Annotated in this window: 105 protein-coding genes, 6 tRNA genes and 4 pseudogenes (2 of these 115 running past the window's edge); 69 read left to right on the top strand and 46 right to left on the bottom strand. The window is 62.8% G+C overall.

Going from position 1 to position 112,217, the window contains the following annotated elements; all coding sequences use genetic code 11:
- Both BN9444_RS01975 and BN9444_RS01970 read left to right on the top strand, forming a co-directional pair.
- On the top strand, positions 1 to 1,244 hold part of the coding region annotated (locus BN9444_RS01975; protein WP_233423532.1) for an ATP-dependent Clp protease ATP-binding subunit (this coding region is incomplete at its 5' end). 978 nt of the annotated region lie to the left of the window's left edge; 1,244 of 2,222 annotated nt are visible.
- A gap of 165 nt (positions 1,245 to 1,409) precedes the next feature.
- A complete protein-coding gene (locus BN9444_RS01970; RefSeq protein WP_068801341.1) occupies positions 1,410 to 2,027 on the top strand; it encodes a hypothetical protein in 618 nt (205 codons plus the stop codon).
- 54 nt (positions 2,028 to 2,081) lie between these two features.
- Here BN9444_RS01970 and BN9444_RS14455 read toward each other — a convergent pair whose 3' ends face one another.
- Genes BN9444_RS14455 through BN9444_RS01960 form a run of 3 tightly spaced genes read right to left on the bottom strand, consistent with a single transcriptional unit; the run spans position 2,082 to position 4,882 of the window.
- Complete coding sequence (locus tag BN9444_RS14455) at positions 2,082 to 2,240, bottom strand: hypothetical protein (protein WP_154666885.1); 159 nt, start codon at positions 2,238 to 2,240, stop codon at positions 2,082 to 2,084.
- A 59-nt stretch (positions 2,241 to 2,299) separates the two neighbouring features.
- Complete coding sequence (locus BN9444_RS01965; protein WP_066490043.1) at positions 2,300 to 3,613, bottom strand: lipase family protein; 1,314 nt, start codon at positions 3,611 to 3,613, stop codon at positions 2,300 to 2,302.
- Positions 3,614 to 3,661: 48 nt separating this feature from the next.
- Complete coding sequence (locus tag BN9444_RS01960; protein ID WP_068801340.1) at positions 3,662 to 4,882, bottom strand: lipase family protein; 1,221 nt, start codon at positions 4,880 to 4,882, stop codon at positions 3,662 to 3,664.
- A 39-nt stretch (positions 4,883 to 4,921) separates the two neighbouring features.
- Between BN9444_RS01960 and BN9444_RS14040 the strand changes: the two genes are divergently transcribed.
- Together BN9444_RS14040 and BN9444_RS01955 are read left to right on the top strand one after the other, a co-directional pair.
- Positions 4,922 to 5,092, top strand: a complete 171-nt coding sequence (locus BN9444_RS14040) for a DUF4236 domain-containing protein (protein WP_077210016.1) — start codon at positions 4,922 to 4,924, stop codon at positions 5,090 to 5,092.
- 78 nt (positions 5,093 to 5,170) lie between these two features.
- Entirely contained in the window at positions 5,171 to 6,448 is a 1,278-nt protein-coding gene (locus BN9444_RS01955; protein ID WP_141681478.1) for a threonine/serine exporter family protein, read from the top strand.
- On the opposite strand, the gene BN9444_RS01950 is transcribed toward BN9444_RS01955, so the two are convergent.
- On the bottom strand, positions 6,445 to 7,314 hold the full coding sequence (locus tag BN9444_RS01950; RefSeq protein WP_068801339.1) for an HhH-GPD family protein: 870 nt from the start codon (positions 7,312 to 7,314) through the stop codon (positions 6,445 to 6,447). The two genes, BN9444_RS01955 and BN9444_RS01950, sit on opposite strands and share 4 nt — an antisense overlap.
- A 25-nt stretch (positions 7,315 to 7,339) precedes the next feature.
- On the opposite strand from BN9444_RS01950, the gene BN9444_RS01945 reads away from it, so the two are divergent.
- Positions 7,340 to 7,966 (top strand): carbonic anhydrase, encoded by a 627-nt coding sequence (locus BN9444_RS01945; protein ID WP_066490053.1) that lies wholly within the window; start codon positions 7,340 to 7,342, stop codon positions 7,964 to 7,966.
- Positions 7,967 to 8,020: 54 nt separating this feature from the next.
- Complete coding sequence (locus tag BN9444_RS01940) at positions 8,021 to 8,725, top strand: hypothetical protein (RefSeq protein WP_068801338.1); 705 nt, start codon at positions 8,021 to 8,023, stop codon at positions 8,723 to 8,725.
- 83 nt (positions 8,726 to 8,808) lie between these two features.
- Here the strand turns inward: BN9444_RS01940 and BN9444_RS13785 are convergent.
- Together BN9444_RS13785 and BN9444_RS01935 are read right to left on the bottom strand one after the other, a co-directional pair.
- Positions 8,809 to 9,063 (bottom strand): annotated as a pseudogene (locus tag BN9444_RS13785) (DNA repair protein RadA); the annotation flags it as partial.
- Between the two features lie 112 nt (positions 9,064 to 9,175).
- Positions 9,176 to 9,769, bottom strand: coding sequence for a hypothetical protein (locus BN9444_RS01935; RefSeq protein WP_066490073.1), 594 nt, complete (start codon positions 9,767 to 9,769; stop codon positions 9,176 to 9,178).
- Positions 9,770 to 10,016: 247 nt separating this feature from the next.
- On the opposite strand from BN9444_RS01935, the gene BN9444_RS01930 reads away from it, so the two are divergent.
- The 7 genes and pseudogenes from BN9444_RS01930 to BN9444_RS01900 all read left to right on the top strand — a co-directional run bounded on the left by BN9444_RS01930 (position 10,017) and on the right by BN9444_RS01900 (position 15,743).
- Positions 10,017 to 10,607: a CarD family transcriptional regulator gene (locus tag BN9444_RS01930; RefSeq protein ID WP_066490076.1), complete on the top strand. Its 591-nt coding sequence runs from the start codon at positions 10,017 to 10,019 to the stop codon at positions 10,605 to 10,607.
- Between the two features lie 3 nt (positions 10,608 to 10,610).
- Positions 10,611 to 11,299: pseudogene (gene ispD, locus BN9444_RS01925) on the top strand (2-C-methyl-D-erythritol 4-phosphate cytidylyltransferase).
- Positions 11,300 to 11,313: 14 nt separating this feature from the next.
- Positions 11,314 to 11,802, top strand: coding sequence for a 2-C-methyl-D-erythritol 2,4-cyclodiphosphate synthase (gene ispF, locus BN9444_RS01920; protein ID WP_068801337.1), 489 nt, complete (start codon positions 11,314 to 11,316; stop codon positions 11,800 to 11,802).
- Positions 11,803 to 11,900: 98 nt separating this feature from the next.
- On the top strand, positions 11,901 to 13,361 hold the full coding sequence (cysS, locus tag BN9444_RS01915; protein WP_066490085.1) for a cysteine--tRNA ligase: 1,461 nt from the start codon (positions 11,901 to 11,903) through the stop codon (positions 13,359 to 13,361).
- Between the two features lie 37 nt (positions 13,362 to 13,398).
- A complete protein-coding gene (rlmB, locus tag BN9444_RS01910; protein ID WP_066490093.1) occupies positions 13,399 to 14,349 on the top strand; it encodes a 23S rRNA (guanosine(2251)-2'-O)-methyltransferase RlmB in 951 nt (316 codons plus the stop codon).
- Between the two features lie 18 nt (positions 14,350 to 14,367).
- Complete coding sequence (locus BN9444_RS01905) at positions 14,368 to 15,102, top strand: AAA family ATPase (RefSeq protein ID WP_066490103.1); 735 nt, start codon at positions 14,368 to 14,370, stop codon at positions 15,100 to 15,102.
- Positions 15,099 to 15,743 (top strand): AAA family ATPase, encoded by a 645-nt coding sequence (locus BN9444_RS01900; protein ID WP_066490112.1) that lies wholly within the window; start codon positions 15,099 to 15,101, stop codon positions 15,741 to 15,743. The genes BN9444_RS01905 and BN9444_RS01900 overlap by 4 nt, the downstream gene beginning before the upstream one ends.
- Here BN9444_RS01900 and BN9444_RS01895 read toward each other — a convergent pair.
- Genes BN9444_RS01895 through BN9444_RS01880 form a run of 4 tightly spaced genes read right to left on the bottom strand, consistent with a single transcriptional unit; the run spans position 15,740 to position 19,171 of the window.
- Positions 15,740 to 16,576, bottom strand: coding sequence for a CE1 family esterase (locus BN9444_RS01895; protein WP_068801336.1), 837 nt, complete (start codon positions 16,574 to 16,576; stop codon positions 15,740 to 15,742). The genes BN9444_RS01900 and BN9444_RS01895 overlap by 4 nt on opposite strands.
- Positions 16,577 to 16,585: 9 nt before the next feature.
- Positions 16,586 to 17,533 (bottom strand): metal ABC transporter permease, encoded by a 948-nt coding sequence (locus BN9444_RS01890; protein ID WP_066509697.1) that lies wholly within the window; start codon positions 17,531 to 17,533, stop codon positions 16,586 to 16,588.
- 14 nt (positions 17,534 to 17,547) lie between these two features.
- A complete protein-coding gene (locus tag BN9444_RS01885; RefSeq protein ID WP_068801335.1) occupies positions 17,548 to 18,261 on the bottom strand; it encodes a metal ABC transporter ATP-binding protein in 714 nt (237 codons plus the stop codon).
- The gene (locus BN9444_RS01880) at positions 18,251 to 19,171 is read right to left on the bottom strand and encodes a metal ABC transporter solute-binding protein, Zn/Mn family (protein WP_066490134.1); all 921 of its coding nucleotides are present in this window, start codon (positions 19,169 to 19,171) and stop codon (positions 18,251 to 18,253) included. Before BN9444_RS01880 ends, BN9444_RS01885 begins: the two co-directional genes overlap by 11 nt.
- A 96-nt stretch (positions 19,172 to 19,267) precedes the next feature.
- On the opposite strand from BN9444_RS01880, the pseudogene BN9444_RS01875 reads away from it, so the two are divergent.
- The 3 genes and pseudogenes from BN9444_RS01875 to BN9444_RS01865 all read left to right on the top strand — a co-directional run.
- Positions 19,268 to 20,326: pseudogene (locus BN9444_RS01875) on the top strand (LacI family DNA-binding transcriptional regulator); the annotation flags it as partial.
- Between the two features lie 163 nt (positions 20,327 to 20,489).
- Positions 20,490 to 22,472 (top strand): Dam family site-specific DNA-(adenine-N6)-methyltransferase, encoded by a 1,983-nt coding sequence (locus BN9444_RS01870; protein ID WP_068801334.1) that lies wholly within the window; start codon positions 20,490 to 20,492, stop codon positions 22,470 to 22,472.
- Between the two features lie 101 nt (positions 22,473 to 22,573).
- A complete protein-coding gene (locus BN9444_RS01865) occupies positions 22,574 to 24,499 on the top strand; it encodes an AlwI family type II restriction endonuclease (protein WP_084759219.1) in 1,926 nt (641 codons plus the stop codon).
- Between the two features lie 27 nt (positions 24,500 to 24,526).
- Here the strand turns inward: BN9444_RS01865 and otsB are convergent, their stop codons facing one another.
- From otsB to thrE, 5 genes are all read right to left on the bottom strand, one after another.
- Entirely contained in the window at positions 24,527 to 25,297 is a 771-nt protein-coding gene (gene otsB / locus BN9444_RS01860) for a trehalose-phosphatase (protein ID WP_068801332.1), read from the bottom strand.
- A 21-nt stretch (positions 25,298 to 25,318) separates the two neighbouring features.
- Positions 25,319 to 25,810 (bottom strand): META domain-containing protein, encoded by a 492-nt coding sequence (locus tag BN9444_RS01855; RefSeq protein ID WP_066490145.1) that lies wholly within the window; start codon positions 25,808 to 25,810, stop codon positions 25,319 to 25,321.
- On the bottom strand, positions 25,807 to 27,222 hold the full coding sequence (locus tag BN9444_RS01850) for an alpha,alpha-trehalose-phosphate synthase (UDP-forming) (protein ID WP_068801331.1): 1,416 nt from the start codon (positions 27,220 to 27,222) through the stop codon (positions 25,807 to 25,809). The genes BN9444_RS01855 and BN9444_RS01850 overlap by 4 nt, the downstream gene beginning before the upstream one ends.
- Before the next feature lie 9 nt (positions 27,223 to 27,231).
- The gene (locus tag BN9444_RS01845; protein ID WP_066490152.1) at positions 27,232 to 27,567 is read right to left on the bottom strand and encodes a hypothetical protein; all 336 of its coding nucleotides are present in this window, start codon (positions 27,565 to 27,567) and stop codon (positions 27,232 to 27,234) included.
- A 68-nt stretch (positions 27,568 to 27,635) separates the two neighbouring features.
- On the bottom strand, positions 27,636 to 29,378 hold the full coding sequence (gene thrE / locus BN9444_RS01840; protein ID WP_233423541.1) for a threonine/serine exporter ThrE: 1,743 nt from the start codon (positions 29,376 to 29,378) through the stop codon (positions 27,636 to 27,638).
- 278 nt (positions 29,379 to 29,656) lie between these two features.
- On the opposite strand from thrE, the gene BN9444_RS01835 reads away from it, so the two are divergent.
- A tRNA-Thr gene (locus BN9444_RS01835) sits at positions 29,657 to 29,732 on the top strand.
- Between the two features lie 156 nt (positions 29,733 to 29,888).
- On the opposite strand, the gene BN9444_RS01830 is transcribed toward BN9444_RS01835, so the two are convergent.
- Both BN9444_RS01830 and BN9444_RS01825 read right to left on the bottom strand, forming a co-directional pair.
- Positions 29,889 to 30,434, bottom strand: a complete 546-nt coding sequence (locus BN9444_RS01830; protein WP_068801329.1) for a TetR/AcrR family transcriptional regulator — start codon at positions 30,432 to 30,434, stop codon at positions 29,889 to 29,891.
- On the bottom strand, positions 30,418 to 31,986 hold the full coding sequence (locus BN9444_RS01825; RefSeq protein WP_267886664.1) for an MFS transporter: 1,569 nt from the start codon (positions 31,984 to 31,986) through the stop codon (positions 30,418 to 30,420). Before BN9444_RS01825 ends, BN9444_RS01830 begins: the two co-directional genes overlap by 17 nt.
- 183 nt (positions 31,987 to 32,169) lie before the next feature.
- Here BN9444_RS01825 and BN9444_RS01820 point away from each other — a divergent pair, with 183 nt between their 5' ends.
- The gene (locus tag BN9444_RS01820; RefSeq protein ID WP_066490158.1) at positions 32,170 to 33,906 is read left to right on the top strand and encodes a pyruvate dehydrogenase; all 1,737 of its coding nucleotides are present in this window, start codon (positions 32,170 to 32,172) and stop codon (positions 33,904 to 33,906) included.
- 38 nt (positions 33,907 to 33,944) lie between these two features.
- Here the strand turns inward: BN9444_RS01820 and BN9444_RS01815 are convergent, their stop codons facing one another.
- Positions 33,945 to 35,294, bottom strand: coding sequence for an MFS transporter (locus BN9444_RS01815; protein WP_068801328.1), 1,350 nt, complete (start codon positions 35,292 to 35,294; stop codon positions 33,945 to 33,947).
- Between the two features lie 183 nt (positions 35,295 to 35,477).
- On the opposite strand from BN9444_RS01815, the gene BN9444_RS01810 reads away from it, so the two are divergent.
- Positions 35,478 to 36,188, top strand: coding sequence for a response regulator transcription factor (locus BN9444_RS01810; protein WP_066490173.1), 711 nt, complete (start codon positions 35,478 to 35,480; stop codon positions 36,186 to 36,188).
- Positions 36,189 to 36,209: 21 nt separating this feature from the next.
- The gene (locus BN9444_RS01805; RefSeq protein ID WP_068801327.1) at positions 36,210 to 37,826 is read left to right on the top strand and encodes a sensor histidine kinase; all 1,617 of its coding nucleotides are present in this window, start codon (positions 36,210 to 36,212) and stop codon (positions 37,824 to 37,826) included.
- A gap of 707 nt (positions 37,827 to 38,533) precedes the next feature.
- On the opposite strand, the gene BN9444_RS01800 is transcribed toward BN9444_RS01805, so the two are convergent.
- Entirely contained in the window at positions 38,534 to 38,959 is a 426-nt protein-coding gene (locus tag BN9444_RS01800; protein WP_066490177.1) for an HIT family protein, read from the bottom strand.
- A 35-nt stretch (positions 38,960 to 38,994) separates the two neighbouring features.
- Between BN9444_RS01800 and purD the strand changes: the two genes are divergently transcribed.
- Both purD and purB read left to right on the top strand, forming a co-directional pair.
- The gene (gene purD, locus BN9444_RS01795) at positions 38,995 to 40,272 is read left to right on the top strand and encodes a phosphoribosylamine--glycine ligase (RefSeq protein ID WP_068801326.1); all 1,278 of its coding nucleotides are present in this window, start codon (positions 38,995 to 38,997) and stop codon (positions 40,270 to 40,272) included.
- A 128-nt stretch (positions 40,273 to 40,400) separates the two neighbouring features.
- Positions 40,401 to 41,840 carry an adenylosuccinate lyase gene (purB, locus tag BN9444_RS01790; protein WP_066490189.1) on the top strand — a complete coding sequence of 480 codons (1,440 nt, stop codon included), beginning with the start codon at positions 40,401 to 40,403 and terminating at the stop codon, positions 41,838 to 41,840.
- A gap of 95 nt (positions 41,841 to 41,935) precedes the next feature.
- Here the strand turns inward: purB and BN9444_RS01785 are convergent, their stop codons facing one another.
- A complete protein-coding gene (locus BN9444_RS01785) occupies positions 41,936 to 42,805 on the bottom strand; it encodes a hypothetical protein (RefSeq protein WP_066490191.1) in 870 nt (289 codons plus the stop codon).
- Between the two features lie 83 nt (positions 42,806 to 42,888).
- Here BN9444_RS01785 and BN9444_RS01780 point away from each other — a divergent pair, with 83 nt between their 5' ends.
- From BN9444_RS01780 to BN9444_RS01755, 6 genes are all read left to right on the top strand, one after another.
- On the top strand, positions 42,889 to 43,773 hold the full coding sequence (locus tag BN9444_RS01780; protein ID WP_181734565.1) for a phosphoribosylaminoimidazolesuccinocarboxamide synthase: 885 nt from the start codon (positions 42,889 to 42,891) through the stop codon (positions 43,771 to 43,773).
- Positions 43,774 to 43,971: 198 nt separating this feature from the next.
- Positions 43,972 to 44,607 (top strand): hypothetical protein, encoded by a 636-nt coding sequence (locus BN9444_RS01775; RefSeq protein WP_141681456.1) that lies wholly within the window; start codon positions 43,972 to 43,974, stop codon positions 44,605 to 44,607.
- A gap of 45 nt (positions 44,608 to 44,652) precedes the next feature.
- Positions 44,653 to 45,507 carry a hypothetical protein gene (locus BN9444_RS01770; RefSeq protein WP_068801324.1) on the top strand — a complete coding sequence of 285 codons (855 nt, stop codon included), beginning with the start codon at positions 44,653 to 44,655 and terminating at the stop codon, positions 45,505 to 45,507.
- A 297-nt stretch (positions 45,508 to 45,804) separates the two neighbouring features.
- A complete protein-coding gene (locus BN9444_RS01765; protein ID WP_066509496.1) occupies positions 45,805 to 47,937 on the top strand; it encodes a S9 family peptidase in 2,133 nt (710 codons plus the stop codon).
- 45 nt (positions 47,938 to 47,982) lie between these two features.
- Complete coding sequence (locus BN9444_RS01760) at positions 47,983 to 48,660, top strand: DUF2334 domain-containing protein (protein WP_066490213.1); 678 nt, start codon at positions 47,983 to 47,985, stop codon at positions 48,658 to 48,660.
- A gap of 178 nt (positions 48,661 to 48,838) precedes the next feature.
- Entirely contained in the window at positions 48,839 to 49,024 is a 186-nt protein-coding gene (locus tag BN9444_RS01755; protein ID WP_066509498.1) for a hypothetical protein, read from the top strand.
- Between the two features lie 228 nt (positions 49,025 to 49,252).
- Here the strand turns inward: BN9444_RS01755 and BN9444_RS01750 are convergent, their stop codons facing one another.
- From BN9444_RS01750 to BN9444_RS01730, 5 genes are all read right to left on the bottom strand, one after another.
- The gene (locus BN9444_RS01750; protein WP_068801323.1) at positions 49,253 to 52,516 is read right to left on the bottom strand and encodes an ExeM/NucH family extracellular endonuclease; all 3,264 of its coding nucleotides are present in this window, start codon (positions 52,514 to 52,516) and stop codon (positions 49,253 to 49,255) included.
- A 283-nt stretch (positions 52,517 to 52,799) separates the two neighbouring features.
- On the bottom strand, positions 52,800 to 54,128 hold the full coding sequence (locus BN9444_RS01745; RefSeq protein WP_084759218.1) for an alpha/beta hydrolase: 1,329 nt from the start codon (positions 54,126 to 54,128) through the stop codon (positions 52,800 to 52,802).
- An 81-nt stretch (positions 54,129 to 54,209) separates the two neighbouring features.
- Entirely contained in the window at positions 54,210 to 55,265 is a 1,056-nt protein-coding gene (locus tag BN9444_RS01740; protein ID WP_068801322.1) for an alpha/beta hydrolase, read from the bottom strand.
- 198 nt (positions 55,266 to 55,463) lie between these two features.
- Positions 55,464 to 56,000 (bottom strand): alpha/beta hydrolase-fold protein, encoded by a 537-nt coding sequence (locus BN9444_RS13375; RefSeq protein ID WP_084759217.1) that lies wholly within the window; start codon positions 55,998 to 56,000, stop codon positions 55,464 to 55,466.
- On the bottom strand, positions 55,928 to 56,407 hold the full coding sequence (locus BN9444_RS01730; protein WP_141681455.1) for a hypothetical protein: 480 nt from the start codon (positions 56,405 to 56,407) through the stop codon (positions 55,928 to 55,930). The genes BN9444_RS13375 and BN9444_RS01730 overlap by 73 nt, the downstream gene beginning before the upstream one ends.
- Positions 56,408 to 56,566: 159 nt before the next feature.
- Here BN9444_RS01730 and trhA point away from each other — a divergent pair, with 159 nt between their 5' ends.
- Positions 56,567 to 57,268 carry a PAQR family membrane homeostasis protein TrhA gene (trhA, locus tag BN9444_RS01725; RefSeq protein ID WP_066490243.1) on the top strand — a complete coding sequence of 234 codons (702 nt, stop codon included), beginning with the start codon at positions 56,567 to 56,569 and terminating at the stop codon, positions 57,266 to 57,268.
- 319 nt (positions 57,269 to 57,587) lie between these two features.
- On the opposite strand, the gene BN9444_RS01720 is transcribed toward trhA, so the two are convergent.
- Entirely contained in the window at positions 57,588 to 58,583 is a 996-nt protein-coding gene (locus BN9444_RS01720) for an acyl-CoA thioesterase (protein ID WP_066490245.1), read from the bottom strand.
- Positions 58,584 to 58,661: 78 nt separating this feature from the next.
- Between BN9444_RS01720 and BN9444_RS01715 the strand changes: the two genes are divergently transcribed.
- A complete protein-coding gene (locus BN9444_RS01715) occupies positions 58,662 to 59,039 on the top strand; it encodes a sterol carrier family protein (protein WP_066490248.1) in 378 nt (125 codons plus the stop codon).
- A 24-nt stretch (positions 59,040 to 59,063) separates the two neighbouring features.
- A pseudogene (locus BN9444_RS01710) lies at positions 59,064 to 59,922 on the top strand (amidophosphoribosyltransferase); the annotation flags it as partial.
- A gap of 116 nt (positions 59,923 to 60,038) precedes the next feature.
- On the opposite strand, the gene BN9444_RS01705 reads toward BN9444_RS01710, so the two are convergent.
- A complete protein-coding gene (locus BN9444_RS01705) occupies positions 60,039 to 60,272 on the bottom strand; it encodes a DUF3073 domain-containing protein (protein ID WP_181734566.1) in 234 nt (77 codons plus the stop codon).
- Positions 60,273 to 60,418: 146 nt separating this feature from the next.
- On the bottom strand, positions 60,419 to 61,516 hold the full coding sequence (gene ygfZ, locus BN9444_RS01700; RefSeq protein ID WP_066490266.1) for a CAF17-like 4Fe-4S cluster assembly/insertion protein YgfZ: 1,098 nt from the start codon (positions 61,514 to 61,516) through the stop codon (positions 60,419 to 60,421).
- Positions 61,517 to 61,546: 30 nt separating this feature from the next.
- On the opposite strand from ygfZ, the gene BN9444_RS01695 reads away from it, so the two are divergent.
- Positions 61,547 to 62,380 (top strand): aminodeoxychorismate lyase, encoded by an 834-nt coding sequence (locus BN9444_RS01695; protein WP_066509511.1) that lies wholly within the window; start codon positions 61,547 to 61,549, stop codon positions 62,378 to 62,380.
- 4 nt (positions 62,381 to 62,384) lie between these two features.
- Here BN9444_RS01695 and BN9444_RS01690 read toward each other — a convergent pair whose 3' ends face one another.
- On the bottom strand, positions 62,385 to 63,044 hold the full coding sequence (locus tag BN9444_RS01690) for a heme-binding beta-barrel domain-containing protein (protein ID WP_066490277.1): 660 nt from the start codon (positions 63,042 to 63,044) through the stop codon (positions 62,385 to 62,387).
- A gap of 38 nt (positions 63,045 to 63,082) precedes the next feature.
- Here BN9444_RS01690 and BN9444_RS01685 point away from each other — a divergent pair, with 38 nt between their 5' ends.
- Positions 63,083 to 63,736, top strand: a complete 654-nt coding sequence (locus BN9444_RS01685; RefSeq protein WP_068801320.1) for a diacylglycerol kinase family protein — start codon at positions 63,083 to 63,085, stop codon at positions 63,734 to 63,736.
- Positions 63,720 to 63,989: a diacylglycerol kinase family protein gene (locus BN9444_RS15425; protein WP_068801319.1), complete on the top strand. Its 270-nt coding sequence runs from the start codon at positions 63,720 to 63,722 to the stop codon at positions 63,987 to 63,989. The genes BN9444_RS01685 and BN9444_RS15425 overlap by 17 nt, the downstream gene beginning before the upstream one ends.
- On the opposite strand, the gene BN9444_RS01675 is transcribed toward BN9444_RS15425, so the two are convergent.
- Positions 63,986 to 64,738 (bottom strand): LmeA family phospholipid-binding protein, encoded by a 753-nt coding sequence (locus tag BN9444_RS01675; protein WP_066490278.1) that lies wholly within the window; start codon positions 64,736 to 64,738, stop codon positions 63,986 to 63,988. The two genes, BN9444_RS15425 and BN9444_RS01675, sit on opposite strands and share 4 nt — an antisense overlap.
- A 46-nt stretch (positions 64,739 to 64,784) precedes the next feature.
- Here BN9444_RS01675 and mshD point away from each other — a divergent pair, with 46 nt between their 5' ends.
- The 6 genes from mshD to BN9444_RS01645 all read left to right on the top strand — a co-directional run bounded on the left by mshD (position 64,785) and on the right by BN9444_RS01645 (position 71,157).
- Positions 64,785 to 65,726, top strand: a complete 942-nt coding sequence (mshD, locus tag BN9444_RS01670; RefSeq protein ID WP_066509513.1) for a mycothiol synthase — start codon at positions 64,785 to 64,787, stop codon at positions 65,724 to 65,726.
- Positions 65,727 to 65,913: 187 nt separating this feature from the next.
- Entirely contained in the window at positions 65,914 to 67,023 is a 1,110-nt protein-coding gene (gene pstS / locus BN9444_RS01665; protein ID WP_066490280.1) for a phosphate ABC transporter substrate-binding protein PstS, read from the top strand.
- Between the two features lie 196 nt (positions 67,024 to 67,219).
- On the top strand, positions 67,220 to 68,266 hold the full coding sequence (pstC, locus tag BN9444_RS01660; RefSeq protein ID WP_066490287.1) for a phosphate ABC transporter permease subunit PstC: 1,047 nt from the start codon (positions 67,220 to 67,222) through the stop codon (positions 68,264 to 68,266).
- Between the two features lie 13 nt (positions 68,267 to 68,279).
- Positions 68,280 to 69,188 carry a phosphate ABC transporter permease PstA gene (pstA, locus tag BN9444_RS01655; RefSeq protein WP_066490290.1) on the top strand — a complete coding sequence of 303 codons (909 nt, stop codon included), beginning with the start codon at positions 68,280 to 68,282 and terminating at the stop codon, positions 69,186 to 69,188.
- Between the two features lie 42 nt (positions 69,189 to 69,230).
- A complete protein-coding gene (gene pstB, locus BN9444_RS01650; RefSeq protein WP_066490292.1) occupies positions 69,231 to 70,004 on the top strand; it encodes a phosphate ABC transporter ATP-binding protein PstB in 774 nt (257 codons plus the stop codon).
- 103 nt (positions 70,005 to 70,107) lie between these two features.
- Positions 70,108 to 71,157 (top strand): cytochrome P450, encoded by a 1,050-nt coding sequence (locus BN9444_RS01645; RefSeq protein WP_068801318.1) that lies wholly within the window; start codon positions 70,108 to 70,110, stop codon positions 71,155 to 71,157.
- A gap of 32 nt (positions 71,158 to 71,189) precedes the next feature.
- Here BN9444_RS01645 and phoU read toward each other — a convergent pair whose 3' ends face one another.
- Positions 71,190 to 71,918: a phosphate signaling complex protein PhoU gene (gene phoU / locus BN9444_RS01640; RefSeq protein WP_066490302.1), complete on the bottom strand. Its 729-nt coding sequence runs from the start codon at positions 71,916 to 71,918 to the stop codon at positions 71,190 to 71,192.
- A gap of 265 nt (positions 71,919 to 72,183) precedes the next feature.
- Positions 72,184 to 73,326, bottom strand: a complete 1,143-nt coding sequence (gene dusB / locus BN9444_RS01635) for a tRNA dihydrouridine synthase DusB (protein ID WP_066509521.1) — start codon at positions 73,324 to 73,326, stop codon at positions 72,184 to 72,186.
- A gap of 125 nt (positions 73,327 to 73,451) precedes the next feature.
- On the opposite strand from dusB, the gene BN9444_RS01630 reads away from it, so the two are divergent.
- The 7 genes from BN9444_RS01630 (at position 73,452) to BN9444_RS01600 (ending at position 79,299) form a co-directional block, all read left to right on the top strand.
- Positions 73,452 to 74,948 (top strand): succinate CoA transferase, encoded by a 1,497-nt coding sequence (locus BN9444_RS01630; RefSeq protein ID WP_068801317.1) that lies wholly within the window; start codon positions 73,452 to 73,454, stop codon positions 74,946 to 74,948.
- 92 nt (positions 74,949 to 75,040) lie between these two features.
- Positions 75,041 to 75,113: transfer RNA gene (locus BN9444_RS01625), tRNA-Lys, on the top strand.
- 189 nt (positions 75,114 to 75,302) lie between these two features.
- Positions 75,303 to 76,562 (top strand): tyrosine-type recombinase/integrase, encoded by a 1,260-nt coding sequence (locus tag BN9444_RS01620; RefSeq protein ID WP_068801316.1) that lies wholly within the window; start codon positions 75,303 to 75,305, stop codon positions 76,560 to 76,562.
- 253 nt (positions 76,563 to 76,815) lie between these two features.
- Complete coding sequence (locus tag BN9444_RS01615; protein ID WP_066513093.1) at positions 76,816 to 77,007, top strand: helix-turn-helix domain-containing protein; 192 nt, start codon at positions 76,816 to 76,818, stop codon at positions 77,005 to 77,007.
- Positions 77,004 to 77,354 carry a hypothetical protein gene (locus tag BN9444_RS01610; RefSeq protein ID WP_066513091.1) on the top strand — a complete coding sequence of 117 codons (351 nt, stop codon included), beginning with the start codon at positions 77,004 to 77,006 and terminating at the stop codon, positions 77,352 to 77,354. Before BN9444_RS01615 ends, BN9444_RS01610 begins: the two co-directional genes overlap by 4 nt.
- The gene (locus BN9444_RS01605) at positions 77,344 to 77,907 is read left to right on the top strand and encodes a DnaB-like helicase N-terminal domain-containing protein (RefSeq protein ID WP_197429531.1); all 564 of its coding nucleotides are present in this window, start codon (positions 77,344 to 77,346) and stop codon (positions 77,905 to 77,907) included. The genes BN9444_RS01610 and BN9444_RS01605 overlap by 11 nt, the downstream gene beginning before the upstream one ends.
- Before the next feature lie 159 nt (positions 77,908 to 78,066).
- Positions 78,067 to 79,299, top strand: coding sequence for a hypothetical protein (locus tag BN9444_RS01600; RefSeq protein ID WP_068801315.1), 1,233 nt, complete (start codon positions 78,067 to 78,069; stop codon positions 79,297 to 79,299).
- A 577-nt stretch (positions 79,300 to 79,876) separates the two neighbouring features.
- On the opposite strand, the gene BN9444_RS01595 is transcribed toward BN9444_RS01600, so the two are convergent.
- Positions 79,877 to 80,362 (bottom strand): hypothetical protein, encoded by a 486-nt coding sequence (locus BN9444_RS01595; RefSeq protein WP_066511961.1) that lies wholly within the window; start codon positions 80,360 to 80,362, stop codon positions 79,877 to 79,879.
- A gap of 488 nt (positions 80,363 to 80,850) precedes the next feature.
- On the opposite strand from BN9444_RS01595, the gene BN9444_RS14450 reads away from it, so the two are divergent.
- Together BN9444_RS14450 and BN9444_RS01590 are read left to right on the top strand one after the other, a co-directional pair.
- Complete coding sequence (locus BN9444_RS14450) at positions 80,851 to 81,027, top strand: hypothetical protein (protein ID WP_154666882.1); 177 nt, start codon at positions 80,851 to 80,853, stop codon at positions 81,025 to 81,027.
- 416 nt (positions 81,028 to 81,443) lie between these two features.
- Positions 81,444 to 85,136 (top strand): phosphoribosylformylglycinamidine synthase, encoded by a 3,693-nt coding sequence (locus BN9444_RS01590; protein ID WP_068801314.1) that lies wholly within the window; start codon positions 81,444 to 81,446, stop codon positions 85,134 to 85,136.
- 66 nt (positions 85,137 to 85,202) lie between these two features.
- On the opposite strand, the gene BN9444_RS01585 is transcribed toward BN9444_RS01590, so the two are convergent.
- Positions 85,203 to 85,535, bottom strand: a complete 333-nt coding sequence (locus tag BN9444_RS01585) for a metal-sensitive transcriptional regulator (RefSeq protein ID WP_068801313.1) — start codon at positions 85,533 to 85,535, stop codon at positions 85,203 to 85,205.
- A 104-nt stretch (positions 85,536 to 85,639) separates the two neighbouring features.
- Between BN9444_RS01585 and BN9444_RS01580 the strand changes: the two genes are divergently transcribed.
- The 6 genes from BN9444_RS01580 to BN9444_RS01550 all read left to right on the top strand — a co-directional run bounded on the left by BN9444_RS01580 (position 85,640) and on the right by BN9444_RS01550 (position 88,810).
- Positions 85,640 to 85,712: transfer RNA gene (locus BN9444_RS01580), tRNA-Glu, on the top strand.
- Between the two features lie 35 nt (positions 85,713 to 85,747).
- Positions 85,748 to 85,821 (top strand) — tRNA-Asp (locus BN9444_RS01575).
- A 321-nt stretch (positions 85,822 to 86,142) separates the two neighbouring features.
- Positions 86,143 to 88,041 (top strand): VWA domain-containing protein, encoded by a 1,899-nt coding sequence (locus tag BN9444_RS01565; protein ID WP_068801311.1) that lies wholly within the window; start codon positions 86,143 to 86,145, stop codon positions 88,039 to 88,041.
- A 128-nt stretch (positions 88,042 to 88,169) separates the two neighbouring features.
- A tRNA-Asp gene (locus BN9444_RS01560) sits at positions 88,170 to 88,243 on the top strand.
- Positions 88,244 to 88,262: 19 nt separating this feature from the next.
- Positions 88,263 to 88,335, top strand: a tRNA-Phe gene (locus BN9444_RS01555).
- 193 nt (positions 88,336 to 88,528) lie between these two features.
- Positions 88,529 to 88,810 carry a GNAT family N-acetyltransferase gene (locus tag BN9444_RS01550; RefSeq protein WP_068801310.1) on the top strand — a complete coding sequence of 94 codons (282 nt, stop codon included), beginning with the start codon at positions 88,529 to 88,531 and terminating at the stop codon, positions 88,808 to 88,810.
- Between the two features lie 77 nt (positions 88,811 to 88,887).
- Here BN9444_RS01550 and epsC read toward each other — a convergent pair whose 3' ends face one another.
- Both epsC and cysK read right to left on the bottom strand, forming a co-directional pair.
- A complete protein-coding gene (epsC, locus tag BN9444_RS01545; RefSeq protein WP_066490337.1) occupies positions 88,888 to 89,451 on the bottom strand; it encodes a serine O-acetyltransferase EpsC in 564 nt (187 codons plus the stop codon).
- Between the two features lie 70 nt (positions 89,452 to 89,521).
- Positions 89,522 to 90,460, bottom strand: a complete 939-nt coding sequence (cysK, locus tag BN9444_RS01540) for a cysteine synthase A (RefSeq protein ID WP_066490339.1) — start codon at positions 90,458 to 90,460, stop codon at positions 89,522 to 89,524.
- A gap of 257 nt (positions 90,461 to 90,717) precedes the next feature.
- Between cysK and ramA the strand changes: the two genes are divergently transcribed.
- Positions 90,718 to 91,557, top strand: a complete 840-nt coding sequence (gene ramA / locus BN9444_RS01535) for an acetate metabolism transcriptional regulator RamA (protein WP_066490341.1) — start codon at positions 90,718 to 90,720, stop codon at positions 91,555 to 91,557.
- Between the two features lie 10 nt (positions 91,558 to 91,567).
- Entirely contained in the window at positions 91,568 to 92,836 is a 1,269-nt protein-coding gene (gene murA, locus BN9444_RS01530; RefSeq protein ID WP_066490348.1) for a UDP-N-acetylglucosamine 1-carboxyvinyltransferase, read from the top strand.
- 1,120 nt (positions 92,837 to 93,956) lie between these two features.
- Here the strand turns inward: murA and BN9444_RS01525 are convergent.
- Positions 93,957 to 94,151 (bottom strand): hypothetical protein, encoded by a 195-nt coding sequence (locus BN9444_RS01525; RefSeq protein ID WP_068801309.1) that lies wholly within the window; start codon positions 94,149 to 94,151, stop codon positions 93,957 to 93,959.
- Positions 94,152 to 94,533: 382 nt separating this feature from the next.
- A complete protein-coding gene (locus tag BN9444_RS01520; protein WP_084759215.1) occupies positions 94,534 to 95,577 on the bottom strand; it encodes a pseudouridine synthase in 1,044 nt (347 codons plus the stop codon).
- On the opposite strand from BN9444_RS01520, the gene BN9444_RS14630 reads away from it, so the two are divergent.
- The 4 genes from BN9444_RS14630 to BN9444_RS01505 all read left to right on the top strand — a co-directional run bounded on the left by BN9444_RS14630 (position 95,513) and on the right by BN9444_RS01505 (position 97,769).
- Complete coding sequence (locus tag BN9444_RS14630; RefSeq protein ID WP_168162240.1) at positions 95,513 to 95,656, top strand: hypothetical protein; 144 nt, start codon at positions 95,513 to 95,515, stop codon at positions 95,654 to 95,656. The two genes, BN9444_RS01520 and BN9444_RS14630, sit on opposite strands and share 65 nt — an antisense overlap.
- Before the next feature lie 69 nt (positions 95,657 to 95,725).
- Positions 95,726 to 96,622 (top strand): universal stress protein, encoded by an 897-nt coding sequence (locus BN9444_RS01515; protein WP_066493443.1) that lies wholly within the window; start codon positions 95,726 to 95,728, stop codon positions 96,620 to 96,622.
- Between the two features lie 172 nt (positions 96,623 to 96,794).
- A complete protein-coding gene (locus BN9444_RS01510) occupies positions 96,795 to 97,049 on the top strand; it encodes a GlsB/YeaQ/YmgE family stress response membrane protein (RefSeq protein ID WP_066493446.1) in 255 nt (84 codons plus the stop codon).
- Between the two features lie 111 nt (positions 97,050 to 97,160).
- Positions 97,161 to 97,769 carry a TetR/AcrR family transcriptional regulator gene (locus tag BN9444_RS01505; protein WP_066493449.1) on the top strand — a complete coding sequence of 203 codons (609 nt, stop codon included), beginning with the start codon at positions 97,161 to 97,163 and terminating at the stop codon, positions 97,767 to 97,769.
- Here the strand turns inward: BN9444_RS01505 and yidC are convergent.
- A complete protein-coding gene (gene yidC / locus BN9444_RS01500) occupies positions 97,766 to 98,764 on the bottom strand; it encodes a membrane protein insertase YidC (protein WP_068801307.1) in 999 nt (332 codons plus the stop codon). The genes BN9444_RS01505 and yidC overlap by 4 nt on opposite strands.
- A gap of 42 nt (positions 98,765 to 98,806) precedes the next feature.
- Between yidC and BN9444_RS01495 the strand changes: the two genes are divergently transcribed.
- Entirely contained in the window at positions 98,807 to 99,544 is a 738-nt protein-coding gene (locus BN9444_RS01495) for a class E sortase (RefSeq protein WP_066493453.1), read from the top strand.
- Entirely contained in the window at positions 99,545 to 99,697 is a 153-nt protein-coding gene (locus BN9444_RS14625) for a hypothetical protein (RefSeq protein ID WP_168162241.1), read from the top strand.
- Here the strand turns inward: BN9444_RS14625 and BN9444_RS01490 are convergent.
- Positions 99,694 to 100,245 (bottom strand): DUF2020 domain-containing protein, encoded by a 552-nt coding sequence (locus BN9444_RS01490; protein ID WP_066513002.1) that lies wholly within the window; start codon positions 100,243 to 100,245, stop codon positions 99,694 to 99,696. The genes BN9444_RS14625 and BN9444_RS01490 overlap by 4 nt on opposite strands.
- Between BN9444_RS01490 and BN9444_RS01485 the strand changes: the two genes are divergently transcribed.
- Together BN9444_RS01485 and BN9444_RS01480 are read left to right on the top strand one after the other, a co-directional pair.
- Complete coding sequence (locus BN9444_RS01485; RefSeq protein WP_068801306.1) at positions 100,244 to 101,395, top strand: sensor histidine kinase; 1,152 nt, start codon at positions 100,244 to 100,246, stop codon at positions 101,393 to 101,395. The genes BN9444_RS01490 and BN9444_RS01485 overlap by 2 nt on opposite strands.
- A 40-nt stretch (positions 101,396 to 101,435) precedes the next feature.
- A complete protein-coding gene (locus BN9444_RS01480; RefSeq protein ID WP_066493463.1) occupies positions 101,436 to 102,071 on the top strand; it encodes a response regulator in 636 nt (211 codons plus the stop codon).
- Here BN9444_RS01480 and BN9444_RS01475 read toward each other — a convergent pair.
- A complete protein-coding gene (locus BN9444_RS01475) occupies positions 102,068 to 102,382 on the bottom strand; it encodes a histone-like nucleoid-structuring protein Lsr2 (RefSeq protein WP_068801305.1) in 315 nt (104 codons plus the stop codon). The genes BN9444_RS01480 and BN9444_RS01475 overlap by 4 nt on opposite strands.
- A gap of 236 nt (positions 102,383 to 102,618) precedes the next feature.
- Complete coding sequence (locus BN9444_RS01470; RefSeq protein WP_066493467.1) at positions 102,619 to 103,248, bottom strand: DUF6474 family protein; 630 nt, start codon at positions 103,246 to 103,248, stop codon at positions 102,619 to 102,621.
- Positions 103,249 to 103,324: 76 nt separating this feature from the next.
- Here BN9444_RS01470 and BN9444_RS01465 point away from each other — a divergent pair, with 76 nt between their 5' ends.
- Complete coding sequence (locus tag BN9444_RS01465) at positions 103,325 to 104,779, top strand: TM0106 family RecB-like putative nuclease (RefSeq protein ID WP_233423530.1); 1,455 nt, start codon at positions 103,325 to 103,327, stop codon at positions 104,777 to 104,779.
- On the opposite strand, the gene BN9444_RS01460 is transcribed toward BN9444_RS01465, so the two are convergent.
- Entirely contained in the window at positions 104,774 to 106,051 is a 1,278-nt protein-coding gene (locus BN9444_RS01460) for a copper oxidase (protein WP_230383972.1), read from the bottom strand. The two genes, BN9444_RS01465 and BN9444_RS01460, sit on opposite strands and share 6 nt — an antisense overlap.
- 10 nt (positions 106,052 to 106,061) lie before the next feature.
- Positions 106,062 to 107,207 (bottom strand): MFS transporter, encoded by a 1,146-nt coding sequence (locus tag BN9444_RS01455; protein WP_066493476.1) that lies wholly within the window; start codon positions 107,205 to 107,207, stop codon positions 106,062 to 106,064.
- 70 nt (positions 107,208 to 107,277) lie between these two features.
- On the opposite strand from BN9444_RS01455, the gene BN9444_RS01450 reads away from it, so the two are divergent.
- Positions 107,278 to 108,150: a LysR family transcriptional regulator gene (locus BN9444_RS01450; protein ID WP_066512957.1), complete on the top strand. Its 873-nt coding sequence runs from the start codon at positions 107,278 to 107,280 to the stop codon at positions 108,148 to 108,150.
- A gap of 10 nt (positions 108,151 to 108,160) precedes the next feature.
- Here the strand turns inward: BN9444_RS01450 and BN9444_RS01445 are convergent, their stop codons facing one another.
- Positions 108,161 to 108,763 carry a superoxide dismutase gene (locus BN9444_RS01445; RefSeq protein ID WP_066493482.1) on the bottom strand — a complete coding sequence of 201 codons (603 nt, stop codon included), beginning with the start codon at positions 108,761 to 108,763 and terminating at the stop codon, positions 108,161 to 108,163.
- 144 nt (positions 108,764 to 108,907) lie between these two features.
- On the opposite strand from BN9444_RS01445, the gene msrA reads away from it, so the two are divergent.
- Positions 108,908 to 109,558: a peptide-methionine (S)-S-oxide reductase MsrA gene (msrA, locus tag BN9444_RS01440; protein WP_068801303.1), complete on the top strand. Its 651-nt coding sequence runs from the start codon at positions 108,908 to 108,910 to the stop codon at positions 109,556 to 109,558.
- On the opposite strand, the gene BN9444_RS01435 is transcribed toward msrA, so the two are convergent.
- The gene (locus BN9444_RS01435; RefSeq protein WP_068801302.1) at positions 109,555 to 111,348 is read right to left on the bottom strand and encodes an alpha/beta-hydrolase family protein; all 1,794 of its coding nucleotides are present in this window, start codon (positions 111,346 to 111,348) and stop codon (positions 109,555 to 109,557) included. The two genes, msrA and BN9444_RS01435, sit on opposite strands and share 4 nt — an antisense overlap.
- 130 nt (positions 111,349 to 111,478) lie before the next feature.
- Between BN9444_RS01435 and BN9444_RS01430 the strand changes: the two genes are divergently transcribed.
- Positions 111,479 to 112,217, top strand: partial view of an L-lactate dehydrogenase gene (locus BN9444_RS01430; protein WP_066493493.1) — the 5' portion only. It continues 209 nt past the right edge of the window; only the first 739 of its 948 coding nucleotides appear in the window; the start codon lies at positions 111,479 to 111,481; its stop codon lies off the right edge, out of view.

Genomic DNA, 112,217 nt, shown 5'->3' with positions numbered 1-112,217 from the left:
AGGACATCGCCGAGGTCGGCGAGGACCAGATTGCAGAGGTTCTGGCTCACTGGACCGGCATCCCGGTTCTCAAGCTCACGGAGAAGGAATCCTCTCGCCTGCTCAACATGGAAGAGGAGCTCCACAAGCGCATCATTGGCCAGGACGAAGCCGTCAAGGCCGTCTCCCGCGCTATCCGCCGTACGCGCGCAGGCCTCAAGGACCCGCGTCGTCCTTCCGGTTCCTTCATCTTCGCCGGCCCGTCCGGTGTTGGTAAGACGGAGCTGTCCAAGGCCCTGGCGAACTTCCTGTTCGGTTCGGATGATGACCTCATCCAGATCGACATGGGCGAGTTCCACGACCGCTTCACCGCGTCGCGTCTCTTCGGTGCTCCTCCGGGATACGTCGGCTACGAGGAGGGCGGCCAGCTCACCGAGAAGGTGCGCCGCAAGCCGTTCTCCGTCGTCCTCTTCGACGAGATTGAGAAGGCCCACAAGGAGATCTACAACACCCTCCTGCAGGTCCTCGAAGACGGCCGCCTTACCGACGGCCAGGGCCGCGTGGTCGACTTCAAGAACACCGTTCTTATCTTCACCTCGAACCTGGGTACGCAGGACATCTCCAAGGCCGTGGGCCTGGGCTTCTCCGGCTCCGCGTCGCAGGATGCCGACGGCCAATACGAGCGCATGAAGAACAAGGTTCACGACGAGCTGAAGAAGCACTTCCGCCCCGAGTTCCTCAACCGTATCGATGAGATTGTGGTCTTCCACCAGCTCACGCAGGAGCAGATTGTGCAGATGGTCGAGCTGCTCATCGCCCGCGTGGAGAAGCAGCTCACCGAGCGCGACATGGGCATCGAGCTCACGCAGAAGGCCAAGGACCTCCTGGCCAAGCGTGGCTTCGACCCGGTTCTCGGCGCTCGTCCGCTGCGCCGCACCATCCAGCGCGAGATCGAGGATCAGCTCTCCGAGAAGATCCTCTTCGGCGAGATTGGTGCCGGTGACCTCGTGACGGTCGACGTGGAGAACTGGGACGGCGAGTCCAAGGACAACACGAACGCGACGTTTACCTTCTCGCCGAGCCCGAAGCCGTTGCCGGCTGGCACCTTCACCGACGAGGAGGCCGACGCCGAGGTGCGTGAGACCGAAGAGGTCGTCACCGCCGACGTGCCGTCCACGTCCTCCGAGCCGGAGCTGCCGTTCGACGACGACTCGAACGACGACGGCAACAACCCGCCGACCGCCGGTGCAGGCCAGGCGCTCTAAGCCCTAGCCCGCTCGAGGTGTAGAGCAACACAACCCGCATGCAGTCATTGCATGCGGGTTCTTTGTATGCCTGCGGAGGTCTATTCCAGATATGCTGCAGTCTTCTAGGCTGAACTCGGTTGCTCTTATAGCCCCGTGTAATCCTCGCTCACCGAAAGGAAAACTATGGTTTCGTCGAAGAAGACAGGATCTGCAACCGCCCGCTCGAGTGAGTCCGGCTGGCCGCTGATCGCTGGGGTTGTCCTATTGGCGGGTATTGTGCTCACCGCAGTGGGGTTCGTAGCGTGGACCGTGTGGGGTGGCGGAAAGAACAGTAATGCGGAGCGCTCGACCGTTGTGGTCACGCAGACCGCGTCGGGGCAGGGCGAGGAGGCGGCGGTGCCGACTGACGAACCCGAGAGCGAGTCCTCGGCGCCATCCGCGACGTCGGTGGTGCCGACCTCAACGGTGGAAGCGTCTGCTGAGACAGGCATGCCGGAGGGACTTACGCAGAGCGGATGGTCGGGGACTACTGCCGTCTGCGGTGCTGGCGAGACGCTTGCTTTTGCCGGGCGTGGCCCCGATGGCGCGGCGGTCGTGTGTGCATCTGGCGGCGAGTACATCTATCACAGCGCGCTGTTTGGCGGATCGCTGACAAACACGGCCTATCTGGAAGGCCCAACGTTCTATGTTCCCACGGACGACTCACTCATCACGGTGAGCGACAGCGGCTTCGGCGTGCGCCAGGGCGGTGCCCGTGTGGCGGGCGGAGAATTTACGGAGAGCTGGCGCGCGCAGGGCTAGTGCAGGGGAGATGAGCCCGCGCGGCGTGTACTGAGTGCGCGGGTTACTCCGGGGTTACTTCGACGAGGTGGCGGCGGACTCGGAGCTCAGCGAGCCACTCGAGGAATCATCGTTGTTGCTGGCGGTGATGCCGATGATGGCGCTCACGAGCGTAGCCAGCGCCATGATGAGGGAGAGAAGATCTTGGGTCTTGATATTGCTGAATTTCGGCATGCGTGAAAGCTCCTTGTTCCGGCACACGGCGCGGCTCGCCGCATGTAAGGAGACCGAGTCTAGCCCGCCAACAGAGCCTGCTCCAACCAGTCGAGGGCGGGATCGAACTGCGCGATGAGGCCTGCGGCGTGGCCGCCGGAGACGCGGGACGAGAACGGCGAGCCAGCAACCTCGGTGGTCTCCACCGCCGCGCCGAGCTTCTGCCAGTCCGAGGCCAGCTGCATGGCCTGGTCATGATTGACGATGTCATCGTTGGGAGCGCTGCCCACGAGGACGCGGCCCGTGGGGGCTACGGTGCCCAGCTTCTGCTGGGCGAGGACGGAGGAAACACGCTCGTCCGAGGCGATGAACTCGGCCATGGACATGCCGGTATCCGTGAGCGATGACAGCGGAGTAGCACCCCAGCGCAGCATGGAGTCGATGATGCACGAGCGGGAGTTTTCCGCGAGCCAGTACCGGCCCTTGGAGTTGAGGTAGCCGTTGACAGCGGTGGCAAAGCCTTCGTCGCGCGCAGAGAATCCCGCGATGGCGTAAGCGAGGTTCGGGCCTAAGTTCGGCGAACCGCCGAGCATGGCGATGAGGTCAGCCGGGGGAGCGCCCGCATAGGTGGCGCGCAGGTTGAGCTCTGGGGCGTATGCTTCCGCGAGCTCAGCGCCGGCGGCAGCGGCACCGCCGCCCTGGGAGTACCCGAAGAGAGCGACGGGGCGGCCCGAGTCACCGACGACGGCGCGGGCGGCGTCGAGCACCGCGTGGGCCTGCTCGACACGGTTGGCATACGTGTGGACGCCGGGCGTGCCCAGACCGATGTAGTCAGTGAGCACGAGACGCATGCCGCGTGCGCGGAACTTTGCGTAATAGGGCAGCTCATAGTTAATGCCCATGGACGACATGAGCGGGGCGATCTGGCCCCGGAAGCCCGGGCCCTTGGTGGGTGCACAGTGATCCGCGAGGCCGCGGGTGCCCGGTGCCATGACGACGGTGGGGGCGGGCCCTTCACCGTGCCAGGTGCCGGTGGGCTCCAGGACCGCTCCGGAGACGTACGTGGGCGTGCCATCCTCCAGCGTGGAGGAGTAGAGAATGCGGCTGCGGCCCACGCCCACGGTGCTCTCTCGCAGGAGCGTGCCCGCCGGGGCGTAGCCCACGGCCGAGGGCGGCGTCATGTAGAAGTCGTAGTCCTCGCCGGCTGAGCTGGAATCGGTGCTGGAACCGGAGCTGGAACCGGAGCTGGATCCGACGCTCGACAGGGATGAGGCCGACGCGGGGGCCGCGGTGGCGAGAGGGGCAGTGCACAGCGCCGCCGCGGTCAGGGCGGCGAGGGACGAAGCGGCGAGAATACGGCCCGCACGCAGGGGAGAGAGGGAGAGAAGTTTCACGGTGAAAATACTACCGCGTGGCGCCGGCATGGGCGGTGTGACCTGGGTCTATGCGCAGTTGTTCGGGGCGGGCTTATGCGTGAACAGGTCGAAGAGGTAAACCAAGCCCTTCGGTACGGAGGCCATGAGAGGCACCGCGTGGCCGAGGGCCGCGCCGGGGGTGAGTGCCGTGCCGGGTTCCGCCACGAAGTTCACCGTCGCGCCGGCCTGGCAGTAGGCGCCAGCGAGCGCGCGGGCCTGACCGTAGGGGATGAGATCATCCGTGGGGGAGTTCGCGATGTAGATGGGCGCGTTGGGGGTGTGCTGGCCGAGCTTCTGGTGGCGCAGCGTCTCGCCGATAATGGGCTCTTTGAGGGAGAGTTCCTCCAGGGATTCGCCGTGGGCCGTGAGCGTCTGGGTGCGGGTAAAGCCCCATGTCGCAACGGATTCGCCGATGCACGAGGTAGCGGCGTCGCGCAGGAAGGCCTTGCCGCGGTCGTTGAAGTTGGCGAGGATGGCGTCGCGGAATTGCGGGTCGCGCTCCGCGAAGCCGTTGATGGCGTAGCCCAGCACGTGCGCGATGGCGGAGCCGTTGACGGCATGCATGACGCGTTCAAGGTCAGCCGGCGGGGCACCGGCGTAGGTGCCGCGGACGTTGAGGTCGGGGCCATACGACTCGGCGAATTCGGCAGCTGCGGCCGCCGCGCCGCCGCCCTGGGAGTAGCCGGCGAAGGCGATGGGGGCATCGGCAGGCGCGCCGGAGGCCTGGAGCGCAGCGCGGCCGGCGTCGATGACGGCGTGGGCTTCCTCGATGTTATTGACGTAGGTGTGCGCTCCCGGGGTGCCGAGCCCGATGTAGTCCGGCACGATGACGCGCATGCCGGCCGCGGCGGCAGCCTGGTGGAACTGGTACTCGTAGTTAAAATTCACCGAGCCGGGCCACGCGGAGGACACGCCAAGGAAGGATCGCGAGGGCGCGCACTGGTCGCCCTGACCGCGGGTGCCTGGGGCGAAGACGATGGTGGGACGCGGGCCGCCGTGCGTCCAGGCGGCAGTGGGCTCGTAAAGCGTCGCGGTAGCCGCGACGGGGGAGCCATCTTCGCGCGTCGTGGAGTACGTGAGCACGCGGGCGGAGGAGTTGGCGGGCAGCAGGTGCTGGAAGGGCGCGCTGGCAGTGACGGTGCCGGGAGAGGGAGCACCGGCAGGCGCGGCGACAGCCGTGGCGGGTGGAAGGACAAGGCTTGCGACAAGGGCAAGCGAGGAGAGAAGAAAGCGGATTTTCACGAACATAGATTACCCGGATTGGGGCGGGACGCTAGACTTTGCTGCATGGGTATTTACTTCCGCAAGCGCAAGAAGACGGGCAAGAATAGCTGGATCAATATCTCCGGCTCGGGTGCTTCGATGTCCACGAAAATCGGTCCCGTGACCCTCAACTCGCGTGGTGGCATGTGGGTCAACCTGCCCGGCGGACTCAACTTCCGCGGTCGCTGGCGCTAAAGCACGCGGTTTTAGTCGAGAAAAGATGGGCGAAGGGAGCGACGGCCTATGGGCATGTCGCAAGCAGAATATCGGCAGATGGGCGTCGAGGCCGACGTCGTGCTGCGCTTGGGCATGCTGCTCATGGGCGCGGGCACATCCGGCTACCGCGTCATGCGTGGAATGAAGCGCGCGGCGCGCGCGATGGGTTTTGACCGGCTCGACCTGTCCGTAGGCGTGACGCAGATTGTGTGCACGTTCCACCGCGGTGAGCATTTCCGAACCATCATTGCGCAGCAACATTCGCCGGCGGTGGACGCCTCGCGCATCGAGGCGCTTGAGGACCTCACGCACCACGGGGTGCCATGGGGGACCACGGCGGAAGAACTCACGGCGAAGCTTGATGCGATTGAGCATGGCGTGACGAAGCGCTGGAACGTGTGGATTCTCTCGACTGCTGCGGCCGTGGCGTGCGCTGCCTTTGCGGTGCTCAACTACTTCTCCTGGGTGGCCATCGCGCTCGTGGCCCTGGCTGCTTTCTGCGGGCAGCTCACGCGCCACACCCTAGCCAAGCAACACGTCCACCAGCTGGGCGGCATCGTCGCGGCGGGGCTCGTGTCCTCGCTCGTCTTCTTTGCCACCACGGAATCCCTCGCCGCGGCGGGGCTCGCGGACCCCGCGGGGTTCTCCTCCGGCTATGTTGCTGCGGTGCTCTTCCTCATCCCGGGTTTTCCGCTCTTCTCCGCGCTCATTGATTTAGGCCGCTTCGACTTTGATGCGGGGCTCGCGCGCTTGACGTATGCGCTCACAGTCATCCTTGCGGCGACGTTTACGGTGACGATGGTGAGCTGGTTGACGGATCTCAAGCCGGAGCCGGCGCAGGCGGACTTCACGCAGGGATGGTTCCTGCTCGCGGCCGCGGCGAGTTTTTGCGGCATCGCGGGGTTCGCCTTCCTCTTTAATTCCTCGCGGCGCATGGTGCTCGTCGCCGCGTGCGTGGGCACCGTGGCCAACCTCGTGCGCCTGCTGCTTGTGGAAGCCGGCACCACGGCCTACTTTGCGGCGTTCGTGGGCGGGCTCATCGTGGGCCTACTCGGCGCCGTCGCCTCAAAGCAGGTGCATCTGCCCCGCATTACGACGACGGTCCCGGCCTCCGTCATCATGATTCCCGGCACCGCGATGTTCCGTTCCGTCTACCAGCTCAACGCTGGCGATATGACGCAGGCGCTCACCTTCGCCGCGACGGCGGCCATGGTGGTCATTTCCATTGGCGCCGGGCTCATCCTCGCCCGTCTGCTCACGGATAAGGATTGGGCGTTGGGCCACCTCATCGACTTCTCGCACCACCGCCCGGGCGCGGGGAACCCAGACTTCTAGGAAGGCAACCGGAACCGCCCGTCCGGATCCTGCTCCGCGAGTCCGTCCGCGAGCAACGAGGCCAACGCGCGGGAGCGCTGCGGGGCGTCCTCCCACACGGCGTCGAGCGCCGCCTGTGAGACAGGCTCGGTCGCCCCGCGGAGTACCGCCATGAGCCGCCCGCGCGCTTGGCGGTCCGTGCCCGTGAACCTCTGGACGCGCTTCTTCGCCTTGGCGGTCTCCTCCTCCGAGGGCTCCGGGCACCCGGCGAGCTGCCACGCGCACTCGGCTTTGAGCGGGCACGCCTCGCAGGAGGGATTCTTCGCCGTGCACACCAGGGCGCCTAGCTCCATGAGCGCGGCAGAGACGCGCGGCCCGCGCCCAGCGGGTGCGGCCTCGAGGAGCGAGGCAACATCGGCAAGCTCCCGCTTGCGCGGCGTGGGTGGCAGGAAGGTCCCTGTGATAGCGCGCGCATAGACGCGCCGCACATTCGTATCGACGACGGGCACGTTGAGCCCGTAGTGGAAACACGCCACGGCTCGGGCGGTGTAATCCCCGATGCCAGGCAATTCCAATAAAGCATCGACATCAGAGGGGACGGGTGACGAGCCGAGAGCCTGCGCGCACTCCCAGAGCCGCAGCGCGCGCCGGGGATAGCCTAACGTGCCCCACGCCTTGAGGACGTCCGCGCGGGAGGCTGCCGCGAAGTCCACGTGCATGGGCCAGCGCACCATCCAGTCCTTCCAGATGGGGGCGACGCGCGCGACGGGAGTTTGCTGGCTCATCACTTCGCTGAGCAGCACGCCCCAGGCAGTGGTACCCGGTCGGCGCCAGGGGAGATCCCGCTCGTTGACGTCAAACCATGCAAGAAGTGCTTCGAAGTTCATCAGGGATAGTTTAAACTTATGTACCGTGGCTAAAAACATTGAGCTCAAGACCCCTCAGGACGTCTGGGACGCCCTGCTGGCTGGAAACCAACGTTACGCCTCTGACCAGGCGGAACATCCTCACTCCGATATTGCTCGCCGCGACGCCCTGCGCACCGGCCAGGCCCCGCGCGTTGCAATTTTTTCTTGCGGCGACTCTCGCGTCCCCGCGGAACTTGTCTTCGACATGGGCTTTGGCGACGCGTTTATCATTCGCAATGCTGGCCATATCGTGGACAACTCCGTGCTCGCCTCCGTGCAGTTTGCCGTCGATGACCTCGATTGCGACCTCCTTGTCGTCATGGGGCACCAGTCCTGCGGTGCTGTGAAGGCGACCTCGGGCTTCCTCAAGGACGACTCCACCATTCCGGCTGGCTTCCAACGCACCATCGTGGAAAGGGTTGCGCTCGCCGCCATCGCCTCCCAGGCCGAGGGCAAGGACACCACGGACGACTTCGAGCGTCGTAACACTGTGGAGACCGTCAAGCAGCTCATGGCGCGCATTCCGCATCTCGCCGATAAGGTTGAAGCGGGGGAGCTCGGCATTGCTGGCATTCGCTACCTCCTTGATGACGGCACGGTCGAACCCCTCGTCCTGCACGGCGTGCAGTAGACACGCGGGCCCGCAGTGGCGCAGGTCGCGCCGGTCACGCCCTAAAATAAGGGCATGTCGACTCCGCGTAAGCCACTGCCTCCCGTGATTTATCAGCGCCGCCGTGCGGCCGCGCTGATTCTTATCCTCGTGGTGGTCGCCGCGCTCATCATCGCCTGGACCGTGGGCCGAGGCGGTAAGGATGATGCGTCGCAACAGGCCGCCGCAACCTCCTCGCTGGCCCAGCCTGCCGATGCCCCCTCCTCCGCACCGTCGGCGGCTCCCACGTCCTCCGCCGCGGAGGCTCCCGCTTCCGACGGCGCCCCGTCCGCTGAGTCCTCTGCAGCCGCGCCGTCCGACTCCGCCGCAGCGTCCGAAGCCCCGAAGAATTCCTGCACCGTGGATGATCTCAAGGTGGGCGTGAAAACCGTGGAGGCGTCTTACAAGGACGGCGCCTTGCCTGTCTTCGTCATGGACGTCGAAAACCCCACCGCCGTGGACTGCGATATCGACTTGGACCAGAACAAGCTCCGCTTCGAGGTCTACAAGATGGGCACGAACGCCCGCGTGTGGGCGGACACGGATTGCTACCCCTCCGTCCAGACCGGTCGCACGACCTTCAAGGCCGGTGCCACCCAGCAATTCCAGGCCACGTGGTCGCGCAAGGGTTCCGAGCCTGGGCAATGCTCCGACCGCCCCGTCGCCGAGGCTGGCCACTACTTCGCCCACGGCATCATTGGCGATAACTACTCCGAGGGCTACACGTTCAATCTGAACTAGCCAAGCGCTTACCCCGAGTCGCTCTCGCTTTCCGCCCCCGCCAGCACACACGCGCCGCGCGGGGCGTGCGCATTTTTCTCCCCGCTACGCGTCGACGAGTGCGATGGCCTGCCCCAACGTCGCGACNGACTCGTGGGAGTAAGCCCCTTGGCCAGCTGGCCGCTTACGGCCGCCTGCGCCGCGGCCCCGCCGCCCAGGCCGCCACCCGACGCGGGCGCGGCGGGCATGGATTCCTGCAGTGTGCCCCACGAACCACACTCGGGGCAGCGCCCCAGCCACTTGGGCGAGACGTATCCACACTCGGAGCAGGTGTGGATGGGACGAACTTTCTTAGCCATGCTGCCTACTCTAAACCAGCCCCTCAACACGAAACCCCCGCCGGCGCTGACCAGCAGCGCGGGCGGGGGAATGGCTCGAAGGCGTGTGCGGCAGGGGCGCACACGGAGAGAATTAGTGGTGCTCAGCCTTAGCGGTCTCCGTGGTGTAGCCCTCGGTGGAGGAGGAGTCACGGTTGTACTGGCCGGAGGTCAGCGGGGAGGCGGACACCGGAGCGTCCACGGTGAGCTCACCGTTGTTGAAGGTGAAGGTGACCGGGCGGGTGCCGCCGAAGGCGTAGTCCTCGTTGGTGAGATCCGTGGTGATGTACTGCACGGAATTAGAGGTCTCGTCCTGCGGGACGGCGTCGAGGTTGGCCTTGGAATCACCGATGATGGACTGGCCGCGGCCGATGGGCTGTGCGGAGGAGACGTTGACGGACTGGCCGTCGACGTCGATGGACTGGAGGGTGACCTTGCCGTCGGCGTAGCCGTCGTTGATGACGCTGAACTTGAGCGATGCGGTGCCGTCGTTCGGCTCCAGCTGGATGGTGACGTCACGCACGGCCACGGCGCCGTCTTCGGTCTTGGCGTTGGTGCCATCCACTGCGATGACCTTCTGCGAGGTCTGGGTGATCTGGCCCGCGGAGCAGGCTGCCAGAGAAAGCGCGGACATAGCAGCAACAGAGATGATGGCACCGCGACGTGCGGCAGACTTCAGGGACTTCACTTCGAGCGTCCTCCAATTAAGAGATCAGGCGTTTATCAACGACTTAGCCTAGTCGTTAGCGGCGGGAAGTACACAGTTTTGGGCCCGTTGGGGGCTACGCCACATGCGTAACATGGGGGTATCCGGGGGTAAACCCGGGGTGCAAACCTTGCCCTCATCCACCGTGGTAAAATTTCTCACCATATATGCGTGTGTCGCGTCGTGCGATGCGCGCCAACGAACCCGAACGAGGAGTGACTGGACAAACATGGAGTTCAAGGTCGGCGAGGTCGTCGTTTACCCGCACCACGGTGCTGCAGAGATTACTGCCATCGAACAGCGTGAGATGGGCGGGGAGACCTTGGAGTTCCTCGTGCTTCAGATCAAGCACTCGGATCTCGTCGTGCGCGTTCCTTCCAAGAATGCCGAGCATGTTGGCGTCCGTGACGTCGTGGGTAAGGAAGGCCTGGAGAAGGTCTTCTCCGTCTTGCGCGAAACCGACGTCGAAGAGGCTGGCAACTGGTCCCGCCGCTTCAAGGCCAACCAGGAGCGCCTCGCCTCCTCGGATATCAACAAGGTGGCCGAGGTCGTTCGTGACCTGTGGCGCCGCGACCAGGACCGCGGCCTGTCCGCCGGTGAGAAGCGCATGCTCGCCAAGGCCCGCCAGATTCTCGTGGGTGAGCTGGCCCTTGCCACCCCGGTCGATGAGAAGAAGGCTGATGCCCTCGAAGAGGAAATCCAGGCCACCATCGAGCGCCACCGCGCAGCAGGCCTCGTTGAGGACACCACCGTCGTCACTGGCGGTGATGATGAGGACCTCGCAGACCTCAACTTCGACGATTCTGACGACGAAGAGTAAATAATGTCGCGCCGCGTCATTGCGCTCGTGGCTGCGGCCGGCCAAGGCACGCGCCTCGGCGCGCCGATCCCTAAGGCCTACGTCGAACTCGACGGCGTCCCGCTGCTCGCGCGTTCCGTGCGTCTGCTGCTCGACTCCGGCCGCGTTGATGAGGTCATCGTTCTCGTGAGCCCCGACATGCAGGACACCGCTGCGCGGGTCCTTGCAGACGCCCAGCTTGCCGATGCCCCCGTGCGCCTCGTCCACGGCGGCGGCGAGCGCGCCGACTCCGTCTGGGCCGGCCNCTCGTCCACGATGCCGCCCGCGCGCTCACCCCGCCGGACATGGTTGCGCGCATCGTCGACCGCGTCGCGGCCGGTGCGTCCGCCGTCATCCCGGTGCTGCCCGTCGCCGACACGATCAAAGAAGTCGACGGCGACACCGTTCTCGCGACCCCAGACCGTTCCCGCCTCCGCGCCGTCCAGACCCCACAGGGCTTCGACCTCGCGACGCTCATCCGCGCCAACGAGGCCTACTTCGCAAGCAGCCAGGACTTCATCGCGACGGATGACGCAAGCCTCATGGAATGGTTCGGCGTCACCGTCGTGACCGTCCCCGGCGACGCGATGGCGTTTAAGATAACGACCCCGCTCGACCTCACCCTCGCCCGCGCCGTCCTCGCCGCGCAGCCTGCGGCGCGCGACGAGAAATAAATAAGGAGACCATCATGAAACAGCCGATTATCCCGCGCGTGGGCATCGCCACGGATGCCCACCAGATCGAAGAAGGCAAGCCCTGCTGGATCGCGGGCCTCCTCTTCGAGGGCGCGGACGGCTGCGAGGGACACTCGGACGGCGATGTTGTCTCCCACGCCGTCGTCGACGCACTGCTTTCCGCGTCGCAGTTGGGTGACCTCGGCTCCTTCGTCGGCGTTGGTCGCAAGGAATACGCCGGCGTCTCCGGAGCGCAGCTGCTCAAAGAATGCCGCGCGTTGCTTGAGGAGAACGGCTTTACTATCGGCAACGCCGCAGCACAGCTCGTAGGCCAGACCCCGAAGATGGGCCCGCGCCGCGAGGAAGCCGAGCGCGTGCTCACCGAGATCCTCGGCGCCCCGGTGTCCATCTCCGCGACGACGACCGATCACCTCGGTTTCACCGGTCGCTCGGAAGGCCGCGCCGCCGTCGCGACCGCTGTCGTGTGGAAGGCCACCGCATAAGCCACCGCATTAGCCAGCGCCTAAACTCGTGCTGCGCAGGCAGCCGTGCCCTCCACCGATGTCGGTGGGTAGCAAAGAAAAGCCCAGCGTCCCCTAGAATGGGCTGCGTGACTTCCAACGATAAGCAGACCCCGACCACGCAGCTTCACATCTATGACACGGCGGCGCGTACGCAGCGCCCGTTCGAGCCCATCCGGCCCGGTCACGTGTCTATCTATCTGTGTGGCGCGACCCCGCAGGCCCAACCGCACATCGGTCACCTGCGTTCCGGCGTCGCCTTCGATATCCTGCGTCGTTGGCTCATTGCTCAGGGCTTCGACGTTGCCTTCGTCCGCAACGTCACCGACATCGATGACAAGATTCTCACCAAGGCCACGGACAACGGCCGCCCCTGGTGGGAGTGGGTCTCCACGTATGAGCGCGAGTTCACCAAGGCGTACAACACGCTCGGTGTTCTTCCGCCCTCCGTCGAGCCGCGCGCGACCGGCTTCGTCACCCAGATGGTCGACTACATGCAGCGCCTCATGGACCGCGGCTTCGCCTATGCCGTCGGCAAGACCGACGGTGAAGCCGAAGGAGCAGGTTCCGTCTACTTCGACGTCAATGCTTGGGTCGCGGCCGAGGGTTCTGACTACGGATCCCTGTCCGGCAACAAGGTCGAGGAAATGGACCAAGGGGAGGGCGTGGACGCCCTCGACCGTGGCAAGCGCGGCGCCCAAGACTTCGCCCTGTGGAAGGGCGCGAAGCCCGGCGAGCCCTCGTGGCCCACGCCGTGGGGCAAGGGTCGCCCGGGCTGGCACCTGGAGTGCTCGGCGATGTCCACGTACTACCTGGGTTCCGAGTTCGACATTCACTGCGGCGGCCTGGACCTGCAGTTCCCGCACCACGAGAACGAGATTGCCCAGTCCCACGCGGCGGGCGACGGCTTCGCGCATTACTGGATGCACAATCACTGGGTCACCATGGCCGGAGAGAAGATGTCCAAGTCCCTGGGCAACGTGCTCTCCGTGCCCACCATGCTGGAGCTCGTCCGCCCAGTCGAGCTGCGCTACTACCTGGGCTCGGCGCATTACCGTTCCGTGCTCGAGTACTCCGAGGCCGCGCTCACCGAGGCTGCCGCGGGCTACCGGCGCATCGAGGACTTCCTCGCGCGCTTCGACACCGTCGAGGTGGGTGAGTGGACGCAGGGCTTCGAGGACGCGATGAATGACGATATCGCCGTTCCACGCGCCCTGGCAGAAATTCACACCACGGTGCGCGCTGGCAACAAGGCGCTCGCCGAGGGGGACGAAGCCCGCGCGCTGGATCTCGCACAGTCTGTGCGCGCTATGGCTGCGGTGCTGGGCTTCGACCCGATCGAGTGGGCGTCTGGCTCCGCTGCGGATTCGGGTGCGGCCGAGCAGGCACTCGAGGTCCTCGTCGCCGCCGAGCTCGAGGCACGTACCACCGCACGTGCCGAGAAGGACTGGGCCACGGCGGATGCCGTGCGCGACCGACTCGCAGCAGCGGGCATTACCATTACCGATACTCCCGACGGCCCCACCTGGTCGCTGGCTTAAATTACACGTTGCACACGCTCTAGAAGGATAGATTTTTATGGCACGAACTCACGGCCGTGGCGGCGCAGGCGCACGCAAGTCGAATAAGAAGGGTGCGCTCAAGGGCACCGGCGGACAGCGCAAGAAGGGTTTGGAGGGCAAGGGCCCGACCCCGAAGGCGGAGGACCGCGTCTACCACGCCAAGTACAAGGCGAAGCAGATTCGCGAACGTCGCAACTCCGGGCGCCACGTCAAGGAGACCGCAGAGATGGTCGTGGGCCGCAACCCTGTCGTGGAATGCCTCCACGCGAAGGTCCCGGCGACCTCCCTCTACATTGTGCAGGGCACCCGCATGGACGAACGCCTCTCCGAGGCCGTTGCCATCGCGAACTCCCGCAACCTGCCGGTGCTCGAGGTCCAGCGCCACGAGATGGACAACATGACAGGCAACGGCATGCACCAGGGCATTGGCCTGCAGATTCCGCCGTTCAAATACGCGCAGGTTGAGGACCTCGTCGCTGACGTGGCGGCCAAGCCCGAGCCGGGCATGTTCGTCATCCTCGACAACATCACGGACCCGCGTAACCTCGGCGCGGTCATTCGTTCCGTCGCGGCCTTCGGCGGCCACGGCGTCATCATCCCGGAGCGCCGCTCCGCTTCCGTCACTGCCGTGGCATGGCGTACCTCCGCGGGCACCGCAGCGCGCCTGCCCGTGGCGCGTGCGACGAACCTCACGCGCACGGTGCAGTACTTCCAGAAGCACGGCTACCAGGTCGTGGGCCTCGACGCCGGCGGCGAGCACACGCTCGACACCTACGACGGCGGCACGGATCCCGTCGTCATCGTCATCGGCTCCGAGGGCAAGGGCATTTCCCGTCTCGTGCGCGAGAACTGCGACGAGGTCATGTCCATCCCCATGACCCCGTGGGTCGAGTCGCTCAACGCCTCCGTCGCGGCCGGCGCGGTGCTGTCCGAGTTCGCCCGCCAGCGCCGCGTGGCCCAGAAATAGGCTCACGCTTTCGCCGCCATGTTTCTCACGAGCGTGCGTCCCGCCCCGGAGCTTATCGGGGAGGGACTGCCCGATGTGCCGGAACACATGCGCCGCCTGGGCGCGCTCATCGCAGCGCTGCCCGGCGGCGCCTTGCGTTTTCCTACGCCCGTTACCGTCGTCGTGGGGGATAACGGCGCCGGAAAATCCACGCTGCTAGAGGCCATCGCCGTGGGGCTTGGTGTCAATCCCGAGGGCGGTTCGCGCCACGCCCGTTTTGCCACCGGCGACGAGGACTATCCCGAGTGGCTCATCTGCTCGCGGGCGCACAACCCGCGCGACGTGTACTTCTTGCGCGGCGAGACCTTCCTCAACTTGAGCGAGTATCACCACCAGATCCATAGCCCGGAGAATCCCGATCCGCTCAGGGACCTGCCGTTTCTCAGCCACGGCCAGGGTCTGCTCGCCCTCGTCGAGAGACGCTTCCATTCTGACGGAATGATCATTCTCGACGAGCCGGAAGACGGCTTGTCCTATCCCCGGCAGGTCGAGGTTGCCACGCAGCTCGAGCGCCTCACCGCCCAAGGCGCACAGGTCATCCTCGCGACGCACTCACCAGTCTTCCTCAGCATGCAAGGCGCGACCGTCTACGCGTTCGGCGACAATGGGATTGCGCCCGTCGCTCCCGAAGCGACGGAGGCTGTTCACGCCGCGCGCGAGTTCCTCGCCGATCCATTGGGGACCGCCGCGTTTCTAATTGGGGAGGGCGAATGAGGGACTTCTATGTCGACGCCTATGCCGCGGTGGACGGCGGCCACGGACCTGAGTGGGTGTCCTCCGTTCCTGGTTTCGTGGCGCTGCGACGCCAGGGACTGGACCTGCGTGCGCCGGTGACCGTGCTGACCGGGGACAACGGGGTGGGCAAGTCGACGCTCGCCGAGGGCATTGCCTTCGAGTACGGCTTTCCTGAGCGCGGCGGGATATGGGGTGTGCAGCGCTCCGCCGGTCCCATCAATCCCCTCCGGGGGTGGGCGAGCCTGCGCTTGGGTAACGCGGCGAAGGACGGCTACTTCCTGCGCGCGGAGACGCACTACAACGTCGGTTCGACCGCGATGTCGCACGGCGAATCCGTCATGGACGTCGTGCAGCGTTCCTTTGATGGGCGCGGGCTCTATATCCTCGACGAGCCGGAGTCGGGGCTTTCGCTCGTGCGGCAGATGACGCTCATGGCGGAAATCCATCGTGCCGCGGAGGCGGGTGCGCAGTTCATCGTGGTGACGCACTCGCCGATCGTGGCAGCCATCCCCGGTGCGCGGATTGTTGAAATTACAGAAGATGGGTTCTTCTTAGAGATGCGCGACGTGACACAGACGCTGGCGTTTCAGTCCCTCGCCGAAGTGATGCGGCGGGTTTAAAGGCCGAAGAAGTCCTCCACGAGCTCGGCAGCGATGAAGGAATCCGTGTTTTTACCCAGGCGTGGGTCCAGCTCGTTGCCCGACGGGATGACGTGGCCCATGCCCTCGACGCTCACGAGCTCGACCGGTGCGCCGTCGCTATCTGCTGGCTTCCAGTGGTCGACAACGGTGTCGGGGAAAAGCTGGGTGCGCGCCGGGCCGGCGGCATGGTTGAGCTCCGCGAAGCGTGCGGCATTCTCCTGCGCGCCGGAGACGGCACCGCGGGTGCGCTTCGGGTCAATGCCCGCCGTTCCGCCCTTATAGGGCGCGAGCCGGTCGCCCGTGCCGTGGACGAACATGACCGGGGTGGGCTGGTACGCCGAGTCCGGATTGGTGGGCGCATGGTTGGTGCCGGCGCCGAGAGTGGAGGCGAAGACGCAGGCGGCATCGGCAAGCCCGGGCGCGTCGAAGAGCAAGCGGATAACCATCTGCCCGCCGTTGGAGAAGCCGCAGAGGAACACGCGGCCAATCTCCTGCTCCGCGCGCAGCTCGTCGAGGATGGCGCGCGTGAAGGCGACGTCATCGATGCCCAGCTCGCGCGCGGCGACGGGCAGGGTGGCGCGGGCATCGTTAAAGTGCTGTTCCACGCCGGTGGGGTAGACCGCAAGCATGCCGTGGCGGGTGGCAAGGTCATCGAACGTGCCGTTGGTAAAGCGACGGATGACATTCGCGGATTGCAGGGAGCCGTGGAAGAACATGAGGATATCGGGCTTCGCCGCGACGGTGTCGGGGCGGTACACGAGGTACTTGCGGGTGCGGTCTTGTAATTCGAGGCTACGGCGTTCCAAAGTCACGCATCTAGCCTAGTCCTGGTGCGTGCAGCTCTCGTCGTGCGTCGAGGTGTGGTGTGCCTCGGCGTCGGCGCGATCGGTGGCGGCGCCGAAGTGTTTCTGGGAGGCACGGCGGGCGGCGACGTCGTCGCGGACGGCCTTGCGGCTGCGGGCCGCGCCGATACCGCGGCAGACCAGGTAAATAACAAAAGAGATGCTCGTGACGAAGACCGAGACGGGCAGGCCGGGAGCCAGGGAGAGGACTAGGCCGCCCACGGCGGAGACCTCAGCGAAGATGGTGGACCACATAATGGCGCGCACCGGCGAGGACGTGATGTGCACGGCGGCGGCGCCCGGGGTGATGAGCAGCGCCATGACGAGCAGGGAGCCGACGATCTGCACGGACTGTGCGGCAGCGAGGCCGACGAGGATGGCGAAGACGACGGACAGTGCGCGCACGGGCACGCCGGCGGCCTGCGCCATGATGGGGTCCGCGGAGGCGAAGAGCATGGGGCGCCAGAACAGTGCGACAGCGCCGACGATGATGACCATGGTCGCGGCGAGCAGCCAGACGGAGGCGCTCGAGACGCCGACGATCTGGCCGGTTAGCAGCGACATCGCGGAGTTCGAGTTGCCGGGGTAGAGGTGCAAGAAGAGCACGGAGAGACCGAGGCCGAAGCTCATGACGACGCCGATGGCGGAGTCCTGCTGGCCCTTGAAGCCGAGGACGGCGAGCACGATGGCAGCGACGATGGCGCCGGCGACCGCGCCGAAGCCGATGTTGAGGCCGAAGAGGAGCGCGGCCGAGGCGCCCATAAGGGCGAGCTCCGAGGTGGCGTGCACGGAAAACGACATCTGACGCAATACGATGAGCGAGGTCATCACGCCCGAGAGGATGCCGAGCAGGGCGCAGGCGATAAGCGACTGCTGCACGAAGTCGATGCTCAGGAGGTACTGGGTGTCCTCAATATATTTCTGCATGGATGATTCCCCTTCTACGCGACGATCATGCGGCCATCGATTTCGATGACGTTGACACGCGAACCATAGAGCTCAGAGAGCACGTCGCTGCGCATGACCTCGTTGACGGTGCCCATGATGTGGCCATGTGGCGCAATGTAGAGCACGCGGTCGACGACGCCGAGCACCGGGTTGATGCCGTGGGTGACGAAGACGATGGACAGGTCGCGCTCGCGGCGCCAGAAATCGAGCTTGTCCACGGTGGCCTGCTGGCGCGCCGGGTCAAGCGAGAGCAGCGGCTCGTCCGCGAGCAGAAGCTGCGGGTCGGCAGCGAGGGCCTGAGCCTGGCGGATGAGCTGTTGCTGGCCGCCGGAGAGCAGGCCTACGCGGCGGTCCGCGATGCCGGTCGCGCCGACCTCGGTGAGGAGCTCGTCCACTCGAGCGCGCGCGGCGCGGCGGTTCTTCACCACGCCATGGGCGAGGGAGAGGGAGACGAGGTCGCGGGCGCGCATCGGCAGCTCAGGCGGGAACATGCGCTGCTGAGGGATATAGCCCACGCGGCAATTGACGTCTACGCGGCCGTCGGTGAGCTGGCGCGTGCGCAAGATGGTGCCGAGCAGCGTGGACTTGCCCACGCCGTTGGGGCCGAGCACCGCGATGAACTCGCCGGGCTCGATGGCGAAGGACATGTTCGACCACAGCGGATCGACCGCGGCGTCGCAGAAGGAGACGAGCGACTTACTTGGCATTGGACTCCAGCGCGGAGACAACGGACTCGTAGTAATCGAAGAAGTTCTCGCCGTCCACCGGGGTCTCGCCGATTTCGACGACCGGGATGCCGGCGGCCTCCGCAGCATCGTGGATGCGCGTGGTCATATCCGTCTCGGTCTGCGGGTTGTAGATGAGGACGTCGATGTCGCCGTTTTTGATGACGCCGAGGAAGCGCGCGAGGTCAGCTGCGGCCGGCTCGCCCTCGTCGAGGGTGGCGGCGCGGTACTTCTCCGGCGTGTTGTCAGTCCAGGAGTCCGACGGCGCGAGGAGGTAGTCCGCAATCGGCTCGGTCTGCGCGTACTTCTTGGCGGGCAGCGCGGCGATGCGGTCGGCAAAGCCCTTCGTCTTCTCCTCGAGGCCGTCGGCCGAGGCGCCCGCCTCTGGGTCCTTGGCGTTGATGGCGTCCGCGATCTCCTCGGCGACGACGTTGATGGCCTCGACGTCGTACCAGATGTGCTCGTTACCGTCGATGATCGTGACCTTAAGGCCCTCGTCATTCATGTGCTCGTCGAGCGTTCCGTGCTCAATAAGCGGCAGGGCGGTGACAACCTTGTCCTGCTCCTTGACCGTCTCGTAGAGCCATGCGTCGTAGCCGCCGCCACCGACGACGACCATGTCTGCCTCGTTGGCCTGCGCGATATTGGCTGCAGTGGGCTCGAAGTGGTGCGGATCCACGCTCGGGTCCGTAATCACAGAGGAGACCTCGACGTCCGCGTCCGTGGATTCGGCGACGACGTTGGCGACGTCAGCCCAGATCGGCGTGGAGGCGACAATCTTAATGGTCTCGTCGCCAGAGGCCGACGAGTCAGAGGAGCCAGAGGAGCAGGCGGTGGCCGTGAGAGCCAGTGCCGCGACGGACACAAGAGTCAGGGAACGCGAGTACAGCATGCGCTCCAGTTTTCCGTTGTTGCAACTCAATGTCAATTGATAACCAATTGAAAATCAGGGGAGGTCGACGCGGGTGGGTGGGGTAGGGTAGCACTTATGGTAAAACGCACCCCACAACGCAAAACGCTGGCGTCGCTCGCCGCCGAGTTGGGGGTATCTCCCACCACCGTCTCGAACGCCTATAATCGCCCGGATCAGCTCTCCGCAGCTACGCGTCAGCGCATCCTCGCCGCGGCGGCCGCGCGGGGCTACCCGGGGCCCGATCCCACGGCGCGCAGCCTGCGCACCCGCCACGCTGGTTCCGTGGGTGTCCTGCTCACCGAGCATCTCTCCTACGCCTTCGAGGACCAGGCCTCCGTCGACTTCCTGGCGGGCATGGCCGAGGCTTCTGCCGGCGCGGATACGACGCTGACCCTCATCCCCGCCGGCCCCGGCACCAGCTTGCCTGCCGATGGCCCCTCGCTCGTCGCTCGCGCCGCCGTCGACGGCTTCGTCGTCTACTCCGTCGCCGCAGACGACCCGTACCTCGAGGCCGTGCGCGGCCGCGGCCTGCCCGTGGTGGTCTGCGACCAGCCCACAGACGCCGGGCTGCCCTTCGTGGGCATTGATGACGTTGCGGCCATTCAGCCAGCGGCGCGTGCGCTCGTGGAGGCTGGCCACACGCAGATCGGCATCCTCGCTATCCGTCTCTTCCGCGAACCGGTGGACGGTTTCGTTTCGCCGGAGCGCCTGGCCGAGGCTGACATGCACGTGCAGCGCTCGCGCGTGACGGGCGCGCTGCAGGTCTTCCACGAGGCTGGCATTACGGACGTTCCGGTGCTGACGCGCCACCTCAACAATGCGCAGACTACGCACGCGGCAGCTACTGAGCTTCTCGATGCCCACCCCGAGCTCACCGCCGTCCTGTGCACCACGGACTCCATGGCGCTAGGGGTACTCACAGTGGCGCGTGAGCGCGGCATCGACGTCCCAGGCGAGCTCTCTGTCACCGGCTTCGACGGCATTCAGACCGCCCGCCTGCGCGGCCTGTCGACCGTCGTGCAGCCGAATAAGGCGAAAGGCGCGGCCGCGGGCCACATGCTCTCCTCGCTTATCGCGCGCGGCGAGGCCGAAGCGCCCGAGGAGAGCCCGCGCCGCCTGCTGCCCACGACCTTCGAGCNCACGTCTTGTCGCTGTGGCAAATTGCATCTAGGATGCTATTTTTCACGAAAACGAACTGAGAACACAGATGCCAAGGCAAGAAGAGTCAACACGGAACAGCGCCATTCGCCAATTTTTCGAAGTAGTGCGGCATGGCCACTATGTTTCGACGAGAGACATGGTTCAGGCGGATATTGAGCAGTTTCGCCGCGACCTAAAGAATGATGGTGTGAGAGTGGCGGGGATTAATAATCGCCGATACCTCGGAAACAAGCACTCGCTTACGCAGTTTATCCGAGAAACGATTCACCGTGAGTGCGATGATGTTCGCCATCTCGTGGATATTTTCGCGGGGACGGGGTCGGTTGCACACGCTTTCAGAGATATACAAGTTACGACGAACGACTTGCTCTTCTCGAACTATGTGTCGCATATTGCTTGGTTTTTTGACGGAGACTATCGGCCGGGGTTGATCGTGGAATCGATCAGATTATTTAACGATGTAGAAAGCTCGGAGAACAACTATGTGCGGGAGAATTTCGCGGACACGTATTTTTCCGCTGATGTTTGTTCTGCCATTGGAGAAATACGGGAGGCTATTCACCAAGTTTGGGTTGACAAGCTTGTGACGAAGCGCGAAGCCGCCATTTTGCTCACGAGTCTCATCTATGGAATGGATCGTATCGCCAACACGGTGGGGCATTACGACGCGTATCGCAGAAATGTTGAGTTAAGCAGAGAACTAGTTCTTCCGGTCCTGATTCCAGACATTCAACTAGATCACCGAAACAAGATTTTTAATCAGGATGCGAATGCTCTCGTCAGCTCGCTCGCCTGCGACGTACTGTACTTGGATCCTCCTTATAACTCACGCCAGTACTCAGACGCTTACCATCTGCTAGAAAATATTGCTCGATGGCAAAAGCCCGAGGTTTTTGGTGTTGCGCGGAAAATGGACCGCACCTCTATTAAGAGTGATTACAACACTAGAAGCGCGCCAGAAGCCCTGCGAGACTTGGTGAACAAGGCCAACGCTCGATACATCGTATTGTCTTACAACAATATGGCTGACAAAGGAAACGGGCGATCGAATGCCAAAATCTCTGATTCGGAAATTCTCGCCATCCTGGCAACAAAGGGAAAAGTCTCAGTTTTTGAAACAGCGTACAAATCCTTCAGTACAGGAAAGAGTCGACTTACGGGAAATACCGAGCGATTGTTTGTCTGTAAAGTTGCTGCTCAAACTGACTCTCAGAAGTCAATCGTGAAAAGCCCTATCAACTATATCGGAGGAAAGGGAAAGCTGATGCCGCAGCTACAGCCTCTACTGCCTCCTGTTAGAGAGTTTGTGGATGTGTTTGCTGGAGGCTGCACCGTCGGGGCCAATGTGCAGGCGAAGAAAGTATTCTTTAATGATGTAAATGAACCGCTGGTTGATTTGATGAAGTATCTGACATCGACCCCTCCAGCGGAAGTTGAGCATGACGTTGACCAGGTGGTCGCAGAATTCGGACTCACTGATAGTTTCCATAATTCCTACGAGTACTACGGCGTTCACAGCTCTAGCGGCTTGGCTTCCCTCAATAAAGAACCTTATGTACGTCTTCGCAGCGCTTATAACAATGAAGTCGACCTGACGCGACGCGCTCTTTATTTGTATGTCTTGGTGATCTTTGGATTTAACAACCAACTACGTTTCAACAGTAAAGGGGACTTTAATCTGCCCGTCGGGAAGCGTGACTTCAATTCCAAGATGCGTAGGAAACTGTCGTTGTTTTACGAACGGCTTGCAAGTGTCGAGCATGAATTTTTGGCTAAGGATTTCACCAAGTTAGACATCAGCCGCTATGACCTCGACGCCTTGTTTTACTGTGATCCTCCGTACTTGATTACGCAGGCAACATACAACGAACGCGGGGCTTGGAACGAGCAAAGGGAATCCGAGCTCCTGCACTTCTTGGATAAGGTCCATGACAGCGGGCGTCGTTTTGCCTTGTCCAACGTCCTTGAATCCAAGGGAGCCGTCAACGTAGTGCTAGCGCAATGGATGCGAGAGCGCGAATATTCGTTGCACCATTTGAACTATGGCTACTCGAACTCCAACTACCAACGTAAGAACAAGGATTCGCCAACGCTTGAAGTGTTGGTTACGAACTATTAGCTCACCACCCGTGTCGGCGGCAGCGGATGACTTCCGATTCCGAGAATTAGTTGCTTTTAATAGTGGGATATTTCTGTCGGTGCGGAAGGTACCATTCCAGTATGGAACCAATTTGTTTAGGGGATACCTCGCTGCGTCGCGCAGGTGTTATTGAGGCCTATTCTGAAATTTGTCGTGTGGTGAGCGAGCAGAGGGGGCATGAGACGTGGAGCGCCAATAATGTTCTGCAGGCTTGGTTTTATGATGCGCTCATTGAAAATACAGCTGTGTTCCACGAAGTGGAACGCCCCGCTGTTAAAAAACGTGCGCAGCGGGCTCGTACGTATACAAATGCTTTGGTGAAGGCCGGGCTCCTTGATATTGAGCGTCACTTGACGCCGTTGGGGTCGGCACTGGTTGCAGATGATCTTGATCTCGATCAGTTTGAAGAACTGGCGACTCTCAAACCCGGAAATGCAGTGCTTTTCCGCGGCTTGCTTAATCATGGGTTCAAGCTGGATGATGGCACCCTGTATTACCCATTGAGGGCTTTGCTCTTTGCCTTGGCCTCATTTGATGGGGAACTATCGTATGAGCAATTTGTCCGTATATTCATGGTGGATTCAGCCATGACCGCGTTTGATGACGAAGTCTTTGTGGGCAGCTTGCGGGATTCCGGGGAAGAAGATGCTCAAAGTGCACTGTCGGAGGAAGAACAAGTTTTCGTTGGCTCAGGAGTCGTCTCGGGCTCCGTGTTTCCGCATGGCAAAGGTAAGACGTACCAGAAGAAATACATCGAATTCGTTAGCGCGTTGATGAGCTTTAGAGCGGAGCCGAGCTTTGAAAGCTACCAGGAGCTGTACCGAACGAAAGCAAATAAAACAGTTCGCGACGGATTTTTGATCAAGGAGTATTTTCCACGTTTTGGGAAGCCAGACAAGGTAGACCTCGACAAGTTTGTTTCGGAGATCACGTTCCCGGGATTTGCGTCTGACGATGACGAAGTTTTCCGGCAGGCTATTTTAAGCGTCTTCCGGAACGGCAAGTCATTGGCACTGGCTAAAGAGTATTTTGACTTGAATCGCCGCCTCGTGGCAGCTACAGGCCTTTTCTCGTTCGAGGGGCGGCAAGTGCGAGTGCGGAATTCATTTGTCCTCGAGTCGTTGAGCCTTATCCAAGACTTTCGGGTTGTTAGCCAGGCGAATGTAATTTCGTCCAATTCCTTTCCCACTTTCGTTGACTTGTACGGCGTTGAAACGGTCCGAAAAGCCTTCACCCAGCTTGAGGAGAAGTGGGGCATTGAGCCTACTGAAGTTGATGAATGGTTGCGCCAACAGCGACAAGCGGAGTTTGAACGTGTCATCAATGAAGTATTGCCCCCTTCGACTGTCAACGCATTGCTTTCAGATATCTCACAGAGCTATGGGACACCTGCACTAGAAACACGAATCCAGAGGGCATTTGCGAGCAAACCAACAGTCCCGACGGCGTTTGAATACCTTGTCGGCTTGAGCATTTATTACGCGTCACCGACCAAATTTGATTTTTCAAAGAGCCTAAATATGTCGCTAGACGCTGACTTCATGCCACTTTCTCCGGCACCGGGATTCCGGGGCGATATTGAAATAGTATTGCCCGAGGCAGCGGTCCTCGTAGAAGTTACTTTGATGAACCCCTCGAACCAGCGTCGAAATGAACTCGAACCGGTTCTCAGGCATGCGACGAATTTTGAAGCAGAATTCGGAGACGGCAGGAAAGTATCTACGTTCTTCATCGCGAACGAGATTGATGTCAATGTCGAGACTGTTTTGTCCTTCGCTCGATTGATGCCTTTGCGCCCTACGCTCGAAGTTGGCGAAACCGGACAAACTTATAGTCCAGTTGTTGTTGCGTTTAACACGAATGAATGGCTGAGCTTGATGGACGCCGAATCCAATTTTTCGAACGTTATCGACTACGCATATTCGACTGCAGAATTGTCAATCGACGATCTGCGAACAGACTGGAGGAGACGCGCTTTCCAAGCACTTCCTAAAGCCTCAGATTAAGAGACTCGAGGGGCATCCATTCTCAGACTAGCGACCAACGACGTTGGCACGGGCAGCGGCGAGGTCCGTGAGGAAGTCCGCCACGGCGTCGACGCCGGGCACGCGGTGGACGGCGGTGGTCTCGCCCGCGCCTACCTTGACGCCCAGGTCCGGGCCAGCAGGCAACTGGGTGAGCGCGGCGAAGCCGGTCTCGTCCGTGACGTCGTCGCCGAGGAAGACGACGGCCGTGGCGCCCAGACGCTCGCGCAGGGCCTGAATCCACGAGCCCTTCGTCGCCGAGGAGGCGGAGAATTCCACGACCATCTTGCCTTCGACGCCGGGAAGGTCGAGGGCAAGCGCGGCATCGAGCGCGGCGCGTGCGGCTGCGGGATCCTGGAGATGCAGCTTGAGCACATGGAGCACGCGCTGGAAGGGTTTGTACTCGATCTCGGCGCCTGGGAACTGAGCGAGGATGGGGTGAAGCTGAGCTTCGACGTCGTCGAGGAAGGCCTGCTGTTCGGGCGTGACGGGGGTCGCGCCCGCGGGGCCTGCGGTCTCCGCGCCGTGGGAGCCACCGAAGATGACGGGATCGTGGAGCGGACATACGCGGGCGAGCCCCTCGAGGTGGCGACCGCTGAGCACCGCGGCCCACGTGTCGGGGAGCTGGGCGAGGCGCTCGAGCGCTGCGAGCGAGCGGGGATCGGCCTGGACCGCGTAGGGGTCCGTGGCAAAACCGGCGAGCGTGCCGTCGAAGTCGGAGACGACCGCGAGCCGCGGGGTACGTGCGAGTTCGTTGATGAAAGCAGGCTGGTCGGTCATAAATGCTCCTTTTAAGCGTTTCTAGGCAGCGAGGGACACGAAGCGGATGGCAGGCGAGTCCACGCGGCCGTCGTGCAGGGTGAAGACCATCTGGTTGTTCTCGTCGACGCGGAGGGTGAACTCGTGATTCTGAGCGAGCAGGCGCGTGAGCTGGTTGTGTGCCCACAGGGATTCGCCGGTGCAGTCGGCGCGCGTGTCGTCGAATTGCACGGAGTCGATGCGCACGCCGTCCGCGTCCTCGACGTTGGATTCTTCCTCGCCGTTGAGGTACGTGGCGTCCGCGCGGAACTGGGCGCAGCCCGTCGTACCCACGAGACCCTGCGTGCCGAGCGTGAGGCTGGGCGCGGGGTGGAGAGTCTCAGGGATAGAACTGGGGGCATCGGCAGCCGTGTAGATGCCGACGACCTGCCAGGACTTATTCAAGCGGACCTGGTCGCCGGGCGCGGCGTTGTCCTCCGGCGTGCCGCAGGCCGCGAGCGTGAGAGCGAGGAGAGGAGCGAGGATTTTCTTCATTTTTTCTCCAAGCAGTCGAGGAAGGAATTCGCCCACAGGTCGACGTCGTGCTCCATGACTTGGGCGTGCATGGCATGCATGCGCTCAGCGAGGACCTCCGGCTGATTGTGCAGGCCGACCACTGCGTCGCGCAGGGCCTTCTTAATGGACTCAATGTCGAAAGGATTGCACAGGTAGGCCTGGGTAAGTTCGACGGCGGCGCCGGCGAACTCGGAGAGCACGAGCGCGCCCGAGTCGTCCCCGTGGCAGGCGATGTATTCCTTGGCCACGAGGTTCATGCCGTCCTTGAACGGCGTAACGAGCATGACGTCTGCCATGCGGTAGTAGCGGCGAAGCTCGTCCTTGGGCACGCTCGTGTGGCGGTAGTGGACGACGGGTGCGCCGATTTGTGCGAAGCGTCCGTTGATGCGGCCCACGGCCTCCTCGACCTGGGAGCGGGTCTTGCGGTAGCTCGTAATGCGCTCACGCGAGGGTGTGGCGATCTGCACGAGGCAGACATCTTCCGGGTTGAGCGCGCCGGTCTCGAGGAGTTCCTCGAAGGCCTTGAGACGCTGGAGGATGCCCTTGGTGTAATCGAGACGGTCGACGCCCAGGATGACGGTGCGCTCGTGGCCGAGGTCCGCGTGGAGGCGTTCCGCGCCGCCCAAGTCAGCGGCGGACCATTCGTTCATGGCGGCGGCGTCAATGGAAATGGGGAAGGCGCCCACGCCCACGCGGCGGCCGTTGTTCAGTTCCAGGTGCGCGGTGACCTCGCGCGTGGAGACCTCGCCGGAGACCTCGATGCCAAAGCGGCGGGCCAGCGCCAGGAAGTTGCGGGCGTTGGCCTCGAGGTGGAAGCCCACGAGGTCCGCGCCGAGGAGCCCACGGACGAGCTCCATGCGCCAGGGCAGCTGCGCGAAGAGATCCGGCGCAGGGAAAGGAATGTGGAGGAAGAAGCCGATGGTGAGGTCCGGGCGCAGCTGGCGCAGGATGCCCGGCAGCAGCTGGAGCTGATAGTCCTGAATCCACACGGTCGCGCCCTCGGCGGCGACGGCAGCGACCTCGTCGGCGAAACGGAGGTTGACCTCGCGGTAGACGTGCCACCAGTCGCGGTCATAGACCGGGGTGACGATGAGGTCGTGGTAGAGCGGCCACAACGTGGCATTGGAAAAGCCCTCGTAGAAGCCCTCAAAATCCGCTTGGGAGAGCTTGACGGGGTGGAGTAGCACGCCGCGCTCGGTGCGGAAGGGCTCGGGCGCGTCCCCCACGACGCCCGGCCAGCCGACCCAGCAGCCATTGTGCTTCTCGAGCACGGGGGTGAGCGCAGCGACCAAACCGCCCGGCGACGGGGTCCAGGTCCGGGTTCCGTCGGGGGCGGTGTGGAGGTCGACTGGCAGCCGGTTGGCTACGACGACGAAGTTGTTGTCGCTCATACCTGCGCTTTAAGACTTCTTCGCGGTCTTTTTGGCGGCCTTTTTCGAGGTCTTCTTAGCAGCCTTGGCGGTCTTCTTGGTCGACTTCTTCGTCGCCTTCTTGGTGGCCTTCTTCGTTGCTTTCTTGCGCGTGGCCTTCTTCGGCTGCGCTTCTTCGTGCTCCGCGAGGACCTTGCGGTGGATGAGTCCCTTGGGCTCCACACCGAGCATGGACATCAGGGTGACGCCGTCGAGGAAGTCTTCCGCGTACGTCGCGACAATGCGGCGCGCGGCGCGGGCGGTCTCTTCCTCGAGGACGTGCGAGTTATCCGCACTGGGTTGAACGTCGGTGACCTTGGGTGGCACGAATGTCCTCCTGCTTGACGGGATTGTTCTTAGACCTTGCAATTCTACGCTATTGCGCGACAGGCCGCTCAATCGCCGTGAGGAATCCGGGGCGGGAAATCTGGGTCGTCCGGCGAGGAGGAGCCGTCCGCCAACGGGCTGGAGATGGCCTCCCACGTTTCCGTGGCTGGGTCGAGAGCCTCGAGGAGGTCGAGCACCTCGTGGCTGTTGAGCTGTTTGAGCTGCTCGCGTACCGTCTTGTCCTGCTCCATACGGACCTGTGCCACGCTCGGGCTTTCCGATGCCCCCGTGGTCTCGGCCGGAGCTGGCTGCGGCGCCTGCACGGGCGGCGGCACGGGGCGCTCGACGCGCGGGGCACGTGGGGAAAGCGGCACGCGCGGAATACGCGGGGTGCGGTGGCGCAGCGCGCGGGCTTGGTGCGCGGAGAAGCGCCCCAGGCGCTTGAAGGCTTCGTACGGACGGAAGTACTGNCGTGCGCCGCGCTCGCCGAGCACGACACCCGCGGCCAGCGAGCCCGCTATGGCGATCGCCGTGGCGAGGTTGGTGAAACCGGTGATGACCTGCTCGTTGATCGTGGCGTACATGCCGCGGTAGAGCATGAGACCCGGCAGCATCGGCGTGTAGCCGATGATCATCGTAATGAGCGGCGGGATGTAGTAACGGCGAGCAAGTAGACCGCCGGCGAGTCCCACCGCGATGGCGGAGATGCCGCAGGCCACGACGGTGCCCACGCCGAAGGGGATGACCACGAAGTAGTAGAAGACCATACCGGCGCCGGCGGTTAGTCCGGAGACGATAACTTCTTTCCACGCGGCATACAGCGAGTACGCGAATGCGGCAGAGCCGATGGCGCCCATAGTGATAAGCAGTGGGATTTGGTGATAGACCGGCGCTGCCATCGTTTCCAGAGGTGGCAGCGGGAAGCCCAGGGCATCGGCAGTTTGAATCCCTAAGCCGACGCCGCCGATGATCGCGCCGGTCGCCAGCACTGCCTCGAAAAAGCGCGCGGTGGAGGTGACGGGCGCACGGGTGATGCCGTCGACAAGGGACTGCACCAACGTCAGCCCCGCCACGAGGATGATGATCCCCGAACCAATGACCTGTGACGGAACGAGGTGGATGCCGAGCGTCGCCGCCAGGTTATAGGACAACGCGGCAGGGAATACGGCGATGAATCCGCCGGCGATGTTTTGATAAAACGTCGGAACCCGATAACGCGCGAGGAGAGCATTGACTCCCATGATGAGGATGGTGATGATAAACGTCAGCGCCGCGGCCAGCAGCCCGCCGCCGAGGACGACCGAGAAGGCCGCGCCCATGACGCCCCAGCCGACGAGGACGGAGCGGATACCGCGCGGCGGCGGCATCTGATCGATTTCGTTGAGGATGCGCTCGGCCAGCGCGGGCGGCGTGGCGCCGGAGTGGATGGAGCGGATGAGCTTATCCACGGCCGAGAGCTTGGAGAAGTTCACGTCAATGCCCGGCGCCACGCGGAAGACCGTGATCGGCCGGCGGTCCGCGCCCGTGCCCACGTTGGTGTGGATGGTGATCGTGTTCATGACGACATCGACGTGGCAGTAGTGCAGGCCATAGGACGCCGCCGCGAGGTAAATCTGGGAGCGCGCGTCCGCGTTCGAGGAACCCGCGCAGATGAGGATTTCGCCGATGCGCGCGGCGATTTCCATCACGCCCGTCACCTGAGCCGGGTCCGTGAGATCGACCGGCGCCAGCGGCGACGGCGGGGGTGCGGCCTGGGCCGCGTCAATCGTGGCGATGCGCGTGCGGGCGTCGCCGAAGAAACCGCCGCCCAGCTTGCCAGCCCAGCCGCGGAACTGATCTATTACATGTGTCACTGTGTCTACGTGTGCCTTGCGTTGAAATGGGGGTCGCGTCCGTGAGCCGGCGCGACCACCGCGTGTGTCGAGAGTCGAATAACTGCGTATGCGTATCTAGCCTGCAACTCTATCCGTAGTGCCCACCGCCGCGCACCCCTGCACCTGCACCCCTGTGCCGCGCCATGCTCGCGCCGCTTAGGTTCCAGCGGGCGCCATATTGTACGATTTAGCCCTAGTGCGCTTCGCGCGCACAGGCTGGAGTGGCGCAATTGGTAGCGCAACGCACTTGTAATGCGTAGGTTGCGAGTTCAAGTCTCGTCTCCAGCCCCACAGAAGCCCTCTACCTGCACTGACGGGTAGGGGGCTTCAACTTTGTCGCCCGTGGAGCCCGTCTTTGCTGTATTTTCGGGCGCGTTGCGCGCAGTTCTGGCGCGGAAAGAGCTCTAGCGCCCGAAAGTGACGTCGCGACGTGTTCGGGGCGGGCCTTTAGGCGTCCGCGTCGAGGATCCGCAGCACGTGCTCGAGGATCTTCTTTCGATTGCCCGCGGACAGGTGCGTTTCTGAGACGTGGTCGTGAACCCACAAGCCCATGCTAAGCACGGCGACGATGAGCTCCTGTAGTTCGGCCTCGTCGCTCACGTCGCGCGAGGGATCGGGCATCCACTCATCGTCGACCTCTTTCCAGATGGCCTGGAATTCCGGGTGGGACTGCGCATGGATGGACATGAGTAGCTCGACGAGCGGATCGTTCTTCGACAAGGAGAGCACAAGCGCGCGCTGACGCTGCGTGCGCGTGAGCTCTTCGGCGCGCCCGCCGCCGAGCTTTTCTAGTTCGGCCTCCCAGCGCTGCGCACAGAAGCGGTGCATCTCCACGAGCAGGTCGTGGCGAGTGGGGAAGTGGTAGATGAGTCCGGACTTCGTCATCCCGGTCGCCTGCGACAAGGAGTCGTAGGTCACGGCGTTGACGCCAGCGTCCTGGACGATGTCGAGGGCGGCGACGAGCGCCTCGTTCTTTTTACTCGTGCGTGCCACCGTTGCCTCCTGATGTGGGATTATCGCGGAAAGCCCAGCCGGTGTATGCCGCGAAAGCGGCGGCGATGACGCCCAGAATGATGAGTACTGAGACGTAGGCCTGCGCATAGGCCGGCGCCGCGACGGAGGCATGCTCCGCCGAATCCATGATGGCAAGGCCCAGGCTGCGCAGCTCCTCCGGCAGGTAGGCGCTGAGGAACATGGGCAGTAGCGAACCGGTGAGCGCGACCGCGATAAGCGTGCCGAACTCGTAGGAGACCTCCTCCACGCCCGCTGCCATGCCCGAGCGGTTAAGCGGGGCGGCGCCGATGATCGCGGTCGAGGACACGGACATCGCCGAGCCCGCGCCCAGACCTACGAGCATCATGCCGGCATACAGCGCCGGCTGCAGACCCGTATGCGTCGCCCATGCGGCAAGCAACACGCCTGCGGTAATGGAGAGGAAGCCGCCGGAGATGAGCGGCAGGAAGCCGACCTTGTGGAGCACCGCGCCACCGATGGCGGACATGGGGATGGCGCACACCGCTGCGATGGCGACCACGAGTCCCGCGTGGAGCGGGGTCCATTCATCGGCGAGCTGCAGTTTTTGCGTCGTGGTGAGCTCCGCGCCCGCGAGAACGAACATGGCGCCGGCTGCGGCAGCAACGCCGCCAGCAAAGATGCGCGAACGGAAGATATCGAAGGTGAGGAGCGGGTCGACCAGCTTGTTTTGGCGGCGGACAAAGACCCAGCCGCCGCATATCGCGACGAGCAGCGCGACGCCCGCGAGCGTCCAGGAGCCGCGCGCAAGTTCCTTGATGGTCATGGTGAATCCGCCCAGCGCGAACAGCGCATAGAGCGAGGAGATAAAGTCCCAGCGCTTGTCCGGGTGCGGGACGTTGGGCGGCGCGATGAGCAGCGTGAGGCCGAGCGCGATGACGCAGATGGGCACGTTAATGAGGAAGACCGAGCCCCAGTAGAAGTGCTCCAGCAGGAAGCCGCCCAGGACAGGACCGGCGGCCGCACCGACGACGGCGACGGAGCCCCAAATGCCAATGGCGGTGTTGCGCTCCCTCTCGTCGGCGAAGGTGAGTCGGATAAGTGCGAGGGTCGCGGGCATCATGACGGCCGCGGCGAAGCCGAGGAACGCACGTGCAGCCACGAGCGCCCACGCGGTCGGTGAGAACGCAGCCGCGAGCGAGGCAAGTCCGAAAATCGCGAGGCCCGTGACGAACATGCGTCGGTGGCCCACGCGGTCGCCTAGCGTGCCCGTGCCTAGCAGTAGGCCGGCGAGGACGAGCGGGTAGGCGTTGATGATCCACAGCGACTGAAGCGCGGAGGCATGAAGCACGTGGGTGAGCCGCGGCAGTGCCGTATAGAGGATCGAGTTGTCGAGACCAATCATGAGCAGGCCGAGTGATACCACGGCAAGAAATGTCCAGCGCTGCGCGGGCGTGGAGTCCTCTGCATAGCGCAGGGCGGTGCGGCGATCGTGGCGGCGTGCGGCGCGTTCAGTGCGGGCTACACGGCGCCGTTCGGTAAGCGTCGGGGGCGTCGAGAGTTCTTCGGTCATGACGCATTACTTTAGCGAACGTTCGTTACAGTAATCAACCTGAGCGGTTGCATTGTCTCGTGGATCACGCTGCCCGTTCGGTTGTGAGAAGCGAGCTGATAGTGGCTTTTCCAATCACAGACGGGGACAATCGGGCGTAGGCAAATTTAGGTCTTAAATACGAAGAAAACGAGGAGTATTCTTATGGCACGCAATTACGCCGAACAACTCGTCGCCGTGCTCGAAGCCCAGGGCGTCGAGCGCATTTATGGTCTGGTGGGTGACTCGCTCAACCCCATCGTCGACGCGGTTCGTCGCTCACCCATCGAGTGGGTCCACGTCCGCAACGAGGAAGCCGCTGCTTTCGCTGCTGAGGCTGACTCCCTGACCACCGGCAAGCTGGCTGTCTGCGCCGCCTCCTGCGGTCCGGGCAACACGCACCTGGTGCAGGGTCTCTACGACGCACATCGCAACGGTGCCAAGGTGCTCGCCATTGCGTCGCATATCCCGTCGCGCCAGATTGGCTCGAAGTTCTTCCAGGAAACCCACCCGGAGATGCTCTTCAACGAGTGCTCCGGCTACTGCGAGATGGTCAACTCCGCTGAGCAGGGCGGCGTCGTCCTGCACCACGCCATCCAGTCCACGATGGCGGGCAAGGGCGTGTCCGTCCTCGTCCTGCCGGGCGACGTCTCCATGCAGGAGGCTACCGATGACGCCTTCACTCAGTCGAAGATTTCCTCCGGCACCCCGGTGGTCTTCCCGGACCCGGCCGAGGCCGCCGCGCTGACCCAGGCCATCAACGAGGCCAAGACCGTCGCGCTCTTCGTTGGCGCTGGCGTGAAGAACGCCCGCGAGCAGGTCCTCGCCCTCGCCGAAAAGATCAAGGCTCCGATTGGCCACGCCCTCGGCGGCAAGATGTACATCCAGTACGACAACCCGTTTGATGTCGGCATGTCCGGCCTGCTCGGCTACGGCGCCGCGCACGAGGCCACCCACGAGGCTGACCTGCTCATCCTCCTGGGTACTGACTTCCCGTACAACGACTTCCTGCCGCAAGGTAACGTCGCGCAGGTCGATATCGACGGCTCCCACATCGGCCGCCGCACCAAGATCAAGTACCCGGTCACCGGCGACGTCGCAGCGACCATCGAAAACATCCTGCCGCACGTCGAGGAGAAGCAGGATCGCCGCTTCCTCGACCGGATGCTCAAGTCGCACTACAACAAGCTTAACAACGTGGTTGAGGCCTACACCAAGAATGCCGAGAAGATGAAGCCCATCCACCCGGAATTCGTGGCCAACATCATTGACGAAGAGGCCGCGGACGACGCCATCTTCACCGTCGATACCGGCATGTGCAACGTCTGGGGCGCGCGCTACATCACCCCGAACGGTCAGCGTGAGCAGATCGGTTCCTTCCGCCACGGCACCATGGCGAACGCTCTTCCGATGGCCATCGGCGCCCAGGCCGCGAACCCGGGCCGCCAGGTCATCACCTTCTCCGGTGACGGCGGCCTGTCCATGCTCATGGGTGAGCTGCTCACCGTCAAGCTCCACAATCTGCCCGTGAAGATGTTCGTATTCAACAACTCCTCGCTGGGCATGGTCAAGCTTGAGATGCTCGTCCAGGGCCTGCCGGAGCATGAGACGGACCACGACGCCGTCAACTACGCGCAGATCGCCGAGGCCGCTGGCATCAAGCACATCCGCATTGAGGACCCGAAGAAGGCCCGCAAGCAGATTCAGGAAGCCATGGCCTTCAACGGCCCAGTTCTCGTCGATATGGTGACCGACCCGAACGCGCTGTCCATCCCGCCGACGCTGACCTTCGCGCAGCTCGCCGGCTTCTCCAAGGCCGCAACCCGTACCGTCTTCGGCGGCGGCGTGGGCCAGATGATTAACCTGGCGCAGTCCAACCTGCGCAACATCCCGCGCCCTTAAAACCTCGAGCTTGCTCGAGCCCCGCGCCCGCGTGCCGCTCAGGCCGCGGGCGTCGCGCCGTTTTTCGTCGGGTCCTTGACGGGGATAAGAAGCAGCGCGCCCACGGCTAGCACCAGCCCGATGGCGAGAACGCCGCCGCGGTCGCCGTCGCCGAACCAGGAGACGAAGAGACCAAAGAGTAGAGGAGCAAGCCAGCTCACGGCGCGGCCGGTCGTGGCGTAGAGACCGAACATCTGGCCCTCGCGGCCCGGCGGCGCGACGCGGGCGAGGAAGCCGCGGGCCGAGGCCTGCGCCGGACCCACGCACAGGCACAGTATGAGGCCGCAGATCCAGAAGGCGAGCGGGCCCGAGGCGAAGAACATCACGAGTGCCATGGAGGTGAGGATTCCCAAGCACGTGAGGATGATGGCCTTTGGCCCCACGTGGTCATCGAGGAGGCCGCCCAGCACAGCGCCGAGTGCCGCGGCGACGTTGGCGGCGACGCCGAAGATGAGCACGTCGCCGGCGCTCAAGCCATAGACCGAGACACCGAGCACGGCACCGAAGCTGAACACGGCGGAGAGCCCGTCGCGGAAGACCGCGGAAGCGAAGAGGAAGTAGAAGGCGTTGCGGTCCTCGTGCCATAGCTCGCGCAGCGTCGCGAAAAGCGCACGGTAGGACGCGATGATGCTGCCAGTGTCCTCACCGGAGGCGGGAATCTCCGGCACGCGCAGGAGAACGGGGATGGCGCTTACGCCAAACCATAGCGCGGCGAGGAGCGCGACGAGCCGCATGTTCCAGCCACCATCAGTGGGAAGATTGAGCGCGCCTGCCGTCCCCGGGGTGCTGCCAGTGGCGACGAACCCGAAGTAGCAGATGAGCAGGAGCACGATGCCGCCGGTGTACCCCGCGGACCAGCCCAGGCCGGAGACGCGTCCCACGCGCTCCGGGGCGGCGACCTGTTTCAGCTGCGCGAAGTAGTTGACTTCTGCGAACTGCATGGTCACCGAACCCACCGCGAGTCCCGCGAGTCCCAGCCAGAAATAGACGGGGGCGTCGTTGCGTACGAAGAAGAGCAACGCCATAACGGCGAAGGTGGCCGCGGACCAGAACGCGAGCGCCCGGCGGCGGGAGCCGCGCCGGTCCGAGCGCTGGCCCATGATGGGAGTGACGGCGAAGATAACGAGTCCCGCCGCCGTCATGGACCAGGACAGCCATTGGGCTGGGGTGTGCGAAGAATCGATCTGCTTGCCCACGGAATCGGTGAGGTAGACCGAGAAAATGAAGGTGACGAGCACGGCGTTAAACGCGGCGGAACCCCAGTCCCACAGAGCCCACGCAGCGACGGTGAGGCGGTCGGTGCGGCGAGCCGCGGAAGGCACGGGCAAAGAAGCAGCAGGCGCAGTCATAAACCGTAAGCCTAAGGTGCACGGGACAGGCGCGCAGCGCAATGGAACATAAACTACCCCGCGCGGGGGCGCGGAATCCCCGCGGAGTCTCACAGTCGGCTTTCAGGTTTTCGGCAGTACCCTTGAAAACGCGAGTGGCAGACTAATCAGTCGAGCTTAAATTACGAAAGGCACCCTTCCATCATGGACGATAAGCATAATGACAACGTGACCATCCTCGTGGTCGATGACGAACCGAATATCGTCGAACTGCTCACCGTGTCCCTCAAATTCCAGGGCTTCAACGTGCACACCGCGAACTCGGGCACGGAGGCGCTGCGCATCGCGCGCGAGATCAACCCGGACGCGTACATCCTTGATGTCATGATGCCCGGCATGGACGGCTTTGAGCTACTCGGCAAGCTTCGCCAAGAAGGCCTTGACGGCCCGGTGCTTTACCTCACGGCGAAGGACAGCGTCGATCAGCGTATCCACGGCCTCACCATCGGTGCGGACGATTATGTGACGAAGCCTTTCTCCCTCGAAGAAGTCATCACGCGTCTGCGCGTCATTCTGCGCCGCGGCGCCGTCGCGGACGACATGACGTCTGACGCCACTATGACCTACGCTGACCTCACCCTCAATGATGACACGCACGAGGTCACCAAGGGTGGCGAGATCGTCGACCTATCGCCCACGGAGTTCAACCTCCTGCGCTACCTCATGCAGAACAAAGAAGTTGTTCTCTCCAAAGCGAAGATCCTCGACAACGTGTGGCACTACGACTTCGGTGGCGACGGCAACGTCGTCGAGTCCTATATCTCGTACCTGCGCCGCAAGATCGACACGGGCGACACCCCGCTCATCCACACCGTTCGCGGCGTGGGCTACGTTCTGCGCATGCCGCGCTCCTAGGTTGAAGCCGACTGCCGCTTCATGAAGATACAGAAATCTCTTTCCTCCTTCGTCCGCACGGTCTCGCTGCGCACGTTGCTCGTCATCATCGTGGTGGGCGTCTCGTTGGCGGGACTTATCGCGAGTTCCGCTGCGGTTTCTGCGCTCATGCGCGAAGCGATCTACTCGCAGGTCGACAAGGATCTCATCACCGCCGCGCGGGGTTGGGCACGCAACGAAGATCTGTTGGGCGAAAGCGATGACCGCCGTCCGCCGAGCGAATACACCGTCATCTCGTATGGCGCGGACGGTACTGCCAAGTACTTCAATCCGGATCTTGAGGCCATCCCGCGCGTGGAAGATCTCGTGGTGGACGGCACGCCGCAGACGGTGGACACGGTCCGGACAGACAATTCCGGTGCGGTCCGCCGTTCCAGCGAGCAGTGGCGCGCCGTCGCCACGCGCAATGACGGCTCTATTATCGTCGTGGCGAAGAAGATTGCACGTGAAAACGCGCAGATCCAGCAGCTGTCCTTCATGCAGATCGGCATCAGCCTCATCGTCAGCATCATCATTTACTTGATAAGTTTCATCTGCGTGAAGGCGGCGCTCCGTCCGCTGCGCGAGGTGGAACGCACCGCTCGACAGATTGCCGCAGGCGACTTGGACAAGCGTGTCCCGGTCCTGGGAGAAAATACCGAGGTCGGCGAGCTCTCCAAATCGCTCAATATCATGCTGGGCCGGCTCCAAGAATCCATCGAGACCGCGCGCGACAAGGAAAACCAGATGCGCCGTTTCGTGGGAGATGCCTCCCACGAGTTGCGCACGCCGCTTACCAGTTTGCGTGGCTACACGGAGCTCTACCGCTCCGGCGCCACGGATGATGTAGACCTCGTGCTGGGCAAGATCGACGCCGAGTCCAAGCGCATGTCCTTGCTCGTCGAGGATCTCCTTGCACTCACCCGCGCGGAGGGCAATCGCCTCGAGATGCATACCGTCGATCTTCTCGAGCTCTGCATGTCCGTGGGGTCGACTGCGCGCGCCGCGTTTGCCGGACGCACCATCGATGTGCGCCCCAAGACCTCCGGCATCCCGCTCGTTAACGGCGACCCGGACCGTCTCCACCAGGTGCTGCTCAACCTCGTGTCCAACGGCATGCGCCACGCGGGCGATGACGCGACGGTGACCATCCAGCTGCGCGATGGAGAAGGCTTTATCTATATCGACGTCATCGATGACGGCAAGGGCATGGAGGACGAAGTCGCCGCGCATATCTTTGAGCGTTTCTACCGCGCGGACTCGTCGCGTACTCGCGACACGGGCGGCTCCGGCCTGGGCCTGGCCATTGCTAAATCCCTCGTGGAGCAGCATGGCGGCACCCTGTCAGTGACCTCGGAGCTGGGCGTCGGCTCGACCTTTACGGTCGCGCTGCCGGCCGTGCCCCAGCCTGCCGATGCCCCCTGCGACCCCACGGCCGAGCCCGCCACCATCACCGGTACCGCGGTTCCCGTCTCTGAGAAGAAGGCGAAGAAGAAGCTGCGCACCAAGCCGTGGTCACGCAGCAAGTCCAAGGAGAAGTCGCGCGGCGACTTTGCTACGGAGTCGGGCAACGCCGAGTCCGCACCGGACACGCCGGACGCTCCCCAAGGCCCACGTTAGGACCCGATCCCGAACACTGGCCCCCAAACCTGGCTTTCACACTGTGTCTTGAGTACCGCGAAAAGGCCCCTTCAACAGAGTATTTTTAGGTCACAGTGTTACTTCTTAGAAAACCCCAGGTTTTGCGCAAGTCGGGTATGACTACTGTGATGACAACTCCTGCCTGGGCTGTCGCGAAGTGTGCATGAAAATAGCCACAACTCCCGAATAAGGCTCCAGATTTCGAAAAATCCGGGCCTTATTCGGACGTTGTGGCTAACTCGCGGCGGCACGGCGCGGTGAGAAGCGGGTGGGCAACAGCTCCGCAGCGATGGATACGGTCTTGATCTCGGTCTGTCCACGGACTCGTTTGCGTTAGTCCTTGGTTCAATGTAGTCAGACGGGGGAGGCAGCTTTCCGGCCATGTTGCGAGTCGGTCGGTGTGCGCGTGGAGGGACATCGCTGAGCACCGTCGCAGTCATCACGTTGGTCAGGTGTGGACAACTGGAGTCAGGTCCCCTGAACCTGACCCATTAGTCAAGTCAGACGAAGCCTGAACGTCGACACCAAACCTCAAGGCAAAGACGTTGATGCGAACGAGCTTACGCCACATTGATAGGCAAGCCAGGTAAGAAAGCCCAGGTTGGTTGTGAGTCGGGACTTCGACCAGTGTGGTCGGGCCTGACGGTGAGCTGAGTCAAGTCGGGCGCTCCCCAGGAAAGACGTCGTTAGGAGCGGAAGCCGTCCTCGCCGGTGCCGAGGTGCTGGCGAATGCGGGTGGCCGCCTCGTCCATGGCTGCAGCATCGGTGGCATCGGCAGCGTAGGCCTTGGCGAAGTCGTACTCCTCCATCTTGTCGGTGGGGAAGATGTGAATGTGGGTGTGCGGGACGTCGAAGCCCGCGATGATGTAGCCGGCGCGCTTGGCGTCGAACGCGTTCTTTACAGCGTTGCCGACTTCCTTGGCGATGGCATTGAGGTGGGCCCACGTCTCCTCGTCGAGGTCGGTCCACTTATCGACTTCCTGGATGGGAACGACGAGCGTGTGGCCGTAGCGCAGGGGCTCGATGGACAAGAAAGCAACGACGGTGTCGTCACGGTAAACAAAACGGCCGGGCAGTTCGCCTTCGATGATCTTGGTAAATACAGAAGCCATGGGGAATACCCTACCCGCCCGGTAGGATAGGCGGCATGCGAATTCTTGTGATCGGTTCGGGCGGCCGCGAACACGCCCTCCTCAAGGGACTGGCAAACGACCCTTCTGCCCCAGAGCTCCACGTCGCTCCGGGTTCACCGGCCTTCGCCCAACTCGCCACCGTCCACCCCGAGTACTCGCAGGTTGATGATCCGCAGCGCATGCTCGAGTTGGCGCAGTCCATCGATGCTGAGCTCGTCGTTGTCGGCCCTGAGGTCCCGCTCGTCGCGGGTGTCGCCGACGTTCTCCGCGAGGCGGGAATTCTCGTCTTCGGCCCCAACCAGGACGCCGCTCAGATTGAAGGCTCCAAGAAGTTCGCCAAGGACGTTATGGAGGCCGCAGGCGTTGCGACTGCACGCGCGGAGCAGCTCACCCCGGGTACCGCGGACGCCGACATCGAGGCCGCGCTCGACCGCTTTGGCCCGCAGTTCGTGGTCAAGGATGACGGACTGGCCGGCGGCAAGGGCGTCGTCGTGACCGAGGACCGCGCCGCGGCTCGCGCGCACGTTGACGCCGTGCTGGGTGCCGGCAACCCGGTTCTCCTCGAGTCCTTCCTCGACGGCCCGGAGGTCTCCCTCTTCTGTCTCGTCGACGGTGAGACCGTCGTCCCGCTGCTGCCGGCGCAGGATCACAAGCGTGCGTTCGACAATGACGAAGGCCCCAACACCGGTGGCATGGGCGCGTACACCCCGCTGCCGTGGCTGCCCAAGCGCGGCGTCGAGCGCATCGTCAACGAGGTCTGCGTGCCTGTTGCCAAGGAAATGGTCCGCCGCGGTACCCCGTACTCCGGTCTGCTCTACGCCGGCCTGGCCTGGGGTAAGGAAGGCCCGTCCGTCGTCGAGTTCAATTGCCGCTTCGGCGACCCGGAGACCCAGGCCGTCCTGAGTCTCCTCGAGTCCCCGCTGGCCGAGGCCCTCCACGCCGTCGCCGTCGGCGAGTTGGCCCAACTCCCGCCGCTGGAATGGAAGGACGGCTACGCCGTCACCGTCGTCCTCGCCGCTGAGGGATATCCGGCCTCCCCGGTCAAGGGCGCGGAAATCTCCAGTCCGGATCTGGACAACCCGGAGAAGATCCTCCACGCGGGCACCACCGTCGAGGAGGACGGCGCCGTCCGTGCGAACGGCGGCCGCGTGCTCAACGTCCTGGGGCACGGCTCCACCCTCCACGAGGCCCGTGGCAACGCCTACGTTGTCCTCGATGAGGTCGCGATGGACGGCGGCTTCTATCGTTACGACATCGGTCTGCCCGCAGCGCAGGAGCGCATTCGCGTCTAAGGGGGTACGGGCGTGACCGGGCACTAGCCCGGTCACTGAGGCGGACGCTGTGTCTGAGCGCTGGGCCCAGACGCCGTGGCGCGGCCTAGCGCGAGAGTCGGGGGCATCGGCACGCTAGGCGTGCGATAATAAACGGCGTGGCTGAGAAAAAGAACATTTCCAACGTACTGTCCGCACGCTATGCGTCACCCGAGATGACCGAGATCTGGTCGCCAGAGCACAAGATCGTCCTCGAGCGTCAGCTGTGGATCGCCGTCATGAAGGCCCAGAAGGACCTCGGCGTCGACATCCCGGCAGAGGCTATCGCGGCCTACGAGGCCGTCATCGAGGACGTCAACCTTGCATCCATCGCTGACCGCGAGCGCGTCACTCGTCACGACGTCAAGGCACGCATCGAAGAGTTCAACGCCCTGGCTGGCTACGAACACATTCACAAGGGCATGACCTCCCGTGACCTCACGGAGAACGTCGAGCAGCTGCAGATCCTGCGCTCCCTCGAGCTCATCCGCGACAAGGCTATCGCCGTCGTCTCCCGCATTGGTGAGCGCGCCGCACAGTACCAGACCCTCGTTATGGCAGGCCGTTCCCACAACGTGGCGGCGCAGGCCACGACGCTGGGCAAGCGCTTCGCGTCCGCCGCGGACGAGATGCTGCTGGGCATCGAACGCGTGGAAAGCCTGCTGGGCCGCTACCCGCTGCGCGGCATCAAGGGCCCGATGGGCACCTCTCAGGACATGCTCGACCTCATGGGCGGTTCCGAGGATAAGCTCGCGTCGCTGGAGACGCTCATTGCCGACCACCTGGGCTTTAGTCGAATCTTCAACTCCGTGGGTCAGGTCTACCCGCGCTCCCTCGACTTTGACGCGGTCTCTGCGCTCGTCGAGCTCGGCGCCGGCCCCTCCTCGCTGGCCACGACCATTCGCCTCATGGCCGGCAACGAGACCGTCACCGAGGGCTTCAAGGAAGGCCAGGTCGGTTCCTCCGCGATGCCGCACAAGATGAATGCTCGCTCCTGCGAGCGCGTCTGCGGTTTCCAGGTCATCCTCCGCGGCTACCTCACCATGGTCGCTGACCTCTCCGGTCAGCAGTGGAACGAGGGCGACGTGTTCTGCTCCGTCATCCGCCGCGTGGCGCTGCCGGATGCCTTCTTCGCCATCGATGGCCAGTTCGAGACCTTCCTCACCGTGCTCTCCGAATTCGGCGCGTTCCCAGCAATGATCAACCGCGAGCTCGAGCGCTATCTGCCATTCCTCGCCACGACCCGCATCCTCATGGCCGCCGTCCGCGCCGGCGTGGGTCGCGAGACCGCGCACGAGGTAATCAAAGAAAATGCCGTCGCCGTCGCGCTCAACATGCGTGAAAACGGTGCTGAGCAGGACCTCGTTGCCCGCCTCGCTGCGGACGAGCGCCTGCCGCTGTCTGCAGAAGATCTCGAGGCCGCCCTCGCTGACAAGCACGCCTTCATCGGCGCGGCCGAGTCCCAAGTCAACCAGGTACTTACCCGCATCAAGGCCCTTGCGGATCAGCACCCGGGGGCAGCGAACTACACCCCGGGCGAGATTTACTAGCCCTCAGGCAGAGACCCTGCATACACGAACCCCGGTTCAGCGCGTTGGTGGCGTGAACCGGGGTTCGTTGCGGTGGGGAGCTTGAGGCACCTACTTTAGGCGCCGAGCGGGAACGGAAGGTTGAAGTTCGGCAGCTTGAAGCCGCCGGGGGTGTTGACCACGTAGGCCGCGCCGACCGTGAGGACGGCGATGGCGATGAGGATGCCGATGGCCGTGCCCTGCGAGGAGCCGCCGCTGCTGCCGTCGTTACCGGTGCCGTTGGTGATGGGCACCTCTATCTCCGGAACCGGCTGGTAACCCGGCGTTGCGCCCTTCGCTTTGAGCTCCGAGATGCACTTTTCCCAGGCGTCCTTGACGGCGTCGTTGCCTGCGGTGGATTCGAAGGAATCGATGGTGGCCTGCAGTCCGACCTCGGATTCGTGCTTGGCGAGGATAGTGCGGAACTGCGAGCTGAATGCCGTCGACGCGGAGAGCAGCTCCGCGCGCGCACCCGTGGGCACGGAGTCGCGCATGGCCATCGCGCGGTTGATGGAGGCCTCGGGGAAGTTATCGCCCAGCAGCTTGTCCGCCGCCTCGTCGCTGATGATGGCGTCCACGTTATTGGCGGCAACGAGAATGACCAGAACGTCCTGCGCGTTATAGCCCTTTGCCTGGAACTTCTTCAGCAGCTCCGGGTAACCTGCTGCGGCCTTGACGTCGCGCGTCGTAAACGCAGCGAAGGTGTCCTTGTCCTCAGGGAACTGAGCCTGGACCTCTTCCGAGGCGGCGGTGAGGACCTTCTTGTAAGCCTCAATGACGGCATCGGCAGCCTGCGTGTCCTCCGGGGCGTGCTCGAGAGTGCACAACGGGGTCCCATGCTGGGACGTTCGGGTGTTAACGATAGGGGCGGCGGTCGCCTGAGGGACGGCGACGGCGCTGAGCGCGAGGGTGGTGGAGACGAGAGCAGCGGTAAGGCGGCTACGCACGATAAGAACTCCTAAGTGAGAGGGAGGAGACAACAAAAGTCAGAACAATGCTACAGAGTCTAGGCTGCGATATGCTTTCTGTCATGCGCCCTCAGCTTTCTGATTACAAGCATCTGTCCTCCGGCAAGGTTCGCGACATCTACGAAGTCGATGATAAAACGCTGCTCATGGTTGTTTCGGACCGTATCTCGGCCTACGATCATGCGCTCACCCCCGCGATTCCGGATAAGGGCCGCGTGCTCACCGCGACCTCGCAATTCTTCTTCGACGCCATCGATTTCCCCAACCACCTGGCGGGCCCCGTCGATGACGAGCGTATCCCGGAAGAGGTGCTCGGCCGCGCCATCGTGGTGAAGAAGCTGGACATGCTGCCCTTCGAGTGCGTCGCCCGCGGCTACCTCACTGGCTCCGGCCTCAAGGAGTACATCGCAGAAGGCACTGTGTGCGGTATCGAGCTGCCCTCGGGTCTCACGGAGGCTTCGCGCCTGCCGGCCCCCATCTTCACCCCGGCCACCAAGGCCGAGTTTGGTGAGCACGATGAGAACGTGAGCTTCGACCGCGTCGTCGCAGACTTGGGCCAGGAGCGGGCCGAGGAGCTGCGCACCGCAACCCTGCGCATCTACTCTGAGGCCGCCGCCATCGCGGAGGCCAAGGGCATTATCCTCGCGGACACGAAGTTCGAGTTCGGGCTCGACGAGGACGGCACGCTGGTTCTCGCGGACGAGGTCCTCACCCCGGACTCTTCCCGCTACTGGCCGGCCGACACGTACGAGGAAGGCAAGGTTCAGCCGTCCTTCGACAAGCAGTACGTGCGCAACTGGCTGACCTCGGACGCTTCCGGCTGGGACGTCGCGGCCGACACCGAGCCGCCGGCGCTGCCGGACGACGTCGTCGCGGCTACTCGTGGCCGCTACATCGAGGCCTACGAGCGCCTGTCCGGTAAGTCCTTCGACGAGTGGATTGGCTAGAACCCGCAAAACCACTCGATACGCGTCCCCGTCGAGAGAGCAGCAACGCTTTCTCGGCGGGACGCGTGTGTGAGCAGGGGTGCCTGAAAAGTGAGACAGGCATGAAATACCGCTATGGGCAGCGAACTCGGATATATTGAGGAGCGTGTGTGCGCTTTACGGTGCTCACATTGAATGCTCGCTCTCGAAAGGACTCTCATGCTCGACCTTACTCACGCGAGCGTTGCCGTAGGCTGCGCGCTCGCGGTGACGCTGGGCGCCGCCGTTGTACCGGCAGGCGCGCAGGAGACCCAGGGCACCACGAGTATCACGGTGGACGAGGCTAAAGGCACCGTGCCGGCAGACTCCGTCCCGGTGGCGGAGCAGTCACTCAAGGTTGCCTATGCGGATGCCACCATCCACTCGGGTCAGAACCCCGGCTACTCGCTCATGGTCGTTAACCGGCACGGCACGCGCGTGGAACTTAATTCCGGTCGCATCGTTGCCAAGGTCTCGGGCCTTCCTGAGGGCGCGGCTGACACGTACACCGCGTCGGTGATTCAGGGCTTCGCAATCTTTGACAAGATTCTCCTGCCCGAAGAAGTCGGCGCCAGCTACACGGTGACCTTTACGGCGTATACCGCTGCAGGCGAAGTCATCGATACCGCGCAGGCTACGACTAAGGTCATTGATCCACTCGCCCCGCAGCCCAAGCGCACGGGAATCGCGCAGTTCTCCTCCGGCTCCAGCTGGATCGTGGACGGCAAGGCGCAAGGCCCCGTGGTCGATAACACGCAGTACTACCTTGATTACGCGAAGAACCTTCGCCGCACCCTGGGGCTTGCGGACAAGTAGTCTCACCCATCCCATCTTCTCCCTCACAGAAAGCTCTACAACCACATGAATTTCTCTCCTCGCCGCGCACTCGTTGCCGCTGCCGTGTCCGTGTCCCTCGCCGTTACCGCCACTCCGGTTGCCACGGCCCAGTCCTCGCTGCCGTCCCTGCCGTCTGGCCTCGTGTCCGTCAACGGCACCGGCATTGAGAATGGCGCCTTCACCGGTGCTATTCAAAAGGACGGCATCAAGATTCCGGTCACCGGCACGATCGAGAACGGCGCTATCACGGGCCTCAAGGTCGATCCGAACGGCGTCGTGGGCATCGCCGAAGGTGCATTCACGGGTGCCATTCAGAAGGACGGCGTCAATATCCCGATCACGGGCACCATTGAGAAGGACGGCATCACGGGCGTGAAGGTTCAGCCTGGTGGTCTTGTAGGTGTCCAGGAGGGTGCTTTCACCGGTGCTATTGAGAAGGATGGCGTCAAGATTCCGATCACGGGCACCATTGAGAACGGTGCCATCAAGGGGGCCGAGATCAACGTGGACCCGAACGGCATCATCGGCATCCAGGAGGGCGCTTTCAAGGGCGTCATCGAAAAGGACGGCGTCAACGTTCCGATCACCGGCACCATTCAGGACGGTGCGTTTAAGGGCGTGAGCATCGAGCCGGGCGGCGTGACCGGCACCCTTGAGGGTGGCGTGCTGGGTATCGCACCGGGTGCTATCCAGATCAACCCGCAGATCGACGTCGTTGTCGCTGATATCTTCGGCTCCTCGAAGTTCGCGGAGACCGAAGCCGTGAATGTCACCATTCCGCTCATCGGCGTTGCAGCCATCCTCGCGGCCATCGGCTTCGCCATCAACCAGATGGGCCTGCCGCCGGCCATCCTCCGTTCGCTTAACCTCAACCATTAAAACACAGAACTCAGCACCCGCGCCGAGAAATCGGCGCGGGTGCTGTGTCGTCGTGTGCGGGGGTTAGTCGAGCTCAGTGATCTCGCGGGCTGCGCGCTGCAGGATCTCCAGGATGGCGTGCTCGTGCTCGGGGGAGGCGCTTCGTCGGTGAGAAGGGCTTGGCGCACCTGGCCGAGGGCCTGCCTGATGGCTGGGTTGCCCAGTTCGCGACGCTCCTGGGGCACACCGTGTGGGCNGGCGGCGAAGAAGTCCTCCCATTCCGTGGCGTGTGCCGGAAGGCGCGTAAAATGGCACGGCATGACTGTAGACCCCTCCCTTGCAGCGCCTCGTGCTGCGCAACATCCCGTGACTCGTTCCTTCCATGGCCGCGACTTCGTCGATGACTATGAATGGATGCGCGACAAGGAATCCCCGGAGACGATTGCGTACCTCGAAGCGGAGAATGCGTACACCGAGGCGCGCACGGAGCACCTTCAACAGCTGAGCGAGAACATCTTCGCCGAGGTGAAGTCGCGCGTGAAGGAGACGGACATGTCCGTGCCCGTCCTGCGCGATGGTTACTGGTACTACGGCCGCACCGAGGAAGGCAAGAGCTACGGGCTGTCGTGTCGCCTCAAGGCCGCCGAGGGCGCGGAGGCGTGGAGCCCCATCGAGCTGCCCGAGGAGGGCGCGCCGGAGGGCGAGGAGGTTCTGCTCGACTCCAACGTCCTGGCCGAGGGGCACGAGTTCTTCCAGGTGGGCGCGGTGGCGCGCAACCGGGAGACAGATGTGCTTGCTTTTGGCGTGGATACCGTGGGCGACGAGCGCTTTGAGGTCTCTTTCAAGGATTTGAAGACAGGCGAGTTGCTCGCGGATCGCCTGGACGGCGTCTACTACTACCTCACATGGGCCGGTCCGAATTACATCTTCTATACGACCGTGGATGAGGCGTGGCGCTCGGATAAGGTGTGGCGCCACAAGATGGGCACCCCGCAAAGCGAGGACGTGCTTGTCTTCCACGAGGAAGACGCGCGCTTTGGCGTGGGTGTGGGGACGACGAAGTCCCGCGAGTTCCTCTTCGTTCAGGTGCAGTCCAAGACCACCACGGAGGCGTGGGTCGTGGGGCTCGACAATCCGGAAGGGGAGCTGCGCCGCCTGTGGGAGCGCCGCCAGGACGTTGACTACGACGTCGACCACGCCGTGGTGGGTGGCAAGGACTACTGGCTGGTCACGCACAATGCGACTGGCGCGAATTACGAGCTGGGTTACTGTCCGGTGGCCTATGGCGCGGATCTGCCGGAGTTCGACCAGCTCACCGTCCTCATGCCGCACGAGGAGACCGTGCGCATTGAAGGGCCGGCTGTCTACCGCGACCAGATCGTGGTGGGCTACCGCCGCGGCGGCATCGGTCGTGCCGCCATCATGGACGTGCGCGAGGGCTGGGGCGAGTTTAAGGAGCTCGAGTTCGACGAGGAACTCTATGAGGTCTCCGTGGGCGGCGCCCCGGATTGGGAGGCGGACGTCCTGCGCGTGGGCTACACGTCGTATACGCAGCCCTCGCAGCTGTTTAATTACCGCGTGACGAGCGGCGAGTACAAGCTGCTCAAGGAACAAGAAGTCCCGGGTGGCTACGACGCGAGCCAGTACGTCGCGCACCGCGAGTGGGTCACGGCCCCGGATGGCGCGCAGATTCCCGTGTCCATCGTGCGCCGCGCGGACCTGGACATGTCGAAGCCCAACCCGACGCTCCTCTACGGCTACGGTTCGTACGAGGTGTCCATGGATCCGTACTTCTCGGTCTTCCGCCTCTCGCTCATGGATCGCGGCGTCATCTTCGCGGTGGCCCACGTGCGCGGCGGCGGCGAGATGGGTCGTGCCTGGTACGACAACGGCAAGCTGCTGCACAAGAAGAACACCTTCACGGATTTCATTGCGGTGGCGGACGACCTCATCGCCCGCGGTGTGACGGCCCCGGAGGTGCTCGCTGCCGAGGGCGGCTCCGCCGGCGGCCTGCTCATGGGCGCTGTCGCCAACATGGCGCCGGAGCGTTTCCGCGCCATCCAGGCGTCTGTGCCCTTCGTGGATCCGCTCACCTCCATCCTCATGCCGGAGCTCCCGCTCACCGTCGTCGAGTGGGAGGAGTGGGGCGACCCGTTCCACGATCCGACGGTCTACGACTACATGGCGAGCTACGCCCCGTACGAGAACGTTACCGCGCAGAATTACCCGGACATTTTGGCGCTCACCTCGCTCAATGACACGCGTGTGCTCTACGTCGAGCCCGCCAAGTGGATTGCCAAGCTGCGCGCCACGGCCACCGGCGGCGAGTTCCTGCTCAAGACCGAGATGGTCGCCGGTCACGGCGGCGTCTCCGGCCGCTACGCCCAGTGGCGTCAGGCCGCGTTCGAGTACGCGTGGACCATCAACAAGATCACGGGGTTAACCGCCTAGCCTCTCGCCGCGCGGCGTGGCGCCGTGCGTGCGATAATAAGCGGCATGCACGGCGTTCTCCTGGTTTCGATTTCTAGTATTTTCGACGACACCCGGAAGTACGCGGAACATCTCATCGCGGAGCTCGACCGCGACGACATTCCCGTCTCTCTCCTTGTCGCCCCACACATCGATGGCAATTGGCACTTGGCCAAGGACCACCGCATGCAGCATTGGTTGCGCGACCACGCCGAGGCCGGACGCACGCTCATCCTCAACGGCTTCGACCAGGCCGTCCAAGGCCGCCGCGCCGAGTTCGCGAACCTGGAGGCACACGAGGCCCGCCTGCGCCTCAAGGGTGCTACCCGCCAGATGGCCAAGATCGGCTTCGAGCCCACCATCTTTGCCGCCCCGCGCTGGCGCATGTCGCCGGGCACGCTCGAGGTCCTGCCCGAGTTTGAGTTCCAGCTCGCCTGCTCCTCCCATGGCCTCCACGAGCTGCCCTCCGGCAGGCTTCATCAGACTCGCAATCTCTCCTTCGGCGAGGGCTTCGGCGCTGCGAAATGGTGGCGTCGCAACATCATTCGGGCCGCGGAGCGCTCTGCCCAGCGCGGCAACACCGTCCGCCTTTCGGTCTCCGCACGCAACCTCGAGGACCGCAAGGTCCGCGCGGACTTCCTGCGCGCCGTCGACAAAGCCGCCGCAGCCGGGGCGAGGCCGGAGAGCTACAGCATCTTTCTCTAGGCGCGAGTATATGTGCGGACATGTCACGGAACCCATTGAAGTTCTACCTCGATAAGTCCTCCCCGCAGACCTGGAAGTCCGCCATCGCTTTCACCCGGGCCGTCGGCGAGGAGGCCCGCGCGGCAGGCGGAGCGACGAGCTCATCGAGCTCATTAACCTCCACACAAAGGTCGCACTCATGCTGACCGAAGCCGCCACCCAGCCTTCCGATGCCCCCTCCCGCGACTTTGCTCAACTCTTCGCCGCCGCTCCTCTCACCGACGCCCAATTCGCCGCCGTCGAGTGGGTGGCGATTGCCATGAACGTGACCAATCGCGTCTCGATCCCGTCCCATCACTTCGTCAAGGAGCAGTCCTTTGAGTAGCACCGAGCCGAATCCCCAGGAGAAAGTCTGTGACGGCCTCTCCGACGGCGTCGACTACGGCCTGCGCATCGTCGCGGTGTCCCCTACGCGAAGTCATGGCTGACCCAAGCACCCCGACTACCAACAGCGTGTGGATGCATAGAAAACTCCCCATAATCTGATTTCTGATTTCTCAGTCCGGATTATGGGGAGCAGTTCCCACAACCGGGGCCCTCTCTGCGTTGTGTGCTACATCTGCAGATTCTTAATGGCCATGCGTACCGGCGCAGGCAGCGTCTGCAGTGCGCTGTCCGGAATCTGGCCGAAGACAGCCGCCATGAACGGGAAGGCACCCACGAGCGCCAGCACCGCGAGCACAATGCCGACGATGCCGCCCGTGCCCAGGCTCGAGGCATCCGCGCCGTCCGCGTCCTTGCCCGGCGTGGTGTCCTTGTCCGTCTCCTCGTCGCCGGCTTCCTTCGTCACCTGGCCCGAGACCTTGACGTTCTGCTGCGTACCATCGGTGAAGGTCACCGTGAGCGAGCCGTCCTCGTTGGCCTCGATGCCGCGACCGTCCTTGCCGTTCTTACCGGCGGCGCCATCCTTGCCATTCTGTCCGTCGGCGCCATTGGCACCATCCTGACCGTTCTGGCCATCAGTGCCGGTCTCGCCCTTCTGGCCGTCGACGCCGTCTTTGCCGTCCGCGCCGTCGCGGCCAGGCTCACCCTTCGGGCCCTGGGTGTTGCCGGCAATCTCGGTGGTGCCGTCAGAGTAGGTGACTTCCAAATCGCCGTTGTCGAGGACCTGAACCTTAGTCACGGAGCGGCCGTCTTTGCCGTCGGTACCGTTCTGGCCATCCTTGCCATCGACGCCGTCCTTGCCCGGCTCGCCGCGGACGGTGCCGAGGTTCTGTTCCGTGCCGTCGGTGTAGTAGACGATGAGCTCGCCGTCGACGATCTTCATCTCCTTGACACCGCGGGCATCGGAGGTGGTCTCATCATCCTTCGGATCGTCGTCCTCCGAGGGAGCCGTAGCAGAGAGCGAGAACCCAACTTTGACCGGGTCGTGATCAGAAGCGCGGAACGGGGAGTTGTCGTAGAAGTCCACCACGTTGTAGTTGCGGCGGGAGTACTCGAAGGCGACGGACTCGTCCGAGTTGATGTTCCAGACCTGGGCGTCAGAGACCTTGCCGGAGGCAACCTCGTTGGCCAACACGTGGTCGAGGCTACCGAGGAGACCGTCGAATTGGTAGGACGGATCGGCACCGTAGGTCTCAGCCGGGACGGTGTAGCCGTTCGCGCGGAAGACGCCGAGGGCCTGCTCCATGGTGTAGGTGTTGAGGTCACCCATGACGAAGGTGGCCTTGCCCTCCCAGTCCTTCTGCTTGGCAAGGTGATCGAGCACAGCCTGCGCCTGAGCGTTGCGGACGTTCGGGTTGTTGCCCTGGCCGTCGCCGGAGTCAGCGTCGCCCTTGGCGACGGACCCCTTGGACTTGAAGTGGTTGGCGACCGCGACGAAAGTTTCCTTCACATTCGGATCAGTCGCCGCGAATTCCTGGGCGAGCGGCTCGCGGGCGGTGCCGGTGAAGCGGTCATCGGTGAAGATGCGGGACTCGCCCACGGGCTTGACGCGATCCGGGTCGTAGATAAACGCGGTGCGAATGACATCGCCCTTGACCGGGGCATTCGACGGGGACTTCACATACTCCCAGTTGCCGCCTGCGGCGTTAAGGGCCTCGGTCAGTGTCTTCAGAGCGTTATCGCGCTTGTTGATGTCGCCGGTGACGGCGTAGCCGTTTTCGATCTCGGACAGGGCGAGGACGTCAGCGTCGAGGCCGTTGATGGCGGCGACGATCTTGGCCTGCTGGTCAGCCAGGGCCGAGGCGGTCCACGCGCCACGGGTCGTGCCGCGGTTGACGGTGACCGGGTTGCCGTCCTTGTCCTTGTGGCTGGTGCCGCCGAACTCCTCGCCGAGGGAGACGAAGTAGTTAAGGACGTTGAATGCGCCGATAGTGTAGTCACCCTTGACGTCTACGCCGCCCTCGATGGCTGCGCGGGAATCTTCCCAGGAGATGGGCAAGTCAGCGCCAGAGGTGTTGCCGGTAACCGGTGTGGTGGGCTCGAAGCGCCAGGCGTTGTGCGAGTAGTGAACGACGACGGGGTGCTGGAACTCGACGTGGTCCGTGGTGCGCAGCGACTTGATGGTCGAGCCGCCGTCCTGCGAGATGTAGGGCAGTGGGGTCTCCTTGTCCGACTGCATGTAGTTCTTCGTGCGGGCGTCGTCGAGGATGACGAGGCGTTCTTTGTTGGACGCAGCGAGCTTCTGCAGATCGGAATTCGGTTCTGTGGAGGGCTCGTAGATATCCGACGGCTGGCGCAGGTACTCGGTGCCGCCGTTGAGGCCGACCTCGCCGTAGGTGGTGAGCGCGTAGTTATTCGTCACCGTGTGGGTACCGGGCTGGACGAGCATGCCCTCGAAGGGCTCGCGGGCTGCATCGCCGGCTGGCAGCTCATCGATAACGAGCGGCGTGACGGCAGGCAGAGCCTCGGCGAGCGAGGAAATCTTAGCAGCGGTGATCTGCGTGGCGTTGAAGAACTCAGAGACCTTGCCGGAGACCTGGACAGAAGCGCCGAGCTCCGGGTAGTCCGTGCGGGAGCCCATGTAGACGAAGATGCCGTGGGAGGCGTCGCCAGCAGCGGGAACCTCGGTGCCGGTGCCGCCGGTCTGGATGGTGAAGCCGTTGAGGCCGCCTTCCTTCCATACTGCGGTGACGACGCCCTCGGTCGTCACAGTCTGATCAACGAGCGGGGATGTGGCGCCCGTGCCCTGGATCTCGGCGATGGGCGTGATGGCCGCCGGGTCAGCGGGGGCGGTCGGATCTGTGGGGTCAGCCGGAGTCTCGGGGTCGGTGGGATCGGCAGGATCTGTCGGGTCGCTCGGCACGGCGCCGGAGTTCTGCGGCGTGGGGGCGCCCGCGGTGAAGTCCGCGGCGTTGTTGTCGGTGTCTGTGCCTGCGGCATCGCGGGAAACCGACTGCGAGTTGGAGGCGCCAGCGGCGGGGGAGCCCTCGTTGAGGGTGGCCGAACCGTAACCGACGGTGTCGACGGCGGTGCCGGCGGCATCGGCAAGCTGGACCGTACCGCTTGAACCAGCCATGTTGAGACCGGCGTCGGCATCCGGGGTGGGCAGCGCGGTGGTGCCGCCGTTGCCCTGGCCGCCCTGGATGAGGAAGTAGCCGCCAGCAGGGATGGTGCCGCTGAGGGTGACCTTGCCGCCGGTGCTGCCCTTGCCAGAGAAGTACTCGACGGTGTAGCCGGAGAGATCGATGTCTGCGTCGGTGGGGTTGTAGAGCTCGATGAAGTCGTGCGTGTATGTGGCGCCGGAGTTTCCGCCACCGCCGTAGGCCTCGGAGATGACGACCTGGGAGCCGTCCGTCGCGGCGTGGGCTGGAATAGTGGCGAGTGAGGAGACGAGGGCAGCGATAGCCAGCGTGCCAATGCGGCGAGAATGCATAAGAATCCTTGAGTTCGATGAGGAGAGAAGCGAATGGACAGATAGCATTAAACGCGTAAAAGCATCGTGGTGAAACTACAAATTTCGCCTTCACCTGGCAGTTTGTTTAGCGCTTTAACAATGTTCTCGCAGTATTTACTTAGTGGTCACTTCATGAGGGCGGGATGGGGTGCCGGGATGCGGACAAGCTGAATGAGAACGGCACGGCTCGCGGAGACAAGCCGTGCCGTTGGCCTGATGCCATGGAGTTCAGTGGTCGTAGACGACCACTGTTCAGCCGCGGTTACTTTAAGCTGAGGGCCGGGGCGATAGTCGACTCCCACGCGGCGTGCAGCTCTCGCTCGAACAGCGCGTACGAGTGTGCGCCAAACGTCGTGTGAAAGCGCTCGACGTGGACGCCGCGCGCCTGGGCCGCACGGGTGAAGTAGTTCGAGGTGACTTGGGAGACTGCCTCGAGGGTAAGCCCCCACGTCCAATTGCCGCCAAATTCCTCTGCGGTGGGGATGCCATAGGCGGTGCCCACGAAGACGTCGGTATTACGCAGCGCCGCTGGGTCGTAGGAAGGGTCATTGAGCTGCCACGCATCGCTGCTGGACAAGCCGAAGGCGTCGACGGAGCTGCCCTCCGAGCCTTTGATGATGCCTTGGCTGACAATGCGCCCCAGGACGCCGGAAGTCGCGGGAAAGCCGGAGAACGATGCTGCCGCGGCGAACCGCTCGGGGTTTTCCGCCGCAATGTGCAGCGCGGGGCCGCCGGACATAGACAGGCCAGCAATGGCATCCTGGCCGGTGCCATTGAATTCTTCTTGGACGACGCGGGGGAGTTCCTCGCCGAGGTACGTTGCCCATTGATTGCGGCCAGCAGGCGAGTTCGTGTTTTCCCAATTGACGTACATCGACGCGCCGCCGCCGATGGGGGTGACGACGTTGACCTGCTTATCGGCAAAGAATTCTTCGTAATCAGTCTCCGTGTGCCAGTTGGCACCGCCTGCACCGCCTGCACCGCCGTCAGCGCCGGACATGAGCACGAGCGTCGATGCTGGGGTGTCGGTCTGCGGGGCTCGCAACAAAAGATTGGTGACGATGCTCTGATTCGCCGGTGACCAGACATCGATCTCGACGAGGTTGCCTTCGACGGGGCGGGTGTCGAGCAGGCGCGGCTCAGGGCCGTAATCGACAGGGGAAGGTTCGCCTCGATCCTCCTCACTGGATAGCTGAGCCGTGGCAAAGGAGTCTCCACTCGACGAGCTGCTGGCCCTGTTGCTGGAGAGTCCTTTGAATGCCGGGACAGAACTACCCAGCCATTGTCCATCTGAGCTGCCGTCACCTGAGCCGAGGGCGTCAGGTAACTGGGCGGAGCCACGGGGCGCGACGAGGGGATCGCCTAGGCGTGAAGAGCCAATGGAACTGAGGGCAGAGCCATCGGAAATGGCCACCGAGCCTTCGGTGGCGGTGCGTGCAGATTCGCTGTCGGCACTGCCTTCGGTAGAGGAGTTCTCTGCGGATTGTGCGGGAGCGACGGCGGGGTCGCTCCACGATGTGACGAGGAGCGAAGTGATGGCCGCGGCGATGCACAGCGCACGCAGGCGGGCGGAGGCGGGAGAAACGGTCATGGCTTCACCCTAGTGGCCTGGGTCACGTCCAGGGGCGTTTTCGCTCTTGTGTCTGCGCGACGCTGTCCTCAGATGGGGTCTTTAGAGATTCGCGGCGCCGATAGCGCGTGCGATGGTTTGAGCCCAGCTCACCTTCATCTGGTGGGAGAAAAGACCAAAGGAATGAGAGCCCTGTGGCGTGTAATAGCGGTTGACGTCGAGCCCGGCGCGGCGCGCGTTATCGGCGAACTGCTGGGTGCAGCCGTTAGCGACGATTTCGACCTCGGCGGGACCGAATGCCTGGCCAGCGGTGGAGCTTAAGTTGCCGATGCCGTCAGGGCCGCCAGGTTGGCCGGAGGCGGAGGCGACGAAGACCTTGACGCCGCGCAGACGATCCAGGTTGGCGTTGGGATCGTGCTCGCGCCACGAGGCATTGCCGGGCATGCCCCACGCGTTAAACGAGGAGCCGCCGCCCAAGGCGATCATGGCTGTGGAGATTGTGCCGCCGTAGGCGCCGGAACGAATGGGGCAGCCGGAATACGAGGCCGCAGCAACAAAGCGGCGCGGGTTATGGCCTGCGATGTCGAGCGCCGCGGCGCCCGTGGAGGATAGGCCGCCGATGGCGTCGCGGCCGGTTCCATGGAATTCCTTGTCGATGAGCGGAGGAAGCTCCTGCGTCATGTAAGTGTTCCACTTGTTGACGCCAAGGATGGGATCCGTGGAATCCCAGTCCGTGTAGAGGGAGTATGGACCGCCCAGCGGCATGACGACGTTGACGTTCTTATTGGCGAACCAGCTCTTGACGTCGCTGTGCGACATCCAGTTGAGGCCTGCCTGGCCGCCCTTGATGCCGGGCAGCAAGTAGAAGGACGGTCGCGGCTGGTCACCCGGAGGCAGCAGGACGTTGTTGTCGACGACGGCGCGGTTGGCTGGGGACCACACGCGCACCTTCCAGTGGTTGCCGTTTACGTGTTTCTTCGAGACGATGAACGGCGTATTACCAAGCCACGGCTGCGGGGCAGCGGTGCCCGGCAGTGACGACCCCGGGGCAAGGGGGGCGGCCTGAGCCGGAGCTGCGAACCCGGTGACGAAAACGGAAGCTGCCAAAGTGGTGGCCGTCAGGGCGGTGGCGGCGACACGAGAGAGAGAAAGTCGCATTCATTAATCATAACTTTTCTTCATTCGAGAAACTAGTTGAGGAAGGGGGCGACTACCGCTCCGCACGCGCGTGGAACGTGAAACCCGAACGAAAAGTGGGTGACGTATGCCCCGAGCGCAGGGCCAATGACCTTTGTCCAGGATTTGCCAAGGGCGTCTTTGTAGTACGGCCAATCGTGAATGCCATAGGCATCGCGGTCATAGGTGACGTCGACACCCGCGCCACGTGCCTGGGCGACGAAAGGCTCGTTGGTGAGGCGTACGAGGTACTCCATAACGCCGTTCCAGAACATGCCGCGTTGGTCGGTGTCGAAGCCGTCTTTTCCAGGCGGAGCCGGAATAGAAGTAGACCTTCGTATTCTTGAGCTTGTCCACGTGGAGGATTGGATCGTAGTGGAGCCATTCCGGATCATCCGGCCATCCAAACATTTCCCACACGGGCGCCATCTTTGCAGCCGTGACGCCGAGCGACATGATGCGGCCCATCGTGGAGGAGACCGCCGTGTAGCCAGACAGCGACGCAACCGCGACGTACTTATCGGGATAAGCCTCTGCGATAGTGAGGGCCGGTGCGCCGGAGGCCGAGAGGCCCGCGATGGCGCGTTTGCCAGTGGCATGAAACTGCGTCTCCATGATGAACGGCAGTTCCTGCGTGTAGTACGTCATCCACTTCGCGGTGCCCACGGGCGTGGTCGTGCTCTTCCAGTCATAGAAGAGCGTGCCGTCGCCACCGATGGGTGAGACGACGTTGACGTTTTACCGCGGAAGAGGGATTCATAGTCCGAGGCCGTCGCCCACGTGTCGCCGCGCTCGCCACCGTAGGAGCCCTGCATGAGGTAGAACGTGGGGCGCGGCGTGGTGTTGTCGGGCCCGCCCGGCGGCAGAAGCAGGTTGTTGGTGATGACGCGGTCCATCGATGTCGAGTAGACGTCGATCTCATAGAGATTGTCGTGAATATGGCGCGTCGCGACAAGCTTCGTGCCGGACGTTGTGACAGTGCCTACGGGGACGTTCGTGGTGCCCTCGACAGCGGGCAGCGTGGTGCTCGACATCTGGGGGAAGGTCAGTGGTGTCGTGAGAGGGTCTGGCAGGGATGGAAGCGCGACGAGGAGAGCCGAGAGAAACGAGGCGATGACGTGCATGTTAACGATGATAATCTCGCGGGTGCGCTGGGCAAAGAACTTACTGTGTGAGAGCAATTCGACTGGGCGAGAGGGCCTGCCGCTCGCTCATGCACGGTGTGAAGGCCGGCTGTGGGGGAGTGGTGTTCTGGTATGGTTACGGTGGCGTAGGTTAACTGAATGGGAGGCACCACGATGGACAAGGGCCTGATTACCCGCACGTATGTCATGGCTGACCGCGGCCAGCGGCCAGCGGGGCGTGGATGGTTCCACTTCGGCGCAGCTATCGCAGCACTCGTGGCCTCGACGGTCCTTGTTACCTTCGCGTGGATGCGCGTGCCGTGGGGCGCGGCTCTGGGTGTGACGGTGTACGCAGTGGGACTCATCGGGTTGTTCGGAGTTTCCGCCGCGTATCACCTCGTGCCTTGGGGCAAGGTTTCTACCGTGGCGTGGTGGCGGCGCGCAGACCACTCGACCATCGCGGTGTTTATTGCTGCGACATACACGCCTCTGCTGTGCATTGCGGTAGACAACGCGTGGTGGTTGCTCGTCATCGCGTGGATAGGCGCCATCGCTGCGGTGGTGCTGAATCTCGTGTGGATTTCTCACCCGCGGTGGCTCGACGTCGTGGTCTACCTGGGGCTGGGGTGGCTCGTTGTGCCGCTCATTCCGCAGTTGTGGCGCGAGGCGGGCCCAGCAGTCGTGTGCCTGCTGTTCGCCGGAGGAATTATCTATTCACTCGGCGCGCTCATTTACGGCTTCAAATGGCCTGGGCGCAACGCCCAATGGTTCGGCTACCACGAACACTTCCACACCGCGACGGTGGCCGCGGCTATCGTGCACCTCGTCGCTGTGTGGATGGTCGTCGTGTCAGCGGCCTAGCGTGCTGACCGTGCTGGCTGCCTCATGTGCGGCAGCCGCTATGTGCTTGGGATGTTGACGGACCTGAAAATGCCGAACTTGTCCTCGGCCTGGCCGTAGACATCGCCCCACTGCTGTTTGCCCATCGGCAGGACGACGCGGCCGTCCTTGGCCAGAGCTTCGAACCAACCGCGCGCGGTCTCAATGTCCGTGGCATCGCCGCCGAGGACCTCGTGGTAGAACGTGAAAGCCTCACGCGTGGTGCCGTCGAAGAAAAAGATAGGGCTCGATGGTCGCGTGCTGTTCTGGCCCAGCCTATGGGAAAGGGGGCATCGGAAAGCTAGTCGATGTGCTGAACTTTCGGCGCCACGATGAGCGGCTGTGGGGAGTACTTGCCGCGTAGGCCACGCAGGATGTGGGCGTGCTCAGCCAGGCGAATGTCCTCTTCGGTGCGCGGGGTGAACTGGCGGGCGCCAAGGGGCTGCCAGTCGTTATCGATGGCCATGTAGGACACCGTCGCGTGGATGGCGGTCTTAAGGTTCGTGCGGCCTTCGGCAGGCGCGCCGGAGCGTACGTGGACCGACAGCTGCATGGTGCGGGTATCCGTGACCATCATGCGGGCGTCGACCTCGATGAGATCACCGATGGAAATGGGACGGTAGAAGCGAATGCCGCCCGCGTACGTGGCGATGGTCTGCTCGCCGGACCACTCCATGGTGCACGCGGTGCCGGCCTCATCGATCCATTCCATGGCCGTGCCGCCGTGGACCTTGCCGCCCCAGTTGACGTCCGTGGGCTTGGCGAGGAAGCGGTTAACCATGCGCGGGGCATCCGAGGGCCCGTCGTAGGTCTGCGTGTCCATCTCTGCCTCGATGGCCTTGCGCAGCTCGATGCGGGACTTCGCGGCGGCCTCGACGCGCAGCTCGTCATCCGTCTGGGGTACGAAAGAGGGCACTGGGGTCGGCTTGCCCGTCGTCGGGTCTTGGGCCACGAAGATGACGAGGCAATCGCATGCGCGGGTGAAGAAGCCGTCACGCGGGTCGGCGGAGAGCACCTCGTTGACGATGTGCATGGAGGTGCGGCCCGTCATTGCAATGCGCGAGCGGACCTCCACGATGTGGCCGGAGGGGATGGGGCGCGTGAAGTGGATGTGGCCGACGTAGGCGGTCACGCAGTACGTGCCGGACCACTGCGCGGCGCAGGCGTAGGCGGCCTTATCGATCCATTCGAGGACGCGGCCGCCGCCGATGCCTTGGGCGCCCGCGATAAGCAGGTCCGTGGGCGCAGCCATAAAGCGCAGTGTGAGGGATGGGGACGGGGTTTCAGCGTTAGCCATGTCACTACCTTAAGGTTCGTGGATCACATTCGCAGGCAAAGGGTATAAGTCGTCGCGACGGGTCTACAATCCGGGGGTATGAAGAAGGTGCATGACCCCGCCGCCACCCGCGCCGCCGTCGCCGCCGTGGAAGCCTGGGTGCGCGACCCGGCGTTGCCGGATCCCTCCCGCTCGCAGCTTGCCGATGCCGTCCGGCGCACCGCCCGTGCCGTCGCACACGACGCGCCGGGACACAGTGTGGAGCTGCGTGTTCCCCCGTTCGTGGCTGTCCAGTGCATTGAGGGGCCTCGTCATACGCGTGGCACGCCCCCGAATGTGGTCGAGACGGACGCGCGCACCTGGCTGGAATTGGCGCTGGGTGTGACGGAGTGGTCCACGGCGGTGGAGGCGCGTCGCATCGACGCCTCGGGTTCGCGCGCGGGGGAAATCGCGAAATGGCTCCCCGTAATCTTTTAGTTTTCTGTGCCTGTAGCGGCTAGGATGGGGCGCGTGATTAACCCTGCGCATGCTGCTGTCACTACCCACCCCGCCCCACTGACCGATCTTGACGATCAGGGGGAGACTGAACCGCGCGAGGAGTGCGGCGTCTTCGGCGTTTGGGCACCGGGGGAGGACGTCTCCACTCTCACGTACTTCGGCCTCTTCGCCCTCCAACATCGTGGCCAGGAAGCCGCCGGCATTGGCGTCGGCGACGGCGAGCGAATCGTCGTATTCAAAGACATGGGCCTCGTCGCCAATATTTTTGATGAATCCATCCTGGGCTCGCTCAAGGGCAACGTCGCCGTGGGACACACGCGCTACTCCACGGCGGGCGGCAAGGAATGGTCGAACGTCCAGCCGATGTTTGAGACGTCCTCGTCCGGCGTGGACATTGCGCTGTGCCACAACGGCAACCTCGTTAACTACCTCGAGCTGCGTGCAGAGGTCGTGGAGAAGGGCTTGATTAAGCCCACGCAGGAATCGGTCTCGGACTCCATGTGCTTGTCCATGCTGCTTGCCGAAGGCGTAGATGAAAACACCTCTGTCTTCGACTCCGCTCGTGCGCTGCTGCCGCGCGTCAAGGGTGCTTTCTCTCTCACCTTTACCGATGGCCACACGCTGTACGCCGCGCGCGACCCGCACGGCGTGCGCCCGCTCGTCATAGGCCGCCTAGAGAAGGGCTGGGTCGTCGCTTCTGAGACCTGTGCGCTCGACATCGTGGGCGCCCAGTTCCTCCGCGAGGTCGAGCCTGGCGAGCTCATCTCCATCGACGAGGCCGGCATCCGCTCCGAGACCTTCGCCGAGCCCACCCGCCACGGCTGCGTCTTCGAGTACGTCTACCTGGCACGCCCCGACACACNGCGCCGCGCGCCGGACGGACGAAGCGCAGACAGCGTCGTGACGGACACGGTCAGGATGGGGACACGCAAAAATCCGCCGCCGGGCGGGCCGGCGGCGGAATAAGAGTCTTAGGACTTAGCGCTTGTCCGAAGAGTCGGTGTCATCCTCAACGTCGTCTTCATCGTCATACTCGTCGATGTAGTCGGCGTATTTGTCTTCGTAGTCCACCTCGTCTTCGTCATCCCAGTCGTTGCGCGGCTTCTGAGCGGCGAGCTCGCGCTGGAGCGAGTCCAAATCCATCTCAGGTGAGTTGTACTTCAGCTGGCGTGCAACCTTGGTCTGCTTCGCCTTCGCGCGTCCGCGTCCCATGTGCATGACCCCCTTGAGGTGTGTGTAGGCATTCCAGGGAAGTTCGGATGCCCCATCGAATTTCAATAACAGTATGGTCCTGTTAGACACAATAGCCTGTGTGCCGAAAAAATTCCGCACCGCCCCCTGTTACAGGGCAAAGAAGGCTAGCGGCCGCGCAATTTCTCCACCGCGGCGCGGCCAGCCTTGGGGCCCTCATCCGTGGGGATGGACTCTGGCTCGACGCTCGCGGCGACGTTCGCCTCGCCGCGCAGCGGGCCGGTGACGAGATCGGTGCCCGTGAGTGCAGAACGCTTGACCAAGCCGAGGGCGATGGGGCCGAAGTCACAGTCGTCGACGACGGTGCCCAGGCGGCCCACGCGGCGCCCACCGGGGCCGGACAGGATATCGGCGCCCGGCTCGGGGCGGTCCGGCGCGGAGCCATCGAGGTACAAAAGGACGAGCAAGCGCGGCGAGCGACCGAGGTTCTCCACGCGGGCGACGGTCTCCTGGCCGCGGTAGCAGCCCTTGTTGAGGTGGACGGCGCCGGGGTGTTCGCCGCGGCCGATCCACTGGGGAACCTCGTGGGCGATCGCCTTATCGTCGAGGTCAGCGGCCAGTTCCGGCTCGCGGGCGCGGACGCGCTCGGCGGTAAACGCCATGAGTCCAGCCAGGTGGGCGCCGGCGGCTTCGAGGGCCTCGACCGCGTCGACCAGTTCGGCCCGCAGGACGGCGAGATCGCGGCGCGGGGCGCCGAGCCAGTCCACGGTGCGATCAAAGACGACGCCCGCGGCGGCCGCGTCGAAGCCGTCTACCGGCTTGCCGAGCAGCGTGAGGATCGCAAGGTCCGCCTCGGCCACCTCGACCTGGGACCAGAAGATCATCTTCGTGAGGTAATCGCGCAGCGACTCGAACTGTGCGTCGGGCACGTCGAGGTAGATCTCGGTAGGGGAGACGACGGCCACGTCTGCGGCGTGGAGGATATGCCCCTGGATGTCGAAGTCGAGGGCGGACGCGGCGAAGCCCGAGGGGGCATCGTCAAGCTTTTGGGAGAGCAAATTATTAAGGAATACCGCGGCCTCGGGGCCAGTGACGGCGAGCACGCGGCGCTGCGAGCGGTCGATGACGGCGGTGCCGTTTTCGACGTAGCGTTGCTCCACGAGGGGATCGCCATAATGCCAGGCCACGCCCTCTTTATCGAGGAGGCTGTCCCCTTGGAAAGCGGCAGCGCGGGGACGGTCAAGCAACGGCGAAACGTAGGTCATGGATCCCCATCGTAGGGCATAATTGAAGTCATGAGTATTGCGCCTGTCATCTACGTCATCGAGCCTTTCGGCGGGTCTATTCGCCGCCATAACGCGAACCTTCCGCTGCTCTTTGCCGACGATCTGGGCGTCACGCGTGGTGACGGCATCTTTGAGGCCATGCGCGTTGAGGGCGGACAGGCTCACAACATGGAACGCCACCTCGAGCGGTTCCGGCGCTCGGCCGAGGCGCTCGACCTGCCGCTGCCCACGCCCGAGAAGTGGCAGGAGGCCACGAAGGCCGCACTCGAGGAGTGGGGCGAGGCCGAGGGCAAGTGCACGTGGACGCTCACGCGCGGGCGCGCGTCGACGAGCATTCCCACTGGTTGGGTCGCGGTCGAGGGCATTGACGCGGAGACGCTGCGTGAGCGTGAGAAGGGTGTTAAGGCCATCACCATGGAGCGTACGTGGCAGCTGCCCACGGAGTTCCCGGCGAAGACGGTGAACTACGCCGCGACGATGGCGGCGCTGCGCTACGCCAAAAAGCAGGGCGCGCAGGACGTCATTTACCTCAACGGCGCAGGACTCGTGCTGGAGGGCTCCCGCTCGTCGGTCGTGACGACCAAGGGACGCAAGCTGCGCACGCCCGCGGCGCCGGGAATTTTGCCGGGCACGACGCAAGCTGCCATCTTCGCCCGCGCGGAGGCAGACGGCTGGCGCTGTAAACGCAAAGAAATGAACGTTGACTACCTGCTGGGGGCGGACTCGGTGTGGCTCGTCTCCTCGACGCGCGGGCCGGTGCGCGTGACGCACCTGAACGGACAAAAGCTCCCGAAACCCGCCAATGTGGAGGAGATTCGGGAGCTGATGCGGTCCGCGCTCTAATGCTTTAGCCCGCGATGCGCTTGAGCTCCGCCGACATGTAGGGGCGCATCTCGCCGTCGACCATGCGCTCGTCGACCCAGCCCAGGTTGTTATTCGGCATGAGGCCGTACATGCGCTTGCCGGGGCCGAGGTTCTTCGGGCCGGTCTCCGTGACCATGGTGGACGCGGACTGGAGGGACCAGGCGCGCTCGTTAAAGGGCTCGCCGTAGAAGATTTCCACGATGCCGTTATTCGAGGTGTAGGTCATTTCGATCTCGTCCTTGGGGGAGATGCGCCAGAAGCCGGACTCGCGTACATCGGGGCCTACCGGCTTGCCCTCGGAGTCGATCTTCCACGTGCGAGAGGTGTAGGTCAGGTAGTGCTCGCCGTCGTGGGCGATAACGAGCTGCTGGCCGAACGTGTACTGATCGCCGTTCGAATCGTGAGCCTGGCCCTCGCCCTGCCACACGCCGACCAAGGGGAGAAGTCCCAGCAGCGCGTCGTGGAGGGACGGGCCCTGGCGCAGGTTCGCCGTGTCATCGGGAACCGGGACCTCGTCGAGGCCGACGGCCGGAATATTGCGGGAGGCGGCGTCTTTCCAATCCTCCGCGGCGCGATTGACGGCCTCGTTGCCGTCCAGCTTGTTGGGATCGTTTTCGGGGTGGGATGCGTTTCGTTCAGACATGCCCATCAGCCTACCGTTTAGCGCTAGGCTAGAAACCCATGCGAGCCTTGCTCATCACCAACCCGAATTCGACCAGTCAGAGCGAACTTATGCTTCGGCAGGTCTACGCCCGCCTGCGCGAGGTCCCTGACCTGCATCTTCTGGTGCGGCAGAGTCACTATCCGGGACACGCGGCGGAGATGGTGTCCACCCTCACGCGCGCCGAGTGCGACGTGGTGATCGCTGTCGGCGGAGACGGCACCGTCAATGAAATCGTGGGCGGGCTTCTGGGATCGCCCAAGAACCCGCGCCCAGCCGAGGAGGTCCCGGTGCTCGCCGTCATCCCGGCGGGCTCGGCCAATGTCTTCGCCCGGGCTTTGGGCTTTCCCGCAGAGCCTGCCGATGCCGCCCAAACCCTCGCCGAGTGCATGCTCTACGACCTGCGCCGCACCATCCGCCTGGGCACGTGGGAGTCTCTCGGAGCAGACGGTGAGGCCGAGCCAGACGAGGCGCGATGGTTTGCCGTCAACGCTGGTTTTGGACTCGACGCAGACGTTCTCCACGCCGTGGACAAGGCGCGTGCGAAAGGACTTGCGGCGACGCCGCTGCGCTACCTGCGCGCGACGCTGCGCGGTTGGGCGCGTGNTTTTTGCGTCGAATACCAACCCGTGGACGTTCCTCGGGCCGCTGCCCGTCGTGACGAACCCCCGTAACTCCTTCGATAAGGGCCTGGGGGTCTTCGGGCTGACGGATATTGGGGGCATCGGCGGCTTCGCGGGCTTGCTGCACCTCTTTGGGGCGTACCGGCTTGCGCGTGGCCGCGTGATCCAATTCGATGACGCGGAATGGGTGGAGCTGGGCGTGCCTGGCCTGCACCGCTTCCAAGCGGACGGCGAGTCCGAAGGCAAACTCGAGCACGTGCGGCTGCGTTCTATCCCCGACGCGCTTGAGGTCTATTCGCCTTAGCTCGTGATCTGTTTGCCGTCCTTGTCGTAGTCCCCGTCGATTTCCAGCGGAGAGAGGAGATCGAGGTGGAGCTCGACGTTGCGGCGCTGGACCTCCACGTTGATGGTGCCGCCACGCAGCGAGACCTTCGTCGCCTGGGCCGGCAGCGGCAGGCGACGCGTGTCGAGTTCCAGATAGAACGCGTCGTGGACGTGGCCTTCTGGCGCGTCGATGGGCCGCATATAGAACATGGGGCCTTCGAGACGCAGCTCTACCTGAACCGTCGTGGGCAACTCGTCGCCGGGGATGGTGCCCGTGAGCTCGGCTTCTGCGGAATTGCCGCCGGAGGGCGAGATATTATTCGGGTTGTTGATATTGAGATCCGTCATGCCCAGCAGGCGGCCGAGCGCCACGCCGTCGAGGCTCAGGCTGCGCGAGAGTGTGGAGGCCACCGCGCCGTCATAGTCCCCGGTCCATACCTGTTGCGGGGTGATGTGCACGTCGCGCAGGGTGGTTTGCGCGTTGACCATGCCTAGCTGTGGCACTTCGACGTCGGAGGAACGCACCTCGAGCAGCGGCACGGTGCCCGTGACCGCCGCGGCGACGTAGGGAAGCCCTCCGATATAGACGTCCGGCGGGGTCTCGAGTCGCGTGAGCTCTTCCACGCGTTCGGACACGGCGTGTTCCGCGTGCATGGCTACGGCGGAGTCCGCTAGCCAGAGCGCTCCCACGCAGCCCACCGCGACACCCGCGGCTTTCAGTGCCTTCATGGTTCTATTTCTACCGCACGCACCCGCGCGTCACTAAGGTGGGGGCATGAGCTTGAACCAGGACACCCTTGATCAGATCCATGCCGTCCTCGACGCCGCCCGCACGAACGATGGCGTGGCACCTTTCTCTGAGCAGTATCTGTTGGGGCTGAGCGATGAACGCCTGGGCCACCAGCACTTCGTGCATAGCGAGAATGGCCAGGTCGGCGCGCTCATTGCGCTTGATGGGGAGTCCGCAGAGCTCGTTGTAGCTCCGAACTTCCGGCGGCGCGGCATTGGCTCGGCCTTGCTTGCCGATGCCGCCCGCTCGCTCGACGCTGGCTCCTCCCTCCAGGTGTGGGCACACGGTAATCTCCCGGCGGCACAGGCCTTCGCGCAGGCCCAGGGGCTCAGCGTCGTGCGGCGCTTGCTCGTCATGGCTGTCGAGGGCGAAGCGTTGCGCGCGGCCGCAACGGTTCCTTCTGCCGAAGGATTTGAGGTCCTCAACTATGAGGAGTCGGTGGCGCGCTGGGGCGCGGACGCGGTGGACGCGGCATGGGTGGCGGCAAATAATGAAGCCTTCTCGTGGCACCCCGAACAAGGCGGCTGGGATGTCGCGCGCTTGCGCCGCGGCATGGAGGCTGAATGGTTCGATGAGAAGGACGTAATTCTATTCTGGGACACGTCTACAAATGTGACTGGCGTTACGAATGGGGGCAGTGATAATACCCCCAGCCTGGCTGGATTCCACTGGACCAAGTGGCACACGGAAGACGTTGAGGACGGCGGCGAGGCCTTTGGTGAGGTCTATGTCGTGGGGTTGGCGAATGCCTATCGCGGACGTGGGTTGGGGGCACCGCTCCTCCATGCAGGGCTACACCGAATGGTGGAAAAGGGCGCGCGACGTGTGATTTTGTATGTCGAGTCCGATAATGAACCGGCAGTGCGGGCCTACGAAAATTTGGGTTTCGGGGTGGCCGAGGAGCACGCCGTGTATCAGCAGCAATGATTTTCATTAATCAACGGTGATAACTGTTTACCTTGTGTTCACTGAAAGTGACCTTTTCGGTTAACCCAGGCTCGTTAGGTTATGTCGCTGTGAGCTCGTGGCCCCCGCCAAAGAATGAAAAAGGGTGGTCATCCAGGCTCCCCAATGACCTCTTTCGAATCTGCTCTACATAACTGGAAGGTTTCCCGTGATTCGCAACTTCAAGCGCACCGCAGCTATCTTCGGCCTGATCGCCGCTTCCTCCACCGCTCTGGTGGCTTGCTCCGAGTCTTCTGACTCCGGTTCCTCCGACTCTGCTCAGGGCGACTCTTCCGTCTCCGGCACCCTGGTCGGCGAGGGCGCTTCCTCCCAGCAGAACGCCATGTCCGTGTTCCAGAAGGCCTTCATCGAGAAGTACCCGGACGCTGACCTGTCCTACACCGCTTCCGGTTCCGGCGCCGGCGTTGAGGCCTTCATCAACGGCACCGCCACCTTCGCTGGTTCTGACTCCCCGCTCGATGAGGAGGATGGCGAGGTCACCTCGGCTAACGAGCGTTGCGGCGGCAACGACGCATGGCACCTGCCGTCCACCATCGGCCCGGTTGCTATCGCTTACCACCTCGAGGGTGTCGACCAGACGGTCAACCTCACCACCGAGTCCATCGCCAAGATCTTCAAGGGCGAGATCAAGAAGTGGAACGACCCGGCTATTGCTGACGCCAACGAGGGTGTCGAGCTTCCGGACAAGGACATCACCGTCGTCTTCCGTTCTGACGAGTCTGGTACCTCGGACAACTTCCAGAAGTTCCTCAAGGCTGCTACCGGCGAGTGGGACTCCAAGGGCAAGCAGTTCCCGGATGCCGTCGGTGAGGGTGCTAACGGCTCTTCCGGCGTTGCTGACCAGGTTGCTTCCATCGACGGTGCTATCACCTACGTCGAGGCTGGCTTCGCTAAGCAGAAGGAGAACGTCTCCACCGCTGCTATCGACTTCGGTCATGGCCCGGTCGAGCTGTCCAACGACTCCGTCGCCAAGGCTCTGGACAACCTGGCCTTCAAGGAGACCAACTCCGAGCACGACATGGTCGTCGACGCGGACGCGCTCTTCTCCTCTGACGCTGAGGGTGCTTACCCGCTCATCCTCACCACCTACAACATCGTCTGCTCCGCTGGTTACGACGAGTCCGAGGCCGCCCTGGTCAAGGCCTTCTTCGAGACTGTCCTGGACAACCAGTCCACCGAGCTCGAGGACGCTGGCTTCATCCCGGTCTCTGGTGCTCACCTGGACCGCCTGAAGGCTGCTGTCGAGGCTCTCGCTTAAGAGTTTCGCCCGTGAGGGTCGCTCGCTTCGGGTGACCTTCGCCGCGTCGCGCCGTGTTCGGCGCCGCGCATGCTGCCCCCAAACCGTTGCACAAACGTTTGGGGGTTATGGCATGTTTCCCAAAACTTTGCCGTTATAGCCCGCTGCGCGGGCGTAACACCCCTCGCACCCGCTAACTAAAGGATTTCGTAGTCTCATGGCAGACAACAACCTCACCACGGCGCCCACGCCCGAGGCGGAACCAACGACTGTCGCTCAGGCGACCGTTGCGAAGCCGACGAATGACGTGGTTACTGTAGACTCGGGCAAGGGCGTCCGTCGCCCTGGCGACCGTGTCTTTGAATTCCTGTCCACCGCGTCCGCGACGCTCATCACGGTGATGATTGCAGCCATCGCGCTGTTCCTCCTGTGGCGCGCCGTCCCGGCCCTCAACGTCAACGAGGGAGGAGTCGTTGGATTCTTCACCTACGGTGAGCGTTGGAATACGAGCGATACGGATGCTATGCAGTTCGGTATCCCCACGATGTTCGCGTCGACCGTTCTCATCTCGGTCCTCGCGCTTCTTATCGCCATGCCCATCGCGCTGGGTATTGCCATCTTCCTGTCGAACTATGCTCCGGCCCGCGCCGTAAAACCGCTCGGTTTTCTCGTCGATATGCTCGCGGCCGTGCCGTCCATCGTCTACGGTCTGTGGGGCTGGCAGGTCCTCGGACCCAAGCTCTCCGGGTTCTACACCTGGCTCGAGTCCTGGGCCGGCGGCTTCTTCCTGTTCAAGGTCTACGACAATTCGCCGTCTTTTGAGACCGGCCGCAATATATTCACGGGTGGCATCGTGCTCGCCGTCATGATTCTCCCGATTATCGCGGCGACCGCCCGCGAGGTCTTCGTGCAGACCCCTCCGGGCCAGATCGAGTCCGCGCTCGCACTCGGCGCGACCCGCTGGGAAGTCATCCGCATGACCGTCCTGCCGTTTGGTACCTCCGGCTACATCGCGGGCTCCATGCTCGGCCTCGGCCGCGCGCTCGGTGAGACGATGGCGCTGTACATGGTCGTCTCGCCGCTTATCGACTTCCGCTTCACGCTCTTCGACGGCGGTACGACGTTCGCGACGGCCATCGCCCTGGCCGCCGCCGAGTTTGGTAACGAGATGCGCGCTGGCGCCTACATCGCCGCCGGCCTCATGCTCTTCCTCCTGACCTTCCTGGTCAACGCCATTGCCCGTTCCATCGTGAATAAGAAGTAAGGAGGAGCCCAGCATGACTACAACTACTGCAATTCCGGTAAAAAACGGCTCTGCGTTCCAGCACATCTCCGGCTCCCGTAAGATCGCGAATAGCATTGCGACCGCCGTCGTGTGGGGCGCGATGATCATCGCGATGATCCCGCTCGTGTGGGTGCTGTGGGAGCTCATTGCCCGCGGCTCTGGCGTCATCTTCAGCCCTGAGTGGTGGACGACGTCCCAGCGCGGCATCATGAACACCGAGGCGGGCGGCGGTGCACTGCACGCCATCATCGGTACCTTCGTCCAGACCCTCTTCGCGACGCTCATCTCGGTGCCCATCGGCATCTTCACTGCCATCTACTTGGTGGAGTACTCCAAGGGCGGCTTCCTCGGCCGCATGACGACGTTCATGGTTGACATCCTCTCCGGTGTCCCGTCCATCGTCGCAGCGCTGTTCGTCTTCGCTATGTGGATCACGCTCTTCGGCTTCGACCGCTCCGGCTTCGCCGTGGCGCTTTCCCTCGTGCTCCTCATGATTCCGCTCGTGGTCCGCAACACGGAAGAAATGCTCCGCGTCGTGCCCATGGACCTGCGCGAGGCGTCCTACGCCCTCGGCGTCCCGAAGTGGAAGACCATTGCACGTATCGTCCTGCCCACGGCACTGTCCGGCATTGTCACCGGCATCATGCTCGCCGTCGCTCGCGTCATGGGCGAGTCCGCTCCGGTCCTCGTGTTGGTTGGCTCTTCGTCGTCTATCAACTGGGACTCCTTCAAGGGCCCGCAGTCCTCGCTGCCGCTCATGATGCTCGATATGTACAAGGCCGGCGCGCAGCCTGCCGTGCTCGACAAGCTCTGGGGCGCCGCGCTCACGCTGGTTATCCTCATCGCCGTCCTCAACGTCGCGGCCCGCTGGGTGTCTGCGAAGTTCTCCGTTAAGAAGTAAACCCGCCCCCAGACTTATCCACTCACAGGAGTAAAGACCCACATGTCCAAGCTTTCGCTCAACGACGTGAACATCTACTACGGCGATTTCCATGCCGTGCAGAACGTCAACATGCAGATTCCGGCCCAGGCCGTGACCGCCTTCATCGGCCCGTCCGGCTGCGGCAAGTCCACCGTGCTGCGCACTCTCAACCGTATGCACGAGGTCATCCCGGGCGCCTCCGTCAAGGGCGAGATCCTCCTTGACGGCGAGAACATCTACGGCTCCAAGGTCGACCCGGTGTCCGTGCGCAACACCATCGGCATGGTCTTCCAGAAGCCGAACCCGTTCCCCACGATGTCCATCGAGGAAAACGTTGTCGCTGGCCTCAAGCTGTCCGGCGAGAAGAACAAAAAGAAGCTCAAGGAAGTCGCCGAGCGTTCCCTGCGCGGCGCCAATCTCTGGGATGAGGTGAAGGACCGCCTGGACAAGCCGGGCGGCGGCCTCTCCGGTGGTCAGCAACAGCGTCTGTGCATCGCCCGTGCCATCGCGGTCGAGCCCGAGGTGCTCCTCATGGACGAGCCGTGCTCGGCTCTGGACCCGATTTCCACCCTCGCTGTGGAGGACCTCATCCACGAGCTCAAGGAGAATTTCACGATTGTCATCGTGACGCACAACATGCAGCAGGCAGCCCGTGTGTCCGATAAGACCGGCTTCTTCTCCCTCGAGGCCACCGGTAAGCCGGGTCACCTCGTTGAGTTCGATGACACGAAGAATATCTTCGAGAACCCGTCGAAGAAGGAGACCGAGGACTACATTTCCGGCCGCTTCGGCTAAGCCTCCCTCGCAACCGTTCTGCGCCCCAGGCAGCGGTTCCCTTGTGCTGATTCAGTTACATGGAACTGCCGTCCTGGGGTGTTTCTTTTATAGACTGGTCGGCATGACTGATCCCCGCGCTTTCGGCGACCACCAGCATTCCCTCGGCACCCAGCTCGTGCACACCGACGCGGAGGTGATCGTCGTGGGTCACGCCGCCGCACGCGAGATCGCGCTCGACCCGGCCTCCTATTCTTCTGGGGTGTCTGCGCACCTCCAGCTGCCCAACGGTCTCGATGGCGAGGAACACGCACGCTTCCGCACGCTGCTTGATATCTACCTCAATGCTGAGGTCGTGGCCGAGATGGATTTCCGCTCCGTCGCGCGTGACGTACTCGACCGCGCTGCGGATAGCCTCGACGCAGATCGCCTGGCAGCGCTCTTCAGCGTGCGCGCCATGCGGCACTGGCTGAGCTGGCCCGAGTCGCTAGAGGACCGTCTGCTGGATTGGGTTGCGGAGAACGCGCGCGCCGCGCGCTCGGGCGACCGCGCCTGGACGGCACGCGTCGCGGCGGAATACGACGAGATCATCACGGCCGCCCTCGAGGCCACTCCCGAGGGCTCCGTCACGTGGCATCTCGCGCACGACCACGGCCTTGAGCACGCTGAGATCGTCTCCATCCTGCGCAATTGGACGGCAGGGGACCTGGGCTCTATGGCCAAGTGCATTGGCGTCATTGTGCGTGCTCTCGCGGATAATGTGCCGCTCCAAGAGCGCCTGCGCGGCCGGGTGAGCCATATGGAGTTCGTTGCCATCGCGGACGAGCTGCTGCGTCTCGACGATCCCTTCGTCTCCAATCGCCGCGTGACCACTTGCCCGGTGCATGTGGCGGGGGAAGAGCTGGACGCCGGCACGCGTGTGCGGCTGCATTGGACTGCGGCCAACCGCGACCCCCACATGTTTAGGGGCTTTGATCCTGAAGGCCACGCCGCAGACAACCTGGTGTGGGGCGTGGGCGCGCATTATTGCCCGGGGAAGCCGTTATCTATGTACGAGCTTCACGCGTTCTTCGCGGAGCTGCTGCCGCGTTTCGACCTTGTGCCTTCCGGCGACGGCGAGCGTGACCTAGCCGGCGGCTGGGCCCGCACACCGGTTGTTTTGCGCGCTCGCTAAGGCGCGCCGATGGGGCGGCTGCGTGCCGCCGACTAGTTACGGAACTGCTTCGTGATGTCGGCGAAGCGTTCCTCGAAGTCCTCGGCGCGGGCTTCCTCATCCTTCTTCGCGAGGTAGCGCTCGGGGGCGAGTCCGGTGACGAGGAAGACGATGCGCGAGTTGACGCTCACGGCGTGGTCTGCGAAACGCTCGAAGAAGCGGGAGAGCAGTGCCATGTCGACCGCAGCGCGCGTGGACTCGGTCCACTCGCGTTGGGTGAGCACGGACATGAGGTGGCCATTGATGTCATCGACTGCGTCATCATCCTTGGCGGCCTGGATGGCGAGGTCAGGGTCTGGGGCGATGAGATTGTCACGCGTTTGCTCCAGGAGGTGAATGCACAAGCGTGTGTATTCCTCGAAGAAGCCACGGTAGGCGTCCGGAATGGCAGGTTCGGGATGGCGGCGGCGGGCGGCGGTCGCGATGTGCTTGGCGAGGTTGCCCATGCGGTAAAGGTCTTCCACGATGTAGATCGACGACACGACCTGGCGCAGATCCTTGCCCATGGGATTTTCGAGTGCGAGCAGGCTGACGGCGCGCTCCTCGCACCGAGCGCGGGTCTCCTCAAGATCGTCCTTGAGGGACAGGGCTTCTTCCGCCTTTTGGAGATCGGCGGTGAGCAGGCCAGATGAGGCCAGTTTCATCATTTGCTCGACGCCGTCACACATGCCAATGAGGTCGTGGGAGAAGTTGTCGAGATGTTCGCGGTATGCCGTACGCATGACTGTCATCCTATTACGCCATAGAAAGGATTGCACGGGAAAGGTGGGTCTACCCCCAAGAAATTTATGTCCAAAGAGGTAGGCGTAAGGAGGGGTATCGTCCATGTGGCCTACTAGGAGGTGCTGGAATTTACCTGCCGTTTACTCAATGATCATTTAAATAACCCGACGTGGCACGATTGTGCATGTGGTAAGGAGAATTACCTCGTGCGCACGGGGTGATAGTCGTTACGTGGGAGGGTGCTCGCACGGTAAGGCGGGGACCTTAACCGCCAGAATTCATAATGTCGGCGGCGTGGGGAACAGTGATGTCCTCCGGATCGTCGAGCCAGCCATCGGGCAGCGCGACCTTGGCGGGGGAGCCTTGGCGCCCGCGCGCACCGGCGGCATCGGCAGCCTTGGCCTCCGAGTCGGCCCAGGGTGAGAGGATCTCGCGCAACGCGTCGAGCGAAGTGACCTGGGCGAGCTTGGCCCGCACCTGGCCGCCCACGGGGAAGCCTCGCATGTACCAGCCGATGTGCTTGCGGATATCGCGCGCGGCGTGGTCTTCGCCGTCGTGCTCTGCCAGGAGCTCGGCATGACGGACGATAATGCGGGTGACCTCGCCGAGTGTGGGCTCGTCCGGGATGGGCTCGCCGCGCAGCTGGGCGGAAAGCTCCGCGAAGAGCCAGGGGCGGCCCAGGCAGCCGCGGCCGACCTGCACGCCGTCGCAGCCCGTAGCATCCATCATGCGCTGTGCGTCGTCAGCGCGGAAGATATCGCCGTTGCCGAGGACGGGGACCTCGTCGCCCAGGTGTTCCTTGAGGCGCGCGATCTCGTCCCAACGAGCGTCGCCGGAATAGCGCTGCGCGGCCGTGCGTCCGTGGAGGGTGACGGCTGCTGCGCCATTGTCGACAGCAATCCGGCCGGCGTCGAGGTGTGTGTGGTGCTCATCATCGATGCCCACGCGCATTTTTACCGTGACCGGTACGTCCGTGCCTTCGGTGGCCTTGACGGCCGCGGTGACAATGTTGCCAAAGAGCTGGCGCTTATAGGGCAGGGCTGAACCGCCACCACGGCGGGTGACCTTGGGCACGGGACAACCGAAGTTCATATCGATGTGGTCAGCGAGGTTGTCGTCGACGATCATCTTCGCGGCGCGGTAGGTGTACTCCGGATCCACGGTGTAGAGCTGGAGCGAGCGTGGGGTTTCCTGCGGTGCGAACTCGATCATGTGCATGGTCTTCTCGTTGCGCTCCACGAGGGCGCGGGCGGTAATCATCTCGCAGACATAGAGGCCGGAGACTGTTCCCGTGCGCGCGAGTTCCTGCTCGCGGCAGAGGGTGCGAAAAGCCATGTTTGTTACACCCGCCATGGGCGCGAGGATGACGGGGGAGGCTAATTCGAGGGGACCGATGCGCAAATTCACCCCCTAATTGTGCCTTTTTTCGCAGGTTATAGGCAAATGGTGAAATAATCCTACACCCTTAACAGATCTTCGCTATTGTGTTCCAGGTAACTAACATTCGGTTTTACACCACAGGAGGAATCGCCTTGTCCGAGCGTATCGGTTTCTATCAGGACCTCGTTGTTTCCGCTGAGGAAGCGGCTAAGTTCGTCAACCACGGCGACCGCGTCGGCATTTCCGGCTTCACCGGTGCTGGCTACCCGAAGGCCCTGCCCACTGCGATCGCAGAGAAGGCGAAGGCCGCTCACGCTGCTGGTGAAGAATTCCAGATCGACGTCTTCTCCGGTGCGTCCACCGCCCCGGACTGCGACGGCGTTCTCGCCGAGGCAGACGCCATTCGCTTCCGCTCCCCGTACAACTCCGATCCGGTGCTGCGCGGCAAGTTCAATGATGGTTCCGCCCTCTACCAGGACATTCACCTGTCCCACTCGGGCCAGCAGGTGGAGGAAGGCTTCTATGGTGACTTCCAGGTCGCCATCATTGAGGCCGTCCGCATCCTCGACAACGGCAACATCGTGCCGTCGTCGGCCGTGGGCAACAATCTCGAGTACATCGAAGCCGCAGAGCGCATCATCATCGAGGTCAACGAGTGGCAGTCTGAGCACCTCGAGGGCATGCACGACATCTACAAGATTGAAAAGCTGCCCAACCGCCAGCCGATTCCGATCACCAACCCGGGCGACCGCGTGGGCACCACCTACATCGAGATTCCGCAGGAGAAGGTCGTCGCCGTCGTGAAGACCGACGCTCCGGACCGCAACGCCCCGTTCAAGGCGCCGGATGAGGTCTCGGAGAAGATCGCTGCGAACTTTATTAACTTCCTCGAGGGCGAGGTAGCTGCCGGTCGCTTGGCCTACGACCAGTTCATCATGCAGTCCGGCGTGGGTAACGTCCCGAACGCCGTTATGGCGGGCCTGCTCGACTCCAAGTTTGAGAATATCCAGGCCTACACCGAGGTTATCCAGGACGGCATGATTGACCTTATCGACGCCGGCAAGATGACCATGGCATCCGCAACCTCCTTCGCGCTGTCTCCGGAGTACGCGGACCGCATGAACGAAAAGGCGGAGAAGTACAAGGAGCACATCATCCTGCGTCCGCAGCAGATCTCCAACCATCCGGAGGTCATCCGCCGCGTAGGCCTCATTGCCTCCAACGGCATGATTGAGGCCGACATCTACGGCAACATCAACTCCACCAACGTGGGCGGCACTCGCATCATGAACGGCACCGGTGGCTCCGGCGACTTTACCCGCAACGCCTACATCTCCACGTTCGTCTCCCCGTCTGTGGCCAAGGATGGCGCCATCTCCGCTATCGTTCCGTTCGCGTCCCACATCGACCACACGGAGCACGACACGATGGTCATCATCACCGAGTACGGTGTTGCTGATTTGCGCGGCCTGGCTCCCAAGGAACGCGTGGAGAAGGTCATCTCCGTTGCTCACCCGGACTACCGCCCGCTGCTCGAGGAGTACTACGAGCGCGCAAAGCAGAACAAGTTCCAGCACACCCCGCACGATCTGAAGACGGCCTTCGACTTCCAGATCAACTTCGCGGAGAAGGGCGACATGCGCGGCTAATCCCTCGCATGCGCTGAGCGTAGGTCACCCTGGGGACTACCCCGGGGTGATTTCGCTTCCACACAACCTCACCGCTAAACTAGGTGGGCGTTGGGCCTTTAGCTCAGTTGGTAGAGCTACGGACTTTTAATCCGCAGGTCCCGGGTTCGAGCCCCGGAGGGCCCACAAGTTAGCATTTCCCCTGGTCGTGATTGACCGGGGGTTTTGTTGTATCTGCACTGGTTAGCGGCATTATGCTATCTTGCCAGCTGTGGTCAATAGTTGCCACAAAATGAAGCCACTAAGAGAAAATAGAGAGAAATTTCTCCCTCGTTCTCCCCGTGGCCCTACCTCTCACCACAACAGGGGACACCAATGGCTAAGAAGAAGCGGCAGCGCCGGGAGTTCGGGCGTGTGAGCAAAAAGGGCAAGCGTCTGTATGCGGACTATGTAGGCCCGGATGGGGCACGCCACAGCCCGGGGCACTCTTTCGCTAACGCCACGGATGCAGAGGGCTGGCTGTCCATAGAGCGGCGGCTGATTGACTCGGAGACGTGGACACCGCCCGCAGCGCGGCGCGCCGCTGCAGCGGCAGATGCGCAGGCGCAGCAGGCTAAGGCAATGACCGTGGGGGAACTCACGGAAGATTGGCTGTCTCGTGCCACAAACCTGCGGGAGACCACGATCCGCTCGCACCGTAAGCGCCTGGAGCTGCGCGCCTTTAATGAGAGCTACCCGGGCCGTCTGGATAGCCTGCGGGATGTGCCGGCCGTGGAAGTCGATAGGGCACGCGTGCGCTTGTGGGTGGAGCAGATGCTAGGCATTTGGCCACAGGGCAGCGACGGATACAGCACGTGCTACTACGCGCTAAAGCGACTCGTGACGGCGTTTAACTGGGCAAAGGATGAACTGCAGCTAATCGACGTGAACCCCACGGCGGGCGTGACGCTTCCTAAACCACAGACCCGCAACAGGGATGAACCGGTGTTCACCGCAGCGCAGGCGCAGACGCTGTGCGACTCGTTCCCGGCCTGGCTGGAGCACGCCCCGCTAATCCTGCTGTGGTGTGGCCTGCGTATTGGTGAAGCCCTGGAGTTGCGCGTGAAAGACGTAACGGGCCTGCGGCCCGGCGCGCCTATGACGTTGAAGATTCGCCGCGATATGCAGGACGTTGACCGGGCTGATGGTGGCAAGGAAGTGCTGATTAACTCTCTACCTAAGACGGAAGCGGGTAGGCGCGATGTGCTGGCCCCGGAGTGGGTGGCAGACGTGATCCGTAAGCATGTGGAAGATGCTGGCAAGGTTGACCCGGAAGCGTTGATTATTTCGCGGAAGAACGGCGGGCAGTTCACGCAGAACAATTTCCGTACTCACTATTTCAACCCGGCTAAGACGGCTGCAGGGCGCGGTGCTGATAGCTCGGTGCATTCGTGTAGGCGGTTCTATGGCACGCAGTTGGTGCGGCTTGTGATGCAGGGGGCGTTGTCGATGGAGGAAGCCCGCCGGTTGATGGGGCATGAGACCACGGCGCAGTTGATGGAGTATCAACGTGCGGAAGTGGGGTATCAACAGCGTGCGGCAGACTCGTTGAACTTGTTACGTCCACAGCCCGGCGCGCCTGACGCGTCAGTGTGACTGATGGGGAGGGGCAGTAACGGGCCCGTGTCTGGCGTGGGTGAATGATGGGCCTGGAATTTTATTCAAGTTTGGGCTGTGATTTACCTAACTACCCTGATTCGTATCAACAGGTTTCAGTTTGTTTCAGTAAGTCCGTGGAAGTCCGTGGAAGTCCCATTGACATTAGGTGACATTTATTTCGAGTGCTTATTTTTCGGCTTGAACTGTGACAATCGTTGCCATGGGGGGTTAATAGCGGAATTATTGTCTTATGACACAAAAACAAATGATGACGCTAGACGATGCGTCAAGGTACACAAAGATTTCCATCCGCACCCTACGCCGCTACATCGCGGAAGGCCGATTGGTCGCCTACCGCGCAGGCCGGACGATCCGCCTGCGCCCTGATGATGTAGACGCAATTTTCACCCCTACCAACAAGTGGAATGAGGGCGTAGCGTGAACCAACAGCCCACGACAAAGGATCGCCTGATCTTTCTGCGGGAACTCGTGTGCCTGCATTTCGACGGGATTAAAGACTGGGCTACGGGGTACCCAGAAATCTCTGACTATTTGGAAGCCCAGTGTGATACTGCTAAAGCATTCATTTCGCGAGAACTAGAAGCCCTGGGGATTCACAACTGCCCGGAAACCTACAGCAATGGCGTGCCCGTGTATTTCCACCATGAGCGTTACGGCTACTTCCTGCAAAACCCGGAACTACTTAACGGATGCCCTGTAAGGGAGTTCTATATAGGTGGTTCCCCTGCGGCTGATGCGGTGAGAGACGACGATGCCGATGCACAGTAACGAAAACGCCCACCCCACGGTGCAAGTGGAACAGGCGCTCAACGTAGAAACCGACAATGAATCTACTGCCAACCATACAGCCCGGGTAGAGCTCGCACTACTTGCTGGACTCATGATGCTTCCTGCGCGCCGGGTGCTGGAGATCGCGGCCCGGGTAGATGAGCGTGATTTTTACGATGGTCACCACCGGACTATCTACGCGCATATCTGTGCAGCAGCACATGAGATGGAAAGCCGGAGTGAAGCTGATGCCATAGTTCACCCCACGGTGGTGCAGCTGCGCCTGCAGGGCACTGGGGAGCTATCCCACGGCAACACAGCCAGCGCGCTGATACAGGCCACCACAGGGGCGCATGTACCGCCTTCCTGGTCTGGAGTCCTGGAGCTGGCAGACGGGCTGAAGGTGCAACGCCTGCGCCGTGCTATGCGCACAGCCGGAGCCGGTCTAGTGGAGTCTGCGGAAGGCTCTGCGGACGATATGGCCCGTGCTCTGCATGATGCTGGCTTCCTTCCTTCCCTGGCTCTGCGCGCCGGGCTGGAGGTGACAGCGTGACCCAGCAGCCTAAAGAACAGTGGGAGTGGGTGCGCTACTTCCTGCAGAACCGTGCCCGTGCTGCGGCCCGCATGACACCACTAGCCGGAGGTCACCGTGACCTTATCGCCCCGCAGTCTGATGCACCCCGGCGCGCCGGGAAGTCGGGAGGTGACCATCATGTCTAGTTCATTCTGGGAGTCTCGCACCGCGTTGCAGATGATCTATAAGGGGGCGGTAAAGCGCAATACAAGCCCGTGGGCGGTGCTAGGTTTCTGCATGGTCAAAGTGATTGCAGCCACCCCGCCTGCTCTCGTGTTGCCCCCGCTTATCGGCGGCTATGCGTCCCTTAACCTGATGGTTGCTATTGCGGGTCATTCTGGGCAGGGTAAAGGCGCTGCGTATGCCGTAGCGGAGGAAGTGTTAGACCTGCACGATACTGGCTATTTCCCCGTGACTACCAAAGAGTTAGACGCGGGAACAGGCGAAGGCCTGGCTGCGGCTTTCGTCTCGGAGACTGAAGGGGAACCACCGATACAGCGGGCGATCCTGCATGAGTCCGAGATAACCAACATGGCAGCGCTCGGAGGCCGCAGCGGTGCCACCCTTAACCAAACACTGCTGAAGGCGGCTATGAGTGAAGCTATCGGTTTCGGGAACAAGACGGATAAGACACCCCGCCTGGAGCGGCACAGTTACCGCTTGGGCGTGACCGTGCAAGTGCAGCCACGCAACGCGAAAGAGTTGCTGAAGCATGGCGCTAGTGGCCTTCCGCAGCGTTTCCTGTTCCTTCCGGTACGTGCGGAAGATGAGCTAGGCAAAGGCGGCACTGTCTGGGATCACAAGGTGAAGGTGCCAGCGTTTCCGGAGCGGACGGTAATCACCCTTCCTGAGGAAGTGAAAACCTACATCATCGAGCAGTACCACGAGCGCGCCCGCCTCAACCTGGCAGACAACCCAGACGATATAGGCGGGCATGCCAACCTGCTGCGCCTGAAAGTAGCCGTGGCCCTGGCCATGCTGGACGGACGATTTACGGAAGTCACGATGGAGGATTGGCAACTCTCCTACGTCGTGATGGCGCAGCATGATGCGGTGCTCTCACAGTTCGATGCCATAGCCCGGCGCGATAGGCAGGCCATGGCGGAGAAACGGGAACAGGAAGCGGAAGAACGCAGTGAGGTCAAAGAGCAGAAACTTTTGGCCCGCGCCCGGAAGCATATCGCCCGCCGCCTGCTGTCCGACGATGCGAACTATAACCGTTATGACTTGAGGTCTACGGCCCGCGTGGATATTCGCTCGGCTGTGGAAGGCCTGATCGTTGATTGGGAGAAAGACGGCACGATTGTGCCGCGTGATGATGGAACACTGCGCCCGCATGATGTAGCCCGCCTGGAGTCCTATCTGGAGTAGTCCCCTAGAAACAGTCCGTACTGCGTACTACGTACTATCCGCAGGTTAACGGTGGTTTCCGGCCCGTACTGGCTGTGTACTACGTACTGTCCCACGTAGTACATAGTACGGACGATAGTACGGCGAAAATAGCCCCTGGCCTGCAATAGTACGAAAGTACGGGAGTACGGCGCGCCGGGGGACTTGCTTGGGAGCCCGCCCACTAGACCCCCTCCATAACCGGGAGTACGGCGCGCCGGGGCAATTCATACCGGCATAAGAGACCAATATCTGATGCTGGAGAGTGGACATATTAGGGTAAACACAAGAGGGGTTAAAACGGGGTAGGAATTTGGGGTATCTGGCCCGGATGATGGAAATGCGCGGATGGAGGCAAGGGGGCGGGGCCAATGACAACATCCCCGGCGCGCCTTTGACAGGTGCCCTCTAAGGGGGTGCGTTTCCCCTGTTCAATATCGCCGTCTAAGACGTTGAACTTTCGTATGTGTATGTCCGTACCCCAAAACGGCTTAAACGGGCACGGCCTGATGTGGCTGGCCCGTGAGCGCTGTGGTTGGTGGCACCTCGGCGGGCCGGGTTACTCTTTCTCGTCCCGCTCGTCCCATGACGTGACCCCGGCGCGGGCCATGTCGGCCTCTTCAAGTGCTTCCATGGCGTCTAGCCAGATACCAGTGTCCTTGCCAGCTCGATAGGCGGTAATGAGCGCATTCTGAAGAGCATGGCGTGAAATATCGCTGAAGCCTGTGGTGCGCTGGATGATGGCGTGTTCCTCTGCGTCTCGTGCTTCCCGTTCCGCTTCCTCTGCAGCCCGGCGGGCAGCTTCCTGCGCCTGGCGCTCGCACTCGGCACGGGCGGCGGCGTTGTAGGCTTTCACGCAGTCTGGGCAGATTTCAATGGGCATGCCGTCTGCTAGGGGCTGCAGGTCTGCGGTGTCGATGTAGACGGGGCGCATGTGCTTGCCTGCGCGGTGCCCGTCGTAGAGGTCGCCAATAAGGTTGCGGGGGACGTGTACCGTGATGGCGCTCTGCTGCGTGGTCTCGTGGGTGTCGGTGGCGGTGGTCATTGGCCAGCCTTTCTGGGCGCGATTCTTTCCCCCTAAGAGAAAATAGAGAGAAAGAATTTTCTGCGGATTGGGTAAAAGTGCCGTTTACCTGCGCATATTGGTTTGTGTTTGTAGACCCCCGGAGGGCCCACCGATAATCCCTCGGCTGCACAGCGGCCGGGGGATTTATGCTTGCGGTGGGTGAGCGGCGAGAAGCGCTGCAACGGTATGACAATTCCACGTGCACAGGCGTAGCCGTGTCTTATGATTTATGTGTCTTCGCCTCTCGATAGGCGTCTGTTTCGTCGTCTCTAAGGTGTCTCATATCCTCCATCTTTCGTGCCACTGCCGCGGCTATTCTCCTTGCCCCTCTTGCTCTAGCAGGGTGTTCCGGCGAAGGTGAGGCCGGTCCGCGCACAGTAACTATGACGGTTCCAGCGCCGGCTGATCCGAGCACAGAGTCGCACCAGCCCGCTCCTCGCACCGCGGAGAAGACCCCTGCCGAAGCCATGAGCACCGCCGTACCTGCAGCGCCTGCGGCACAACCGCACAGCAATAACATCGCCGCGAATCCCGAGCAAATTGGCGGTTATTGCGGAATGACATCAGACGGGGTTAGGGTCGACGCCAATGATGATGCATCATGCGCGTTTGCCATGGCGATTTATGATGCCGCCATTGCGTAGGCATACGAATCTCGGGCAGGCGCAAGCGGCAATATTGTGCTTGCGACTGTCAACGATTTCCAAGTGACAAGTTCCGTCACCGGTCAAACTTATACGCTAAGTTGCTTTGTCGGTACGGCCGGCCAGGCGCTTATTTGTTCCCAGCCCTCAAGTCCTTATGGAAACTCTGGGGGAGCAGTGTTCAATCGCGAGAAAACCGGTTGGCATTCCATCCTCGGCTGAGACTGCAGAAAGAGGCATCGGATAGCCCATGTATCCCTGTGACACCGTTGTGTACCGTCAGCCTCCGCAGAATCGAGTCGCGGGGGTGCCCTGCACGCTAGGATAGCGGGGGATTAGTACGCGGTGTCGCAAGTCCATATACTTGCTGGCAGAACCGTAAAACTTCGACTATTACTAGCTATCTGGGAGGCGCGATGGTTCAGCGTGTGTACGTGGAAAATCGGGAGGGCGGCCACGCAGCTGCACTCTCGGCGGAGTACGGAGTGGCGGTGCGCATGCTCAATCGCTACGACGTGGAGGGCACGACCGACGCCGAGTTCGCCACCGCCGTCAACCTCGTGCTCGCAGAGCCGCAGGTCGACAACACGTACGCCACGCTCGAGGAGGCCGGCCTGGACGGCAAGGCCATCCTCGCCGTCGAGCCGCTGCCCGGCCAGTTTGACCAGCGCGCGGACTCCGCGGCACAGTGCATCCAGTTCCTCTTTGAAAAAGAGCGCCCCACCGTCCGTACGGCCGTCCTCTACGCCGTGGACGGAGAAATTCCGGAGGCCATGCGCGCCGGGCTCATTAACCCGGTCGAGGCCCGCGAGGCCTCCCTCGAGCTTCCCGAGGCTCTCGTTGTCGAGGCCCCACGCCCAGCAGACGTCGCACGGCTTACCGGCTTTACCGAGCTTTCCGATGCCGCCCTTCCCGAGGTCGTCGCCTCCCACGGCCTGGCCATGGACGTCGACGACGCCATGCTCGTGCGCGATTATTTCCAGTCGGAGAAGCGCGACCCGACCATTACTGAGCTCAAGGTCATCGACACCTACTGGTCGGACCACTGCCGTCACACCACCTTCGAGACGGTCCTCGACAACATCGAGTTCCACGACCCGGCCGTGGAGGCCGCGTACAACGACTACCTTGCTGCGCGCGACTCCATTGGTCGCACCAAGCCGGTGACGCTCATGGACATGGGGACCATTGCCGCGAAGGTCCTGCGCGCCACGGGCAAGCTCGACGCGCTCGACGTCTCCGAGGAGATCAACGCCTGCACCGTCCACGTCACCATCACGGTCGACGGCAAGGATGAACCGTGGCTCTTCCTGTTCAAGAACGAGACTCATAACCACCCGACGGAGATCGAGCCCTTCGGTGGCGCGGCGACCTGCATCGGCGGCGCCATCCGCGACCCGCTGTCCGGCCGCGGTTACGTCTACGGCGCGATGCGCATCTCCGGCTCCGGAAACCCGCTCGAGACCACCACGCGTGCCGGCAAGCTGCCGCAGAAGACCATCGCGCGTACCGCCGCCGCAGGCAACTCCTCTTACGGTAACCAGATCGGCCTGGCCACCGGCCTCGTCGACGAGGTCTACCACCCAGGCTACGTCGCCAAGCACCTCGAGATGGGTGCCGTCGTCGCCGGCGCCCCAGCCGAGAACGTCCGCCGTGAGGTCCCGGACGCGGGCGACGTCGTCGTCCTCGTCGGCGGCGCCACTGGCCGCGATGGCATCGGCGGCGCCACGGGTTCCTCCAAGTCGCACAACGTGGAGTCCCTGACCACTGCGGGCTCCGAGGTCCAGAAGGGCAACGCGCCCGAGGAGCGCAAGCTCCAGCGCCTCTTCCGCAACCCGGAGTTCTCCAAGCTCATCAAGCGCTGTAACGACTTTGGCGCTGGCGGCGTCTCCGTCGCCGTGGGCGAGCTCGCCGATTCCATCGACATCGACCTGGACACCGTGCCCAAAAAGTACGAGGGCCTCGACGGCACCGACCTGGCTCTCTCCGAGTCCCAGGAACGCATGGCCGTCGTCGTCGAAGCCAAGGACGCGCAGCGCCTCATCGAGCTCGCGAACGAGGAAAACCTCACCGCCACCATCGTCGCCAACGTCACCGACTCGGGACGCGTGCGCATGACCTGGCGCGGCGACACCATCGTCGACCTCTCCCGCGAATTCCTCGCCACCAACGGCGCGGACAAGCATGTGGACGTGCGTATCGAGCCCTCCACCGACTGGCGCGCAGCTGGCCGCGAGTGGGCTCACAAGGACTCCTCCTTCCGCGAGTCCTTCCTCGCGATGGCGGGCGACCTCAACGTCGCCTCCAAGCAGGGCCTGTCCGAGCGCTTCGACTCCACCGTCGGCGCCGGCACCGTCCTCATGCCTTTTGGCGGCTCCCGCCAGGCCACCCCGATTCAGGCCATGGCCCACACCTTCCCGGTCATGGGGGAGACCACGGACTGCTCCGTGATGTCCTGGGGCTACAACCCGTACGTCACCGAGGCTAGCCCGTACCACGGCGCCTACCTTGCCGTCGTCGAGTCCGTGGCCAAGCTCATCGCTACCGGTTCTTCCATCGACGAGACCTACCTGTCCATGCAGGAGTATTTCCAGCGCATGGACTCCGCCACCGCATGGGGCAAGCCTGCCGCGGCCCTGCTGGGCACCATCAAGGCTCAGCTCGGCTTGGGTGTGGGCGCCATCGGCGGCAAGGACTCCATGTCCGGCACCTTCGAGGAACTGCACGTCCCGCCCACGGTCATCTCTGTCGCCGTGAGCCACGAGACCACTGACCACATTGCGTCCAACCACTTCACCGGCGCTGGCCACGCCGTCACGCTGCTCTCCCCGGAGCTTGCCGATGCCGCCGACACCGCGCTCGTCGGCTTGCCCACCCCCGAGTCCCTCCTCGCCAACTTCGCGACCGTCACGGAGCTCCTGCGCTCCGGCCAGGTCACCGCGGCCTACACCCCGGGCTTCGGCGGCGTGGCCGAGGCCGTGCTCAAGATGTCGCTGGGCGAGGGCCTGGGCTTCGCTTTCGCAGACGACGCCCCGCTCTATGACTACAACTACGGTGCGTTCGTCCTCGAGTGGGCTGAGGACGCCACCCCGTCCGCTGGTACCGCGCTGGGCGAGACCACCGCAGACGGCTTCACCTTCCGTGCCGAGACCGTCTCATCCGCTGACGCCGAGGCCGCCTACCGCGCCACCCTCGAGCCCATCTACCCGTCCGAGGCGCCGCAGTCTGGCTCCACTGAGCTTTCCTCTGCTCCCGCAGACGTGCCAGCGGCTGCGCCGGCTGCCGCTGCGCCCACTCGCGTCGCGGGCAGCTCCGCCCCGCGCGCACTCATTCCGGTCTTCCCGGGCACCAACACCGAATACGACTCCGCGAAGGCGCTGCAGCGCGCCGGTATCGAGCCAGAAATCCTCGTCGTGCGCAACCGCACGCCTGAAGACATTGCCGAGTCCGTCGAGCGCATGGCAGCCGCCCTGGACCGCTCGCAGATGCTGTACCTGCCGGGCGGTTTCTCCGGCGGTGACGAACCGGACGGCTCCGCGAAGTTCATGACGTCCTTCCTACGCAACCCAGCGCTCACCGCTGGCGTCCACACACTGCTCGATGAGCGCGGCGGCCTCATCCTGGGTATCTGCAACGGCTTCCAGGCGCTCATCAAGCTGGGCCTTGTTCCGGGCGGCGCCATCTCCGAGCCGGGTACCGAGTCCCCGACGCTGACGTTCAACACCATTGGCCGTCACCAGTCGCGCATCTCGCGTGTCAAGGTCGTCAACAACGACTCGCCGTGGCTCAGCAAAGTTAACGTCGGCGATGTCTTTACCGTGCCGATCTCCCACGGCGAGGGCCGCATCACCGCCGGCGAGTCCGAGTGGGCGCGCCTCAAGGAGGCTGCCGCGACCCAGTACGTCGATGCCGCAGGCAACCCGGCGATGGACATCGATGTCAACCCGAACGGCTCGCTGTTCGCCCTCGAGGGCATCATGTCCGCCGACGGCCGCGTGCTGGGCAAGATGGGCCACTCCGAGCGCATCTCCGCCACTACGTACAAGAACGTGCCAGGCGAGTATGACATGTTGCTCTTCGAGTCCGCTGCGGAGTTCTTCACCAAGTAACCCGCAACCGAAACAAGGCGCCTTACCGATAACCGGTAAGGCGCCTATCGCGTGGGGCCAGCGCTGCTAGTTCTTCACGAGCTTCTTAATCGCCGTCATGGCTTCCTCGAGCTTTTCCTGGGCCACGTGACCATCCTCGGCAGCGGCGCCAGCGACACAGTGCGCGATGTGGTCTTGGAGCAGCGCCAGCGAGACGTTTTCTAGTGCGGAGGTTACCGCGGAGATCTGCGTAATGATGTCGATGCAGTACTGGTCCTCGTCGATCATCCGGTGAATGCCACGCGTTTGGCCCTCAATTCGCTTGAGTCGAGCCAAATATTGCTTCTTTGAAATCTCCGACTGGTTGTAGCCATGCGTGCCGGGGGCGTGGCAGCCGCAGGGTTCTGCCTGTTCAGTCATGGTTTTTCAACTCCTCCTACGGGCGATTTTGTTGCATGGGGATCACTCCAGTATATTTCTAGGAGGTCGCATGTTGCACACTGCTGTGAGCGAACATGTACCGGGCCCCCATCGTCTAGCGGCCTAGGACACCGCCCTTTCACGGCGGCGGCACGGGTTCGAATCCCGTTGGGGGTACGAAGATTCTTTCTTCGTACAGAAAAATCGAATATGGCCCTGTGGCGCAGTTGGTTAGCGCGCCGCCCTGTCACGGCGGAGGTCGCGGGTTCAAGTCCCGTCAGGGTCGCATTGTGTGACGCACTCGGTCCTTGCTTGGTTTCAAGTAAGGACCGAGTGTTTTCTGTTCTGTTCCAGGTGCGACCTTTTGTCATCTCCGGTACTTTTGTGTAGTAAATCACTCTTCTCTATGCAAAGGCTAGGTTAGATGGCTACATCGCATTTCTCGCCTCGCACGTGGGGCGCAGTTCTTTCAATAATTTTCCTCAGTTTGCTGGTCGTCCCGTTCGCGGCCGCGCAGTCCGAGGAATCGTCCACGACAGCGTCGTCTACAGCGCCGAGCTCAGACGCGGGACCGACGAGCGATAAACAGTCCAAGGTGGCGCTTGTTATGGACGCCTCGTTCTCCATGGCGGATCCAGAAAGCGAGGGCGGCCCATCGAAGATGCAGGTGGCCAAGGACGCGACGAACCAGCTCGTCGATAAGCTTCCGGACAGCGCCCTTGTCGGCGCCGTCGCGTATGGCTCCAAGGAGTCGAATGCGCCGGATAATAAAGAGCGTGGTTGCCAGGATATTTCCGTGCTATCGCCGGTCGGGCGGATCGACAAGGCCGGGCTGAAAGACAGCTTTAATGCTTTGGAGCCCAAGGGCTACACTCCCATCGGAAACTCGCTGAAGAAGGCCGCGGAGCAGCTCAAAGCTGCCGGCGGCGAGGGCGAGAATTCCATCGTGCTCGTCTCGGACGGCATCGACACCTGCGCGCCGCCACCGGTGTGCGACGTGGCCAAGGAGCTTGCTGCTGACGGCGTGGGGCTCACGGTTCACACCATTGGATTCCAGGTCGACGAGAAGGCGCAGTCTGAGCTGGATTGCGTCGCTAAGGCAACGGGTGGCCAGTCGCTCGCTGCAGCGAATGCTGCTGAGCTTGCGCAGAACATGGAGTTCCTCACGCTGCGTTCTGTCAACATGTACGAGGCACGGGGCACCCCGTTCGAGTTCGCCGATGATCCAGACAGTGCCAAGTATCTCGGGGAGGGCACCTACCACACGAAGGTCCTGCCCCGTATGGGTAAGAACGAGGCCGAGGATCGTCCGTTCTACACCAAGCTTTCCGTGCCTGAGGGCTACAACGCGTATGTCACGGTTTTCGCTATCCCAGAGCAGAACGCGGATGGTAAGGTAACTTCGGACATCTTCTCCACGGTCGAGGCTGAAAACCCTGCGCCCAACTGTGAGGACTACGCGACCACGGTACAGCCGAGCCCACGCACGACGAGCGGCGGCCGTTACACGCCGCCCTATTCCGCCAGCGTGCTGGTGCAAAACGAAAAGCAGCCCGAGGACGAGGAAAATCGTTGTATCAAGATGGACGATTGGGACATCGTGACAACGCTGTACTTCGCTGACACGCTCAGCTCCGACCAGGTCAACCAGGATGTCGAGCTAGACGTTGAGGTCAACGTGCAGTACGTCAAGGCTGGCGCGTTCGCTGGCGACGAAAAGAAGCCGTATGCGTCTCGTGAGCTCCCTGGGGTCACGCAGATTGAGGAGGGCGCACCTGTGGCCGGCGGCGCTACCTTCGACTCCGCGGCAGCCGTGACGCCGGAGGAGACCTATAACGACGCCATCGTTGACGGCGAATATCGCTTCTATAAGTTTGATGTGCCCTACGGCAAGCGTCCGGTCGTGACTGTGCAGGGGCGCAAGACGGTCGCGGAGCACCAGAGCTACGGCTTGCAGTGGGATTTTTATAACCCCACGCGTGGCAGCGTGCTTGCCGGAGAAGATATCTACGTGGGAAGCGAAGAAGAAGTGAATCGCAGCGCCGGCGATTCCGCCGTGCAATGGGCTAACCGTACCGAGTACATCGATGGACCCCTGACGCTCCCCGGCACGTACTATCTCGTCTTCGCAAAGAGCGTGAATGGTAACAAGCACGATCGTACGGCGGGCATAGACCAGGGCTACTCGTTCAAGGTGGAGCTCGACGGTGAGCCGATGGACGGTCCCGAGTTCACGCCCAACTTTGAGCCAGGTGCCGAGCCTTCCGATACCCCCATCAACCTTGCGTCGGCCTCAGAAGACCTCGAAAAGGCCGCTGAGACGACCACGACCGAGGATGCGCCCAAGGAAGGGGACAATGCAGAGCAGCAGTCCGCTGATGTCGCACAGGCCGGTGAGGACTCTGCTGGTGGCAGTAAACTCAAGGGCATGCTCATCGGTGCTGGAGTCGTTCTCCTTATCGCGGTGGGCGCTGCGGGCGGATTCCTGCTCGCTCGTCGCAAATAGTATGTACGTCTAAGTTCTTCACCATGTCACCGTCCTAGAAAGGGGCGGTGACATGGTGATTTGTGTGATTTTAGGGTTGTTGTGTAGAGTAACTACTCGTGCCAGAGAGCACAACAACAATAGAATATGGCCCTGTGGCGCAGTTGGTTAGCGCGCCGCCCTGTCACGGCGGAGGTCGCGGGTTCAAGTCCCGTCAGGGTCGCCGAAGTCATCTGACTTCTGGCCAGATAGCTCAGTCGGTAGAGCACACGCCTGAAAAGTGTGGGGTCGCCAGTTCGATCCTGGCTCTGGCCACAAAATACTCCTCGTTCCGGTTTCCGGAGCGAGGATTTTTTGTTGTGCTGCCTTAAGCCCGGATTTCAGGACAAAGAAGCGGCTACAACTCACAGGATCTAGGGTCTTCGTTGTCCTGAACTGCCGCCGCGCGGCTGGGATGGGGGAGGACCGAGGTCTCGACGGGGAGGCAGGGTTTCGGCATAATGGCGACATGGATATCAACGTTGCACAGCAGACCGACCAGTCCCGCTACGTCATCACCGTCGATGGTGAAGAAGCTGGCTTCGCCGACTACAAGGACTCCGCTCAGGTTCTCGAGTTCGACCACACAGTCGTCCATGACGAATTCCAGGGCAAGGGCCTGTCCAAGCCGCTCATCAAGTTCGCGCTCGATGACACCCGCGCGGCAGGACGCTCCATTATCCCCACCTGCTCGGCCGTGGAGCGCTTCATCAGCAAGAATCCGGAGTACCAGGACCTCGTGGCCTCTTAGAGCCTGAGAAACGAACGAGAGCCCCATGCACTGCATGGGGCTCTTGGCGTGGCCCTACGAGGGGGCATCGGCAAGCTTTAGATGTAGTAGTCCGGGTCGACGAGCTTGATGCGCTCGTTGGGATTGCGTGGGCGGTTCTTCGCCGGGATGCCCGTAGCGATGTGGTCTGGCGGCACGTCTTTGGTGACGACGGCATTGGCGCCTACGGCCGAGCCGGAGCCTACCGTGATGGGGCCGAGGACCTTCGCGCCGGCGCCAATGGTGACGTTATCGCCGATGGTGGGGTGGCGCTTGGTTTGTGTGAGGACCTGGCCACCCAAGGTCACACCGTGGTAGAGCATGACGCCGTCGCCGATCTCCGCGGTCTCGCCGATGACGATGCCCATGCCGTGGTCGATGAAGAAACGGCGGCCGATCGTGGCGCCCGGGTGGATCTCCACGCCGGTGAAGAAGCGGTTGATTTGCGCGAGAATGCGCGCAGGGCCTCTCCAGCCTCGCTTCCACATCCAGTGGCTGATGCGGTGGCTCCAGATGGCGTGGAGGCCGGAATACACGATGGCATTCTCTATGTCGCCGCGCGCGGCGGGGTCATGATCTCGGGCGTTGGCGAGATCCTCGCGGATTCTGGAAAGAATGCTCATGGGCACCCACTCTAATAGGTATGAAAAACCGCCCGCCAAAATGGCGGGCGCGTTTATTCAGCGGTAAATCTTATGCCTCGCGGATGTCCTCGAACAGGACGGTGGAGACGTAGCGCTCACCGAAGTCAGGAGCGACGACGACGATGGTCTTGCCTTCGAACTCCGGGCGGTCAGCCAGCTTCAGAGCGGCGGAGACGTTCGCACCGGTGGAGATGCCGACGAGCAGGCCCTCCTCGGTGGCGAGCTTACGAGCGGTCTCGATGGACTCCTCGTTGGTAGCCGTGAGGATCTCGTCGAGTAGCTTGCGGTCGAGAACCTCCGGGATGAAGTTGGCACCCAGGCCCTGGATCTTGTGCGGGCCAGCCTTGCCCTCGGTGAGCAGCGGGGAGGAAGCCGGCTCGACAGCAGCGAGGTAGAGGTCTGCGTTCTTCTCCTTGAGGAACTTGCCGGCACCGGAGACGGTGCCGCCTGTGCCGACGCCGGCGACGAAAGCGTCAACCTTGCCCTCGGTGTCGTTCCAGATCTCCGGGCCGGTGGTGGCGTAGTGGATAGCCGGGTTGGCCTCGTTGCCGAACTGGCGAGCCAGGATAGCGTTCTCGTTCTGGGCGACGATCTCGTTTGCCTTGTCGACAGCGCCCTGCATGCCAGCGGCGCCCGGGGTGAGGACGAGCTCTGCGCCGTATGCGCGCAGGACAACCTTGCGCTCGTTGGACATGGTCTCCGGCATGGTGAGGATGACCTTGTAGCCCTTGGCTGCACCAGCCAGGGCGAGGGCGATACCTGTGTTACCGGAGGTTGCCTCGACGATGGTGCCGCCCGGCTTGAGGTCGCCGGACTTCTCCGCGGCCTCGACGATGGCCTTACCGATGCGGTCCTTGACGGAGTTAGCCGGGTTGAAGGACTCAACCTTCACGAGAACCTCGGCCTTCTTGCCCTCAACAAGGCGGTTAAGGCGCACCAGCGGCGTGCCGCCGATGGTGTCGAGAATGGAATCAAATACCTGTGCCATGGTGTGTGGCCTCCTAAAATCTGTTGGTCTTTCTTTGCTAGCGCCGATCCTACACTATCGTCCTAGACCGCTCGGTTCGCAAATTCTAGACAGATATTTATTCTCTTTGGTGGAATGTTTACGATGCGGAATTAGGGTAGAGGGGTGGGTGTGGTTTACGATTACCCCCGTAAGCCGAAAACCTATCGGATATTTGCCCGCTTCCCTGAGTGGGACTAGGGCACCTTATTGGGTGTCCCCGAGCCTGGAGTAGTTACATGGATACGCCCCGCATCAAAGATGACGAAGAAGCCGTCCGCGCCGCGCTTTCTTCCCTGAAAAACGCCACCGGAATTCCCGTCACCATGTATGGCACGCTGCTGGCGGATAACCGCCTGCAAATTACACAGTGGGTGGGCCTGCGTACTCCGGCTCTCCAGAACCTCATCATTGACGCTGGCGTCGGCGTCGGTGGTCGCGTGGTCTCCACCCGCCGCGCCGTGGGTGTCACGGATTATGCTCGTGCCAACACCATCTCCCACGAGAATGACCGCGCCATGCAGGACGAAGGTCTCCACTCCATCGTGGCTGTCCCCGTCATCGTGCAGCGTGAGATTCGTGGCGTTCTCTACGTTGGCGTGCACTCGCCGGTGCGCCTGGGGGACAAGGTCATCGAAGAAGTAACGATGACTGCTCGCTCCCTCGAGCAGGACCTCGCTGTCAACTCCGCTATGCGCCGCGCCGATGGCGCCAAGGGTGCTGCGGCACGCGGCAACGTCATGAACGGTGCTGAGTGGGAGCAGATTCGTTCCACGCATTCCAAGCTGCGCATGCTGGCTAACCGTGTCGAGGACGATGATTTGCGCCGCGAGCTCGAGATGCTCTGCGACCAGATGGTCTCTCCGGTTCGCGTCAAGCAGTCTACGAAGCTGTCTGCCCGTGAGCTCGACGTGCTTTCTTGTGTGGCGCTGGGCCACACCAACATCGAGGCCGCCGAAGAAATGGGAATCGGTGCCGAGACCGTCAAGTCCTATTTGCGCTCCGTGATGCGCAAGTTGGGCGCACACACGCGTTACGAAGCGGTGAACGCGGCTCGCCGTATTGGCGCCTTGCCGTAAACTGTCCCGTGTGAAAGACATCTTTAACGTAACCGGTGGAGCCCGGCTTGCAGGCACCGTCAAGGTTGATGGCGCCAAGAACAGCGTGCTGAAGCTCATGGGAGCCGCGCTGCTTGCAGAGGGCACCACAACCCTGACCAACTGCCCGGAAATCCTCGACGTGCCTTTGATGAAAAAGGTGCTTGAGGGCCTGGGATGCATCGTGACCATCGACGGCGACCGCGTGGAAATCACCACGCCGGCGGAATTGCGTTCCGATGCCGACTTCGATGCCGTCCGCCAGTTCCGTGCGTCCGTCTGTGTCCTGGGGCCATTGACTGCGCGGTGCGGCCACGCCAAGGTCGCTCTCCCCGGCGGCGATGCCATCGGCTCTCGCCCGCTCGACATGCACCAGTCCGGCTTGGAAAAGCTCGGCGCCGTCACTCGCATTGAACATGGCGCCGTCGTCGCCGAGGCCGAAGCCCTCCGCGGCGCAAAGATCTCCATCGATTTCCCCTCGGTGGGTGCGACCGAGAACATCATTACGGCCGCAGTCCTGGCTTCGGGCGTCACGATCCTCGACAATGCGGCACGCGAGCCCGAGATTGTCGATCTGTGTTCGATGCTGGTTTCCATGGGTGCAAAGATCGAAGGCGCGGGCACGTCGACCATCACCATTGAGGGCGTTCCTTCGCTTCATCCCACCGAGCATGAGGTCATCGGCGACCGTATCGTCGCCGGTACCTGGGGTTACGCCGCAGCCATGACGCGGGGCGACATTACGGTAACCGGCATCGCGCCGCGGCACCTGCACCTGCCGCTGGAGAAGCTCAAGCTCGCCGGCGCGAATGTTGAGACCTACGAGAATGGTTTCCGGGTGCGCATGGACGGCCGCCCGAAGGCCGTCAACTACCAAACGCTGCCGTTCCCGGGATTCCCCACCGACCTTCAGCCCATGGCCATCGGGCTGTCCACCGTGGCAGAGGGGATGACCATGATCACGGAGAACGTTTTCGAGTCACGCTTCCGCTTCGTGGACGAGATGCTCCGTTTGGGTGCGAAGGCGACGGTGGATGGCCACCACGTTGTTATCCGCGGCAAGGAAAAGCTTTCTTCTACGCACGTGTGGTCCTCGGACATTCGTGCCGGCGCCGGTCTCGTGCTCGCCGCCCTGTGCGCGGACGAGGTCTCTACCGTCCACGATGTCTTCCATATCGACCGTGGATACCCGAATTTCGTGGAGAACCTCACCGCTCTCGGTGCCACTATCGAGCGTGCACAGGAAGAAACCTTCTATTAACCACGATTCGGGATCGCCAGGTAGGTGCTGCGAAAGTGCTACTTACCTGGCGATTTGCGCGTTTTCAAAGGCTCGCCTATATTTATCCGAGCTGCCAGCGAGATGGCCGAAAGGTTACGAGCTAGCGGCAATCAAACCGAATCGACATGGATTTGACTTATAAAATTCATTTCGTTAAGTTTGAACAAGTCGCTTGAGAGCAACTCGTTAAGGGTTGTGGTTGAGTGTACGGATGATGTTTGAGAACTCAATAGTGTGCCAATGTACTTTTTATTTTTGTCTGTTTCAGATGGTGATGGTACTGCACTCGGGAGGGTGTGGGAGAGTAAGTTACCGCCGACATAAAAACAACAAACAACAACTACATATTTAAAGGCCGCTTGCCGGGAAGAACACGCTTCTTCCCGGCAAGCGGTCTTTTTGCGGTCTTGGCATACCGAAGGCAGAACGCGCCGACGGTCATGCCGAGCCTTTTGGCGGGCCGGCGACAGTCGGAGCCTGAAACGTAAATGAGGCATCGAATCTACCGCTTCGCGATTCTTCAACAGCTCATACATAATGGGGTGCTCGAATGCATCGGCCTCGCTACATCCCGAGTACAGGGCTATCGTTACGCAGAGGGGTCATCGGCACACGGAGGCACGCGAGCGCTACACGCCCACACGTTTTGCTCAGTTTTGCGGAAGTAGTGGGAGACATTTAATAAGGGGAGCGGTTACGAGTACTGGCCGGAAGGTTTCGTCGTTTCGCATATGTGACGTTGAGGAGACGGCATTCGCTGCGGACGCGAGGGGCGAAGTCGAGCTTTTCGTCCGTTCCCTTTGAGGTGAGGTGATGACATACGTGTATGTCCGCCGATACCGGCAGGCTGCGATTCAAGGGGGCCTGTCGTTTGCTTGGTGGGACGCTCGCTACTTTGCGTTAGCGTCGAACGGAAGGCATCCCATCTTTCCATCGGCTCGTACTGGAGGGGCCGAGTAGAACGGCGCGACTGCCTGCGCGCGGATACAGAAGCGTGCGGCACGCAGTTACGCATTTAGTTCGGAAACGGGACGTTGGGGTCGTGCCAATTCGTGATGGGATCGTTGACGAATACGGGGTCGAGGCGGGGCGGGCGCTGCTACTCGGGAAGGAAGCTGTAGGTATACAGCACGGGATTGTGGATGGTGAGCTCGTAGTTGACGCCGCGGTCCTCGGCTTGGGAGACGAGGTTGTTGACCTCGGCGCGATGGAAGAGGTGGACAGCGGCGAGCAGTGTCGCGGCGAGGAGGAGGACAGTGGCGGTGACAATCTTGAGCATTGTTGCGGCCTTCATGGCGTTCCTCCTCCTGGTGTTTACGGGCTTGAGGGTATCGGAGTGGAGTGCAGGGTGCAACGAGGCTTGATAGCAGACAGAGGATGCTAGCGAGGGTCGGGTGGCAACGGAGTTCCAACGAAGCGGGCCGCGAAAGTTCCTATGTTCGAATATTCACAGCAGTCACAGAGGTTAACTTGGGAGATCCGCAGGCAACTGACTTGGGGGCTCGCCATTATTGTGCGGATCGGGCATGGGGAGAATTGAAATGGGAAATTGTGTTGTTATAGCTACCCCATTCTTTGACCAGCGGTTTTCGCAGCATTTCTCATCGTGCGAAAAGCATGAAAAATCCCTCTCTGTGTGCACCGGAGAGGGATTGTGGGCGTGTAGGACGTCAATTTTAGAACGTAGTGACTAATTGTGACGTGAATGTGCGTTGCTCGCCGCTCAGCGGGTCGGTGAAGGAGAGCGTGCGCGCAATGAGATGCATCGGGATGGTCATGTCTTCGGCGTCCTCGGGGAGCACGGTGGGATAGACCGGGTCGCCGAGGATGGGGTGGCCGGCGGCCCACATGTGGAGGCGGAGCTGGTGCGTCTTCCCGGTGGTGGGCTTGAGGACGTAGCGCGCGAGCGAGGGTTGCGGGCCGTGGATGGCTTCGAGGGCTGCCTGCTCCGAACTAGACAGGGGCATGACAGACTCGAGCGTGGTGATGGCGTTGGGTTCGCCTTCGACGAGCGTGCCTTGGATTTCGCCGGGGACCTTGTGGATGCGGGAGCGCCAGGTAACGGGGGCATCGGAAGGCTGGTAGGCGGCGACGGCCTCGTAAGTCTTGGAGACTTCCCGGTTGGCGAAGAGGGTTTGGTAGGCGCCGCGGACGGTGCGGTCCTTGGTGAAGAGAAGGACGCCGGCGGTAAGCCTGTCGAGGCGGTGGGCGGGGGAGAGCTCGGAAAGACCGGTCGAGCGGCGCAGGCGCACGGTGGCGGTCTCGGTGATGTGGCGCGCGCGGGGCATGGTGGCCATGAAGTGGGGCTTGTCGGCTACGAGGAGTTGGTCGTCTTCGTAGAGGATCGGAATGTCGTAGGGGACGGGTGTTTCCGGAGCGGGGGTGCGGTAGAAGTAGACGTCGGAGCCCTCAGTAAGGACGGAGTCCGGAGAAAGGACGGTGCCGTCGCGGAGAACCACCTCGCCAGCATCGAAGCGGGCGAGGACTGCGGCCTCGTTGTCTGAGGGGTGGCGGTGGCGCTGGGAGGATACGAGGTGCCAGACGAATGAGTAGGCGGTGAGCCCGGGTTCGGGAACGCGGGCGCGAGTGGCGTTGAGACCATCGCGGATGGGCAACGGGGTGAAGCCTTTGCGCATGTGTACTAATCTATTGGCCATGGATTTTAACGCCCTTCTCGAACCGATTGTCGCCTTCTTCTCCGATGGTATCGGTGCTGTCATCGCCCGGATCGGTGAGTTCTTCTATAACGTCTTCTTCCCGGCGAATGCGGAGGCCGCTCACACCACCCCCGAGATGTGATCTAGCTGGTAGCGTCCGGTCTTATGGGCGGTATACTAACGGTATAACCACTTCGAAAGGATGGATGTCATGGCCAAGGAAGACATTGTTGTCGTTGCAGTCGATGGCTCGGAGGCGTCAAAGAACGCTGTGCGGTGGGCCGCAAACACCGCGATGAAGCGCGGCATCCCGCTGCGTATTGCGTCGAGCTACACGGTTCCGCAGTTCCTCTACGCAGAGGGCATGGTTCCGCCCAAGGAACTCTTTGATGATCTGCAGGCGGAGACGCTGGAGAAGATCGAAGCTGCACGTGCCGTGGCTCATGAGGTTGCGCCGGACATCAAGATTGGCCACACCATCGCTGAGGGTTCGCCGATCGACATGCTGCTCGAGATGTCGCATGACGTCACCATGGTTGTCATGGGTTCCCGCGGCATGGGCGGCCTGTCCGGCATGGTTATGGGTTCGGTCTCCGCGTCGGTTGTCTCCCACGCGTCCTGCCCGGTCGTCGTCGTTCGCGAGGACAACCAGGTCACCGAGTCCACGAAGTACGGACCCGTTGTGGTCGGCGTCGATGGCTCCGAGGTCTCCCAGAAGGCTACGCACTACGCGTTCGCTGAGGCTGCGGCCCGCGGTGCTGAGCTTATCGCCGTCCACACATGGATGGATATGCAGGTGCAGGCGTCGCTTGCCGGCTTGTCTGCCGCGCAGGCCGAGTGGGCCGAGGTTGAGAAGGAACAGGGGGTGCTGCTCACTGAGCGCTTGGCCGAGTTCCAGGCCGAGTACCCGGATGTCCCGGTGAAGAAGGTTATCGCTCGTGACCGTCCGGTGCGCGCGCTTGCCGATGCCGCCGCGGGTGCCCAGTTGCTCGTTGTCGGCTCGCATGGTCGCGGCGGCTTCAAGGGCATGCTGCTGGGTTCCACCTCGCGCGCGCTGCTGCAGAACGCGCCGTGCCCGATGATGGTTGTCCGCCCGGATTCTGAGTGATAACCGTGTGCGTTAGTTTCTCGGAACATTTATAGAATGTTTCGATTAGCTAACGAATGAGTAAGCGTCCAATAACGATATTGGACGCTTTCTCGCTTTTTCTCGATTTTCTCGAGCAACGGGCGCACCATGGGAGATGGACCAAAAAGTTACTTAGAAAAGGAGCGCTCTCATGAGCTTCATTGGTTGGATTATCGTCGGTATTATCGCTGGTTGGATTGCAGAGAAGATCATGGGCCGCGACGACAGTCTCATTATGAACCTGATTATTGGTTTGGTGGGTGCTTTCGTGGGTGGCGGCATCCTCAAGCTGCTGGGTATCGGCGGCTCGAACGGTTGGATTCTCTCGATCGTTACCGCGGTTGTGGGTGCGGTTGTCTTCCTGTGGATCGTGGGTCTTATCCGCGGTCGCGGTGCGAAGAAGTAATATAATTCGCGCCGGACATACCGGTTTGTCTACAGTGTGTAGATGAACCGGTTTTCCAGTTTTTCACCCCCTGGCTGGAGCCACCTACCCGATACCCCGTGAAGGAGCACTGTGACAACCCCGAAGAAGTCCCGACGCAACCGGCCAAGTCCGCGTAGCCGCCTGCTCGAGTCGGCGACGAACCTCTTTAACACGGAGGGCATCCGTGTCATCGGCATCGACCGCATCCTGCGCGAGGCGGACGTGGCGAAGGCGTCGCTCTACTCGCTCTTTGGCAGCAAGGACGCGCTCGTCATCGCGTATATCGAGGCGCTTGACGAGCAGGCCCGCACCGTATGGACTGAGCGCACCCAGGATGCGACGACGGAGGAGAAGGTGCTTGCCTTCTTCGACATCGAGATCGAGGAGCAGCCGGGCAAGGAATTCCGTGGCTCGCACTTCCTCAATGCGGCGGGCGAGTATCCGCGCCCGGAAACGGACCTAGAGCGCGGCATCGTCGAGGCGTGTCACACGCACCGCGATTGGATGCACACGGTGCTCACGGACCTGCTCAGCGCGCGCAACGGCTATCCCTCGGGCGAGCAGGCGAACCAGATTCTTATCCTGCTCGACGGCGGTCTCGCGGGGGCGCGCCTGCGTCGCGACGTGGCACCGCTGCGGACTGCGCGCGAGATGGCGCAGCAGATGCTTGCTGAGCCGCCGGCGGATTACACGATTTAGCTCTCTTCACCGGACTTCTTAGCTTCGCGCTCCTCGCGTAGGAGCTGCGCGCGCAGCTCTGCGACGCGCTTGGCCTCGGCCTTGGCGGCCTTCTTCTGCGCGCGGCGCTCGGCGCGGGGGATTTTACGGGATGCCCTGTGGCGCTGCCAGGACTCGCGGCGGGCGGCATGGGCGGCATCGGAAAGCGGGTAGCGGCGGCGTAGCAGGGTCTCATTGACGAGGGTCTGGGTGAGCGTATAGAGGTTCGACGTGAACCAGTAGAGGATGACCGCCACGGGGACGGGGCCGTGAATGGCGGCATTCCACAGCAAGTAGGGGGTCAGCACTGCGAAGAACGCGAGCACGTACAGCATGCGGCGCGGCATGGTCTTGTCGAATTGGGTGGTGAGGAAACCGCGGTAGCAGGAGATGCACATGTTGATAAATGTGGCAGCGAGCGCGGCGAGCAGAAGCGGCATGATGAGGTGGCGGACCTCGCCGCCAGTGACGCCGTACTGCGTGGCCCAAGACTCGGGCATGGAGACATAGGCGGGTAGCGGAACGCCGGCGAGCGTGGTGCTGCGGAAATCTTCGACCTCATCCGCGGAGATGAGCCCGATGGCGCCCGTAAACGACGGGCGGGCCATGCGCAGGATGACCTGGTAGAGGCCGATGAAGACGGGCACCATGATGAAGGGAATGAGGCAGCCGGCCACGGGGCGGTAGTGGTAGCGCTCGTGGACTTCCTTGACCTTTGCCTTGTGTGCCGCGATGTCCGCTGTCGTCGTGGCCTGGTCGAGCTCCGCATTGAGCGCGGCGAGCTCAGGGCGCATGAGTGCGGAGCGGCGGCCGGAGCGGATGGCGGACCAGTTAAGCGGCCAGATGAGGGAGCGCACCGTGAGCACGAGGAGCGGAATCGATACGAGCCATGCGGTCTGATCGCCGAGGAAGCTGTGGAGAATGAGGTGCCAGAGCTTCATGATGGCAGAGACCGGGTAGACGAAGATATCAATCACGCGGGTTCGGGCCTTTCTCTGAAGGGCAGTACAGTGTTGAGCATGAAGAAGTCGCTCATGAGCGTCACCCACGTTGTGGGCGAGCTGTTGCTTACCGCTGGGGTCCTTCTCTTGCTCTTCGCATTCTATGAGTCCTACTGGACGAATATTGAATCAGGCAAGCTGCAGGATCAGGCGTCTGAGAAACTCGATGAGGAATGGGTCAACCCGCGCGGGCAGCTCCACCCGGAGCTGGGCGAGGCTTTCGCCCGCATGTATATCCCTACGTTCGGCTCGGATTACCAGTTTGCGATAGTCGAGGGCACGAACGACGAGGACCTTCTCGCTGGCCCTGGGCGCTATACGGACAGCCAGATGCCTGGGGAACTCGGAAATTTCGCCGTTGCCGGCCACCGCGTGGGCAAGGGTGCCCCGTTCAATGATCTGGGCAACCTGCAGACGTGCGACGCGATTGTGGTTGAGACGCAGTCCGAGTGGATTACCTACCGCGTGCTGCCGATTGATGGTGAGCCCGCGGACTGCCTCACGCCCGAACAACAGGGGAAGCTCACGGGCGAGTATGCGAACGTGCTGGGCCGCTCCATTACGCTTCCGAGCGACGTGGGAACCATCGCGCCGGTGCCTGGGACGGACAACGCGGAGGCATCGGAAGGCTTGATCACCTTGACGACCTGCCACCCGCAGTTCTCGAACGCAGAGCGCATGATCATCCACGCAATGGAGACGGACCATCAGCCGAAGGTCGCGGGCGAGCGCCCAGCCGTATTGGAGGAAAGCTAAATGTACAGAGCCATATGGAACCTGCTGCCGGGGCCGCGCTGGGTGAAAGCGACTTTCTCGCTCGCCCTGCTCGTCGCCGTATTCTTTCTGCTCATGGACGTCGTGTTTCCATGGGTGTCGGAGATGATGCCGTATAACGACGTAGCGGTTTAGAGCCCGAGGTTTTTAATTGCTTCCTTGGCGATGAGTTCGGCCTTGACAGTCTGTGCCTGGTTCGTCCACACGAGGACGGCCTCGTTGTCCTTCTGGACGGCGTAGACGGAGAGCTCCTCGTTGAGGACGCCACGGCCGCCTTGCCAGCCGCCCTCATCCACAGGCTCCGTCTGGTCGATGGGGGCGGCCCAATCCACGGCGGCGCGGGCGCGCTCTACGGTGCCGAGGTCGCGCACCATGACGGTCGCCTGGGGCGCTTCGGGGTAGGACCAGAAGACGCAGGCGGGCGTGCCAAAGCGGGTATCGAGACCCTGCTTGGTCATGCGCTGGCCGTTGGTCTCCGCGACCCATTGGGGGTCGAGGTACGGGCATTCCTGATCCCACGCGTTGACGATGGCGGGGGAATCCACGGGAAAACCGTCGACCGCCGCGTTATCCGTGAGCGGGTCGGCGGCGACGGCACTCGATTCGGCGGGTTCGGGAGTGTCCTGCGCAGAGCAGCCAGCGAGGAGGGCGGCACACACGAGGGGCAGTAGGATATGGCGCATGGACACCAGCTTAACGACAGAATCTGATGCACTGCGCAATGGCGTGCATATCCTCACCACCACGCTGCTGGTCGTGGCCATCTTTACGGTGGTGTCCATGCCTATGAGTTCGGCGGTGTCCACGCTCATGTTGTTGTCGACCTTCGCCATTATCTACTTCGGTGGTTGGAATTTCCTCGAGCGCTGGACGCTGGGGCCTAAGATTTTGTGGCTCGTGGTGCTCACCGTGACGTGGTTCGCGGCGATGCTCATCGCGCCAGCGGCGATGTACCTGCTGTTCTCGCTTATGTTCCTCTACCTCTTCGTCGTGGACGATTGGCGCGGCATTCTCATGGTGGGTTTTGCAACGGCGCTGTCGATTGGCGTGCAGATTCCGAACGACATCACCTTCGGCGGCGCGATGGGCCCGCTGGTCTCCGCGGTGGTCGTCGTCGCCATCTACTACGCGTTTAGCGCACTCGCCGAGATGACACGGGAGCTCAAAGAAACGCAGGCTCAGCTCGCGGAGTCCGAGCGCAATGCGGGTGTCATTGCTGAGCGTCAGCGCATCGCCCACGAGATTCATGACACGTTGGCGCAAGGGCTCTCCTCTATCCAAATGCTCCTCCACGCGGCGGATCGTGACCTCGACACGCACAACGAGGATAAGGCGCGCGAGCGGATTGCGCTCGCGCGTACCACCGCGTCTGACAACCTCCATGAGGCGCGTGCAATGATCGCTGCTCTTCAGCCGACGGCGCTTGCGGAGACCTCGCTCGCTGGCGCCTTGGAGCGCATGACGGCGAATTTCGCGGCGACGGCCGGGATTGACATCGACGTTGACGTGGAAGGCGACGCGGCCCAGCTACCCATGAAGATTGAGGCGGCGCTCCTGCGCATCGCGCAGGGCGCTGTGGGCAACGTGGTGAAGCACTCGGGCGCGACGAAGGCGCGCGTGACCGTCACGTACGACGAGAACGAGGTGCGTGTGGACATCGTGGACAACGGGCGGGGCTTCGACCCTGCGGCCGTGGAGGCGCGCCCGGCCGGACTCGGACACATTGGTCTGTCTGCTATGCATCGCCGGGCAGAAGAGCTGGGCGGGACCGTCACCCTCGAGTCCACGCCGGGCTCTGGGGCGGCGGTATCTGTTAGCGTGCCCTTAGTATAGAATGACGGTGTTCAAAAGTTTGATATAAGGAGCGTTCGTTGTGATTAGGGTCCTGCTGGCAGACGACCATGAAATCGTGCGCCTCGGTCTCCGCGCCATCCTGGAAGGTGCAGAGGACATCGAGGTCGTGGGTGAGGTCGCGACGGCAGAGGCCGCCATCGACGCCGCCGCGCGCGGCGGGATCGACGTCATCCTCATGGACCTGCGCTTCGGCGCGGGCATCGAAGGCACCCGCGTCATGGGCGGCGCCGAGGCCACCCGGGCCATTCGCCAGGGCGACAACCCGCCCAAGATCCTCGTCGTGACCAACTACGACACGGACGCGGATATCCTCGGCGCCATCGAGTCGGGTGCTGTGGGCTACTTGCTCAAGGATGCGCCGCCGGCGGAGCTCCTCGCGGCGGTGCGCTCCGCGGCGGACGGCGACTCGGCGCTCTCGCCCGTTGTCGCTGACCGTCTCATGACGCGCGTGCGCACTCCGCGTACCTCGCTGACGCCGCGCGAGCTCGAGGTCCTGCAGCTGGTCGCCGCAGGTGCGTCGAACCGCCAGATTGGCCAGGACCTCATGCTCTCTGAGGCGACGGTGAAGTCCCACCTCGTGCATATTTATGACAAGCTGGGCGTGCGTTCGCGCACCTCGGCCGTGGCTGCGGCGCGCGAGCAAGGCGTGCTTTAAGCGTTGGCCTCGTTGTAGGCCTCAATGATCACGTTAGGGATCTTGCCGCGGTGGGCGACCGGGATGCCCCGGGTGCGGGCCCAATCGCGGATGACGCTGGGGTTCACACGGCGTGCGTCGGGCTCGGGTGCGATGCGCGCAGCACTCACAAACGGATCGAGGGCAGCGCGGAATTTCGCCGCGTTGGCAGGGGAAAGATCCAGCAAGTACGTCGTTCCGTCGACGGAAAAACGGATGACTTCCATTTCGCTTTCGGACAGCGGGGTGTGGTCCAGGTCGTCATAGAACTGTGTGACTTCGCGACGTGACATGGGAAAAGCCCTTTGAATACTATTGTGGGGGTTTCGACTATGCAATGACAGGTGACTTTGTCCCGCAAAACAGTGCTCCGTCTTTCTCATGGTGACAGAACATGGGACTAATTCGATCATAAAATCGGTCGCGTCAACAAAAGCGTTACGCAATTGAAGAAGAAATTCCTCAAATTAATAAAACAACCCGGAATCACCATAAAGGTGCATTCCGGGTTAATCGAAATCGAAGGAAATTACAGGCGTTCCTGGATTTCCTGAGTAACTCCGTCAATATCGGCCGAAATGGATTCATGTGCGCGGCGACGTTGCTGGTCCGTCATGTATTCGGCGTTGTCGACCGCCTTGTCGAGCTCGTCGAGACGCTCGCGGACGTCGCGCTGGAAGCCCGCCGGAAGGCCCGAGCCCGGCAGCGAGTTGCGCACGCCAGCGATGCGCGCCTTGAGCGGAGCGCCGTGGCCCGACAGAGACGCGAGCTGGTCCACGGAGACGCCGGCCCGCTTGGCCTTGCGCTGCTCTAGGGCCTCGCGGCCGGACATAATGCCACGGTAGATAAGCGGCAGCAGCAGCGGGGCGGCGGCGCGGAGGGCGCCGGCGTAGCGGTTGACGGTCTTGGCGTTGAAGCGGCCTTCTTTAATCTTCTGCAGCTCCTGCTTGGCGCGCTTCTGCTCGTGCTTGCGCTTGCGCTTGAGACCCTTTTCCTCGGCCTTAATGAGGTGCTTTTCCTGCTTGGCTAGCAGCTTTTGCTGACGTTCGCGTGCCTTGCGGGCGTCCTTGACCTCGGCCAGAGCGCGGGTCTTTGCTGCCTTAATCTCGGCCTTCGCCTCGTTGCGACGCTTGCGGAGGGTCTTCATGATGCTGGCCATGGGAATCAGTTCCTTGTGCTTCGTTGATGTTTGTGCGTTTATCGTCTTCCAACTTTACCCGTTAGGCTTGGAAGGCGTGAGGAACTACAGCGTCGGTCCCGTAGAGGCCAGCGATCTCGTGGGCTGCCGTTACCGGCTCGTGCAGCGGGAGCGCTACCCCGATGTTCCCTCCACCCATGCAAGCCTCGCCCGTGCAGAGCGTGCCGATGCCGCCCGTGCTGCGGTCCATTCCCTCCTTTCGTCGAGCTCTAAAAATTTCCGGCGGGTCGACCTTGGAGGCGACGACTTCGCACGTGAGATGGCGACCCTCGAGGCGATGGCCGCGGGAGTCCATCTCATTACGAATGCCCGCTTTCGCTATGGCGGCTGGTACGTCGAACTCGACGGGCTGGTGCGTGACGGCGAGGCCTACCTGCCCATCATCGTGAGTAACCACCGCGTGGCGAAGAAGAACCCGCATGCGACGCTCCCCGGCGTGCCGACGCACAGGCTGGGACTTTCGGCGCCGCTCGACCTGCCCTATAAGCTGCGCCATCACCCGGTGGACGGCTACCGTCTCGCACTGGGCGCGTGGGGCTTACAGGAATCCGACCTTGACTCCGGCCGGGGCGTCGTCATCGGCCAGGACCGAGAGACCGCGTTCGTCGTCGAGACCGGTGATTACTTTGAGGCGACCGAGCGTGCTCTCGCGACGCTGGAGGACCTGCCCGACTCCCCGCGCCGTGTCAAAGAGTGCGCCAGCTGCCGGTTCTGGGAGTTCTGCCGCCCGGAGCTCGAGCGCATGGACGATATTTCGCTCTTCCTGCCTGGGGATCGCGGTCGCAAGTACAGGGAGCGTGGAATCCACACGGTGCACGGCCTCATCGAGGCGAACCTCGGCGAGCCTAGTCGTCTCGCGGCGGCGTGGGAACGTGGGATCCCACTTCTCAAGCGCCCTACCTTTGCCCCGCCGCGCCGGGCCGACGTGGAGGTCGACATCGACATGGAGGCCTACCTCGACCAGGGCGCGTACCTCTGGGGTGTGTGGCACGACGGTGCGTACCACCCGTTCGTCACGTGGCAGCCGCTGGGCGGCGCCGCAGAAGGTGAGAATTTCCACGAGTTCTGGACCTGGCTGACCGAACTGCGCAGCGCCACGCATGCGCGCGGCGAGACCTTCGCCGCCTACTGCTACTCGGCGCATGGGGAAAACCATTGGCTGCGGTCATCGGCAGAGCGCTTCGGAATTGCACAGAATGAGATCGAAGAATTCATTACTTCCGAGGACTGGGTCGACCTCTTTCTTGACGTCAAACGCAGCTTCGCTGGCCCGCATGGCCTCAGCTTAAAAACCGTCGCTCCCGTTGCTGGCCATGCGTGGGCAGAAGACGACTTTGATGGCGAAGCGTCTGTCAACGCACGCCGTGCCGCCGTTGCAGGCGACGAGAGCGCCCGTGCGCGCCTTCTGGAGTACAACTGCGGCGACGTCCAGGCGACGTACCGTATTCGCGAGTGGATGAGTGCTGGGGCGCCGGGCATCGGCGATTTATAGCTGGAACAGGACCCAGACGAGCGCGAGGATGGCGACGCCGATCGTGATTTCCATAAAGCGCGGCTCGGGCTCGGCTGCGGGTGCCTCTTTCTCCTTCTTCAGCACCGCCTTCTGTGCCTTGACCGCGCGGATCATGAAGATGGGGAAGACCGCCAGCGAGCCTAGACACAACAGCGACATGACGACGTTCTGGTAGGAATTCGTGCCGGAAATCCACAAGAGCAGGCCGCCGTTGATAAATGTCCAGCGGAGTAAGCCATACCTGTACATCTCTATTAAGCCCGCGCGCGTCGCGCCGGGGCCACCGCCCATGGTCGAGGGCAGAAGGTAGCTCATCATGCCGATGAGTAGCTGCGCCGCAAAACCGACGAGGAGGGCAATGGTGGGAACCTTCGGCTGCATCTGCAGCATGAGCTCCACCGCGTAGTAGGCGAGCGTGAGCACGAGCCAGGTGACGGCGGCAATGGAGGACGCTGACGCGTACGTGAACTGCTTGAGGTTGACGTTGCCCAGCCACTGCTGCCAGGCGAGGACCCAGCCGATCACATACACAACGAAACCGAATTCTGGAAAACCAACGAGCGCGCCGATAATCGTGACGAGGACGCCCGCGCCCAGAATCCACAGCGTGGGCGTCATGTACTTCGAGATGCCCTGAGAGCGCCACACGGTGGGCAGGAGGATGGTGAGGCTGGCTGCGGCCGCAAGCCCGACGAAGCCGCCGATATTCGCCGCGATGTGTGCAATGAGCAGCCGCGGATTGCCCGGATCGAGCGCAAGCCAGCCGCCAAAGAACGCGCCGACGGGCAAGCAGAATGCGGATGCCGCATACGCGCCGACGATGGGCCGAAAGCGTTTCCCGGACGCACCCTTCCACTGGCCGAGGATTTCTACGCCGTGCCACGCCATGAGTACTGCGATGATGGCGGCGCCGGTAATAGTCGCGTAGGGAATCGCAAAGACCTGGCCCACCATGACGATGATGGCGCCGATATTGAGCCCGTAGATCCGATACAGCTGGCGGGGACGGGCGGCATCGGCAAGCTTGTGCTGCACGAATTTCTCGGTGAGGTGTTGGGACCACACGAGGATGGAGTTGGTGAGAATGCCCAGGGTAAAGACGTGGACGAGGAGCCATCCGTAGTTGGGGATGGCGAAGTGAGTAAGTCCAATGAGGATGAAAACCATCATCCACACGGACACCGGCCGCGCGGCGCGGCGATGCCACACGCGCGGGGAAAACTTTTCCTCGACCGTCTTTTGGTTGTTCATTCTTACGACTTTAGTCGGATAAATTTGCTGCGATCAAGGTGGGAAGGAGTGAGAGCACCGCCAACACCACCGCGTAGGCGACCCAGGGGATAACGGAAAACGCCCACCCCGTCGCCGCGCCGATGATCGAGGAGCCCAAGTAATAACAAAAGACGTACATGCTCGAGGCCTCGGCGCGGTCCTGCGTGGCACGGGCTCCCACCCAGCCGGAGGCCGTGGAATGCGCCGCGAAGAAACCGGCGGTAAACAACAACAGGCCGACGAAGAGCACCGGCAATGGCCCCGCGGCGAGCAGGGAACCCACGACCATGAGCGCGGAAGATCCGGTGAGCGTCGCCCTCCGTCCGAATCGGTTGATGAACCCTCCTGCGCGCGCGGATGACCACGTGCCGGAGAGGTACAGCAGGAAGACGAAGCCTGCGATGACGGGCGGAATCCCAAAGTGCTCGATGAGGCGGAAGCCGATGAAGTTGTACAGAGATACGAAGGTGCCCATGGCGAGGAATGCGACGGCGTAGAGCGCCGCCAAATGACCATCACGCCAGTGCTGGAAGAGGGCGGAGAGCTCCGAACGTAGGTGAATTTCTTTTGGGGTAAATCGTTGCTGCGGAGGGAGTAAGAACGCCGCGACGAGTGCGAAGACCAACGTCACGGCTGCGCCCGTCCACAGCGCGCCGCGCCAGGTGAAGACCTCGGTGGCGAACGTAGGAACGAGGCGGCCGATGAGCCCACCGATGGAATTGCCTGCGATATAGATGCCCATGGCGCGCGGGAGGGCCCTCGGTTCGAGTTCTTCTGCCAGCCACGCCATGGCCGTGGCGGGCGCACCGGACATCACTGCGCCTTGGAGGCCGCGCAGGACAATCACCGCCCATCCCGTCGTCGCGAACGGAACGAGCACGCCGATGAGCGCGGCACCAATGGCGGAGGCGAGAAGCACGCGACCGCGGCCGAATCTTTCCGAAAGGATGGACGCCGGAATGACAAAAAGCGCGAGCCCACCCGTTGCGGCGGACACGGTGAGCGCCGCCGCGCCCGAGCTCATGTCCGTCTCCTCGACGAGGACCGGCAGGATGGCCTGCGTGGAGTAGAGTCCAGAAAAAATAGCCAGGCCGATGAGCAGCATGGCGAGCGTCGCGCGGCGGGAACGAGTCATTCTTCTAGCCTGCCTCACCTGCGTTCATGTGTAAAATGTTTGAAACTCTAGTTTTCAATGCGAGGTGTGCATGAATTTCGAGGATCTGCGTGGAATCGTCGCCGTCGCGGAGCATGGTCACGTGGGCGCCGCCGCGGATGCCCTCGGCATGTCCCAGTCAGCGCTCACGCGCCGCATCCAACGAATCGAGCGCGAGCTCGGCGCCACGCTCTTCGATCGCGCCGGAAGAGCCCTTCACCTCAACGACCGTGGGAAGTCCTTCGTCCCGCGTGCGAAGGGCATGCTTGCCGATGCTGCCGCGGCCCGCGCCGAGGTCGCTCGCCTCATGGACCCGGAGCGCGGCACTGTCCGGCTCGACTTCATGCATTCGCTCGGAACGTGGCTGGTGCCGGACCTGCTGGGAAAATATCGTGCGGCCCACCCCAACGTCGACTTTGTACTCCATCAGGGCGCTGCCCGCGAGCTTGTGGATCGCGTGCAGCAAGGCGAATCCGACATCGCTCTCGTGGGCCCGAAACCGGAGGGTTTGCCCTGGCACCGGCTCGAGATGCAGCGCCTTGGCCTTGCCCTGCCTCCCGGGCATCCGAAGTCGGATGCAACCTTTGTCCGCCTCGCCGACTTCGCGGAGGAGCCCTTCATCGGCATGCTGCCCGGCTACGGTACGCGCATGCTTCTTGACGGCCTGGCTGCCGGCGCTGGTTTCACGCCGCATCTCGTCTTCGAGTCGATGGAGCTTACGACCGTTGCGGGTCTGGTTGCGGCGGGACTGGGTGTCGCGCTCATTCCGGTGGATGACCCGTACCTGCGGGTGGGCTCCGTGGTCCCGCTCGATCCGCCCGCGTACCGCGAGCTGGGCTTTACGTGGCGGCCCGGTTCGCCGGCGGCGGATCAATTCCGGAGTTTCATTGAAAAACGCGAAAAGCCCGCGCAAGGCGGGCTCTAGGCTCTAAAAATTACTTCTTAGCAGCAGCGTAACGCTCTGCAACGTCGTCCCAGTTGAAGACGTTCCAGACAGCCTTGACGTAATCAGCCTTAACGTTCTTGTACTGCAGGTAGAAGGCGTGCTCCCACATGTCGAGCATAAGCAGCGGGGTCAGGTTGATGGAGGTGTTACCAGCCTGGTCGGTGAGCTGCTGGATAGCGAGGCGACCAGCGATGTGGTCGTAACCCAGGACGGCCCAGCCGGAGCCCTGCAGGCTCAGCGCAGCGCCGGAGAAGGCCTTCTTAAAGCCCTCGAGGGAACCAAATGCCTCGTTGATGGCCTCAGCCAGCTCGCCGGTCGGCTCGCCGCCACCGTTCGGGGAGAGGTTCTTCCAGAAGATGGAGTGGTTGGTGTGGCCACCCAGGTTGAAAGCAAGGTTCTTGTAGAGAGCGCGCAGGCGGTCACCGTTGCCCTCGCCCTCAGCCTCGGCTTTGATGGCTTCGGTTGCAGCGTTAGCGCCAGCCACGTAGTTAGCGTGGTGCTTGGTGTGGTGCAGCTCCATGATCTCTGCGGAGATGTGCGGCTCGAGAGCGTCGTACGCGTAGTCGAGTTCCGGAAGTTCGTAAACAGCCATTGTTGTTTCCTTTCTTTGGGTACAGTGCACGATGATAGGCCCACTGTAAGAAATTTGCCACCATTAATTGGCAAATGTGGGGAGGCGGGAATAATACGCCCAGCTCCGCGCGCTGACTTGTAAGACGAAAGAAAAGGAGCCGCCATGTTTTTGTTCAAGCCTGAACCGAAGATTGTCGCGAAAACCGACGCCACGCCGGGTCGAGATACCCCGGTGCTCGCGGATCCGCAGCCGCACACCGTGCTCGGCACGCCGATTACGGGCCCGTGGAAAGACGGTCAGCGTTCCCTCCTTGTGGCGTTGGGTTGTTTCTGGGGCGCGGAGAAGATGTTCTGGGAGCTCCCCGGCGTCGAGTCCACCTCGGTCGGCTACGCCGGTGGCACGACGCCCAACCCCACTTACTTCGAGGTCTGCCAGGGGATGACCAACCACGCGGAGACCGTCCAGGTGGTCTATGACCCGGACAAGGTCTCGCTCAAGGACCTCGTCGTAACCGCGCTCGAGGCGCACGACCCCACGCAGGGCTTCCGCCAGGGCAACGACGTGGGCACGCAGTACCGTTCCGCGTTCTATCCGGAAACCGAAGAGGAACGCCAGGAAATCCAGGAGATCGTCGACGCGTATGAGCCCAAGCTCGCCGAGGCTGGCTTTGGTCCAATTACCACCGAGGTCCGTCTGCTCTCCGAGACCGACTCGGGCGCGTACTACCTGGCCGAGGATGACCACCAGCAGTACCTCGCCAAGAATCCGAACGGTTACTGTCCGCATCACAGCACTGGCGTGAAGTGCGGCTAGCCGCGGGGCTGCGTTTTCACAATGAACTTCCGCATCCGGTCGGCCTTCGCCGCGTCGAGCGGGACACGGGCCTGCGAGCCTAGGACGGCGTCCCAGTACCAGAAGGTTTCTTCAAAGTAGTTGTGGCCGTGGCCGCCGGGCACGTTGAGTGAGTTCACCTGGTCGAGCGCAATCTGCCACCAGGTGATAAACGGCGCCCATTGCAGCCGCCGGAAGGCATCCGCGTGGAGCGTGGGCGGGACTTGTTCACGCAGCCAGTCCGGCCGACGCCACGCGAGCTGCTGGTCCCACCACACGATGGCATCGGAAGCATGCTGCGCGACCACGACCCGGGGGCGCTGCCAGGCGCGGGGATACGGCGCCCCGAAGGCATCGGCAGCAAGATGCGCGGGATTGGATACGTAGCGGACATGGCGCCCGCCGTCGATGAGTGGAAGCCGCTCCAGCGAGCCGCGGTCACGGGATGCGGCGAGCCTGCGGAAGAACCCTGTCATCCGCGGTGGGCCCGTGAACATCGCGCCATCGCATGCGGTGAGCAAATGCTCCAATTCCTCGAAGTTCTCGACCAAGGCGAAGGCACCGAGAGACTCACCCGCGAGGTAGAGACGTGGGCGATCGTCCTCCGGCAGAGATGCCATGCGAGCATGCACCATGTCGAGGAGGACGCGGGCGGCCGCGCCGGGCGCGTCTCGATCGACGAGGAAAGCGAAGACGGAGGGCAGATACGAGTACTGGAGCGTGACTGTCGCGCAGTCGCCGCGGGTCAAAAATTCATACGCGCTCGTGGAGTAATTGTTGACCCAGCCAGAGCCAGCGGGCATGTGCACGACGATGGTGTCACGGCGGAACGCGCCGGTGCGCTCCATTTCCGCGATGACCTGCCGGGCGGAGCCCAGAAAGTCGCGGCCGGGGACGAGCCCGGCGACGATGCGGATGGGCTCGTGCGCGTGGTCGTAGCCCATGATGTCTTGGATGTCGCGGGCGCGTGGGCCGCGGGTGACGAAGCGACGGCCTTGCGCGCCGATGGCGGTCCAGGGCTCGTGTGACCAGGGGCTGCCGGAGCGCTCAGGTTCCCAGGGCATCATCGAGTCGGGGAAGATGAGCCGGTTGAGGCGCTCAGCGCGCACGGAGGCGGTCCGGATGAAGCGACGCCACACGACGCGGTCGCTTAAGGCGATGACGCTGGCGCCGAGGACGCCCGCCGCGAGGGGCCAGGCGACCCAGCGTGGGAGAAACCTTTGCGCACGGCGGCTGAGCTTTGTTGTCGCTGCTTGTGCCGCTTCGCCGAGGATGAGGAGGACGCCGTAACCGAGCGTGCCGAGGGCGACGCCGGCGGCAGCTTGGCGCGGGCCGCGCTCGTTTTCTTTGCCCACGAGCTGGGCTTGCGCTTCCTGGTTGCGGATAGAACGGATGCCGACGAGGACTGTTCCCGCCCCGAGCACTGCGTGGAGAGTGCGATACGGAATGCGGTCCTGTGGGCGCACGTCGTAGACGCGGAATGCCCGTTTGAGTCCGAATGCGAGCGCGGAGGCGCTCAAGTGACCCATGCCTTGGCCTAGCGCCACGTTGGCTGCCGTCACCCACCAGGGACGGGGGAGAAGCGACGGCGACACGGCGGCCCATGTGGCGACCTCGGCGCCCGCAGTGCCTGCCGCCATGTTCTGTGGTAAACGTCTCCTCCCGGTCATGCGTACACCAGGGGTAAGATCGCTCAACACTTCGAGGCCAAAAATGGCGGCAGACAGGCCTTTTGCGAGAACGCGTAGTGCGAAGCGATGCATGGAAACCATTGAACCAGGGAATTCGGCACTGTGCAGACCCTGTCCGAACGGGCATATGTGATGTGAGATCGGACATCCGACTGTGTGAGATCGGGCGCACAACGCGACAAGTCAGACATTTTCGTGCACAATCGGGGTCATGACGAATTTTGTGGGAAACAAGGTTGTATTGATTGGTGCAGGCGATGTCGGAATCGCCTACGCGTATGCATTGGTGAACCAGGGCACTGTCGACCACCTGGCCATCATTGACATCGATGAGAAGAAGCTCGAAGGCAACGTGATGGACCTCAACCACGGTGTGGTTTGGGCTCCGTCCCGTACCCGCGTCACGGTCGGTACCTACGAAGACTGCAAGGACGCCTCCATGGTCGTCATCTGCGCCGGCGCCGCTCAGAAGCCGGGCGAGACCCGCCTGCAGCTCGTGGACAAGAACGTCAACATCATGAACTCCATCGTGGGCGACGTCATGAAGAACGGCTTCGACGGCATCTTCCTCGTGGCATCCAACCCGGTCGACCTGCTCACCTACGCGGTCTGGAAGGCTTCCGGCCTGCCGCACGAGCGCGTCATCGGCTCCGGTACGGTTCTCGACTCCGCACGCTACCGCTACATGCTCTCCGAGATGGAGAATGTCGCACCGACCTCCGTCCACGCGTACATCATCGGCGAGCACGGCGACTCCGAGCTGCCGGTCGTCTCCTCCGCCAACATCGCTGGCGTTCACATGTCCCGCCGTTCTGAGGAGGACCCGGACTACAACCAGCGCATCGAGAAGATCTTCGAGCAGACCCGTGACGCGGCCTACCACATCATCGACGCCAAGGGCTCCACGTCCTACGGCATCGGCATGGCCCTGGCCCGCATCACCCGCGCTG

Origin of the sequence: Corynebacterium phoceense, from assembly GCF_900092335.1 — a bacterium.
In the GTDB taxonomy this organism is placed as follows: domain Bacteria; phylum Actinomycetota; class Actinomycetes; order Mycobacteriales; family Mycobacteriaceae; genus Corynebacterium; species Corynebacterium phoceense.
This window is presented reverse-complemented; position numbering and strand designations above follow the sequence as displayed.

What these genes read in the sequence shown, in the direction of transcription:
- BN9444_RS01970 (WP_068801341.1), top strand. Translation starts at nt 1,410, where the DNA reads ATGGTTTCGTCGAAGAAGACAGGATCTGCAACCGCCCGCTCGAGTGAG.
- BN9444_RS14455 (WP_154666885.1), bottom strand. Translation starts at nt 2,240, where the DNA reads ATGCCGAAATTCAGCAATATCAAGACCCAAGATCTTCTCTCCCTCATC.
- BN9444_RS01960 (WP_068801340.1), bottom strand. Translation starts at nt 4,882, where the DNA reads ATGTTCGTGAAAATCCGCTTTCTTCTCTCCTCGCTTGCCCTTGTCGCA.
- BN9444_RS14040 (WP_077210016.1), top strand. Translation starts at nt 4,922, where the DNA reads ATGGGTATTTACTTCCGCAAGCGCAAGAAGACGGGCAAGAATAGCTGG.
- BN9444_RS01955 (WP_141681478.1), top strand. Translation starts at nt 5,171, where the DNA reads ATGGGCGTCGAGGCCGACGTCGTGCTGCGCTTGGGCATGCTGCTCATG.
- BN9444_RS01950 (WP_068801339.1), bottom strand. Translation starts at nt 7,314, where the DNA reads ATGAACTTCGAAGCACTTCTTGCATGGTTTGACGTCAACGAGCGGGAT.
- BN9444_RS01940 (WP_068801338.1), top strand. Translation starts at nt 8,021, where the DNA reads ATGTCGACTCCGCGTAAGCCACTGCCTCCCGTGATTTATCAGCGCCGC.
- BN9444_RS01930 (WP_066490076.1), top strand. Translation starts at nt 10,017, where the DNA reads ATGGAGTTCAAGGTCGGCGAGGTCGTCGTTTACCCGCACCACGGTGCT.
- ispF (WP_068801337.1), top strand. Translation starts at nt 11,314, where the DNA reads ATGAAACAGCCGATTATCCCGCGCGTGGGCATCGCCACGGATGCCCAC.
- cysS (WP_066490085.1), top strand. Translation starts at nt 11,901, where the DNA reads ATGGGCTGCGTGACTTCCAACGATAAGCAGACCCCGACCACGCAGCTT.
- rlmB (WP_066490093.1), top strand. Translation starts at nt 13,399, where the DNA reads ATGGCACGAACTCACGGCCGTGGCGGCGCAGGCGCACGCAAGTCGAAT.
- BN9444_RS01905 (WP_066490103.1), top strand. Translation starts at nt 14,368, where the DNA reads ATGTTTCTCACGAGCGTGCGTCCCGCCCCGGAGCTTATCGGGGAGGGA.
- BN9444_RS01900 (WP_066490112.1), top strand. Translation starts at nt 15,099, where the DNA reads ATGAGGGACTTCTATGTCGACGCCTATGCCGCGGTGGACGGCGGCCAC.
- BN9444_RS01890 (WP_066509697.1), bottom strand. Translation starts at nt 17,533, where the DNA reads ATGCAGAAATATATTGAGGACACCCAGTACCTCCTGAGCATCGACTTC.
- BN9444_RS01885 (WP_068801335.1), bottom strand. Translation starts at nt 18,261, where the DNA reads ATGCCAAGTAAGTCGCTCGTCTCCTTCTGCGACGCCGCGGTCGATCCG.
- BN9444_RS01880 (WP_066490134.1), bottom strand. Translation starts at nt 19,171, where the DNA reads ATGCTGTACTCGCGTTCCCTGACTCTTGTGTCCGTCGCGGCACTGGCT.
- BN9444_RS01870 (WP_068801334.1), top strand. Translation starts at nt 20,490, where the DNA reads ATGGTTCAGGCGGATATTGAGCAGTTTCGCCGCGACCTAAAGAATGAT.
- BN9444_RS01865 (WP_084759219.1), top strand. Translation starts at nt 22,574, where the DNA reads ATGGAACCAATTTGTTTAGGGGATACCTCGCTGCGTCGCGCAGGTGTT.
- otsB (WP_068801332.1), bottom strand. Translation starts at nt 25,297, where the DNA reads ATGACCGACCAGCCTGCTTTCATCAACGAACTCGCACGTACCCCGCGG.
- BN9444_RS01855 (WP_066490145.1), bottom strand. Translation starts at nt 25,810, where the DNA reads ATGAAGAAAATCCTCGCTCCTCTCCTCGCTCTCACGCTCGCGGCCTGC.
- BN9444_RS01850 (WP_068801331.1), bottom strand. Translation starts at nt 27,222, where the DNA reads ATGAGCGACAACAACTTCGTCGTCGTAGCCAACCGGCTGCCAGTCGAC.
- BN9444_RS01825 (WP_267886664.1), bottom strand. Translation starts at nt 31,986, where the DNA reads ATGACCGAAGAACTCTCGACGCCCCCGACGCTTACCGAACGGCGCCGT.
- BN9444_RS01820 (WP_066490158.1), top strand. Translation starts at nt 32,170, where the DNA reads ATGGCACGCAATTACGCCGAACAACTCGTCGCCGTGCTCGAAGCCCAG.
- BN9444_RS01815 (WP_068801328.1), bottom strand. Translation starts at nt 35,294, where the DNA reads ATGACTGCGCCTGCTGCTTCTTTGCCCGTGCCTTCCGCGGCTCGCCGC.
- BN9444_RS01810 (WP_066490173.1), top strand. Translation starts at nt 35,478, where the DNA reads ATGGACGATAAGCATAATGACAACGTGACCATCCTCGTGGTCGATGAC.
- BN9444_RS01805 (WP_068801327.1), top strand. Translation starts at nt 36,210, where the DNA reads ATGAAGATACAGAAATCTCTTTCCTCCTTCGTCCGCACGGTCTCGCTG.
- BN9444_RS01800 (WP_066490177.1), bottom strand. Translation starts at nt 38,959, where the DNA reads ATGGCTTCTGTATTTACCAAGATCATCGAAGGCGAACTGCCCGGCCGT.
- purD (WP_068801326.1), top strand. Translation starts at nt 38,995, where the DNA reads ATGCGAATTCTTGTGATCGGTTCGGGCGGCCGCGAACACGCCCTCCTC.
- BN9444_RS01780 (WP_181734565.1), top strand. Translation starts at nt 42,889, where the DNA reads ATGCGCCCTCAGCTTTCTGATTACAAGCATCTGTCCTCCGGCAAGGTT.
- BN9444_RS01775 (WP_141681456.1), top strand. Translation starts at nt 43,972, where the DNA reads ATGCTCGACCTTACTCACGCGAGCGTTGCCGTAGGCTGCGCGCTCGCG.
- BN9444_RS01770 (WP_068801324.1), top strand. Translation starts at nt 44,653, where the DNA reads ATGAATTTCTCTCCTCGCCGCGCACTCGTTGCCGCTGCCGTGTCCGTG.
- BN9444_RS01765 (WP_066509496.1), top strand. Translation starts at nt 45,805, where the DNA reads ATGACTGTAGACCCCTCCCTTGCAGCGCCTCGTGCTGCGCAACATCCC.
- BN9444_RS01760 (WP_066490213.1), top strand. Translation starts at nt 47,983, where the DNA reads ATGCACGGCGTTCTCCTGGTTTCGATTTCTAGTATTTTCGACGACACC.
- BN9444_RS01755 (WP_066509498.1), top strand. Translation starts at nt 48,839, where the DNA reads ATGCTGACCGAAGCCGCCACCCAGCCTTCCGATGCCCCCTCCCGCGAC.
- BN9444_RS01750 (WP_068801323.1), bottom strand. Translation starts at nt 52,516, where the DNA reads ATGCATTCTCGCCGCATTGGCACGCTGGCTATCGCTGCCCTCGTCTCC.
- BN9444_RS01745 (WP_084759218.1), bottom strand. Translation starts at nt 54,128, where the DNA reads ATGACCGTTTCTCCCGCCTCCGCCCGCCTGCGTGCGCTGTGCATCGCC.
- BN9444_RS01740 (WP_068801322.1), bottom strand. Translation starts at nt 55,265, where the DNA reads ATGCGACTTTCTCTCTCTCGTGTCGCCGCCACCGCCCTGACGGCCACC.
- BN9444_RS01730 (WP_141681455.1), bottom strand. Translation starts at nt 56,407, where the DNA reads ATGCACGTCATCGCCTCGTTTCTCTCGGCTCTCCTCGTCGCGCTTCCA.
- trhA (WP_066490243.1), top strand. Translation starts at nt 56,567, where the DNA reads ATGGGAGGCACCACGATGGACAAGGGCCTGATTACCCGCACGTATGTC.
- BN9444_RS01720 (WP_066490245.1), bottom strand. Translation starts at nt 58,583, where the DNA reads ATGGCTAACGCTGAAACCCCGTCCCCATCCCTCACACTGCGCTTTATG.
- BN9444_RS01715 (WP_066490248.1), top strand. Translation starts at nt 58,662, where the DNA reads ATGAAGAAGGTGCATGACCCCGCCGCCACCCGCGCCGCCGTCGCCGCC.
- BN9444_RS01705 (WP_181734566.1), bottom strand. Translation starts at nt 60,272, where the DNA reads ATGGGACGCGGACGCGCGAAGGCGAAGCAGACCAAGGTTGCACGCCAG.
- ygfZ (WP_066490266.1), bottom strand. Translation starts at nt 61,516, where the DNA reads ATGACCTACGTTTCGCCGTTGCTTGACCGTCCCCGCGCTGCCGCTTTC.
- BN9444_RS01695 (WP_066509511.1), top strand. Translation starts at nt 61,547, where the DNA reads ATGAGTATTGCGCCTGTCATCTACGTCATCGAGCCTTTCGGCGGGTCT.
- BN9444_RS01690 (WP_066490277.1), bottom strand. Translation starts at nt 63,044, where the DNA reads ATGTCTGAACGAAACGCATCCCACCCCGAAAACGATCCCAACAAGCTG.
- BN9444_RS01675 (WP_066490278.1), bottom strand. Translation starts at nt 64,738, where the DNA reads ATGAAGGCACTGAAAGCCGCGGGTGTCGCGGTGGGCTGCGTGGGAGCG.
- mshD (WP_066509513.1), top strand. Translation starts at nt 64,785, where the DNA reads ATGAGCTTGAACCAGGACACCCTTGATCAGATCCATGCCGTCCTCGAC.
- pstC (WP_066490287.1), top strand. Translation starts at nt 67,220, where the DNA reads ATGGCAGACAACAACCTCACCACGGCGCCCACGCCCGAGGCGGAACCA.
- pstA (WP_066490290.1), top strand. Translation starts at nt 68,280, where the DNA reads ATGACTACAACTACTGCAATTCCGGTAAAAAACGGCTCTGCGTTCCAG.
- pstB (WP_066490292.1), top strand. Translation starts at nt 69,231, where the DNA reads ATGTCCAAGCTTTCGCTCAACGACGTGAACATCTACTACGGCGATTTC.
- BN9444_RS01645 (WP_068801318.1), top strand. Translation starts at nt 70,108, where the DNA reads ATGACTGATCCCCGCGCTTTCGGCGACCACCAGCATTCCCTCGGCACC.
- phoU (WP_066490302.1), bottom strand. Translation starts at nt 71,918, where the DNA reads ATGCGTACGGCATACCGCGAACATCTCGACAACTTCTCCCACGACCTC.
- BN9444_RS01620 (WP_068801316.1), top strand. Translation starts at nt 75,303, where the DNA reads ATGGCTAAGAAGAAGCGGCAGCGCCGGGAGTTCGGGCGTGTGAGCAAA.
- BN9444_RS01615 (WP_066513093.1), top strand. Translation starts at nt 76,816, where the DNA reads ATGACACAAAAACAAATGATGACGCTAGACGATGCGTCAAGGTACACA.
- BN9444_RS01605 (WP_197429531.1), top strand. Translation starts at nt 77,344, where the DNA reads ATGCACAGTAACGAAAACGCCCACCCCACGGTGCAAGTGGAACAGGCG.
- BN9444_RS01600 (WP_068801315.1), top strand. Translation starts at nt 78,067, where the DNA reads ATGTCTAGTTCATTCTGGGAGTCTCGCACCGCGTTGCAGATGATCTAT.
- BN9444_RS01595 (WP_066511961.1), bottom strand. Translation starts at nt 80,362, where the DNA reads ATGACCACCGCCACCGACACCCACGAGACCACGCAGCAGAGCGCCATC.
- BN9444_RS14450 (WP_154666882.1), top strand. Translation starts at nt 80,851, where the DNA reads ATGAGCACCGCCGTACCTGCAGCGCCTGCGGCACAACCGCACAGCAAT.
- BN9444_RS01590 (WP_068801314.1), top strand. Translation starts at nt 81,444, where the DNA reads ATGGTTCAGCGTGTGTACGTGGAAAATCGGGAGGGCGGCCACGCAGCT.
- BN9444_RS01585 (WP_068801313.1), bottom strand. Translation starts at nt 85,535, where the DNA reads ATGACTGAACAGGCAGAACCCTGCGGCTGCCACGCCCCCGGCACGCAT.
- BN9444_RS01565 (WP_068801311.1), top strand. Translation starts at nt 86,143, where the DNA reads ATGGACGCCTCGTTCTCCATGGCGGATCCAGAAAGCGAGGGCGGCCCA.
- BN9444_RS01550 (WP_068801310.1), top strand. Translation starts at nt 88,529, where the DNA reads ATGGATATCAACGTTGCACAGCAGACCGACCAGTCCCGCTACGTCATC.
- epsC (WP_066490337.1), bottom strand. Translation starts at nt 89,451, where the DNA reads ATGAGCATTCTTTCCAGAATCCGCGAGGATCTCGCCAACGCCCGAGAT.
- cysK (WP_066490339.1), bottom strand. Translation starts at nt 90,460, where the DNA reads ATGGCACAGGTATTTGATTCCATTCTCGACACCATCGGCGGCACGCCG.
- ramA (WP_066490341.1), top strand. Translation starts at nt 90,718, where the DNA reads ATGGATACGCCCCGCATCAAAGATGACGAAGAAGCCGTCCGCGCCGCG.
- BN9444_RS01525 (WP_068801309.1), bottom strand. Translation starts at nt 94,151, where the DNA reads ATGAAGGCCGCAACAATGCTCAAGATTGTCACCGCCACTGTCCTCCTC.
- BN9444_RS14630 (WP_168162240.1), top strand. Translation starts at nt 95,513, where the DNA reads ATGGATTTTAACGCCCTTCTCGAACCGATTGTCGCCTTCTTCTCCGAT.
- BN9444_RS01520 (WP_084759215.1), bottom strand. Translation starts at nt 95,577, where the DNA reads ATGACAGCACCGATACCATCGGAGAAGAAGGCGACAATCGGTTCGAGA.
- BN9444_RS01515 (WP_066493443.1), top strand. Translation starts at nt 95,726, where the DNA reads ATGGCCAAGGAAGACATTGTTGTCGTTGCAGTCGATGGCTCGGAGGCG.
- BN9444_RS01510 (WP_066493446.1), top strand. Translation starts at nt 96,795, where the DNA reads ATGAGCTTCATTGGTTGGATTATCGTCGGTATTATCGCTGGTTGGATT.
- BN9444_RS01495 (WP_066493453.1), top strand. Translation starts at nt 98,807, where the DNA reads ATGAAGAAGTCGCTCATGAGCGTCACCCACGTTGTGGGCGAGCTGTTG.
- BN9444_RS14625 (WP_168162241.1), top strand. Translation starts at nt 99,545, where the DNA reads ATGTACAGAGCCATATGGAACCTGCTGCCGGGGCCGCGCTGGGTGAAA.
- BN9444_RS01485 (WP_068801306.1), top strand. Translation starts at nt 100,244, where the DNA reads ATGGACACCAGCTTAACGACAGAATCTGATGCACTGCGCAATGGCGTG.
- BN9444_RS01490 (WP_066513002.1), bottom strand. Translation starts at nt 100,245, where the DNA reads ATGCGCCATATCCTACTGCCCCTCGTGTGTGCCGCCCTCCTCGCTGGC.
- BN9444_RS01475 (WP_068801305.1), bottom strand. Translation starts at nt 102,382, where the DNA reads ATGTCACGTCGCGAAGTCACACAGTTCTATGACGACCTGGACCACACC.
- BN9444_RS01470 (WP_066493467.1), bottom strand. Translation starts at nt 103,248, where the DNA reads ATGGCCAGCATCATGAAGACCCTCCGCAAGCGTCGCAACGAGGCGAAG.
- BN9444_RS01460 (WP_230383972.1), bottom strand. Translation starts at nt 106,051, where the DNA reads ATGAACAACCAAAAGACGGTCGAGGAAAAGTTTTCCCCGCGCGTGTGG.
- BN9444_RS01455 (WP_066493476.1), bottom strand. Translation starts at nt 107,207, where the DNA reads ATGACTCGTTCCCGCCGCGCGACGCTCGCCATGCTGCTCATCGGCCTG.
- BN9444_RS01450 (WP_066512957.1), top strand. Translation starts at nt 107,278, where the DNA reads ATGAATTTCGAGGATCTGCGTGGAATCGTCGCCGTCGCGGAGCATGGT.
- BN9444_RS01445 (WP_066493482.1), bottom strand. Translation starts at nt 108,763, where the DNA reads ATGGCTGTTTACGAACTTCCGGAACTCGACTACGCGTACGACGCTCTC.
- msrA (WP_068801303.1), top strand. Translation starts at nt 108,908, where the DNA reads ATGTTTTTGTTCAAGCCTGAACCGAAGATTGTCGCGAAAACCGACGCC.
- BN9444_RS01435 (WP_068801302.1), bottom strand. Translation starts at nt 111,348, where the DNA reads ATGGTTTCCATGCATCGCTTCGCACTACGCGTTCTCGCAAAAGGCCTG.